The following is a 115,343-nucleotide window of genomic DNA, read 5'->3' on the forward strand; positions in this document are numbered from 1 at the left end:
CATCCGGCTGCGTTGGATGCACCGGCAAGAACGCCAGTGCCAGCCGTGCGATCGACACGGAGTCGAACACGGGTCAGTACCTGTAGTTCGGGGGACATCTCGGGCCGCGTCTCTCCTGGGGCGCGGCCCTTGTCGTATCTGGTGAACGGATTCCGGATCTCACTCAGTGGACTGTGACCCAGCCCACTGGACGCTTGTCTGGGAAGATAACGCCAGCTAGAGGCCATGTTTTCGGTGCCAAAGCGGCGCCTCGCCGGATTTTTGGTTCGAAAACACCTCCGGCAAGCATCTGAATCATTCATGCTTCAGATTAACGGAGCGCCGACCGTGCGCACCGCATCGAGATGAGGAGCACCCCATGTCCGGATCCGCGTCGGATTTCCTGGCCGAAGTTCTGATCAAGACCATCCAGCAGCTGCTGACGGGCAGCGCGAGCTGAGCGAACTCCGCGTCGAAGGGCCGAGCCACCCTGGTGGCTCGGCCCTTTCGTCTGTGCGAGCGGGAATCGAAGCTGGCGCGGAACTTTCGGGGCGCGACGCCCCGATCCGAGCGAAGGGCTCAGTTGACCTGTCGCGCGTGGACGTCCCAATACTTCTGCCGCAGATCGCGTTTCAGAATCTTCCCGGCGCCCGACACCGGTAGCGCGTCCACGATCTCGATGCTGCGCGGCGCCTTGTATCCGGCGATCAGCTCCTTGGCATGGCCGCGGATCTCCGCCGAGGTCACCTGCTGTCCCGGCTTGCAGACGATGACCGCGTGCACCCGCTCGCCCCATTCGGCGTCCGGCACGCCGATCACCGCCACCGCGGCGACCGCCGGGTGCGCGGCGACGGCGTTCTCCACCTCGGCGGAGTACACGTTCTCGCCGCCGGAGACGATCATGTCCTTGATCCGGTCGACGATGTAGACGTAGCCGTCCTCGTCCATATAGCCGCCGTCCCCGGTGTGCATCCAGCCGTCCCGCACGGCGTCCGCGGTCTCGGCGGGCTTGTTCCAGTAGCCGAGCATCACGTGGCCGCCGCGCACCACCACCTCGCCGACGGTGCCGCGCGGCACCTCGACGCCGTCGGAATCCACGATCCGGATCTCACTGTGCGGCGCGGCCCGTCCCGCCGAACGCAGCCGACCGGCCAGGTGATCCGCCGGACCGAGCAAGGTGGCGATCGGCGCGACCTCGGTCATGCCGTAGGCCTGGGCGAAACCGGCGTTGCCGAAGGCGGCCATCGCGCGCTCGAGCACCGCCTGCGAGATCGGCGAGGCGCCGTACATGATGTGCTCGACGCTGGACAGGTCGAACTCGCCCGCGCGCGGATGGTCGACGAGCATCTGGATCATCACCGGCACCAGCACGGAGGAACTCACCCGGTGCTGCTGGATCGCCGTCAGGGTGGCCACCGGATCGAACGCCGGGATCATCACGTGGGTGCCGCCCAGCATCAGCACACCCTGCCACCCGGCCAGATCGGCGAGGTGGAACATCGGCGCCGCGTGCAGGAAGACCGCGCCCGGGGCCATCAGATACCCGGTGGCGACGCCGCCGAGCGCGGAGGTCAGCAGATTGGCGTGGCTGAGCACCACGCCCTTGGGGAATCCGGTGGTGCCGCCGGTGTAGAAGATGCCCGCCGGCGCCTCGCCGCCGCGGCGCGCGTCGGGAATCGCCGTGGCGTCCGCGAGGATTCGCTCGTAGTCGAGCGCGCCTTCGGGGGCCGGTCCGTCGCCGCAGTGGATCACCGCGCGTAGTTCCGGATACTGCGCCCGCAGCGCCGGAACCATCGGGGCGAAGGCGTCGTCGACGAAGAGCACCCGGCTGTCGGAATCGGCGAGGGAGTACGCGATTTCGGCCGGACTCCACCGGATGTTCACCGGATTGAGAACGGCGTCCGCCCACGGCACCGCGAGCAGGTACTCGTGATAGCGGTCGGAGTTCAGCGACAGCATCGCCACCCGATCGCCCGGGCCGACGCCGAGGTCGCGCAGCGCGCCCGCCAATCGGGCGACCCGGTCGAGCACCTCCCGGTTGGTTCGGGTGCGGGAACCGCAGATGGTCATCAGGCCGTCGGGGTTGAGCTGGGCGGCGCGGTGCAGCCCCTGAGTCAGATACATCGTCGATTCCTCGTCGAACGGCAGTGGTCGGTCCCGACGAGTATTCGGCGGAAAGTGTGATCTGCGCCATGGAAAGCGTGTCGAACTATCAGTCGCCGGTTTGTTGATTTCTCCAAGCGCCCGCCCGTAGGCTCGCCCCACCATGAGCAGACGCCCGACCGCCGCCGAACGTTTGGTGGTGTCGCGCGTGCGGCATCGCGCACCCGAGCTCGTCGACCGCGTCGTAGCGCGAGCCAGGGCGGAGATGTCGGCCTACGCGCCGCTGCCCGCCGCGACCATCGCCACGTCCACCGCCTCGGTCGTCGACCGCCTGCTCGACGCGCTGCACGACGGTCATCCGCTCACCTCGGGCGATCTCGCCGTGCTGCGCGAGTTCGGCGAAACCCGTGCCCGCCAAGGTATTTCGCTGGCCGAGATTCAGAACGGGTGGCGCATCGCGGTCCGTGAGATCCTCGCCGAACTGACCGAGGCTGCCGCCACCAGCGGTGTCGCCGATCACACGCTGCTCCAGTTGATCACCGCGCTGCTCGACCTCGTCGACGCCGCCGTCGTCCCGTACAGCGGCGGGCACCGCGATGTGGAGATCGCCGCCGCGCGGCACGACGAGCAGTTCCGCGCCGAGTTCACCAGGGCCGTGCTCCTCGGCACCCTCGGTCCCGGGGACCTGCGGATCCGCGCGCAGCAACTCGGCGTCGATCTCGAAGCCGAGTACCGCGCGTACCGGGCCGGGACGGAAGATTCGCCCGATCCCGCCGCGCCGCTCCCCGCGAGCGGGTTCGTGACCACGGTGGACGGCGACGTCGCCGGGTTTGTGGAAAAGTCCAGAAGCCCGGGAGTGGGCGGCGTCGTCGGGCTCGGTCCGCCGACCCGGCTGGAGGACTTGGCGCGCTCGTTCCGCCTGGCCGGTCGGGTGTTGGTCACCGCGCGGCTGTTCGGGCGCACCGGAACCGTCGACCTGGACAGCGTCGGCGTGCTGCCCGCGATCGCCGCCGACACCGATCTCGGCGCGGAACTCGTCCGGCGCTATCTGGCGTCCCTGGGCGGCGGCGAATCCGCCCGCACGATCGTCGACACCGTCGAGGCCTACCTCGACACCGGCCTGCGCGTCGAGGCCACCGCCGAGCGGCTCGTGGTGCATCCCAACACCGTTCGCTATCGGCTGAGCCGCTTCGAGGAACTCACCGGCGCGGACCTGCGCGCCGCGCACACGGCGCTGCGAGTCTGGTGGGCGATCCAATACCGCAAGACCCAGAACCCGGGGGAGCGGCGCCCGCCGCGCGGGTGAGACTTTCGCCGCGCGGCTTTCCTTCCGTGCCTTCCCACCGATACGGTCGAATCCGGTGGATGCCGGTTCGAGAGGAGATCCGCATGGGTTCAACGGCTTTCGCCGTTTTTCTGCCGCTGGCGCTGGCCTTGGTGATGTTCGGGCTCGGCCTGACACTCACCGTCGACGATTTCGCCAGGGTGCTGCGCTATCCCGCGGCGGCGGCGATCGCGCTGGTCTGCCAGATGGTGCTGCTGCCCGCCGCGTGCTTCGGGCTCATCCTGCTGTTCGGCGTGGAGGGCGCGCTCGCGGTGGGCATGATGCTGCTCGCGGCCTCGCCGGGCGGACCGTCGGCGAACCTGTTCAGCCACATCGCCGGTGGGCATGTCGCGCTGAACATCACGCTCACGGCGGTGAATTCGGTGCTCGCGGTGTTCACGTTGCCGCTGGTCGTCGCGCTGTCCTACACGGTGTTCCTGGACGGCGAGGGTTCGATCGGATTGCGGCCGGACAAGTTCGCGCAGGTCTTCGCGATCGTGCTGGTGCCGGTCGCGGTCGGCATGTGGGTGCACCGGCGTTTCACCGACTGGGCGCGGCGGATGCGCGGGGCGGTGAAGGTGTTGTCGATCGTGGTGCTCGCGCTGGTGGTCGCGGCCGCCGTGGCGAAGAACTTCGAGACCCTCACCGAGCACCTCGGCGAACTGGCCGCGCTGTGCCTGGTGTTCGCGGTGCTCAGCCTGACGGTCGGTTACCTGGCGCCGCGGCTGTTCGGCGTCGACGAGGACCAGGCCGTCGCCTCGGCGATGGAGATCGGCATCCACAACGGCGCGATCGCCATCGCCGTCGCGGTCTCCGTGCTGCACAACGACACGATGGCCGTGCCGGGCGCGGTGTACGGCGTGCTGATGAACATCCCGGCCGCCGGCGCGGCCTACCTCCTGGCGCGCCGCCACCGGTCCGCGAAGGTGACAGCCGCGGCCTGAGCCAGGGACTACGCCTGAATGTTGATCTCGACTCGCCCCGAGGGTGGATGGGCGAGCGGGCGTTTCCCGTTAGATTCGACGCGGTCGGAGTCCGAATCGTCGAGGAGCGGCGTGATCGATACGGTAGAGCGTCAGCAGCGGAACCTCGCGGGGGCGGATCGTCCCGCGGTGGCGTCCACGGGCATCGCCGTCGTCGCGGGCGTTTCCCTCGCGGTGCTGCTGTTCTCGGCGAGCCGCTACGACTACTTCGGCGACGAGCTGTACTTCCTCGCCGCGGGCCGCCACCCGTCCTTCGGCTACGCCGATCAGGGTCCGGTGCTCCCGATGCTGGCTCGCCTGATGGACACCGTCGCCCCCGGCTCGTTCTTCGCGCTCCGGCTGCCCGCGGTCGCGCTGACCACGCTGGCCGTGGTGCTCACCGCGCTGCTCGCCAGGGAATTCGGCGGCGGCCGCCGCGCCCAGTTGCTCGCGGCCATCGCCTACGCGACGTCGCCGTTCCTGCTGTTGCAGGGCAAGATGCTCACCACCAACGCGATCGACACCGTGCTGTGGGTGATCATCACCTGGCTCGTGGTGCGCTGGGTGCGCACCCGCCGTGATTCGCTGCTGCTGTGCGCCGCCCTCGTGACGGCGGTGGACATGCAGGTGAAGTGGCTGATCCCGTTCTTCTGGATCGCGATAGCGGTGACCTCGTCGGCCCTCGGTCCGCGCGAGCTGGTGCGGCGCCCGCTGCTGTGGCTCGGCGGCGCGATCGTCGTGCTCGCCACGGTGCCGACCCTGATCTGGCAGGCGGGCAACGGGTGGCCGCAGCTGCACATGGGCGAGGTGATCAGCGGCGAGCAGGGCGTTCTCGGCGGGCGGCTGATGTTCGTGCCGCTCGCGCTGCTGACCGCGGGTCTGCTCGGCGCGGTGGTGCTGGTGTACGGCGTGTGGGCGCTGCTGCGCAATCCCGCGCTGCGCCCGTACCGCTTCCTCGGCGCGACGCTGCTGTTGCTGGTCGCCATCTTCCTGGTGATGGGCGGACGCATCTACTACATGGCGGGGATGTACGGCGTGGTGCTCGCCGCGGGCGCGGTCGGGCTGGTCGAGCTGGCCGCTGGACTGCGCCCGTCGCCCCGCAGGCTGGCCACCGCGGGCGGCGCGGCGGTGGTGCTGGGTTCCACGGCGCTCGTCCTGTGGTCGACGCCGTGGCAGCACCCCGACCGCATCGCACCGCCCGCCGACGTCGCGGAAGCCGCGATCAATATCGGCGTCTACGGCGAATTCGGCTGGCCCGAGCTGACCACCGCCGTGACCGAGGCCTATGCCGCGCTCGCCCCAGCCGAACGCGCGAACACCGTCGTGGTCACCGACACCTACTGGCAGGCCAGCGCACTCGACCAGTTCGCGCGCGACGAACTGCCGCCGATCTACAGTCCGAGCCGCGGCTACGGCTACTTCGGCAGGCCGGACGAGCAGACCGGCACCGTGCTCGCGGTCGGCGTGCCCGAGAGCTTCCTGCGCTGGAACTTCGACAGCGTGGAACCGGTCGGCAAGGTGGACAGCAGGCTCGGCTTTCCCGGCAACACCCAGGACGTCACCGTGTGGGCGTGCACCGGGTCGCGTCATCCGTGGGCCAAGACCTGGCCGGACTTGATGCATCTGTAGCCGGACGTGGTTATCTGAAGGCATGACATCAGGGCAAACCGAGATCTGGCACAACCCGCGGTGCTCGAAGAGCCGCACCGCGACGGCGCACCTGGACGAGACGGGCGTGGCCTACTCCGTGCGCCGCTACCTGGACGACCCGCCGACCGCGGACGAGTTGCGCGAGGTGCTGCGGCGGCTCGACGCGCAACCGTGGGACATCACCCGCACCGGCGAGCAGATCGCCAAGGACCTGGGCATGGCGGACTGGGGCCGCACGCCCGCCGACCGCGACCGGTGGATCGAGGCGCTGGCCGCCAACCCGCAGCTGATCCAGCGTCCGATCGTGCTCACGGCGAACGGCGGCGCGGTGGTCGCGCGCACCGAGGACGCCTTGCGCACCCTCGACTGAACCCGGCGCGCGAAACCCGGACTCCCCGGGCGGTATTCGCCGATACCTGCCGCCGCGCACAGGCGGTAGGGTCGGCACCATGAAGGTTCAACTGCGCCACAATCCCGCCTCCACCGTCGCGCGGTGCTTCCTCGCGGGCGGTGAGCCGATGCGGGTCGAGAGCGGCGCCATGGTCGCCCATTCGGCGGGAATCACGCTGCAGGCCAAGGCCGAAGGCGGCATCCTGGCCGGTCTCAAGCGCTCGGTGCTCGCCGGGGAGTCGTTCTTCGTCTCCACGTTCACCGCGCCGCAGCAGGGCGGCTGGGTCGACGTCGCGCCCGCGCTGCCCGGCGACATGCTGAACCTGCAGATCACCCCGGACCGGCCGTTCTTCATCAGCCGCGGCGGCTGGATCGCCAACTCGCACGGCGTGCAGGTGGAGAGCAAGTGGGGCGGCTTCGCGAACCTGTTCGGCGGTGAGGGCGGCTTCGGCCTGCGCGCGCACGGCGAGGGCGAGATCGTGGTCGGCGTCTTCGGCGCGATCGACGTGATCGACCTGCAGCCCGGCGAACCGATCACCATCGACACCGGACACGTGGTCGCCTACGACCTGGCCATGAACTTCACCATCCGGCGCGCCGTCTCCGGCCGCTCCATCCAGTCGCTGAAATCGGGCGAAGGATTCGTCTTCGACTTCGTCGGCCCCGGCCGGGTGCTGCTGCAGACCCGCAATCCCGGCGCGTTCCTGTCCTGGGCCAGCACCGGCGCGTCGTCGAGCTGACCGAAGCGAATTCCGCACGGCGAGGACTTCCATCCGCGCCCGTCACGTCCGGATAACCTCCCGGACACCCGGGTCCGTGATGCTGGCCGCTCCACTCGATGAACTACCCGAAGGATGACATCTCATGGAGCTGCTCGAAGTCGTCGCCACCATTTTCCAGACGTTCCTGGCCCTGGGCAGCGGCAGCGCGGCGTAACGGATCAGGACAGGAGATCGCCGATCAGCACCCGGGTGTCCGGGACGAACGGCCAGTCCGGGTCGGCGAGGTGGGCGCGCAGTTCCGCGTCGGTCCACCACCAGCCGTCGGCGATCTCCTCGGGCTGATGACGGATGGGGCCGTCGTAGCGCAGCTCGTAGGCGAACAAGTGGCAGCGCATCGGCCTGCCCTCCCATTCCCCGTCCCAGGACGCGCTGGCCATCGGCAGCGGCGGCGTCACGTCCGGGCCGAGCACGATGCCGAGCTCTTCGCCGAGCTCACGGATCGCGGTCCGCTCCGGATCCTCGCCAGGCGCGACGACACCGCCCGCGAGGCAGTCGTGCATCCCGGCGAACACCATCTTCGTGTCGGTGCGGCGGTGCACGTAGACCCGCTCGCCGTCCATCGATCGCACCAGCACCCCCGAACTGGCGTGCCACAGCCCCGCGCGATAGACCTCGGCGCGATCGGCCGCGCCGACCTCTCGCCCCTGCCGGTCGTACACCGCGATCATCTCGTTCGGCTGCGCTGACACCGCTCGAGGGTAGCCTGAGTGGTGCACTCCACCTGGAGAGAGGACCGTCCGATGGTGCTTCCGCGCGCAGTGGCGAGATTCAACCGGCACGTGACCAATCCGGTGGCCGGACTGATCGCGGGCACGGTGCCGCCGTTCGGTGTCGTGGTGCACAAGGGGCGAAAATCCGGGCGCGCCTATCGAACTCCGGTGTGGGTGTTCGAGGACGGCGGTGTCTACCGCATCGCGCTGACCTACGGTCGTGACGCGGAGTGGGTCAAGAACGTCGTCGCCGCGGGTGGTTTCGAGCTCGAGACGAGGGGCCGCATCGTCGAGTTGGTGGATCCGGTGGTGCTGGAGGACCGGTCCGCGGGCTGGGCGCCGATCGGTATTCGGCAGGTGCTGCGGAGCATCGCCGCCAAGTACTACCTGCAGGCCGGTCCTGTCGGCTGATCGCGGGTCAGCGGCGGCGGCGGGCTTTGGCGCTGCGCGATGATCTGGTGTTGCGCGGTGCCGGCGTGCGGCCCTGAGAAGCCACGCGCTGCTCGGACCGCACGGTGCGCCCGGATTCCACCGGGTGCTCGGATGCCCCGCCGGGCCGTGGTTTCGCCGTCGGCACCGGTTTCGCGCCCGGCTTCGGTTTCGCGCCCGGACGTGGGGCGTCGTTCGGCTCTGTGGTAGCCGATGACGTTGGCGCGGAACGGGTTTCGGCGTCGATCCACCGGTACGTGAGGTACTGCTGGGCCAGCGTCCACGCGTTGTTCGACACCCAGTACAACAGGATCACGATCGGAAGCACCGCGCCGCCGATCAGCACGCCCGCGGGAAACACCCACAGCGTCAACGTGTTCAGCATTGGTACCTGCGCGGCGGCCGGGTCCTGGCGGGCGATCGAGGCCCGCCCCGTGAAATGCGTCGCGAGGGCAGCCAGCGCCATCAGCGTGCCGGCGACCGCGGCGGTCGAAACGCTCGGCTGCCCGGCCAGGGTGGCCGACAGCGGTGTCCCGAAGAACTCGGCCCGCAGGAACGACTGCACATCGGCGGCGTCGAAGACGTAGTTCGGTGTCTGCGCGTTCTGTTCGGTCGTCATCGGCGCCGGCGTCGACTGGAAGGGCAGATGCCCCAGTGCGCCGGTGCGGTCGAACGATCGCAGCACGTGGAACAGCGCGAGGAACACCAGCCCTTGGCCGAGCATCGGCAGGCAGCCCGCCAGCACACTCACACCGTGCTGCCGTTGCAGTTTCTGGATCTCGGCGACCTGACGTGGCCGGTCGTCGGAATAGCGCTTGCGCAGCGCCTCGATCTCGGGTTGCAGGCGCTTGACGACGGCCTGGGTTCGGACCTGTTTCAGGAAGAGGGGATACATGGCCGCGCGGAGAGTGGCGACGAGGAACACCACGGCCAGCACCCAGGCCAGGCCGCTGGCGGGCCCGAGCAGCGCGGCGAAGGCGGTGTGCCAGAGCCAGAGCACGGCGGAGACAGGGTAGTAGACGACATCGAGCATGGGGGAACACCTGATTCGGTGAGACGTGCGCGCACGCACGGAAACGGGAGGAGGTCACCGCGAAGGGCCGACCACCACCGCGCGGTGACGCGGGCCGATCAGCCCGTGACCTGTCCCGGCGCTCGCGGCCGCGGACGGCCCGCCGTGTCGGGATTGCTCTGTCGCAGATACGAACCGCGCCTGCGGCGCTGCGCCGAGGGCGGCGGTCCGCAGCGCGGGACGACGACCGGCGCGACCGCCGCGCCGCGCAGCGCCACGATCGCGAACACCGCGGCGGCGAGCACGCCGAGCGCGGCCAGCGAGGCGTGCTCGGGCAGGGGCGTGGCCAGCAGCGCGAACGCGGAAGCCAGGCACGCGAATACCGCGAACGCCGTCAGCTGAACCCGCGAGAACACGGGATCGAGCGTACCGGGTGTGGGCGGGTCACGCTCCGTCGCCGAGATCCCACTGTTCGGCGCGGTGCAAGGCGGCGGGGGTCAGTCCGAAGGTGCGACGGCAGGTGCGGGTGAGCTGGGTGCTGTCGTCGAAACCGGCGGCGTGTGCGGCGGCGGCGAGGTCGTCACCGGAACGGAACCGGCCGATCGCGACCCGCAGCCGCAACCACAGCATGTACGGGCGCAACGGCATTCCGACCTGCTCGGCGAACAGGTGCGAGAGCCGGGCGGGGGAGAGCCCGACCCGCTTCGCCACATCGGACCCGCGGATCGAATGATCCGGCACCAGACTCGGCAGCAGCCGCAGCGCCTCGGTCACCGCGCCGTGCCGCTGCGCGCCGTGGGCAGCCGTTGGGACGCCGCGTAATTCGCGCACGATGGCGGCCACCTGCTCGGCGATCGGCGCGCCCGCCAGCGTCGCGGGCAGCGCGTGCTGATCGTCGGCCCAGCCGCCCGCGTGCGCGCGACGGTCGGCGGCGGCGCCCGCCGCGGTCTCCGGATCGAGGTAGAGCGCGGCGCCTTCGGCGGCGGTCTCGATCCGGTGCGGCGCGTCGGCGGGCACGATGATCCTGGTGCCGCGGTGGCGGACCCCGCCCGCGTCCATCACCGTGATCGGAGTGCGGGCGGCGAGCAGTTGGACGGTGTGATGGGCGTGCAGCGCGGTCGGGCGGATCGCACCGCCGAAGGCGAGAATTCCCGGCCGCAGCAAAGCCGTTGCCCGCCGGGGGGATTCGTCGGGCGTGCGGGCGCCGCCCGAGGCTGGGGGTGTCGCGGACACCCCGTCGGTGACCAGAGCCTTCTCCATCGGACGCTCCCGGCAGGTGACGCATGGATCCGGGTTTCGGATCCATCGCCGAGACTATCCGGGTCGCACCGCGGCGGTGAGCGTTTCGGTCAGGTGATCCAGGAATTCACCCACGATCGGTCGTGCGGTCCGGTGTGCGGAAACCGGGTGCGCGACGCCGGGCCCGTCGTCGCAGCGGTCGTGGGGGCGAGCAGCTTTCGGACCTCGGGGAGTTCGGCGACCGCCGATGTGACGGGCCATGCGGACAGGCCGAACGCCGCGCGGGTTCTCCGAGGAATCCGGCGCGGCGTTCGCGGTCGCTCTAGTCGAATGCGGTGGCGGGCGCCAGCGGGACGACCAGGCTCGACGGCCTGCTCGCGTCCCGGTGGATCTGCTGTGACGAGCCGATCAGCCTGGGCAGATCGGTGGGCACCGGGATCGTGGAAGGGAAGGTGCCGCTGGTGATCCGCACGCGCAGCGCGTGTCCCGGCTCGAGCCGATGGAACGCTGGGCGCAGCTTGATCTCCATCCGCGTCACCTCGCCGGGGACGAGCAGTTGCTCGGCCTCCTTGCGCACCACGTGCTCGGGTCCGTAGACGGTGCCATCCGCGGCCCGCCACGTCTTCTCCTCGTCGAGCGTGCGCAGGCTGGCCAGCTGCGAGCCGCCGGTGATGTTCACCGAGGTACCGTTCGGGGCCACGTCGTCGAGCCACACCTGGAAAGCCGCGTCGGTACTGGTCGAGGAGGCGTACAGGGTGAGGCTGCTCGGGCCCGCCAGCACCGTCGGCTCGGTCACCGGATCCATCGTGTACGCGCGCCCCGCGGTCGGGCCCTGCACCCATTCGGTACACGGGTTGTAGGCGTTGAAGACGCGGAAGACGAAGTCGAGCAGGCCGCCGGAGTACTGGCCCAAGGTCTGCCGGTTGCAGATGTTGTCCAAGCCGCTGTAGTCGAGCCGGTCCGCGGCGTCGGGGATCGTGGGCTGCTCGGCGACGAGCCGGTCGCCGTCGAAGTAGCGGCGCTGAATCTCGGCCTGCTCGAACGGGTATCGCGAGGTCGCGACGGCGTTGTTGTTCGCGTCGATGACGTGCAGCGTGCGATCGGCCTCGTCCACGCCGTTGTCGATCCCCTTGAGGAAGCGGTCGAACCAGGCCAGCGTGATCATGTCGGTGTCCAGCCGCGAACCGGGCCCGAAGCCGAGGCCGACGTGGTACCACGGGCCCATCAGCAGCTGGAACCGCCCGTCGGTCGGCTGCCCGGGCGTCATGGGCGCGAACTGGTCGCGCCCGGCCGCCAGGTTCTGCAGCTGGGAGTAGTTGCGCCACGGCCCTTCCTGGTACAGGTCCCACAGCCCGCCGACCTGGTACATGGCGATGTCGTTGTCCACCAACGCTTCCAGCTCGGTCTCGAACCGCCGCTCCTGCCACCACGCGCCGTCGTAGGCCAGCGGGCCGCCCGCGTACGCCTCCACCAGCTTGACGATGGTGCTGTCGGTCGACACCAGCGCCGCGAGGTGATCGCCGAGCGCCTGCACGAAGGTCTGCGGTGTCACCACCGCCGTCATGAACGGGCCGATCAGACTCAGATACGGCACCATCAGCGAGATGACGGTGAGCAGCAGCGGGCTCATCAACCCGTCGTGACCGAGCACCTCGTTGAAGATGTTGTTGGGCATGGCCATCGGCACGATCGCCTTCAACGGCGAACCGGGACCGACGGATTCGGCGGTCCGCATGGCCGACAGCGCCGGGAAAGAGTACCCGTACATGCCGACCTTGCCGCTGGAACCCGGCAGCCGGGCGGCCCAGTCCACTACCTGCGCGCCGTCGAGGCCGTCTTGTTCGGACGCCGGATTCCAGGCGCCGGTGGAGCCGCCGGTGCCGCGGACGTCGGCGATCACCTCGATGTAGCCGCGCCGCACCAGCATGTCCTGGGCGCTGGTGGCCTGATTGATGATCCGGCGCGCGTCGCGCAAATGGTCCGGCAGCGGGATGCGCAGCTGATCGATGACGCCGGTGACGGCGGCGGTGAGCGCGCTGGAGATCGCGCCGTAGGTGGTGAAGTTGACGACTACTGGGAACTCGCCCTCGGCCCGTCGCCCGGTCGCCGGGTCGGTCGGATACCTGACCTCGGCCTGCAACTTGGTGCCGTCCGCAAGCGGAATAACCTGTCCCAGTCGATATTCGATGCCGTACCGCTCCGGCGTCGGCACGTAGTCCGCGGGCAGGCCGAAGTTCGCGGGCGCGGAAGGCACCGGGCCCGCGGCGGGGACGGCGCTCGCGCCGGGCGCGAGCTGAACGGTCGGCCCGAGGGCGGTGATCGCCGCGAGGGCGACCGTGGCGGCGCGGCGGCGGAACCGCGCCCGGCTCGAAATCGTCAATTATTTGAACTCTCTGCTCGCGGTGCCGAGACCGGCGCCCCGGGGCCTCACTGTCTGATACAGCAGACCGCATAAGTCGGGTGCCGCACCACCGGCAGTTCCCAAGACCGCCGGGCGGCGATTTGTGCGCCCGACCAAAGCGGGCGGAACTACGGTGCGAACGAGGCGGCTTCGAGCCGCCTGGCCAGCCGCGCCGCCGACAGCGTCATGGCGTCGGCGGGGCGGTGCGGATCCAGCCCGGTGAGTTCGTGCACGCGCGCGAGGCGATAGGTCACCGTGTTGCGGTGCACCATCAGCTGCCGCGCTGTGGCGAGCTGGTTGAAACCGGTGTCCACGAACGTCTCCAGCGTCTCGGCGAGCATCGGCTGGGCGTCCAGCGGTGCGAGCAGCGCGGCCAGACCCGGCCGGGCCGCGTCGCTCACCGCCACGGTGTACTCGAAGTGCAGATCCGTTCGGCGACAGACGATCTCGCGTCGCGCGAGACAGCGCCCGAGCTCGGCGAGCACGCGCGCCTCGGCGGCGAGCGCGGGGACCGCGGCCCTGGTGGACGCGGCTCCCACGCCCACCCAGTACGGGGGAATTCGGCCGGGCGCGTGCGCGGGCAGGCGGGCGGTGAGCCCGGCCAGCGCGGCTGAGCCGTCGTCGCCGGAGGCCAAGGGGATCAGTGCGGTCCAGCCCCCGGTGTCCAGACGCAGGAAGACGCCGGGGATGGCCTCGACCCGATGCCGCAGGGCCGCCGCGGGACCACCGTTGCTCCCGCACAACCGGAACACCGCGACCAGGAAGGCGTCGGCCACCGGGATGACCGGGTCGTCGGCCCACTCCACCGGATCGCGCCCGGCGAGCAGCGCCTCGGCGATACCGCGGCGGCGCTCCAGCAGTTCCCATCGCGGATCGTGGGCGCGCTGGACGGCCGCGGTCGCGATGCGCGAGCCGACCAGCGTGATGTACTTCAGCAGCGCCGGGGAGGCGTCCAGCAGCAAGGTCTCGTCGGCGCCCGCCGAATCGCGCAGCCGGTCCCAGAGGAACGCCGCGCCGAGCCGATACCGCTCGAGCACATCGGCCAGCGGTGTGCCGTCGCGCAGCCGGTCCATCGCCAGTTCCACCAGCTCCCTGGTGTCGGCTTCGGACGGCTCGACGCCGCGGCGCAGGTACTGGAAGAACAGATCGACATTGAGCTTCGCGCCGCGGGCGAAATCGGTTTCGACCAGCGAGAATGGCAGCTGCGCGTAGGGCGGCAGTGTGCCGTAGAACCCCTCCAGCAGCGCGGCCGCGGCGCGGTGCAGGTCGTCGATCCGCGCGGATCGCTGCCCGTGGCCGGAAGTTTCGCCCGGGTCGGTCATCGGCGCCTCCGTGTGCCTCAATGCCGTCCTGTGTCCCGGCTCAGGCCGAGTACAGGGCCTCGATGGTATCGGTGTAGCGGGTCGCGATCGGCGCGCGGCGAAGTTTGCCGGTTGCCGTCAGACAGTCGCCGCCCGGCTCCCACACCTCGCCGAGCACCCGATACTTCTTGATCTGCTCGACGCGGGAGAGTTTGCCGTTCGCCGCCGTCATCCCGCGCTCGATCTCGGCGAGCACCTCCGGGCTGGCGGCGAGGTCGGTGACCGAGTTCGCCGCGAGCCCGTTCCGCTTGCCGAAGGCGGCGGCCAGATCGGGGTCGAGACAGATCAGCGCGGTGTTGTACGGGCGTTGTTCGCCGATCACCACGACCGCGCCCGCCAGCGGGCAGTTCTCGGTGATCGTGTTCTCGATGTTGGCCGGGGACATGTTCTTTCCCGCGGCGTTGATGATGAGCTCCTTCTTGCGGCCGACGATCGACAGGTAGCCGTCGGCGTCGAAGGAGCCGATGTCGCCGGTGTGCAGCCAGCCGTCGGGGTCGACCGTCTCGGCGGTCTCGACGGGGTCGCCGCGATATCCGCGCATCACGATCTTTCCCCGGATCAGCACCTCGCCGTCCGCCGCGAGGCGGACCTCGGCGCCCGGCAGCGGCGTGCCCACCGTGCCGATCTTGATCCGTCCCGGCCCGTTCAGCGTCGCGCCCGCGGTGCACTCGGTCATGCCGTACCCCTCGCACAACGGCAGGCCGAGGCCGAGAAAGAACTCGTGCACGTCCGGTGGGATGGCCACCGATCCGGTCACCGCGACGCGCACCTGGTCCAGGCCGAGCCTGGCGCGCAGCGGACCGAGCACCAGGCGCTCGGCGACGGCGTGCTGGACGCGGCCGGTGAACCCGAGCGCGCGTCCGTCAGAGGCGGCACGCGCGCGGTCGCGCCCGACGCCGACCGCCCACCTGGCCAGCGCACGACGCGGCGGCGGCTCCGCGGCGAACCGTTCCTCCAGCGCGCCTTTGACTTTCACCCACACCCGCGGCACGCCGAGGAACACCGTCGGCCGTACCTCGGACAGCGCGGCGGCCACCTGTGTGAAATCCGGAACCGTGGTGATCTGGCTGCCCTCCAGCATGGTCAGGTAGTGCGCGAACCACCGGTTGGCCGCGTGCGCGTCGGGCAGGTAGGAGATGACTCGATCGTCCGGACCCCCGCCACCGAATTCATCGATGACGCGGGCGTTCTCGATGAAATTGGTGTGCGTGAGCTCGACGCCCTTCGGCGGGCCGGTGGTGCCCGAGGTGTAGACGATGGTGAGCAGGTCCTCGGGACGCACCGCGCGCCACGTCGCCTCGAAATCGAAACCGTCCGGTGCGGAGGCGGATTCGAGCGCGTCCAGCGCCACGGTGCCCGCGGGCGCGTCGTCCACGACGATCAAGTGCTCGACACGGTGGCCCCGCTCGGCCGCCACCGCGATCGCCGCCGAAATCCTTGGCGCGAACTGGCTTTCGCAGATGACCGCCCGGTTCCCGGCGTTGCCGAACTGGTAGGCGAGCAGCTCGACCGGATTGGTGTTGTACACCGAGAAGGGCGTGGCGCCCGCGTGCAGCACGGCGGTGTCGCACAGGTGGAACTCCGGCCGGTTGGTCAGCATCAGCGCGACGGTGTCGCCGGGGCGCACGCCGAGCGCGGCGAGACCCGTCGCGATGGCGCGGACCCGCGCGCCGTACTCGCGCCAGGTAATCGTCTGCCCGCCGCCGAGAGTGCGCAGCGCGACCGCGTCGGCGTAGCGGGCGACGTTCGCCTGGAACGCCGCGCACAGGGTGTCCGGACGCACCCGTTCGACCGCCGGAGTTGTGGAGGGAACCAAGACCGAGACCTTCTGCTGGAGTGTGGTCGAGGCGACCCGCGTCACCGGCGGTGGCGTCGACCTCGTCGTCCGTCCAAGCTCAGCGCATCGAGCGGACCCGTCGCCAGGGGCAAAGGACAAGACTGTGCCGTACCGATTTGTGCATCGGACCAAACGGCCGCGCACGACGGCAGCGGTGGAGCATTCCGGCGACCCGGTCCGCGACCTGCCTGCCGCCCTCGCGGACACCGTCAGAGGACGCTGCCGGTCCGTCGAGAGTCAGTGCACGGCCGGACGTCTAGCGCGCGGTGGGCCGGTGCAATTCCCTTGCCAGGGTCAGGAGTTCGGGTAGGTACGCGCCGTCGGTGGCGACGTGTGCGAGCGCGTCCTCGAACGCGAAGGCGCGGACCTCGAGAATCTGCTCGGCGTCGGCGGGATTGCTGGGGGAGGACTCCAGCACGACGTCGGCGGCGCACCACAGCCACGCCTTGTGCGGGTGCGGCTGCCACGGCCGGTACGGTTCCGGTGCGTCACTGGTCGCGTGGTGCGCGCCGAGCCACCGCACCGGGCCGACCGGGCGCGCGCCCGCCTCCTCGCGCAGTTCGCGGCGCAGGCACTCGTCCACCGATTCGCCCGCTTCCCTCGTCCCGCCGGGCACCAGCCAGAAGTCGCGGTCGTCGCGGCACAGCACGATCCGCTCGCCGACGAAACACACCACGTGCACGTTGGTCACCAGCTCGTCGGCGGGCAGCTCGGTGGAGAAGTGGACGCCCAGGCCACCCCACTCCCAGCGGACGGGTGTGTGCAGCAGCGGATAGCGCTCGGCGAGACTCACTCGCTCGAGGTTAGTTCAGGAAGCCGGAACAGCAGCACCTCCGGATCGAGGCCTTCGTCCTCCACTCGAAACGCGTTGCGGAACAAGTCCTGATCGCGATCGTTGCGCCGGATCACGGTGCCGATCTCGGGATTGACCCGGCAGGCTGCGGCGCAGCGCAGCCAGTCGCGCGCGAAGGCGGCGTCCTGGAATGCGGGGAAGCTGAACTTCGGGCCCATCGCCCAGCACATGCTGAGCATGCCGAGTTGCGCGTCGGCGGGCCAGGAGTCGAAACCGGCGAACGGCATCACGACCGCGCCGGTGCCGTGCCGCACCATTCGTCCGCGCAGCAGCGTCTCCAGCTCGTCGAGCCTGGCGAAGACGACGCGGTCGATGTGCTCGTCGGTCAGCCGCAGCTCGGTGACGTCGGCGAAACGGCGGTAGCCGCCCGCCACGAGATCCATCCGGCTCTTCACCGCGTCCCATGCCGCGTTGATCTCCGCGCAGGTGGCGGCCGAGCCGTCGGGGCGGCGCCACGGCAGCCTGCGGGCGGCGATGAGCGAGGCGGCCCGTTCGGCCGGAGTCGGAGCGCCGCGCACCCGTCCGGTGTCGTCGAGCTTGTTGCCGACACCGGTGCTCACGAAGCCTTCGGAATCCAGGTACATCCAGGGCACCCGGCCCTCCAGCGTTTCGTTGAACGGCAGCCAGACACGGCGCACCGCGGCCTTCATGGACGATTCCCCTCGTAGACAGTGCGGAAAGGTGTCGTTTCAGCATGGGACGAGGAGCGGCGGCGAACACGAGTAGCGCACTACTCGTGTTCGCCGCCGAAATTGTGTGCGATCGCGCTGACCGGGGCCGCGCCGGTCAGCGCTCGCGGGCCAGCACCCGGTAGCAGGCGTTCCACGCCCACTCGACCGGCCCGCGCTCGAAGCGCCGCAGCCACAGGTGCGCGGCCGTCACGATGATCAGCGTGACCACCAGGTAGATCGCGATCGTGAACGGGACGCGCGCGTCGGGGGAGACCCGCGCGGCCAGGCCAAGACCCCAGCCGTAGCACAGCGCCGAGGCGACCAGGTTCTGCAGGATGTAGCAGGACAGCGCGGTGCGGCCGACCTCGGTGAGCCGTCGGCCCGCGAAACCGAGCCGAGGACGGCGCAGGTAGAACTCGGCGACCAGCGCGAGGATACCGAAGGCGACGAACGGCGCGCTGCCGTAGCGGGTGAGCAGCACCAGATCGCCGCCGAACACGCCGACCAGGAAATCGATCGGCGCGGCGATCGCGCCGATCACCATGAGCCGCTTGCGGGTTCGCGCGCCCTCCGGGCGGAACACGCCCGCACGATACAACCGGGCGCCCGCGAGGAACAGCGCGACCGACATGGCGAAGACGAAGACGGCCTCGACCCGGAACGTCAGCGCGTTGTCCAAGCGGAACACGACCAGGTCCGAGAACGAGCCGTTCGCATAGGGATTCGGGTCCAGCGGCTCGCGCGGCGCCGAATCCTGCTGCGGCGCGAAAGCCATCGCCATTGCGATCAGTGTGAGAATGGCCAGGTGGACGCTCGCCGCGATCGTCAGCCAGCGGCGTTGCGCGCGCTCGCTCGTGGCGAGCACGAAGGCGACCACCAAGCCGGTCACCGCGTAGCCCATCAGCACGTCGAACTCGGCGACCAACAGGAAGTTGAGCACGCCGTCCAGGAACAGCAGCCCGGCCCGCCACGGATACCCGCCCGGCCACGCGCGGCCGCGGCGCGCGGCGGAGGCCTGCTGGATGGCCAGACCGATGCCGAACATGATGGTCAGCAGGCCGAGGAACTTGCCCTGCGCCACCTGTTGCAGCACCCGCTCGGTCCACATCCAGCCACCGCCGGTCGCGGCGCCCAGTTCGTCGATGTAGCCGATCAGGCCCTCGGGGTTGGTCATGATCCAGACATTGGTGCCGAGTGTGCCGAGGATCGCGATGCCACGCAGCACGTCGAGCGCGACGAGCCGTGCGGGCCGCCCGGCACGGTCCCGTTCGGTGGCTTTCGCCCCGGTTTCGGCGATGGATTCGGTCATGAGTCGACTATCCGGCCCGGGAGCGGGGAACATGATCCTCCGGAAGTACCACCCTCGGTATGACATTGGTCGGTGTCGCCTAGGCTCGAGGTATGCAGCGCATCATCGGTATCGAGGTCGAATACGGCATTTCCACCCCCACCGAGCCGTCGGCCAACCCGATCCTCACCTCTACCCAGGCGGTCCTCGCCTACGCGGCGGCCGAAGGCGTGCCGCGGGCCAAGCGGACGCGCTGGGACTACGAGGTGGAGTCGCCGCTGCGCGACGCGCGCGGTTTCGACCTGAGCCGGATGAACGGACCGGCGCCGGTGATCGACGCCGACGAGGTCGGCGCGGCCAACATGATCCTCACCAACGGCGCCCGCCTGTACGTCGACCACGCGCACCCGGAGTACTCCGCGCCCGAGGTCACCGACCCGCTCGACGCCGTGATCTGGGACAAGGCGGGCGAGCGCGTGATGGAGGCCGCCGCGCGGCATGCCTCCAGCGTGCCGGGCGCCCCGCGGCTGCAGCTGTACAAGAACAACGTCGACGGCAAGGGCGCCTCGTACGGCACCCACGAGAACTACCTGATGAACCGGGACACTCCGTTCAACCAGATCATCGTCGGCCTGACGCCGTTCTTCGTCTCCCGCCAGGTGATCTGCGGTTCCGGCCGGGTCGGCATCGGCCAGTCCGGCGATCACGCCGGGTTCCAGCTGTCCCAGCGCTCGGATTACATCGAGGTCGAGGTCGGGCTGGAGACCACGCTCAAGCGCGGCATCATCAACACCCGCGACGAGCCGCACGCCGACGCCGACAAGTACCGCAGGCTGCACGTCATCATCGGCGACGCGAATCTGGCCGAGATGTCGACCTACCTCAAGGTCGGCACCACCGCGCTGGTGCTCGACCTGATCGAGGCGGGCGAGGACCTGTCCGACCTGCAGCTGGCCCGCCCGGTCACCGCCGTGCACCAGATCAGCCACGATCCGAGCCTGCGCGCCACCGTCGCGCTGGCCGACGGCCGCGAGCTGACCGGTCTGGCGCTACAGCGGCTCTACCACGAGCGGGTCGCCAAGTTCATGGACCGCGAGGGCAACGAGGACGCCCGCGTGCAGGACATCCTGGACAACTGGGCGATGGTCCTGGACCTGCTCGAGCGCGACCCGATGGAATGCGCGAACCTGCTCGACTGGCCCGCCAAACTGCGCCTGCTCGAGGGCATGCGCCAGCGCGAGGGCCTGAGCTGGGCCGCGCCGAAACTGCACCTGATGGACCTGCAGTACTCCGACGTGCGCCTGGACAAGGGTCTGTACAACCGCCTGGTGGCGCGCGGTTCGATGAAGCGGCTGGTCTCCGAGCAGCAGGTGCTCGACGCGATGACCAAGCCGCCCACCGACACCCGCGCTTACTTCCGCGGCGAATGCCTGCGCCGTTTCGGCGCGGACATCGCCGCGGCCAGCTGGGACTCGGTGATCTTCGACCTGGGCGGCGATTCGCTGGTGCGCATCCCGACCCTGGAACCGCGCCGCGGCACCAAATCGCATGTCGGCAAGCTGCTCGACGGCGTGGACACCGCCGCCGAGCTGGTCCAGCAACTCACCACCTGACCGCGCGGGCCAGGTCGCGAATCGGGCGCTGTCCGCGCGGCGAATTGGGCACAGATCCGACATCGTGTCGGCTCGGCTGGGTAGTGTTGTTGTACGAGCACGCACATTGCTCATGATCGGAACCGTGCTCATACTTTGGGTCCGGTCATGATGAGGACAGAGGAGGTCGGCTGCCATGGCACAAGAGCAGACCAAGCGCACCGGGGGCGGCGACGAGGACGAGGGTCCCGACGGCGTCGACGCCGCCGGTCAGGAGCGCCGCGAGAAGCTGGCGGAGGATACCGACGACCTGCTCGACGAGATCGATGACGTGCTCGAGGAGAACGCGGAAGACTTCGTCCGCGCCTATGTGCAGAAGGGCGGCCAGTGACAGCAGGTGACCCCATGCGTCTCCACCCGGGGTACGCCCTCTCCTCGTTCACCGAACACCTGCGCGCACACGCACCGGAGCTGTTGCCCGGCAACAGATTCGCCGCGATCGATGGCGCCACCGGACACTCCGGTGGCGCCGTCGCGAAGGACGTCGCTCCGCACGGCACCACCATCGTCGCGGTGACCTACCGCGGCGGCGTGCTGATCGCCGGTGACCGGCGCGCCACGCAGGGAAACCTGGTGGCGAGCAGGGACATGGAGAAGGTGTACATCACCGATACCTATTCGGCGGCGGGCATCGCGGGCACCGCGGGCATGGCCGTCGAGATGGTGCGCCTTTTCGCGGTGGAGCTGGAGTACTACGAGAAGATCGAAGGCGTTCCGCTCACCTTCGACGGCAAGGCCAACAAACTGTCGAAGATGGTGCGCGACAACCTCCCCGCCGCGCTGCAGGGCTTGGCGGTGGTGCCGGTGCTGGTCGGATACGACCAGCAGGCCACCGATCAGGACCGGGTCGGCCGCATCGTGTCGTATGACGTGGTCGGCGGTCGCAGCGAGGAGCGATTCGGTTACACCGCAGTCGGTTCCGGTTCGATGTTCGCCAAGACGTCGCTGAAGAAGTTGTACGCCAAGGGGATCGACGCCAACCGGGCGTTGCGCATCGCGGTCGAGGCGCTGTTCGACGCCTCCGACGACGACACCGCGACCGGTGGGCCGGATCTGGCGCGCGGCATCTACCCGACGATCGTCACGATCGACGAGGACGGCGCCGTGGAGGTGCCCGAGGAGCGCGTCGAGGAGATCGCCCGCGGCATCGTCGCCGACCGCGCGGCGGCACAGGAAGGGAGCGCCAACGCATGACACTGCCGTACTACGCGTCGGCCGAGCAGATCATGCGCGACAAGACCGAGCTCGCGCGCAAAGGCATCGCTCGTGGTCGCAGTGTCATCGTTCTGGCGTACGACAAGGGTGTGCTGTTCGTGGCGGAGAATCCCTCCGCGACGCTGCACAAGGTGAGTGAGCTGTACGACCGCGTCGGGTTCGCGGCCGTCGGCAAGTACAACGAGTTCGAGAACCTGCGCCGCGGCGGCATCCTGCAGGCCGACCTGCGCGGGTACCAGTTCGACCGGCGCGACGTGACCGGTCGGGCGCTGGCCAACGCCTACGCGCAGACCCTCGGCACGATCTTCACCGATCAGCTCAAGCCGTACGAGGTGGAGATCTGCGTGGCGGAGGTGGGCTATCCGGAGCAGGCGCCGCAGTCGGTGCTGTACCGGATCACCTTCGACGGCTCGATCGTGGACGAACGCGAGTTCGTGGTGATGGGCGGCACGACCGAGCCCATCGTCTCCGCGCTGAAGGGGTCCTACCGGCCGGGTCTCGACCTGTCGGCCGCGATCGGTGTCGCGGTCAAGGCGCTGCAGGCCGGGATTCCAGAGGGCGCCGACAAGGAGAAGCGAGCGCTCGGCGTGAGCTCGCTCGAGGTGGCCACGCTGGAACAGTCGCGGCCGCGCCGGGCGTTCCGCAGGATCGCCGACACCGCCTTGGAGAAGCTGCTTCAGCCGGCGAGCGCGGCGAAGACGAAGACCACCGTGGTGGAGCTTCCCGAGGAATCCTCGGACTCGGAGTAGTCGAAGACCGATGGCCCGCGTGGGACCGCCTCGATGGCGATCCCACGCGGGCCATCCGCTGTCTCCGGGGGCGGCGCGATCGTGCCGCGCAAAGTTCCAGCGGCCGGGTGCGCGGCAGCGGCCCGTCGAAAGATCTGTCGCGACGCGGCGATCGCGCCGACGAATATGTGCGCTCGCCGTCCGCTCGGCGCAGGGGTTTCGCCGCGGCCCTCGGGGCGAAATCCGCGTCTGACCGGCCGAGCGCGCCGGGCATACGGTGCCGAATCGTTGTGAAGACGTATGCGTCCGTGTTGTCCGCAGCGCCACGCGAGTACCTGACATGGCTGTAATGTCGATGGTGTGCAGCGACGAATTATGGGGATCGAGACCGAGTTCGGTGTGACATGCACCTTCCACGGTCACCGTCGGCTGTCCCCCGACGAGGTAGCCCGGTACTTGTTCCGCCGGGTGGTGTCCTGGGGCCGTAGCTCTAACGTGTTCCTTCGCAACGGCGCTCGGCTGTATCTCGACGTCGGTTCGCATCCGGAGTACGCCACGGCCGAATGCGACAGTCTGCACCAGTTGGTCACCCATGACAGGGCGGGCGAGCGGGTGCTCGAGGAGTTGCTGATCGATGCCGAGCAACGCTTGGCCGAAGAGGGCATCGGCGGCGACATCTACCTGTTCAAGAACAACACCGACTCCGCGGGCAACTCCTACGGCTGTCACGAGAACTTCCTCGTGGTGCGCGCGGGCGAGTTCTCCCGTATCTCCGACGTGCTGCTGCCGTTCCTGGTGACCAGGCAGCTGATCTGCGGAGCGGGCAAGGTGCTGCAGACGCCGAAGGCGGCCACGTTCTGCCTGTCGCAGCGGGCCGAGCACATCTGGGAGGGCGTCTCCTCGGCGACCACCCGGTCGCGCCCGATCATCAACACCCGCGACGAGCCGCACGCCGACGCCGAGAAGTACCGGCGCCTGCACGTGATCGTCGGCGACTCGAACATGTCCGAGACCACGACCATGCTCAAGGTCGGCACGGCGGCGCTGGTCCTGGAGATGATCGAGGCGGGCGTCTCGTTCCGCGACTTCGCGTTGGACAACCCGATCCGCGCCATCCGCGAGGTCAGCCACGATCTCACCGGTCGCCGTCCCGTGCGGCTGGCAGGCGGTCGGCAGGCCAGCGCGCTCGACATCCAGCGTGAGTACTACGCCCGCGCCGTCGAGCACCTGCGCAACCGGGACCGCGATCCGCAGGTCGACCAGGTCGTCGACCTGTGGGGCCGGACACTGGACGCGGTCGAGGCGCAGGACTTCGCCAAGGTGGACACCGAGATCGACTGGGTGATCAAGCGCAAGCTGTTCCAGCGCTACCAGGACCGCTACAACATGGAGCTGTCCGATCCCAAGATCGCGCAGCTGGATCTGGCCTATCACGACATCAAGCGCGGCCGCGGCGTCTTCGACCTGCTGCAGCGCAAGGGTCTGGCCAAGCGTGTCACCGAGGACGACGCGGTGGACGCGGCGGTCGACACTCCGCCGCAGACGACTCGCGCCAAGCTGCGCGGCGATTTCATCACCGCCGCGCAGGAGGCCGGTCGCGACTTCACGGTCGACTGGGTGCACCTCAAGCTGAACGACCAGGCGCAGCGGACCGTGCTGTGCAAGGACCCGTTCCGCTCGGTCGACGAGCGCGTCGACCGGTTGATCGCCTCGATGTAGTCGGTCTTTCCGGGGAGCCGGAGTTCTTCCGGACGAGTGTCGGATGGGCAGGAGACAGCCGCGCGTCGGCTCGGCCTCGTCTGCCCATCCCGCGCCTACTGTGGAGCAATGACCGACACGGATGTGCTCGACGAGTTGCTCGACCTCGAGGGCCGCGGCTGGGACGCGCTGTGTGCGAGTACCGGCGCGGACTTCTACGGCGCGCTCATGACCGACGACGCGCTGATGATCCTGGCCAACGGCATGGTGCTGGACCGCGACGGCGTCGTCGAATCGCTGCGCCACGCCCCGCCATGGCGCACCTACGAAATCCAGAACCCCCGCCTGGTGCGCGTCGGCTCCGACGCCACCGCCCTGATCTACGTCGGCATCGCCTACCGCGAGGGCACGGACCCCGCCTTCCGCGGCGTCATGTCCAGCGTCTACACCCACACCCCCGACGGCTGGCGCCTGTCCTGCTACCAGCAGACACGCTTCCCCGAGGAGTGAGCGGCGCTGCTGCGGCGCTGGATGCGCGCCAGCGGCAGGGAAGTCAGTTCTCGGCGAGGTAGCGCTCGACCGACTCGACCTTGGCGGTCATCGCGTCGGTGACGCCGGGGCGGATGTCGGCCTTCAGGACGAGGCTGCAGCGGGGAGCGATGGACAGGATGGCGTCGGTAGCGTCCTTGACGACGCGCATGACCTCGTCCCATTCGCCCTCGAGGGTGGTGAACATGGCGTCGGTGCGGTTGGGGAGGCCGCTCGCCCGGACGACGCGCACCGCCTCGGCCACCGCGGGGCCGACGTCCACGCCCGTGCCGAGCGGGGTCACTGAGAAGGCAACGATCACCGCACCATTGTGCTCCGCGAGGTGTGTGGTCGTGCGCCGCCGCGCTCGTTCATCGCGCGCCGCCGCGCTCGATTATCGCGCGCCGCCGCGCGGTGATTCGACGGTGGCGATTACCCTCTTACGGGTGGCGATATCCAAGGTCGAGCGGCTGATGAATCTGGTCATCGCGCTGCTGTCGACCCGGCAGTTCTTGAGCGCGGAGCGGATCAGGGAAAGCGTCGCGGGCTACGAGGACTCGGCCAGCGACGAGGCGTTCAGCCGCATGTTCGAGCGGGACAAGAACGAGCTGCGCGACCTGGGCATTCCGTTGGAAGTCGGGCCGGTGAACCGGTATTCGACGCTGGAGGGGTACCGGATCAACCGCGACGCCTACGAGCTACCCGACATCGATCTGAGCGACGAGGAGGCCGCCGCGGTCGCGGTCGCGGTGCAGATGTGGGAGTCCCCCGAGCTGGCGGCGGCGGCCGAAGGCGCCTTGCTGAAGCTGCGGGCCGCGGGCATTCACGTCGAGACGGACGCGGCCGTCGCCTCGGTGCCCGCCGTGCCCGCCCGCACCCGCGGCTCGGAGCCGGTGCTCGGCAAGCTGCTCGCGGCCGTCGACGCCGGGCAGGCCGTGCGCTTCGAGCATCGCGGCGCGGTCAACGCGCCGTACCTCATGCGCGATGTCGAACCGTGGGGCGTGGTGACCCACCACGGGCGCTGGTATCTGGTCGGCCACGACCGCGACCGCGACGCGGTGCGCAGCTTCCGCCTCTCCCGCATCGGCGACGACGTGACGCCCTACGGCCCGGTCAACGCGGTGCACAAGCCCGAGGACGTCGACCTGCGCGCGATCGTCGCGACAGTCACCAGCAGCGCGCCGGTCAGCGGCTCGGCCACGGTGTGGATCGCCGACGGGCGCGGCCAGGAGATCCGCAGGCTCGGTCAGGTCGTCGAGGAACGCGCCGTCGGCGGGCGCGGCGGCATGGTGGTCGAGGTGCCGATCCGCTCGCGCGACTGGCTGGCCAGGCTGATCACCGGCCTCGGCCCGGACGCCCTCGTGCTCGCCCCCGACGACCTGCGCGCCGACGTGGTCGCCCGGCTGCGCTCGGTGTTCGACACGACGGAGGTGCGGGCGTGACGACCAGCCGGCTCTCCGTGCGGCTTTCTCGGCTGCTCAACATGATTCCGTACCTCATCGCCAACCCCGGCATCAGCGCCGCGGACGCCGCCGCCGACCTCGGCGTCACGACCAAACAGCTGATGAGCGACCTGAACCAGCTGTGGATGTGCGGCCTGCCCGGCTATGGGCCGGGCGATCTCATCGATCTGTCCTTCTCCGAGGAGAGCATCGAGGTCACCTTCTCCGCGGGCATCGACCGGCCGCTGCGGCTGACCTCCACCGAGGCCACGGCGCTGTTGGTCGCCTTGCGTTCGATCGTGGACATGCCCGGCATGGTCGACCCGACCGCGGCGCACGCGGCCATCGCCAAGATCGAGTCCGCCATCTCGGGCGGCGCGCCGCGGACGGCGGGCGACGCGCGAGCCACCCCGGTGGAGGCGCCCGCGGTGGCGACCGTGCGTTCGGGCCTGGCCCGCCAGCACGCGTTGCGCATCATCTACTACTCGGCCAGCCGCGACGTGGTCTCCGAACGGGTCGTCGATCCGATCCGGATCGTGCTCGTCGACGACAACAGCTACCTGCAGGCGTGGTGCCGGGAGGCCGAGGGCGTGCGACTGTTCCGCTTCGACCGGATCGAAGCCGCCACCGAACTCACCGAGCCCGCCCGGCCGCCCAGCCACGCCGCCACCGAGGCGGCCGCCTCGCTCGATCTGTTCCAGGACGATCCCGCGGTCCCGCTGGCGCGGCTGCGCATCCGCGGCGACTACGGCTGGGTGCTCGACCAGTACCCGATGCACCGGCAGGCCGTGCATCCGGACGGCAGCCTGGAGGCGACCATGCGTTTCGCCACCCTGGACTGGATGGCGCGGTTGCTGCTCGGCTTCGGATCGGGCGTCACGGTGCTCGGTCCGCCGGAGTTGATCGCCGCGGTGCGCGAGCGATCCAACGCGGCGCTGGCCGCGTACGGGGACGCGGGACTAGAGGAATTGGAGTGAGGTGACCGAGCTCGGCAACATGCCGCGGCGAGTCATGGTGCTCGGCGCGGGCAGCATCGGCGTCTTCGTCGGCGGAAAGCTGGCGGCGGCCGGTGCGGACGTCACGTTCGTCGGCAGGCAATGGTTGCTCGACGAGGTCGGCGCCGCGGGCCTGCGCCTGACCGACCTCGACGGCGGAGAGGTGCTCGTCTCCCCGGACCGGCTCTCGCTCGCGACCGGCCCGGAGGATGTCGGCTCGGCCGATCTGGTGCTCGTCGCGGTGAAATCCGGGGCGACCGCCGCCGCGGTGCGCGAGCTCACCGGCAAGATCCGGCCAGGAACGGTCGTGCTCAGCTTGCAGAACGGCATCGGCAACGACACGGTGATCCGGGAGATTCTGCCCACCTGTGTGGTGCTCGCCGGAATGGTGATGTTCAACGTCGTGCACCACACCGAAGGCCGCTTCCACCGCGGCACCGAGGGCGGGCTCGCGGTGCAGGACGACCCGGCGCTGACCGACTATGTCGAGCTCTTCGCGCGGGCCGGGCTGCCGTTGCGCCGCCACTCGGACCTGCGACCCGTGCAGTGGGCCAAGCTGCTGCTCAATCTGAACAACCCGATCAACGCGCTGTCCGGCCGTCCGCTGCGCGAGGAACTCGCCGACCGGGACTACCGCCGCTGCCTCGCGCTCGCCCAGCGCGAGGCGCTCGCCGCGATGAACAAGGCGCGAATACGCCCGGCCCGGCTCACCCCGCTGCCGCCGGAGCTGATGACCCGGCTGCTGACCGTGCCCGACGGCGTGTTCCGCCGGGTCGCGGGGCAGGTGCTCGCCATCGATCCGGTGGCGCGTTCCTCGATGGCCGACGATCTCGCCGCCGGTCGCAAGACCGAAATCTCTTGGCTCTGTGGCGAAATCGTTGGTCTCGGCGCGATGGTCGGCGCGCCGACCCCGGTGAACCAGCGGCTCATCGAACTCGTCGTCGCGGCCGAGCAGGGCGATCGGCGGACCTGGACGGGGCCGGAGTTGCTCGCGCAACTGCGCGCCGCGGCCGCGCCCGAATCGCCGCAATAGCAAAAGTCGAGGTTGAACGCACGGCAAACGGGCGAAGTCGGGCGAGTTCGGGTGTCGTGAGGTCCGGTAGCATCGGAGCTACCACAGTCTTGGGAGGTACAGATGTCAGGCACGTTCAGCTGGTCGCACCTGCTGATCATCGCGCTGCTGTTCGTGGTGTTGTTCGGTGCGAAGCGGCTGCCGGACGCCGCGCGCGGCCTCGGCCGATCCTTGCGCATCTTCAAGAGCGAGGTCAGCCAGATGCAGAACGAGGCGAGCCCCGCCGCGGGCGCCGCGCCCGCTCAGCAGCCGGCGCAGCAGCTGCCGCCCGCGCAGCCCTCGAACCAGGCGATCACGCCGCAGGCCGAGAAGAAGTCGGTCTGAGTCGAATGTTCCCGCCGGGGTGAGTACGGTCTCACCCCGGTCAGTGCTGTTCGGCGGTCCGTGAAGGCGTTCGTCGGTCCCTGACACCGCACGGGACGCGATACCGCCGCGCCAGGCGCGGCACTCGAGCACAGGGGCAACCACAGATATGCGAATCCCGTTCGATCCCCGGCGCAGCAGGCGCAGGACGAATCCCGACGGCACCATGTCGTTGGTCGAGCACCTGCAGGAACTGCGCAGCCGGTTGCTGAAGTCGATCTTCGCGGTGCTGCTGACCACCGTGATCGGCTTCCTCTGGTACTCGCATTCGTTCTTCGGCCTCGAGAGCCTCGGCGAGATCCTGCGCGGACCGTACTGTTCACTGCCCCCCGAGTCCAGGGCCGCGCTGACCCCCGACGGGTCGTGCCGCTTGCTGGCGACCGCGCCGTTCGAGCAGTTCATGCTCCGGTTGAAGGTCGGTTTCACCGCGGGCGTCGTGCTGGCCGCGCCGATCTGGCTCTACCAGATCTGGGCATTCATCACCCCCGGCCTGTACGCGAAGGAACGCAAGGTCGCGGTCGGCTTCGTCACCTCGGGGACAGTGCTGTTCGGGCTCGGCGCCGTGCTCGCCTACGTCGTGGTGGCGCACGCCTTGAGCTTCCTGCTCACCATCGGCGACAACGTGCAGATCACCGCGTTGAGCGGTTCGCAGTACTTCGGCTTCATCATCCAGTTGCTGATCATCTTCGGTGTCAGCTTCGAGACGCCGCTGTTGATCATCGGCCTGAACCTCGTCGGCGTGCTGACCTACGAGAAGCTCAAGGCGTGGCGGCGCGGGATCATCTTCGGCCTGTTCGTCTTCGCGGCCATCGTCACACCGCAGGATCCGTTCTCGATGCTGGCGCTCGCGTGCGCGCTGACAGTGCTTTTCGAGTTCGCGGTGCAGGTCGCCAGGCTCAACGACAAGCGCAAGGCGCGCAGGGAGGCGCTCGAGGCGCTGGCCGACGACGAGGCCTCCGCGATCGCCGGGCCCGAGCCGATCGGGGCGGCGGAGTCGATCATGGATCCGTCGGCGAAATCCACGCGACCGGTGTCGGACTACTCCGATACCCTCTGAACGGTGACAGATCACCGGTCCCGCACCGAGCTGGCCAGGTTCTCCGCCGAGCTGAAATTCACCCTCGATCCCTTCCAGCGTGACGCTTGCCGTGCGCTCGAGGAGGGCCACGGCGTGCTGGTGTGCGCACCGACCGGCGCGGGCAAAACCGTGGTCGGCGAGTTCGCCGTCCACCTGGCGCTGGCGTCCGGCGGCAAGTGCTTCTACACCACACCGATCAAGGCGCTGTCGAACCAGAAGTTCGCCGACCTCACCGAGCGGTACGGCCGCGACAGCGTCGGCCTGCTCACCGGCGATCAGACGATCAACCCGGACGCGCCCGTGGTGGTGATGACCACCGAGGTGCTGCGCAACATGCTCTACGCCTCCTCGGACGCGCTGCGCGGGCTGTCGTACGTGGTGATGGACGAGGTGCACTACCTGGCCGACCGGTTCCGCGGCGCGGTGTGGGAGGAGGTCATCCTGCACCTGCCCGCCGACGTCCGGCTGGTCAGCCTGTCGGCCACGGTCAGCAATGCCGAGGAATTCGGCGCCTGGATGGAGACCGTGCGCGGCGACACCTCGGTGGTGGTGGACGAGACGCGCCCGGTGCCGCTGTGGCAGCACGTGATGGTCGGCAAGCGGATGTTCGATCTGTTCGACACGAAGTCCAGCGAGCAGAAGGTGCTCGTCGACGAGGACCTGGTGCGCTACATCCGTCATCGCGAGTCCGCGGACCGGATGAACAACTGGGGTGTGCCGCGCGGACGCGGCGGCATGCGCCGCGACTTCCGTCCGCTGCCGCGCCCCGAGGTGCTGGCCCGTTTGGACGAGGAGGGATTGCTGCCCGCGATCACCTTCATCTTCAGCCGCGCGGGCTGCGACGGCGCGCTGGCCCAGTGCCTGCGCTCGCGGCTGGATCTGAGCCGGGAGGGCGAGGCCGCCGAGATCGACGCGATCATCGAGAAGCACACCGGTGATCTGCCGAAACCCGATCTCGAGGTGCTCGGCTACTGGGAGTGGCGCGAGGCGCTGCACCGCGGGCTGGCCGCCCACCACGCGGGCATGCTGCCCGCCTTCCGGCACACGGTGGAAGACCTGTTCGTTCGCGGGCTGGTGCGGGCCGTCTTCGCCACCGAGACGCTCGCGCTCGGCATCAACATGCCCGCGCGCACCGTGGTGCTGGAACGTCTGGTCAAGTTCAACGGCGAGACGCACGCCGAGCTGACGCCCGGTGAGTACACGCAGCTGACCGGTCGCGCGGGCCGCCGCGGCATCGATATCGAGGGCCACGCGGTGGTGCTCTGGCAGCCGGAGGTCGACACCAGTGCGGTGGCGGGTCTGGCGTCCACCCGGACCTATCCGCTGCGCAGTTCCTTCCGGCCCGGCTACAACATGTCGATCAACCTGATCGATCGAATGGGCGCCGACGAATCGCGCGCCCTGCTGGAGCGTTCGTTCGCGCAATTCCAGGCCGACCGCTCGGTCGTCGGGCTGGTGCGCGGCATCGAGCGCAACGAGGGTGCGCTGCGCAAGCTGCGCGACCAGCTCGGCGGCGCGGAAAGCGGCTTCCTGGAATACATCTCGCTGCGCGAGCGGATCAAGCAGCGGGAACGTCAGCTGGCTCAGCAGAGCCGTACCGACCGGCGCGGCGCGGCGGTCAGCGCGTTGACGGCGCTGCGCCGCGGCGACGTGGTGGCGATTCCCTCCGGCCGCCGCGCGGGTCTCGCCGTCATCCTGGAGCCGGACACCACCCCGAACGATCCGCGTCCGCTCGTGCTCACCGCGGACAAGTGGGCGGGCCGGGTCTCGGTCGCCGACTTCCCGGTGCCCGCGGAGCCGCTCGGCCACATGCGGCTGCCCCGGCGCGTCGACCACCGCACCGCCCGCGCGCGCAGCGACCTCGCCTCGGCGCTGCGCAGCACCGGCATCAGCGCGCCGGGTCGTTCGCGCCGCGGCAAGCGCTCCGAAGCGGCCGATGACCGCGAACTGGCCACGCTGCGCCGCAGCCTGCGCGCCCACCCGGCGCACACCAGGCCCGATCGCGAGCAGATGAGCCGGATCGGCGAGCGCTACAACCGGCTGCTTCGCGAGACCGAGAGTATGCGCCAGAAGGTTGCCGCCACGACGAATTCGCTGGCGCGCACCTTCGATCGCATCGTGGGTCTGCTGGAGGAGCGCGGCTTCGTGCACGAGGGCGAGGTCACCGCGGATGGACGCAGGCTGGCCCGCATCTACGCGGAGAGCGACCTTCTGGTCGCCGAATGCCTGCGCCACGGCCTCTGGCGCGGCCTCGGTCCGGCCGAACTTGCGGGCGTGGTGTCCATGCTGGTCTACGAATCCCGCCAGGAGGGCAGCATTCTCGGCGCGACGGGTCCCACGGCGCCGATCCGGCGCGCGGTCGCCTCGACCATCGGCGTGTGGAGCGAGTTGCGTTCCGACGAGGCGCGGCACAAGCTGCCGCCGACCAGGGAACCCGACCTCGGATTCGTCACCGGCGTCTACAAATGGGCCCGCGGCGACGGATTGGCCGAGTCGTTGCTGGCCAGCGGCGACCAGGGCGCGCCACTGTCCGCGGGCGATTTCGTCCGGTGGTGCAGGCAGGTGATCGACCTGCTCGACCAGATCCACGGCACGGCCGACGACCCGGAGATCGCGGGAACGGCGGCGAAGGCGGTCCGGGCGATCCGGCGGGGTGTCGTGGCAGTGGACGCCGCGTAGCGGATTCGATTGTGATTTGATTTCTTTCGCGTACCGACCGTGGCGGAGGAGTCGCATGAGCGAGCGCAGCGAGCGAATCATGTGAGTGCGACGAGTCGCCGGCGGGGGGCTACCGTGTGAATAACGATGCGAGTGGAGGCAAGCAGATGAGCGGCCCTTACGGACCGAACGACCCCGGGGAGGGACGCAACGATCCCACCCAGCAGTGGGGCGGACAGCAGGCGCCCGGCGGCGCCGGACCGACCCAGCACTGGGGTGGCCAGCAGACTCCGTCGCAGGCGCAGCCCACCCAGCACTGGGGCGACCAGAATCAGCCGCAGCAACAGTGGGGCCAGACCCCCGGCCAGCCACAGCAACAGTGGGGCCAGCCCCAACAGCCCCAGCAGCCGCAGCAGCAGTGGGGCCAGACGCCCGGTCAGCCGCAGCAGCAGTGGGGTCAGCCGCAGCAACAGGATTGGGGCCAGCAACAGCAGCCGCAGCAGCAGTGGGGTCAGCAGCCCCAGCAGCAGTGGGGCCAAGGCCAGCAGCAGCCGCAGCAGAGCGGCGGCGGTGGCGGCAAGAAGGGCCTGATCATCGGTCTCGCCGCGCTGGGCGTGCTGGTGATCGGCGCGGTCGTCGCGCTGGTGCTGGTGCTCACCGCCACGGACAAGCTGGACCAGGTTGCCGTTCAGGACGGCGTCAAGAAGGTGCTCACGGATTCCTACGGCATCCAGGACGTCACCGACGTCTCCTGCCCGTCGGGCCAGAAGGTCGAGGTGGACGCCAGCTTCGAGTGCACCCTCAAGGTGAGCGGCGAGCAGAAGAAGGTCAACATCAAGATCACCAAGGACGACGGCACCTACGAGGTCGGCCGCCCGAGCTGAGCGTGATCCCGGGCCGGACGGCCCGTGCTGCGGCGCGGGCGTCCGGTGGGGTGGAGAACCGGACCGAGCCCACGAACCGATGTTCGTGGGCTCGTTGCTTTTTCAGCCCGTCCGGCCCGGCCCGCGCTGTACGGGCCGAGCTCGTGACCGCCTTCTGGCATGACCTGCCGCAACCCCTCGAGAGGATCGGCGGCACAGCACTCGCGGCACGAGATCCTGGAACGCAGCGCTGAGCCCTCCCTCGGATGGTCGGTGAACCTGGCTGCCTTCTCGCTGCGACGGACGCACAGACGCCGATGGCGCATGGTTGCATTCGACGCAAAATAGCGCCGAATGCCGTCGCGGCGGTCTCAGGAACGCGAGGCCAGGGCGGCGGTGAGCCGGGTGACCGGGCTTTCCGCGTTGTAGGCCACCGCGAGTTCCCGCAGGCGGTCCGGATCGGCCGGTGCGATCGGCAGCGCGTCCGGACGCGACAGGTCGACGTCGGCGTCGCACACCACGCGCACCACGGGAGCCGCCGCCTTCAAGTAGTCCTCCGCCGCACGCAGTTTCCCGCGCACGCCGGGGGCCAGCTCGGAGTCCGGATCGTCCACGGCGGCGACCAGCGCGTCGAGCGAACCGAAGCGGGAGATGAGCGTCGCCGCCGACTTCTCGCCGATGCCAGCGACACCCGGCAAGCCATCGGAGGCATCACCGCGCAACGTGGCCAGGTCGGCGTAGGCGGGTCCGGCGTTGCGCACCGGCACGCCGTACTTCGCGGACACCTCGGCGGGACCGAAGAGTTCGGCCTTGGCCAACCCGCGCCCGGCGTAGAGCACCCGCACGGTCGGCGCGGGCTCGTCGCGCACCAGCTGCAACAGGTCCCGATCGCCGCTGACCACGATCACCTCGTCGGCGCGCTCGCGGCTCGCCAGCGTGCCGAGCACATCGTCGGCCTCCAGACCCGCCGCGCCGCCCGTCGCGATACCGGCGGCGTCGAGAACCTCGAGGATCATCTCGACCTGAGGGGTCAGCCGGTCGGGCACTTCCTCCTCGCCCGGCGCGGCGTCGGCCGAGGTGGCGAGCCGGTGTGTCTTGTAGGACGGCACGAGGTCGACGCGGAACCGCGGCCGCCAGTCCAGGTCCAGGCACACGACCAGCCTGCTCGGCGCGTGCTTGGTGATCAACGAGGCGACCATGTCGGTGAAGCCGCGTAGCGCGTTCACCGAACGCCCGTCCGGCGCGGTGATCTTGTCCGGAATCGCGTAGAACGCGCGGAACCACAGGCTGGCACCGTCGAGCAGCAGCAGCGGGCCTGATGTCGCAGCAGAGGTCACGCGCTGAGGCTACCCGTCCGCTCCGACAGGCCGGAGCCGATCCGAGCGGTGCTGGGGGCTGCCAGGTGTTCGGGTTTGCTCCGAGCCGAGGACGGGTAACGTCGATCGGTATGAGTGGGCACACGGAGTCCAGGTTCGCGGCGGATGTCTACGGAGACCGGCTCGAGCGGGCGGTGGAGTCGATGCGCGCGGCGCACCTCGACGCCCTGCTCATCACGCCGGGGCCGGATCTGCGCTATCTGATCGGTTCGGCGGCGGAATCCTTCGAGCGGTTGACCTGCTTGGTGATCCCGGCCGACGGCGCGACGCCGTCGGTGATCATCCCGAAGCTCGAACTCGCCTCGCTGGCCGGATCCGCGGCGGGGGAGCTGGGTCTGCAGGTGCTGGACTGGGTCGACGGCGTCGACCCGTACCAGGTGGTGAAGTCCACGCTGCACGTCGGTTCCCGGGTCGCGGTCGCCGACGCGATGCCCGCGCTGCACCTGCTGCCGTTGGCGGTCTCGTTCAGCGGCCTTCCGGTCTCGGCCACGCCGGTGCTGCGAGAACTGCGCATGCGCAAGGACGACGCCGAGATCGACGCGCTGCGCCGGGCGGGCGCCGCGATCGACCGGGTGCACGCCAGGATGGGCGAGTTCCTCCAAGCCGGACGCACCGAGGCCGAGGTCGGCGCCGACATCGCCGCGGCGATCGTCGCGGAAGGCCACACCGAGGCCGCGTTCGTCATCGTCGGCAGTGGACCGCACGGCGCCGATCCGCACCACGGTGTGTCCGACCGGCGTATCGAGCAGGGCGACGTAGTGGTCGTCGACATCGGCGGTCCCGTCGAGCCGGGCTACTACTCCGACTGCACCCGCACCTACGTGCTCGGCGAGCCGAGTCCGGAAGTCGCCGCGCGCTACGCCGAGCTGGAACGCGCCCAGGCCGCGGCCGTCGCCGCCGTCCGCCCCGGCGTCACCGCCGCCTCCGTCGACGCCGCCGCGCGGAAACCCTTGACCGAGGCCGGTTTCGGCGAGGCGTTCGTGCACCGGACCGGTCACGGCATCGGCCTGTCCGTGCACGAGGAGCCCTACATCGTCGCGGGCAACGATTTGGTCCTGCAGCCGGGCATGGCCTTCAGCATCGAACCGGGCATCTACTTCCGCGGCGAGTGGGGCGCCCGCATCGAGGACATCGTCGTGGTGACGCCCGAGGGCTGCGAGTCCATGAACGGACGTCCGCACGGCCTGACCGTGCTGTGACGGACGAAAGGCGTTGTCAGCGCAGCGTGCTCGACGAGAGCACGCGGCGCACCTCGATCGCGATCACCACGCGGGTCGGGTTCTCCCTCGGCACTCGGTAGCGGCCCGCGTAACGCTCGACCGCGTCGGCGACGCTCGCCGGGTCGTCCAGCACCCGCGCGGGTCCCTCCAGGGTCAGCCACCGGATGCCGTCCACCTGGCTGACCGCCGCGTACCCGTAGCGGCGCACGTTGCGCACCTTCACCGACCCGTCGTTGGTGATGATCCGCGCGATCCCCGCTTCCTGGTCCCAGGTGAATCCCACCGCGACCACGTGCGGCGTGCCGTTGGCGCGCAACGTGGTCAGTGTCGCCAGATGACGTTCGGTGACGAAGTCCAGTGCGGCGGGGGACAGCGGTGCGGTGGTGGTCGGCATACCTCGACGGTAGCCCCTGTGTTGCACGGTGGCTGCCACGGCACGGGCGTTTTCGCGATGTGAGGGGCTGGTCGGCGTCGTGAGCCGGGATGACAGACTGAGCGCATGGGTAAGCGAGGGATCGCCGAGGGTTCGGTTCTGGTACTCGGCGGACGCAGCGAAATGGGTCTCGAGATCGCCGAGCGCCTGGCTCCGGGCCGGGTGGTGATCCTCGCGGCGCGGCGCAGCGACGACTTGGCGGCGCAGATCGCGACCGTCGAACGGGCCGGGGCGGTCGCGGTGCACGCGGTGGAGTTCGACGCCGACGACACCGGCGGTCACGCCGTGCTGTTGGAGAAGATCGCCGCCGAGCACGGACCCATCGGCGTCGCCGTCTTGGCCTTCGGCATCCTCGGCGACCAGGCCCGCGCCGAGCGCGATCCCGAACACGCCGTCGCCGTCGTGCACACCGACTACGTCGCCCAGGTCGGCGTGCTCACCACTCTCGCGAATCTGCTTCGCGCGCAAGGCCACGGCCAGATCGTCGTCTTCAGCTCCATCGCGGGCGCGCGCGTGCGCCGCGCCAACTACGTGTACGGCTCGGCCAAGGCCGGATTGGACGGATTCGCCAGTGGACTCGCCGACGCGCTGCACGGCAGCGGCGTCCACCTCCTGCTGGTGCGTCCGGGTTTCGTCATCGGCAGGATGACCGAGGGCATGGACCCCGCGCCGCTGTCGAGCACGCCCGGTCAGGTGGCGGACGCCGTCGTCGACGGGCTGCGCCGCCGAGCGGGCAAGATCTGGGTGCCCCGCGCCCTCGGCCCGGCCGCTGTCGTGGCGCGCATGGTTCCGCAGTTTCTCTGGCGGCGGATGCCTCGATGAGCGCGAGGTGACCGGCACTTGGCAAGGCTCCCCGATCACGGTGGTCGGGATCGGAGCCGACGGATGGGACGGGCTCGGCGCCGCGGCACGGGACGCGGTGGCCGCGGCCGAGGTGATCTTCGGCTCCGAGCGACAATTGGCATTGGTGCCAACGCATCTCGATGGAGACCGGCACGCATGGCCCTCGCCGCTGCTCCCCGCGCTGCCCGGACTGGTCGCCGAGCACGCCGCGCGCCGAATCTGTGTGCTCGCCAGCGGCGACCCGATGTTCTACGGCATCGGCGTCACGCTGGCCCGCCTGTTCGGGCCCGCGTCCCTGCGGGTGCTGCCACAACCGTCCTCCGCGTCGCTGGCGTGCGCGCGTCTCGGCTGGGCGCTGGCCGAGACGCCGGTCGTCAGCGCGGTGGGCCGCCCCGTGGCAGCGGTTCTGCCCGACTTGGTCGACGGCAGGCGGCTGCTGGTGCTCAGCGCTGACGAGACCACCCCGGCCCGACTGGCGGAACTTCTGCGAGACAACGGATTCGGTGGATCGAGCCTCACGGTGCTCGAGCAGCTCGGCGGGCCGTCGGAACGTCTGCGAACCGCCACCGCGGCATCCTGGGAACTCGACGCGGGCGACCCACTGAACATCGTCGCCGTCGACTGCGTCGCCGATCCGGCCCGCACCCGCGTCACCCGGTTGCCCGGCCTGCCCGACACCGTCTACGGCGGCGACGGCCAGCTCACCAAGGCCGAGGTGCGGGCGTTGACCCTGGCCGCGCTCGCCCCAGCGCCGGGGGAACTGCTGTGGGATGTCGGCGGTGGCTCGGGCAGTATCGCCATCGAATGGTGCCGAACGCATCCCGCGTGCCGCGCAGTCACTTTCGAGCGGCTGGAGCGGCGCAGGGAGCAGATCACCGCCAACGCCACCGCGCTGGGGGTCCCGCAGGTGCGGGTGCGCGGCGAGGTGCTCGCCGAGCTGGCCGCCGAGCACGAAATGCCTTCGCCCGATGCCATTTTCGTCGGCGGCGGGGTCACCCAGGCTGGCCTGCTCGAGACATGCTTTGCCCATCTGCGCCAGGGCGGCAGGCTGGTCGCGAACGCCGTCACCGCCGAATCGGAAGCACTGCTGGTCGCCATGGCCGCCGCGCGGGGCGGTGAGCTGCGAAAGTTCCAGATCTATCGGGCCGAGCCGCTCGGCGGCTTCACCGCGTGGCGTCCCCAGCTACCCGTCGCGCAGTGGACGGTCGTCAAATCGGTTCAGGGTTCACCCTGAAACCTCCGATGCGAGGGTGAAACACGTGCTTGTCAGCGGGTAGGGTCGGGCGCGAGATCCACTCGTTATCGGAAAACCGATTCCATGGGGAGATACATGAAGTACAAGAAGTTCGCCGCTACCGCTCTCCTGGCCATCGCCGCCACCGGCGTAACCGCGGGCACCACCTATGCCGCACCGGCCGAACCCCCTGTCGCCCAGGAGCAGACCGCGCTCGCGGCGCAGGGCCAGGACCAGGGCGTCGGCTATACCGCGCGACTGGCCGACGCGGGCAAGTCCATCGTCACCACCGTGACGGGCGGCGCGTTCACCCTGGACGCGGACGGCAAGTCCGTCACGCTGAAGAACGACGCGGGCGAGGTCGTCACGGCCATTCCGCTCGCCGCGCGGGAGGCCAGCAACGGCGCGCCGGTGGAGATCGCCGCCGCGATCGACGCCGACGGTCGGTCCCTGACCCTGACCCCGAAGGCCGATGTCGTCGCCGTGCAGGACATCGGCGCGCAGGAATGGTTCTTCGCCGAACTGCAGCGCGCCTCGCTCGGCGCCGCCGTCGGCGCGGTGATCGGCGGCCTGATCGGTCTGCTCGGTCTCGTGGTCGGCGTCATCCCCGGCGCCATCATCGGCGGTGTGATCGGCCTGCTCGTCGCGGGCGGCCCCTCGCTGCTGAACGCGGGCATCGCCTACTTCAGCGGTCAGCCCTGAGAACTCTGATCCTGGGCGGCACCGCCGAAGCGCGGGAGCTGGCCCACATCGCTTCCGGCGAGCGAGGATTCGACATCGTCTCCTCGCTCGCCGGTCGTGTTCGCGACCCGCGATTGCCGGAGGGATCGGTCAGAATCGGCGGCTTCGGCGGCGTCGCGGGTTTACGGGAGTGGCTGGAGGCCAACGGGATCGACGCCGTCGTCGACGCCACTCACCCCTTCGCGGGCACGATCACCGCGAATGCCGCTGCCGCCGTGCGTGGTTCGGGCGTACCGCTGGTGCATGTGCGGCGGCCGGGCTGGACCGAGGTGGCGGGCGACCGGTGGATTCGCGTGCCAGATCTCGCGGCCGCTGCTCGCGCGCTCCCGGACCTCGGCGAGCGCGTATTCCTCACCATCGGCAGGCAGGGCGTGGGCGCGTTCGCCGGACTCACGGAACAGTGGTTTCTGATCCGCGCCATCGACCCGCCGGAAACCGAGCTGCCCCCGAACCGTGAAGTACTGCTCGCCCGCGGACCTTTCACAGTGGACGAGGAATCCCGGCTGCTGGCGCGGCACCGCATCGACGTGCTGGTCACCAAGGACAGCGGCGGTGACCGCACCTACGCCAAACTGGCCGCCGCTCGGGCGGCCGAGCTGCCCGTCGTGCTCGTCGACCGGCCGCCACTGCCCGCCGGAGCGGAGGTCGTAGAGACCGTGGCCGAGGCCTGGGAATGGTTGCGGGACAAGGCATCCGGCGTGCGCTGATCAGCGCCTGAGCAACTCGGGCAGCCGATCGAACCAGGCCAGCACCGCGCGCTCGTAGCCGATGCCGAACTCCAGCGTGGCCCGCTGGTGCGGCCGCAGGGTGTCGCACTCGTCCTTCAGGTAGCGATCGAGGCGGCGCTGGTGCACCTGGCGGTTGGCGGCGATGATCCGATCGAGGTGCTCGGGGTCGACATGGTCGCCGAACGACATGGTGAGCAGCAGCGGCACCCGGATCGTTTCCGCACCGGGATCGCGGGTGACCCATTCGAGAAAGGCCTCGCGGCCCGCGTCGGTGATCCGGTAGGGCGTGCGATCCCGCGCCCCGGTCTCGCCTTTGGCGACCAGCCCGGCGGCGTCCATCGCGGCCAGCTCGCGATACACCTGGCTCTGGGTGATCGTCCAGAAATCGCCGATCCGGTCCTGGGCGAGCGTCACCAGGTCCCAGCCGGACATCGGCCCCTCGTGCAGGAAACCGAGCAGCGAGGCGGCCGTCGAATTCAGCGGTTTGCGCCGGGTCGTCGTCATCGGAGGATCCCATCTCGACGTTCCATAGTGGAATGTTAGCGGAACGACCGCGCTGTCCGCGTTCGGGTTCTCAATCGCTTCGTCGCGCGGCGTCCGGTCCGGGTACGCGCCGGAGTAGGTGCTCGAGCAGGTCGGTCGCCGCCTCGTTGGAGTGAACGCCGGCCACCATACTCTGGGTGAGCGCGGCGGCGGCGAGCACGATGACGGTGGCGTCGAGCTCGGCGTCGGCCGAGTCGCTCGCCCGGCGCAGCTGGTCGGCGACCGCGGCGATCAACCATTGTGTGCCGCCCAGGGTTTCGTCCGCGGTCAGGCCCGACCCGGCGAGCATGGCGGCTTGGAAGGCGCCTAGCACCACGGTGTCCTGGCGCCGCTGCTCGTTCATCGGCAGCAGTTCCTCGAGCATCGCGTAGATGACGTCGCGCGGAGCGGCCTGCTCGCCCAGCGCGGCGAATCGCTTGGCGAAGCGATCGCCCGCGTCCGCGCTCACCGCGAGGTGGGTGGCGCGCAGGAAGTCCTTCTTGGTGCCGAAGTAGTACTGCACCAAGCGCACCGAGATGCCTGCCTCGGCGGCCACCGATTGGAACGTGGCGGACTCCAGTCCGCCGCGCGCGATGACCCGCCGCGCGGCGTCGGTGATCTCCCGCCTGCGCTGCTCGTGGTCCACCAGCCGCGGCACAACGGTCTCCTTTCGTCCTCGCGAAGAGACTTATGGTAGGTCGTCGCGAGTCAGGGACGGTGGTAGCGCCGCGAGGTGTAGACGCGAGTGCCGTGCGCGGTCTCGACCGTCGCGGTGGTGGACGCGCCGATGATCAGCAGGGTGCGCATGTCCACGTCGGCCGGATCGAGATCGGCGAGCGACACCACCCGGACCGACTCGGTGGGCCCGCCGACGTCGCGGCCGAGTACCACCGGGGTCTCCGGCTTGCGATGCTCCAGCAGCAGATCGCGCATCGCGCCGACCTGCCAGGTGCGCTGCGAGGACGCCGGGTTGTAGATCGCGATCGCCATGTCGGCCGCCGCGACGGCCGAAAGGCGTTGCGCCACCACCTCCCACGGCTTGAGCCGGTCGGAGAGCGAGATCATGGCGTAGTCGTGGCCGAGCGGCGCGCCGACCCGGCTGGCCACGGCATTGGCCGCGGTGAGGCCGGGGAGCACCCGCACCGGCACGTCCTGCCACTGCGGTTCGGCGGATTCCTCCAACACCGCCGCCGCCATCGCGAACACCCCGGGATCGCCGGAGGAGACCACCGCGACTCTCGCGCCACGCTTGGCCAGATCCAAAGCCATGGCGGCGCGTTCGGACTCCACGCGATTGTCGCTGGCGTGCCTGCGCTGGCCGGGACGCGGCGGGACGCGGTCGATGTAGGTGGTGTAGCCGACGAGATCGGTGGCGGCGTTCAGCGCCTCGCGCACCTCGGGGGTCGTCCAGTCCGGCGAGCCGGGGCCGAGGCCGACGACCACGACCTCGCCGATCGAATCCGCCTGCGCTGGTGGAGCATCGGAGTGCGCGTTCGCCGTAGTCGAATCCGCTCGAGCCAGCGGTTCGGCGGCCGGGTCGGAGGCGCTCGCCGAGGTCGATACGCCGGTCGAGGCGGCCGTCGCTTGGCTCACTTCGACGGCGGAGCGTGCTTCGGTGCTCGCGGCGGAACTTCTCGGCAGCGGCGTCGTCGGTCGCGGACCCGGCACCAGCGTGATCGAGAAGTAGGGCACGTCGGCGTCGTTCACCTCGGCGGCGGTGCGCACTCGCTCGCGGTCGGTGCTTGCCCGCTCCACGTAGTAGGCGTCGTCGAGTCGTCCCGCGTCCGAGAGTGCCTGCCGCACACCGGGATACGTGCGGCCGAGCTTCATGATGGCGGCGGCGTCGGTATCGCGCAGGCGGCGGGTGAGTTCCTCGGTCGGCATGGTGCCGGGCAGCACCGTCAATACTTGCTCGCCCTCCACCAGCGGGGTGCCGAGCGCCGCCGACGCCGCGCTCACCGAGGTGATTCCCGGAACGATCTCGGCCTCGAAGCGATCCGCCAAACGGCGGTGCATGTGCATGTAGGAGCTGTAGAACAGCGGATCACCGGCGGCGAGCAGGGCGACGGAGCGACCCGCCGCCAGGTGCGCGGCCAGTCGTTCGGCGGCCTGTTCGTAGAACTCGTCGATCGCGCCCTGATAGCCGCCGGGGTGGTCGGTGGTCTCCGTCGTCACCGGGTAGACGAGGTGCTCCTCCAGTTGGCCCGGCCGCATGTAGGGCGCGGCGATGCCGCGCGAGATGCTGCGCCCGTGCCGCGCGCTGTGGAAGGCGATCACATCGGCCGCCGCGATGATTCGCGCCGCCTTGACGGTCACCAGTTCGGGATCGCCCGGCCCGAGTCCGATACCCCAGAGTTTGCCCGGTGTGGTCATTCCGCTTCGCTCGCAATCGCGTTCAGTGCCGACGCGGTGATGGCGCTGCCGCCGCGCCTGCCGCGCACCGTCAGGTATTCGACGCCGCCGTAGGCCGCCAGCGCGTCCTTGGACTCGGCGGCGCCGACGAAACCGACGGGGATGCCGAGGATCGCGGCCGGGCGCGGGGCGCCCGCGTCCAGCATGTCCAGCAGGTGGAACAGCGCGGTCGGCGCGTTGCCGATGGCGACGACCGCGCCGTCCAGCCGGTCACGCCACAGCTCCAGCGCCGCCGCCGAACGCGTATTGCCCAGTGCCGCGGCCAGTTCCGGCACCCGCGGGTCGGCGAGGGTGCAGATCACCTCGTTGTCGGCGGGCAGTCGCTTGCGCGTGACGCCGGAGGCGACCATCTGCGCGTCGCAGAGGATCGGCGCGCCCGCGTGCAACGCCGCCCTCGCCGCCGCGACGACACCGGGGGAGAAGGCGATGTCCTCGGTCAGATCCACCTGTCCGCAGCCGTGGATCATGCGCACGACCACCCGCGCCACGTCCGGCGGGAACGCGCTCAGGTCCGCCTCGGCTCGGATCGTCGCGAACGACTGCCGATAGATCTCGGCCCCGTCGGTGAGGTAGCTGGTGCGCACGTCGGACATGGCGTCCACCCTAGGACGCGGCCGGGGGAGTCCGCCCACAGCCCCGGGATGGCGGAGCGAGGGCGGAGGTATGGCCACGCAGGGACGTGTCGAACCGTGAGGCAGGCATGCCGCGGGTCGGCCAGATCGGCGGGGGAGTCCGCCCCGAGGTCCCGGAATGTCCGAAACGGGGACGGAGGCGCGCCCAACTCGGGGTGGGCGGACGGGGCAGGCGAATGACCTGCCGATGGCCGGAATGGACGCGCAGGTATGCGCCGAACGGTGGAGCGGGCGTGCGGGTCGCGGGTCAGGTGCGTGGTCGTTCGAGGATGCGGGACATGACGATCGCGCTGCGGGTGCGCCCGACGCGCGCGTTCTCCCTGATTCGCTCCACCGTCGACTCGATCTCGGCCATGTCGGTGGCCATGACGTGCACCAGCGCGTCGGCCTCGCCCGCGATCGTCCACACGCCGACCACCTGCGGGATCGGCTCCAGGCTTCGGCGCAGTTCGGCCGGGGTGATGTTGTCGCGGTAGTACACCTCGACGTAGGCCTCGGTGGTCCAGCCCAGTGCGGCCGGGTTCACCAGCGCCGTGAAGCCGGTGATCTGACCGCTGGCGACCATGCGGTCCACCCGGCGCTTGACCGCGGGCGCGGAAAGCCCCACCGCGGAGCCGATCTCCTGGAACGACGCGCGCGCCGAGCGCAGCAGGTGGCCGAGAATCTTGCGATCGGTATCGTCCATCACAGCCCTTCCTCCGTGACGCAATGATTCGCCGTTCCACCGTCGATTTGCGCAACGATTCGGCGTTCCGGACGCAATGCTAGGCCCTTTACCTTCGTGGCAGCCGTATTCCTCACTCCGGGAGCCACGATGACCTCAGTAGCTACCCTCCAGACCACCGAGCCCGCCCCCGCACGCCGACCCGTGCCGCGCCGGTTCGTGATGTGTCGCCCCGACCATTTCGACGTCCGGTATTCGATCAATCCGTGGATGAATCCGGACGCGCCGGTGAATCGCGCGCTGGCGCTCGCCCAGTGGGACGACCTGCGCGCGACCTTCGAGCGCCATGGTCACCGGGTCGACGTGGTGCCCGGCGAACCGGGTCTGCCCGACATGGTGTTCGCCGCCAACGGCGGACTGGCCGTCGGCGACCGGATCATGTCCGCGCGCTTCACCCACCCCGAACGCGCCGCCGAGGGTCCCGCCTTCCACCGCTGGTTCGCCGGACGCGGCGTGGACGTCGCGGCGGCCGCGGAACTCAACGAGGGCGAGGGCGATTTCGCGTTGATCGGCGGCCGATTCCTGGCGGGCACCGGCTTCCGCAGTTCCGCGGCGGCCCACCGCGAGGTCGAGCTGCACTTCGGAATCCCGGTCGTCTCACTGGAATTGGTGGACCCGCGGTTCTATCACCTGGACACCGTCTTGATGGTTCTCGACGACGCCACCATCGCCTACTACCCGCCTGCCTTCGACGAGACCAGCCGCACCGTGCTCGCGGGCCTGTTCCCGGACGCGGTCGAGGCGACCGATGCCGACGCCGCCGTTCTCGGCCTGAACGGGGTGTCCGACGGGTATCACGTCTTCCTCAGCCCGCACGCCATCGACCTCGCCGCCGCCCTCCGCGCCCGCGGCTACCTTCCGGTCCCGGTGGACGTCTCGGAGCTGCTGAAGGCGGGCGGCGGAATCAAGTGCTGCACGCTGGAATTGCACTGAAGGCGGGCGGCGGGATAAGTGCCGCGCGCGCGAACCGGCCTCGCGCGGTCCACCTGACGTCGGTTCGGGCACTATCGCGTGCTCAGTCGACGCGGTAGCCGTCGGGAGTCGCCACGACATCGGTGACCTCGCCGCGCGGGCGGCCACAACGGCGGTCGCAGCCGGACCAGTGCTGACGTCCCGCGACGGTGACTTCCTCGGCGGGGATGTTGTCGCCCGCGCTGTCGGTCGACGAGCTGTCCGCCAGGACGCGGCCGGATTCGACTGCCGCGGTGACGTCGGCGCGTACGTCGGTCAGCGACTTCGCGCAGCCGGGCTGTCCGGCGCACGCGCTGACGTGCAACCACGGCGAGGCGGCGTCGAAGATCAAGCCCATCGGCGCGAGCACGCGGACCACCTGTTCGGCGGCCCACTCCTCGAGGTCCGCGACGATCAGGCTGCGCCACGGCGTGATGATCACCGGGCGTTCGATCGCCGCGACGAATTCGGCGAGTCGCGCGTCGAGCGCGCCGAGCCGGACGCCCGCGCCGAGCGCGACCGAGCCGTCGTCCTGGTCGAGCCAGCCGATCGGAACATCCTGGGCCGCAGTGATTTCCACGCGCTCCGCGCCGGGCGTCAGACCGATCGACTCGATGATCCTCGCCGGACCGTCCGCGACCTCGTGCAGCCGCCACTGGCCCGAGCTCACCGCGAGAAAGCCCTCCGCGGCGGCCAGCACGATATCGACGGCCTCCGCTCCGGTGACGCGGATGCCGGTGTCGGCTCCCGCCAGCAGCAGCGCGAACTCGTCGGGGCCGACCGCGTGGACGCCGATGTCTCCGTCCAGACCGCTGACATCGCCGCGGCCGTCGTCGAGCGTGAACAGCACCCGTCCCGGCAGTTCCGCCAGCCGGGGCGTCGCGCACAGCCGAGCGTCGAGATCGCCGACCAGCCCGCGCACGTCCGCGAGCCCGCCGACCCGCCCGGACAGCGGCGAGGCCACGATGTTCCGCACGCGCTCGTGCGTCCGGCTCGGCAGCAATCCCGCCGCCGTCAGATGTGCGGTCAGCGCCTCCGCGTCGCGCACCTGACGCAGCTGGAGGTTGCCGCGCGAGGTCAATTCGATCGCGCCGTCGCCGAACTCGCTCGCCGCGGTCGCCAGGGCGAGCACCTGGTCGGAGGTGAGCCGTCCACCGGGCACCCGAATGCGCGCGAGCGGTCCGTCGGCGGCCTGATGCAGCCGCAGCACGCCGGGGCAGGAATCGGGGGCGGTTCGAGTCATAGCTTCTTCAGCCTACGTGCGCGGGCGTGCCCGAACCCACGGGCGGGAGTTCGTCCTGCGCGCGATGCCGAGAACGACGCGGCCAACGGCACGACCCGCAGCTTCGGCGGTAGCTACGACCTCGGCATCGAGCGCACGCCCGCAGGCTCGCGGACCGACCGGCTCCGCTCTTTCCTGGCTGCCAGCAGACGGCGACATCGACCGCTCCGGAACCGGGGGTGCGGTTGGCCGCGCGATGCCGGGTACGCTCGGCGTGCTCGGCGGCGTCGAGGAAACCGGTGCAATTCCGGTGCGGTCGCGCCACTGTGAACAGCCAGACCCTCTCCGGCGAGCACCACACCCCCGATGGGCGCGTCACCCGAGGAAGGTCACCCGTGATCCTGCTGCTGTCCACGTCCGACACCGATCTGCTCAGCGCGCGCGCCAGCGGCGCGGACTACCGGCTCGGCAACCCCGCCCGCCTGCTGGTCGACGACCTGCCCGCGTTGCTGGACGGGGCCGATCTCGTGGTCGTCCGCATCCTCGGCGGCAAGCGTGCCTGGGAGGACGGGCTCGCCGCGCTCCGCGACAGCGGTGTGCCGATGGTCGCGCTCGGCGGTGAGATCGCGCCGGACGCCGAGCTCATGGAATGCTCGACGGTGCCGGGCGGCGTGGCGGCCGACGCGCACAACTACCTGGCCGCGGGCGGTCCGGAGAACCTGCGCCAGCTGCACAACTTCCTGTCCGACACGGTCCTGCTCACCGGCCACGGCTTCGCGCCGCCGGTGCAGCTGCCCAGCTGGGGCGAGCTCGAGCGCGTCGCCCGCCACCCGGCGCCGGTCGCGGGCCTTCCGACCGTCGCGGTGATCTACTACCGCGCCCAGCATCTGGCCGGCAACACGGGCTACGTCGACGCACTGTGCGCGGCGATCGAGGACGCGGGCGCGCGACCGCTGCCGCTGTACTGCGCCTCGCTGCGCACCGCCGAACCCGAGCTGCTGAACACGCTGCGCCAAGCCGACGCGCTGGTCGTCACCGTGCTCGCCGCGGGCGGCACCAAGCCAGCCACCGCGTCCGCGGGCGGCGACGACGAGGCATGGGACGTCGGCGCGCTCGCCGAACTGGACGTGCCGATCCTGCAGGGCCTGTGCCTGACCAGCGGCCGCGCCCAGTGGGAGGACAACGACGACGGCCTCTCGCCGTTGGACGTGGCGACCCAGGTGGCCGTGCCGGAGTTCGACGGCCGCATCATCACGGTGCCGTTCTCGTTCAAGGAGTTCGACGCCGACGGCCTGTCCACCTACGTCCCCGACCCGGAGCGGGCCGCCCGGGTCGCGGGCATCGCGACGCGCTACGCCCGGCTGCGCCACATCCCGGCCGCCGAGAAGCGACTGGCCGTGATGCTCTCCGCCTATCCCACCAAGCACGCCCGCATCGGCAATGCCGTCGGTCTGGACACGCCCGCGAGCGCCATTCGGCTGCTCACCGAATTGCGTTCCTCCGGTTACGATCTCGGCGAGTCGGGGGAGATTCCCGGTTTCGAAGAACGGGACGGCGACGCCCTGATCCACGCGCTCATCGCGGCGGGCGGTCAGGACCCGGACTGGCTCACCGCCGAACAGCTGGAAGGCAACCCGATCCGCATCGGCGCCGCCACCTACACCGCCTGGTTCGACACCCTCCCGGAAGACCTGCGCGAGGCCGTCGTCGAGGCGTGGGGTCCGCCGCCGGGTGAGCTGTACGTCGACCGCTCGGCCGACCCGAAAGGCGAGATCGTCCTCGCCGCACTGCGTTTCGGCAACGTGGTGCTGATGGTGCAGCCGCCGCGCGGCTTCGGTGAGAACCCCGTCGCCATCTACCACGATCCCGATCTGCCGCCCAGTCACCACTACCTGGCCGCCTACCGCTGGCTGGCCGCGCCGGAGACGGCGGGCGGTTTCGCCGCCGACGCCATGGTGCATCTGGGCAAGCACGGCAACCTGGAGTGGCTGCCCGGCAAGACGCTCGGCATGTCGGCCTCGTGCGGCACCGACGCCGCGCTGGGCGACCTGCCGCTGATCTACCCGTTCCTCGTCAACGATCCCGGCGAGGGCACCCAGGCCAAGCGGCGCGCGCACGCCACCCTGGTCGACCACCTGATTCCGCCGATGGCGCGCGCCGAAAGCTACGGCGACATCTCGCGATTGGAGCAGCTGCTCGACGAGCACGCCAACATCTCCGCGCTCGACCCGGCCAAGCTGCCCGCCATCCGCCAGCAGATCTGGACGCTGATGCGCGCGGCCAAGATGGACCACGACCTCGGGCTCACCGAACGCCCCGACGAGGAGTCCTTCGACGACATGCTGCTGCACGTCGACGGCTGGCTCTGTGAGATCAAGGACGTGCAGATCCGCGACGGCCTGCACGTGCTCGGCCAGGCGCCCGCGGGCGACGGCGAACTCGATCTGGTGCTCGCGATGCTGCGCGCCCGGCAGCTGTGGGGCGGCGAGGTGTCGGTGCCCGGACTCCGAGAGGCGCTGGGGCTGAACGAATCCGGCGACGAGGCGCGCGAGCGGGTCGACGTGATCGAGGGTCGCGCGCGCGAGCTGCTCGGCGCGCTACAGGCCGCCGACTGGTCGGTGGACGCGATCGACGGACTGGTCGCGCGATTCGCCGACACCCTCGTGCCCTCGGGCGCGGCGGCCATCGGCGGCGCGGAACCGGGTACCGCCGGTGCGGTGCGCGCCGTATTGCGCTTCGCCGCAACGGAAGTGGTGCCGCGCCTGCGCGAGACCGGCGTCGAGATCGAGCGGGTGCTGCACGCGCTGAACGGCGGGTTCGTCCCGGCGGGCCCGAGCGGTTCGCCGCTGCGCGGCTTGATCAACGTGCTGCCGACCGGCCGTAACTTCTACTCGGTCGACCCGAAGGCGGTGCCGTCGCGGCTGGCCTGGGAGACCGGTCAGGCCATGGCCGAATCGCTGGTCGAACGCTATCGCGCCGACCACGGCGAATACCCGCGCTCGGTGGGCCTTTCGGTGTGGGGCACCTCGGCCATGCGCACCTCCGGTGACGACATCGCGGAGGTCTTCGCGCTGCTCGGTGTGCGGCCGGTGTGGGACGAGGCCAGCCGCCGCGTCACGACTCTCGAAGCGATCCCGCTCGCCGAACTCGGCAGGCCGCGTATCGACGTGACCGTGCGCATCAGCGGGTTCTTCCGCGACGCCTTCCCGCACGTGCTCGCCCTGCTCGACGACGCGGTCCGGCTGGTGGCCGAGCTCGACGAGCCCGCGGAGTCGAATTACGTTCGCGCGCACGCGGAGTCGGATCTGGCCGAACACGGCGACGCCCGCCGCGCCACCACCCGCATCTTCGGTTCCAAGCCGGGCACCTACGGCGCCGGTCTGCTCCAGCTCATCGATTCCAAGAGCTGGCGCACCGACGACGATCTCGCGCAGGTCTACACCGCGTGGGGCGGTTACGCCTACGGCCGCGATCTCGACGGCGCACCGGCCGCCGACGACATGCGCTCGGCCTATCGCCGAATCGCGGTGGCGGCCAAGAACACCGACACCCGCGAGCACGATATCGCCGACTCCGACGACTACTTCCAGTACCACGGCGGCATGGTCGCCACCGTGCGCGCGCTCACCGGCAAGAATCCGGAAGCCTATATCGGCGACAGCACCCGGCCCGACGCGGTGCGCACCAGGACCCTCTCCGAGGAGACCTCGCGCGTGTTCCGTGCCCGCGTGGTGAACCCGCGCTGGCTGGAGGCGATGCGCAGGCACGGCTACAAGGGCGCGTTCGAGATGGCCGCCACCGTGGACTACCTGTTCGGCTACGACGCCACCACCGATGTGGTCGCCGACTGGATGTACGAGAAGCTCACCGAGAGTTACGTTTTCGACGACGTGAACCGCAAGTTCATGGAACAGTCCAACCCGTGGGCGCTGCACGGCATCACCGAACGGCTGCTGGAGGCGGCCGAGCGCGGCATGTGGTCCGCCCCCGAGGCCGAGACGCTGGATCGGTTGCGCCAGGTGTACCTGGAGACCGAAGGGGAACTCGAGTAGTATCGCGGCGCGGACCCGGTCGTGCTCGGGTCCGCCCCGCCCCCAATTCGTTCGGAATGGCTCCGCAAAACGACGCCTCGGTTTTTATTGCGGCGCATGTCGTTTCATTTCCCGCCGTCGCCGTATTCGTCCGCGAAAAGTCGAAGGGCCGGTGCTGGCAACCCCCCAATTCCTGGGCCGATTCGCTGATCTTGCAACGTAATTCGGTTTCGTCATTCTGTCGACATCGAGAGTGTGGAAGGCGCATCATATCGATGTCCTGAAAGCCGATTCTCGGGGCACACACTATTCGGATCGGCCGGATGATGGGAATTCATCATGATCAAAAAGTTGATAGCGGCAGCGGTGCTGACCATTGCCGCGACCACCGGAATCGCCACCGCGACCGCCAACGGCTCGCCGGGGGCCGTGGTGGCGGGGGTGGACCGCGGCGTCGAGTACACCGCTTCGGTGGCGCCGGATCGCTCGGGGGCGACGCTCACCTTGGCCGCCGGGACCTTGGAGATCGCGCCGGACGCGGTGCTGGTGCACGCGCCCGACGGCACGGTGATCGGCAGCGTGCCGACCACACTGCACTCCGTGACGGGTCAGCTGGTGCGCGTCGCGCCGGTAATCGACGCGAGCGCAACGGAATTGACGCTGACCCCGGTGAGCGCTCCGGCCCAGCCGGAACTGGGGTTCATCGGCGATGCGGGAACGACGATCGCGGGTATCGCGATCGGCTGTGTGATCGGCGCATTGATCGGCGCGATCTTCTTCATCCTCCCGGCCATTCCCGGCTGCATCATCGGAGCGGTGATCGGCGGGATCATCGGCGCGAACGCCTGAGGCGAGCAATCGAGGGGTGAACACTCCTCGCGAACCCGTGGCCCGTCCGGGAAACAACCGGACGGGCCGCATTCGTGCGCCGAGAAATTCCGGACACGGTGCATTTCAATTTCTCGAAATGCGCCTCGCGGCCCTTTCGCACGCTGCGCAGGAGAAAGGACCGCTGGCGAAGCGTCCAAGAGTCGTGCGAGAAGACCGCGTCGCGGGGGAGGGCGGCCCGGGCCTGGTTTCTCCGCGCGCATTCCCGCCTTGTATCGGTGCGACAGGCCGTGCGATGGCAGTGGTCGCCCGGGATGCCGTCCGCTGCGGGGGCCGTCTGCCGCAGGTTCGCCGGGGGTCCCGCAGCCGGGTGTCGACGTCCCGGTGAGCAGGCGAAATACCTCGAAATTGGGGGTCTCCAGGTATTGACTAGCGGCGAAAACCGAGGACACTAGATGTACACCGGAACACCGAAGAGTGCCACACAATCGGCGGAGACGTCCAAAGAAAGTACTGGTAACTCGCACAGGATCCGGCTAGGCCCCCGGCAAGCCAGTCGAAGACCAGGGTAATCAGCGACGACTGAAACCCAAGGATTCGATGGAGACTACCGGGGACTGTTCTGTTCGGGGGTAGTTCTCCCTCGCGCGGCCCTCCGACCTGCGGTAACGCCTCACTCGGCCTTCGGGACGAGCGTGTTGTGCCGCGCCGCCGTCCACCAGCGCCCGCCCTCCTTCACCAGGACGTACAGCGCGACCATCGCTGGATCCACATCGATGGGATCGCCTTCCGCCGTGATCGCCCGCGCGGCCTTGTGCGCGACGGCCACATCCGGCCGCAGGAAGACGATGTCGGTCACCTCGTAGCGCGCGTACTCGTCCTTCAGGAATCCCGCCAGCCCCTTGCGGCCCGCCTCCAGCAGCGCATCCCGCCCGGTGATCACCATGCCCACCGCGTTCCCCGCCGACGCGTTCGCGGTGAAGCCGCTGACCATCAGCTCCGCGTCCTTGTTGTTGAAGCCCTCCTCCACATCGGCCACCAATCGCTTGATCGCGGCGATGTCCTCGGTGTGGTCCACGGTCGTGTCCTCGACCACCGGCGATTCGTCTGTCGTTGCGTTCATGATCGACAGCTTGGTACCTGAACAAAGGTTGAGGTCAAGTCCGGCGGGTCGACCGGGTTCGCGGAGGCGCTGACGAAGGTGCCGACCGCGCTGTCGGCGACGTCCGCTTGGTCGGCGATCTCCTGCACGCGGGCCAGGGTGTAGCTCCGGCCCGCGAAGACCGTGAAGCGCTCCGAACGGTGTCCGGAGTTCTTCCAGGCGCAACCCCGGCGCGGGAGACGGTCGCGTGGGCTAGGCCGACCGGCGGGATGGAGCGCGGGTCGAGCGTGCCGAGGATGTGATGGACTGGAGCGGTGCTGGAGGACCTGGATCGGGTGGAGACGGGCGTGCGGGAACGGTTGCGCGGGGTGGCCGACGCGCTCGGTTCTCGCGGGCTGGTGCTGCTGTGCGGATTTCCCGCCTCCGGGAAGTCCACGGCCGCGGCGTATGTGCACGAGCTGACCGGCGCCGTCGTGTTGGACAAGGACCGCTTCGTGCCGCGCCTGGAGGAAGCGGTGATCGAGGCGTTGACCGGCGATCGGCACGACCGCGATTCCGACACCTATCGCGCGCTGATTGCCCCCGGCCTGTACGAGGGACTCATCCGCACGGGGCTGACCGTCGCCGCCGCGGCCCCGGTCGTACTCGACGCGCCGTTCCTGTCCGTCATCCGTGCCGCGCACGCCGCGGGACGCACGCTGGGCGAGCACGTGCGCGCCTATCCGGAATCGGCGCCGTCGATCCCGATCGTCACGGTGTGGCTGGATACGCCCGCCGAGCGGATTCGAGCCCGGATGGTCGCGCGCGGCGCCGACCGCGACGCATCCAAGCTCGGCCAGTGGGAGGCTTATCAGTCCTCGGTACTCGAGTCCGGGACGCGCGAGAAGGCTTATGCTGCCTGCGATTTCGTCATTCCCAGCTGAGAGTTGTGCCACCGGGGCTTGACCCGGATATGTGATACCCGCTCAGCTGGCAGGGTCGGTGAGCCAGGCACGCGTGGGCAGTAGTTCCGCGACGAGTTCCGCGACCCGGCGACCAATCTCGTCCCGGATCGGCCGCACGGCCTCGACTCCCTTGCCCGCCGGGTCGTCGAGAACCCAGTCGCGGTAACTCACGCCGGGAAATACCGGGCAGGTGTCGCCGCAGCCCATGGTGACGACCATGGTCGAGGTCTCCACCGCGTCGAAGGTGAGGATCTTCGGCCGCTGATCGGAGATGTCGATGCCGAGTTCGGCCATCGCCTCGACCGCGGCGGGGTTGATCGATTCGGCGGGCGCGCTGCCCGCCGAGCGGACCTCGATGTCGGCGCCGGCAAGGTGCGTCAGGAACCCGGCCGCCATCTGGGAGCGTCCGGCGTTGTGGACGCAGACGAACAGGACACTGGGCTTGGAAGCCATGGGGGAGTGGGCCTTTCGGGTCGACGCGGATCAGGCGAGCGGGGCCTGCGCCGCGGTGCTGGACGGGAAGCGGTCGCGCAGGGCCAGCGAGACATAGACGAGTCCGACGAGTACCGGAACTTCGATCAGCGGGCCGACGACCCCGGCGAGTGCCTGCCCGGAGGTCGCGCCGTAGGTGGCGATCGCGACGGCGATGGCGAGTTCGAAGTTGTTGCCCGCGGCGGTGAATGCGAGGGTCGTTGTCCGCTCGTAGCCGAGGCCCATTGCTGGGCCGAGCAGGTAGCCGCCGCCCCACATGATCGCGAAGTAGGCCAGCAGCGGAATCGCGATGCGCACGACGTCGAGGGGCTGGGAGGTGATCTGCTTGCCCTGCAAGGCGAACAGGATCACGATCGTGAACAGCAACCCATACAGCGCCCACGGGCCGATCCTGGGCAGCAGTGTCGACTCGTACCAAGCGCGGCCCTTCGCGCGTTCGCCGAAGCGGCGGGTGAGATAGCCCGCGAGCAAGGGAAGGCCCAGGAAGATCAGCACCGATTTCGCGATCTGCCACGGCGAGGTGTCGATGGTGGTCTGTTCCAGGCCGAGCCAGCCGGGCAGCACGGACAGGTAGAACCAACCGAGCGCGGCGAACATGATCACCTGGAAGGTCGAGTTCAACGCCACCAGCACTGCGGCGGCTTCGCGGTCGCCGCAGGCCAGGTCGTTCCAGATGATGACCATCGCGATGCAGCGCGCCAGCCCGACGATGATCAACCCGGTCCGGTACTGGGGCAGATCCGGCAACAACAGCCAAGCCAGTGCGAACATCAGTGCCGGGCCCAAGACCCAGTTCAACACCAGCGAACCGATCAACAGCTTGCGGTCACCGGTGATGGTGTCGAGGCGGTCGTAGCGGACCTTCGCAAGCACCGGATACATCATGATCAACAAGCCGATCGCGATCGGCAGCGAGATCCCGTCGACTTCCACGGCGCTCAACGCGTCCCCGAGCCCCGGAATCATTCGCCCGAGCAGCAGCCCGGCGGCCATCGCGACACCGATCCACACCGGCAGGTACCGGTCCAGCGTGGACAGTTTCGCCACGACTCCGTTCTGCGGGGTTCGGGTCTCGGCGCTCAAGCGTTCACCCCGGCGGCGCCGCTCTCGACCAGCAGCACCTCCGAAAGCCTGTGCAGCGCTTCGGGAACCACCCGGTAGTACACCCACGACGCGCGGCGTTCGCTGGTGAGCAGCCCCGCCTCGCGCAGCACCTTGAGGTGATGGGAGATCGTCGGCTGGGTCAGATCGATGCCTTCGGACAACTCGCAGACGCACGCCTCCTGCCCCGCGCGGGCGGCGATGGAACTGAGCAGCCGCAGCCGAATCGGATCCGACAACGCCTTGAACACGCCCGCCAACTCGGCCGCCGCCTCGCCGGACAGCGGTTCGCGGACGATCGGCGCGGCCGAGCACGGCTGCACCGGAAGCAAGGGAAGTTCCGACTTCGACATACGCCTATATTGATGGTTGTCTAAATCGGATCGCAAGCAAACATCTGGTGAATGAGGCGGTCCGCACCCTTGCCCGCGGCCGAGTGTTCTCGACCGCGTTGACCGGATTCGGGCTCGCCTCGGCGACCGCGCTCGGCCCGCCAAGGTGCGCGACGGTGTGCGGTTGCGGTGGCGGACCGGCACTGCGACCTTCCTGGACGATGACGACGCGACCGCGCGCCACCGCCTGCTGGGCAAGGGGCGGCCGTTCTATCGGCTCGACGGAATCCTGCTCCGGCGACTCGCACGCGGCGGGCCGATGCTCACCATCCGCATCGACCTGGACTAGCGGCCGCCGCGTAATGGCGGCGCGAGTCGTGGGCGGGGTTCGGCGATGCGACGGCGGCGAGCGTCGCGCGGTTCAGGCCGGATAGCTCCTGACCTCGGTCGCCTTCACCGCCGCCCACAATTCCATCCCGGGCCGCAGCCGGAGTTCGGCGACCGTGGCCGGGGTGATGTCGGCGAGGACCGGTGGGTGGCCGTCGAGGCGGACGCGCGTGGTGTGGGCGTGTTGTTCGATGCCGGTGATGGTGACCGGCCATGCGTTGCGCGGGCTGCCCGCGGGGTGTTCCAGGTGCAGGCCGACCGCGTTCGGCGGAAAGGCGACGTGCACTCGACCGTCGGCGGGCTCCGCGATGGTGAGGACGCCGCCCTCGTCGAGATCGACGACGCCGCCGCGGGCGGTGCCGCGATACAGGTTGAGCCCCACCAGGTTCGCCACATAATCCGAACGGGGTTGCCTGGCGACCTCCGCGGGCGCACCCTGCTGTACGACGCGGCCGTGTTCCAGGATGACGAGCCGGTCGGCGAGCACCATCGCGTCGAGCGGATCGTGGGTGACGAGCACCGTGTGGCCCGGATAGTCGCGCAGATGGTGGGCCAGATCGGAGCGCACCTGGAGCCGGGTGCTCGCGTCGAGCGCGGCGAGCGGTTCGTCGAGCAGCAACAGCCGCGGCTCGGTGACCAGCGCGCGGGCCAGCGCGACCCGCTGGGCTTGCCCGCCGGACAACGCGCGGGGTTTGCGGTGCGCGTACTGGGAAAGGCCGACGCGATCGAGCCATTCGGCGGCGCGCTCACGGGCCGCGGCGCGCCGATGGCCGCGGGCGCGCAAACCGAACGCGACGTTGTCCAGCGCGGAGAGGTGCGCGAAGAGCAGATAGTCCTGGAAGACCACGCCGACCTCGCGGTGCTCGGCGGGCACGAACACCGAAGGCGGTGCGTCCCAGATGTGTTCGCCGAGCCGCACGCGTCCCTCGGTCACCGCGAGCAGGCCAGCCAGCGCCCGCAACGCCGTGCTCTTACCCGCGCCGTTCGGGCCGAGCAGCGCCACCACCTCGCCCGGTTTCGCCGTCAGTGCGAGGTCGAGGGTGAATGTGCCGCGGGTGACGCGGATCTCGGCGTCCAGCGTCACATCGCACCTCGAATCCACCGCTCCCGCAAGGCGGCCAACACGCCCACCGAGACGAGCAGCAGCACCAGGCTCAGCACGATCGCCGCGTCCGGATCGGTCTCCAGCGCCAGATACACCGCGAGCGGCATGGTGGTGGTCTTGCCGGGAAAGCTGCCCGCGAACGTGATGGTCGCGCCGAACTCGCCGAGTGCGCGGGCCCAGCAGAGCACCGCGCCCGCGACGACGCCGGGCAGCACAGACGGCAAGGTGACGCGGCGAAACGCGTACCAGCGGGACGCGCCGAGGGTGGCGGCGGCCTCCTCGAACCGGGGGTCCGCGGCCCGCAGCGCGCCCTCCACCGAGATGACCAGGAACGGCATCGCCACGAAGGCCTCGGCCACCACCACACCCGCCGTGGTGAACGGCAACGAGACGCCGAACCAGTCGTACAGGTACTGGCCGATCAATCCGCGCCGACCCAGCACCAGCAGCAGCGCGACACCGCCGACCACCGGCGGCAACACCAGCGGCACGGTGACCAGCGCCCGCACCAGACCGCGGCCCGGCACGTCGCCGCGCGCCAGCAGCCAGGCCAGCGGAATGCCGAGCGCCAGGCAGACGAGGGTGGCCAGGCTCGCGCACACCAGCGAAAGGCGAAGCGCCTCGGCGACTTCCGCGCTGAACAGGCGCTCCGGCATGGTGGCCCACGGCGCTCGAACCGCGAGCCCGAGCAACGGCGCGACCAAGAAGATCAACCCGCACACCGCGGGCAGCACAAGGATCAGCGGCCGCCGCCCGCGCACCGCCCGTCGCCGCGCGGCGATGGTCACGTCTCCGGAATTTCCACGACGACGTGCGTGGACTTCACCGACGCGACGGCGACGCTGCCGACCTCGAGGCCGAGTTCGTCCACCGATTCGCGGCTGAGCAGCGACACCAGCCGGAACGGTCCGGCCTGCATCTCGACCTGGGCCATCACCGTGTCCTTGACGATGCGGGTCACGATGCCGCGCATGCGGTTGCGCGCGGACGCCGCCACCGTCACCCCCGGCGCGGGCGCCTCGGCGTTGGCGCGCAGGAATTGCGCCAGATCGCGGCCGTCGACGCCCTTGCGGCCGTTGTCGAGTTGGATCGCGGGCAGCTTGCCCTGGTCGATCCACCGTCGCACGGTGTCGTCGCTGACGCCCATCAGGGCGGCCGCTTCACTGATCCGCAGATTCGTCACGAATTGGAGTTTATTGACGTATTCGCGGGAAGGGAAACCCGGGCGGTAGCGGTCAGGCGGATTCGGCGAGCCCAGCGGAGCGCCAGGTGTCGGCCAGTTCCTGGAGCGGGAGGTCGAGCGCCTGGCTCAGTGCCACGACCGTGCCGAAGGCGGGCGACGGCAGGCGACCGGTCTCGATCTTGCGCAGCGTCTCCGGCGAGATCCCCGCGGCGGTGGCGACCTCGGTGAGTTCGCGCTCGCCACGCGCCGCGCGCAGCCGAGCGCCCAAGCGGCGGCCCGCCTCGATCTGGGCGGGTGTCAGCGGCAGGCGAACCATGCGCCCCAGGGTAGGGGCGGTATTTAAATACCGCAAGTTGGCGCGGTCGACGGGTCAGGCCTCGAACAACAGGTACAGCCCGGTGAAGGTGTAGCCGACCATGGTCAGCATCAGCGCGAGCTGGCCGGTCAGTCGGTGCGCGGGCGGGAGCAGCCGAAGACAGCGGTCGTGTGCCGCGGCGACGCCGAGGATGTGACCGGTGAGGACGGCCAGCACCTTGATGCTGGCCAGTACGGCGGGATGGGTGGACAGGATGTACTGCACGTCGAAATCGCCCAGCCACAGGATGTTCCAGCCGCGCTGGAACGGGTCGGCGCACAGGATCAGCGTCGCCTGCCCCTTCTCGACCAGGAAGCTGAGGTAGTGCGCGACAAGGTAGCCCGCCACGATCGGGGTGAGACTGTGCGCGAGCCGAATCGGCAGCAGCGCCCGCTCCGCCCTGGTGACGCCGCCGGTCGCGCGGGTGGCCAGCCGGAAGACGCCGCCGACAACGGCGATGAACCCGAGCAACCCCGCGGTGCGCAGCAAGGTGGTCAGCAGGGTGGAGTCGCCGCCCGCGCGATCGAGGAAGTCGCGCCAACTCGCGAACATCGAAAAGCTGTCGAACGCGGTCGATCCCAGCAGTGTCGCCGCCACCGCGACCGAGCCGGTGAGCGCGGGCGTGCCCGCGAGATTGTTCAGCGGCCACCGCAGCACCGGGACCCCGGTGTCGCGCCGCGCGTACGGGCTCAGACGCGCCAGCAGACTGCTGTACACCTCCAGCGGGTCGCCGCGCTCGGCCCACGTTGTCCCGAACACCACGAGGCCGACCGTCCCCACGACGAGGTAGCCGAGAAACCACATCGTCACGGCGAGCACCGAACCCGGTTCGGGATAAGCCAATTCCAGCCACACGAACGAGAACAGCCCCAGCGCCGCGGGCAGGCAGCCCCACGATTCCGGGTAGGGCAGCAGCCCGCGCCCCGGCGGCCGCCCCGCCACCCGGCAGGCCAGGCGGTGCAGCGCGCGCACCGGCGAGACGATCTTCCACACCGGCCCCAACACCAGTGAGGCCACCATCACCCCGACCCACAGATAGATATAGACAATCCCCGGCACGGGATTGTCCGCCGACTCGGCCGCGCCGAAGAAGCCGACCGCGAGGACCGCGATCGCCCCGAGCAGCCCGAGCCCCGCGAGCACCGTCCGCACCGCCGCGGAATCGACCATGGCGCGCGCGAACGCGGGCAGCGCGACGCCCGGCGCATCCGGATCGAGTCGCGGCTCGCGCCACGCGAAGGCCAGTACGGCGAAGGAGAACGTCAGGGCCCACGCGGCGCCGATCAACGCGTAGGACAACGGAATCGGCAGATCGGTCGCACCGGAGATCCCGTGCGCGAGGACCTCGTTCACCCCTCCACCTCGCTGGTCCTCGGCTCCGTCGTGCGCGAGTGCGCGCTGTGCCTATGGTTCGCTCGCTGGCGCTCGTTCACGGGCGCACGACTACCGTGGCGACGGTCTTGTGCGCGCGGTGCAGTTCGATCTCGACCCGCCCCGGCACCTCCACCGTGAACCGGAAGCGCTGCCCGGCCTCGGGGCGGACCTCGAAGGTGTGCTCCGGCGTGGCGTGCACGTGCAGTTCGTCCTCGGCGTCGCTGTCGACCACCAGCTCGATCGGCTGCCCGATCTTGGCCTCCCTGCGCTCGTTCACCGGACTCACCGACCCGTTCGCGATACGGAAACGCACGACGACGGCGTCGGCTTCGGCGGGCGAACTCGCGCTGGGCCGCGGCGTGCTCGGGGCGTCCTCGGTGGCGCAACCCAGCGCGGCGGCGGCCACCGCGCAGGCGAGCGCGGCGTAGCGCCACGTGCGGGTCATCGGGTCTCCTCGTCGCTGTTCGAAGGGGTTCGGTCGTTCCGCTCGCTCTCGCGCCGCTCGGCGCGGCGGTCGCGCACCGCGATGAGCACGATGATGCCCACCACGGCGAACGCGGGAAGGAAGGCGGGGATGGCCAGCAGGACGGAATGGTCCGCGAGCAGCTCTACGCCGTCGGCGGCGCCGGTCATCCGGCCGCGACGGGCTCGGTCGCGTCCGTCCGCGCGGTGGTGGGGTAGCGGTCGTTGATCCGCGCCGCGCCCCAGGACAGCGCGCCGATCAGGATCAGGCTGCACACCAGAACGACCAGCGAGGCGGCGCCGAACAGCCAGGCCGGATGGTCGAACGAGCGCTCCCGCTGCAACACCGTGATCTCGGCGACGAACGGGCGGGTGAACTCCGGTGGCGCGGCGACCTCCGCGGCGCCGATGCCCGGGTCGTCGGGCATGAAGATCGGCAGCGCGGTCTGCATGCGGCCGTCCTGCAGGCGCAGCACGGTCTTCCAGGTGCCGTGCGCCGGAACGGGTTTGGTCGAGACGTAGTGGCCGTCGCCGACGCGCCGCAGCTGGTCGACGACCAGGCCGCGGCCGGGGCTGTCCGATCCGACGCCGCCCTGCCAGGCCAGGATCTGCACCCATTCGGGATCGGAGCCGACCAGGTCGGCCGGTTCGAGCCGCACGTCGGCGGTCACCATGCGGCCGCCGTCGACGGGCTCGGCCTCGCGCAGCGCGACGGTCGCGCTCGCTTGATCCGGGAGGCGAATGAGCAGGCCGTTGGTGGTGGTCGCGGCGACGACGAGCACCGCGGCGACGACCATGGTGCGGCGCACGGGCGGGCGCGGCAACGGCTCACCGCGCAGCACCATGCCGAGCAGCGCGCCGACGACACCACCCGCGATGCCCGTCGGCACCGTCATCGCCAGCAGCTCCGGCCACATCGAAGCGGGCCACGGATCGACGAACATCGCGTCGACCCAGAGGGATTCGAGCCAGACACCGACGGTCGCCACCGCGAAACCGGCCACCGCGCCCCACCACAGCGGCTTGCGCGCCAAGGGGAGCAGGGCGAGCAGTTCGACGACCACGGCGGCGCCGAGGTAGAGCGGGAAGACGTTGCGCGGCGCGTCGATGATCGGCCCGCCGACCAGGAACGCCACGATCCCGCGCACCACCGCCGCGAAGCCGACCACCACGAAGGTGCTGAACGCGCCGAGCGTCGCCCGCGCGGCGACCAGCGTGACGGTGGCCGCCGCGACGATCAGCATCGGCTGCAGGACGAGTCGGAACTGCTCGACGCCGAAATCGAACTCCACTTGGAACACCGACAGACCGATGATCAGGCCGCCGAAGGCGAACGCGCGCAGCGTCCAGATCAGCCAGCCGTCTTCCCGGTCCGGATCGGGCCGGTTGCGGCCGCCCTCGAATTCCAGCAGCAGCACGCCGACCAGGGAGAGTCCGGCGCCGCCGATGAGCATCAGGTGCGTGGGTCCCCAGAGCGTCACATCTTGGCCGAACATCCGGTGCCAGATGTCGTCGAGCGGAAAGCCGATGAGCGCGTAGAGGCCCGCCCCGGCGATGAGAATGCCGCCGACGGGCGCGTACCAGGTGCGGGTGATCCGCACCGCCGCCTCGCCCGGCTTCTGGTCCAGTGGTAGCACGATCGCCAGCATTCCGGCCGTGAACAGGAAGAACAGTCCGGCCAGGATGAAGTAGTGCGCCGGATTGGCGAGCGGGCCTTCGTCGCGGCCGTTGCCCACGTGCAGGCTGACGTCCCAGATGAAGCCGAGCAGCGCGGTGAGGATGGTGGCCAGGAACATCACGATGGGCAGTGCCACCCAGCCGGGCCGGTTGAAGACGGCGCCGATCCGGTCGGCCGTGGTGCCGAGCCAGGTGATGCGCCGTGTCCGGTGCAGATAGCCGACCCACAGCAGCACCAGCGCGATCAGGCCCGCCGAGCCGGTCATGATCGCCACCTGGTCCAGCGCCGCGCCGCCGCCCTCGGTGCCCTGCGCGGCGATCTCTCCTATCGCTTCGTGGATCGTGCCGGACACGAAAACCTCCAACGCCAGTGAGTTTACACTCGTCGCCTATTAATGTTACGAAACGTAGCACACACTGTCGAGCAGGTGGTGCTATTGCTTCGCGACCGCGATGAGGGGCAGTTTGGGAGCCCTTTCCGTCGGTACGGGAGTGGAGCGTCGCGCACGTTGGGAGGGGTGGCGCGCGCGACACCGTCCATCCCTGTCAGAGTACGACTGTTCACCCACATGATGTGGCGCCACTCACGGGACGATTACCCGGTCGTGCCCGGAAATCTCGCATCCGGGCAAGGGTTTCCGTCCGGCGAAACCGGACACCCCATGGATGGAATGACAACGCCGCGAGAGCGAGAGGGAGGATTCATGGTTTCCCGCGACACGATCGCCCAGCTTCGTCAGGACATCACCACGGCCGAGGACTGCAACGATCGGCAGGCGGCCGAACGGCTGCGCGCCGAATTGGCGGAGGCCCTGCGCGCCAAGGAGCAAGGCGAGGACGACGCGGAGTAGGGCTGCCGCCGGAGCGATCCGGCATGTGCGTCTCCTGAGTTCCGCCGCGTCCGGGGATCGCCGGGCGCGGCGAGTTCTCGCGTGCGGCTGGTATTTAAATACCGCCGTAGCTAGGCTGGTATAAAAATACCGGCTGGGCGTGTGCTCGCCGGTGGGATTCGGCGCAGTGGAGGTCGGGAATGGTGGAGTTGAAGTCGCCCGCGGAGATCGCTCGGATGCGGGTGGCGGGGGAGTTCGTCGCGGACGTGCTCGCCGAGCTGCGCACCAGGGCGCGGGTCGGGGTCAACCTGCTCGACCTGGAAGCCTATGTGCGCGAACGCATCCGGGAGCGCGGAGCGGTCTCGTGCTATTGGGATTACGCGCCGTCCTTCGGGCGCGGTCCGTTCCGCAACACGGTGTGCCTGTCGGTGAACGACGCTGTGCTGCACGGTCTTCCGTTCGACTACGCCCTACGCGACGGTGACGTGCTGAGCATCGACCTCGCGGTCGGTGTCGACGGCTGGGTGGCCGATTCGGCCATCACCGTCATCGTCGGCACGGCGGCGGAGGCGGACCGGAAGCTGGTGCGCGCCACCGAGGAGGCGCTCGCCGCCGCCATCGCGGTCGCGGTGCCCGGCAACCACATCGGCGATCTCTCCGCGGCCATCGAAGAGGTGGCCCGCTCCTACGGCTTTCCGGTCAACACCGAGTTCGGCGGGCACGGTCTCGGGCGCACCATGCACGAGGACCCGCACGTGCCGAACGCGGGCCGCGCCGGTCGCGGGTATCGGCTGCGGCCCGGGCTCACCCTCGCCATCGAGCCGTGGTTCGCCCGCACCACCGACCGCATCTACACCGACGCCGACGGCTGGACTATCCGCTCCGCCGACGGCTCGCGCACCGCGCACTCCGAGCACACTGTCGCGATCACCGCCGACGGACCGCAGGTGCTCACCCGAGCCTCCTGACGAGACCCCTTCCGGCTCAGCGCGTTTCGGTCAGCCACCGCTCCAGATCGGTGCCCGCCCCGAGATCGACGGCCACCGCCGCGCGATCCTCGTCCGAGAGGTTCAGCGTGCGCACCTCGCCGCGGTACCGGGCGGCGCGCTCGGGGTCTTCCGCGGCGACGGCGATCTCGGCGAGCATGGCCAGCGCCCGCGCGCGCTCCACCGGTGCGGCCGTGGCGGCGAAGCGGCCGAGGCCGACTTCGAGCACCCGCGCGGCGGCCTCGTCGTCGTTCTTGAAATCGCGCAGAATCCGCGCGTTGTCGAGCACCTTCGCCAGATCCGCCAGCTCGGACGAACCGCCGTACTCGAGTTCGCTGGGTTCGTCGCGCTGGATGAACAGCAGGGTGTTGCCGTCGGGGTCGACGAGGGTGAAACGGCTCTGTCCCGGCCGGAAGCGGGTGATGCGCGGGCGGCCCTTGGCGGGCACCTTGCCGAAGGCGGCGCGCAACGCGCCGGTGAGTTCACGGTGGCGCGCGGCCACGTCGTCGACCATCACCAGACAGCCGACCCGCTCGGCCGGTATCGCGAAGTCCTTGGGCGGCGAGTTGAAATGCACTGGGCAGCCGTGCGCTTCGAGCGCGAGATAGACGTAGGGGCGGGTCTGTTCGTGGGTCACCGTGTATCCGATGGCCCGGTAGAAGTCGAGGGTGGCGGTCGGCGACGCGGTCCACAGCACCGGAACCGGGAAGTCGTCCATGAGTCCTCCGAAGCGTACTAGTCAAACTTGATTACTGGGAGGCTAGGGGCGTTCGTTCGCGGAAGTCAAATTTGAGTAGCATGAGTCGTTCGTCGCACGGAGAAGGGAGTCACGCGTGGCGGCCGTCCGTCTGCTCGTCCTCGGGGTCATCCGCACCCGGCAACCCGCCCACGGTTACGCCGTGCGGCGCGAGTTGCTGTCCTGGCGCGCCGAAACCTGGACGAACGTCAAGCCCGGCTCGATCTACCACGCGCTCAAACAGCTGACGCAGGAAGGAAAACTGCGCGCGCTCGGCACCGAGAGCAGCGATCAAGGACCCGGCCGGATGCTGTACGAGCTCACCGAGGCGGGCGAGACCGAGTTCCGCAGGCTCATGGACGCCGCGCTGGTCAGCATCGATATGGAAGAGCTCGGCGCCGCCATCGCCTTCATGGACGCGCTGCCACGCGCGCACGTCATCGCGAAGCTGGGGGAGCAGCGGCGCAACGCGGCCGCTGTTCGCGACGAGCTGATCGCCATGATCCCGACCTACCCCGGTCGCTACGAGTCGCCGCACATGCCCGACCTGCTGGAGCTCTGGAGCGGCGTCTTCGACAACCTGACCCGGTGGACCGACGGTCTGCTCGCCCGGCTGGATTCGGGCGAGTACCGCATGCCCGAGTGACCGCGTTGCGGATACGCTGCGATCATGACGAACTCGCTCGGGGACGCAGGCTCCGCCGACTACGTGCAGCTGACCACCTACCGTAAGGACGGCACGCCCGTCGCCACGCCGGTGTGGGCGGTCGCCGAGGGCGACAAGCTGTATGTCTGGACGGTCACCGACAGCTGGAAAGTCAAGCGGCTGCGCCGGAATCCCGCCTGCACCGTGCAGGCGTGCGACTACAGCGGCAAGCGGCTGCACGGCGCCGTCGTCGCGGGCACGGGCCGGGTGCTGGATGCCGAGGGCACCGAGCGCGTGCGCAAGTTGCTGCGCAGGAAGTACTGGCTGCTCGGGCCGCTCGTCATCCTCGGCAGCAACCTGCGCAGGGGCAAAGCGGGCACGATCGGCATCGAGTTCACCCCGGACGCGTAGCCCGGGCCGAGCGCCCGGAAAGTCCGGAATAGGCAAGGCGGACACGGAGTTTCCGGGGGACCGGCGGTGCGGCGATCACGGCTCGGCTATTGTTCGTCGGGCATACCGGGGTAGTCCCCAGGCGGACACGATGTCTCGACCCTGCCCCGGGGGGAGGGATCGTTCATGACAGCACCGACTCGGCCGCCGCGGGCCTCACAGCCCTACCCGGTCGCCGAACATCCGGACACCGGCGAATTCACCGACAGCGGCTGGCTTCCCGTGCTCGTCGCCGGCTTGGTCGCCGCCGTCGCCATCGCGATCGCCGGTGTCATCGCCGGACTGGTGGTGGTCAACATCCGCGAGAGCGCGGTGGCCGACAACCCCGTTCGGACGCCGGCCGCCTCGGCGCCGATGGCGCAGTCCCCGGCGCCCGTCGCGCCGGTCCGCGCCGTCGAGCCCGCGCCCCAGCTGCTGGACCAGGTGGACCTCCAGCGCGGCGTGCAACTCGTCCTCATCGACTCCTACGGCATCGACGACGTCCGCGACGTCCGCTGCCCCGCTGGCCAGACCGTGACGGTCGACGCGAGCTTCGACTGCCTCGTGAAGGTCGGCAGCACACAGAAGTCCGTGTCGGTCACCATCACCGACACCGACGGCACCTACGAGGTCGGCCGCCCGTACTGAGGCCGGTCACCGCAACGATCCCACCCCGCACGGGCCGCCGCGAGAACGCGAGCGGCCCGGCGTCGTGTCTCAGGTGGCCTGACTGACCGAGGACATGTGGAAGTCCGGAATCCGCAACGGCGGCATGGCGGTTCGGGTGAACCAGTCCTTCCACTCCCTGGGCAGCGCGGTCTGGGTGGCGCCCGCCTCGGTGGTCCTGCGCAACAGATCGATCGGGCTCTCGTTGAAACGGAAGTTGTTCACCGCCGCGGTGACCGCTCCGTTCTCCACCAGATACACGCCATCCCTGGTGAGACCGGTCAGCAGCAGGCTCGCCGGATCCACCTCGCGGATGTACCAGAGCGTCGTGAGCAGCAGACCGCGTTCGGTACGCGCGATCATCTCGTCCAGACCCGCCCCGGAACCGCCGGTGAGCAAAAGATTCTCGCCGGGCACGGTCGCGGTGGCGTCGAATTCCGCCGCCGTGGCGCGCGGATAGACGAGCGATTCCACGACACCCTCGCGCAACCAGTCCACCCGCTCGGCGGACAGGCCGTTGTCGAAGACCGACAGCGCTTCCGACGAGGCGGGCGTCGCGACGAAGGGCCGATACTCCAGTCCCGTGGCGACGGGATCGGAGTACAGCGTGAGCGGAATGTCGGTGAGCCGCTCGCCGATTCGAGTACCACCCGCGCGGGCGAAGGCGTTGTGGCCCTCGTGCGCGCCGCGGCCCTCCATCGACCACGCCAGATAGATCATCAGGTCGGCGACCGCCGAGGGCGGCAGCAGCGTCTCGTAGCGGCCCGCGGGCAGCTCGACGCGGCGGCCCGCCCAATCCAGGCGGCGGTTCAGCTCGACGAGCAAGCCCGGTGTGTCGACATCGGTGAAATCGGCGGTGCCGACGCCGACCCAGGCGCTCGCCAGCTCCGCGCCCGCGCCGCGTTTTCCGTTGATCTCCACTGAACCGGTCGGCTGCACGAAGCGGCGGCGGATGCCGGTGGAGGTGCCGAGCCAGGTGGTGTGCATCTGGTGGTGGGCGAAGCCGTAGAGCTGGTCGGCGCCGTCGAAACCGGCCGACAGGTCACGCGCCAGATCCGCGAACACCTCGATACCCGTGCTGCCGGGCGACTCTGCCCAATCCGCGGCGCGTGCGTCCGATTCCAGCAGTGGCATGGCGTCTTTCGCGGGTTCGGCGGTGCGCGCCGCCGCCTCACTGGCCCGCACGATCGCCTCGATCTCTGACGAATCGACGCTCGTCGAGCTGACGCTGCCGACCCGGGCCGCGTGCGGTCCGTCGCGGAAGATCGAGACCACCGCCCAGCCCCGCGACACCGAGGAGCCGTTGGTCGTCATGGAATTGCCCGCCCAGCGCAGCGAGGCCTCGTGCGCGTCGGTGACGATCACCATCGCCTCGTCGGCGCGGGAGAGGGCCAGCGCCCGCTCGACGACCTCGCCCGCGGGCGCCACGCCGCGCGCGTCCACCGTGTCGATGCCCGGCTCGCTCACTGACCCGCCTCCGTCCTGGTGTTGAGAACGTTGATGCCGCGCACCAGGATCGACGGACAGCCGTGGCTGACCGCGGCCACCTGACCGGGCTGTGCCTTACCGCAGTTGAACGCGCCGCCCAGCTGCCAGGTCGACGGGCCGCCGACGGCCTCCATCGCGCCCCAGAAGTCGGTGGTGGTGGCCTGGTAGGCGACGTCGCGCACCTGCCCGTCCAGCGCGCCGTTGCGGATACGGAAGAAGCGCTGCCCGGTGAACTGGAAGTTGTAGCGCTGCATGTCGATCGACCAGGATTTGTCGCCGACGATGTACAGCCCGTCCTCGACCCGCGAGATCAGCTCCTCGGTGCTGGTGTCGCGCTCCGGATCGGGTCGCAGCGAGACGTTGGCCATCCGCTGGATCGGCACGTGGTGCGCGGAATCGGCGTAGGAGCAGCCGTTGGAGCGCGTCAGCCCGAGCCGCGGTGCGAACGCCCGGTCGAGCTGGTAGCCGACGAGCACGCCGTCGCGCACCAGATCCCAGCGCTGCCCCGCGACGCCCTCGTCGTCGTAGCCGACGGTGGCAAGGCCGTGCCGCTCGGTGCGGTCGCCGGTGACGTGCATGATCGGCGTGCCGTAGCGCAACGTGCCGAGCTTGTCCGGTGTCGCGAACGAGGTGCCCGCGTAAGCGGATTCGTAGCCGATGGCGCGATCGTATTCGGTGGCGTGCCCGATGGATTCGTGGATGGTCAGCCACAAATTGCTGGGATCGATGACCAGATCGGTCGGGCCCGCGGTGACGCTCGGCGCCTTCACCTTCTCGGCGAGCCAGCCGGGGATCCGCGCGAGTTCGTCGTCCCAGTCCCAGATTCCGTCCGCGCCGGTGACGTACTCCCAGCCGCGCCCCGCCGGTGCGGCGAGGGTGCGCATGGTCTCGAAGACGCCCGCGGCCGAGTCGACGGTGATCGCCTCCAACTGCGGGTGCAGCCGGACCCGCTGCTGGGTGATCGACGAGCCCGCGGTGTCGGCGTAATACGTCTGCTCCTTGACCTGCAACACCGAGGCGGTGACGTGGTCGACGCCGTCGGCGGCGGCCAGCCTGCCCGAATAGTCTTGCAGCAGCGCGACCTTCTCGGCGGTCGGCACGGTGAACGGGTCGAGATCGTAGGCCGAGACCCAGTGCGCGCCGTCGTAGCGCGGCTCGTCGGCCAGCTCGACGTGCTCCCGGTTCAGCTCGCGCAACGCTTTCGCCACGGTGACCGCGCGGCGCGCCACCTCGGCGGCGGTGTCGGCGGTGAGCGCGGCATGCGAGGCGAAACCCCAGGTGCCGTCGACGATCACGCGGACGGCGAAGCCGAGATCGGTGGCGTTGCTGATCGCCTCGACCCGCCCGTCCCGCAGCCGGATCGACTGGGTGACCAAACGGTGCACTCGTAGGTCGGCGTGTTCGGCGCCCGCCGCGGTGGCCGCGGCGAGCGCGGCGTCGGTCAGCGCGGACAGTGGTAGCGCGCGGAATTCGGCGTCGATCGCCGAGCCCGACGTGTCCTCGGAAGTCGCGATGCTCACCCCGGCAACGCTACCGGGTTCTCGCCGACCGGTCCGCGCGCCGTTCCGCGGCGGTGCGCGTCTCGCGCGAAAAGCCCAGCGGCACAGCGACGATCCGTCCAACGCCAGGCCTGACGTGCGCTATCGTTCCGACGCGAACGGCGCGCGCGAGACCCGGGTTACCGCATCGGCGCTGCGGAATGCCGTACTGTGCCCGCGTGCCGCCATCCGCCCTCCGTGACCGCAAACGTGAACGTACCCGCCGCGCTCTGCTCGAGGCCGCCGTCGAGCTCTTCGAGACCAGAGGCTACGACGACACCACGGTGGCCGACATCGCCGCCGCGGCGGAGGTGGGCACGCGCACCTTCTTCAACTACTTCGCCAGCAAGGAAGAACTGCTCTTCCCCGAGCCGGACGAGCGGGTCCGGCTCGCGGTGGCCGCGATCGCCAGCCGCCGCGTCGGCGAGCGTCCGGTCGAGGTGCTGCTGCGCGCGCTACGGGCGGCGGGCGACAACCCGGGCGAACATCTCGTCGACGATCTGGGCGCCCGCATCGCCGCGGTGCGCGCCCAGGTCTCGCGGACCGTGCCCGCGGTGAGCGGACGCGCCGCGCACGCCCAGCTGGTGGCGCAGCGCGAGATCGGCAGGCAGCTGCACGCCGCGTTCCCCGACGAACTCGACGAGGTCGGCGCCGCGGCGCTGGTCGGCGCGGTGGTCGGCGCGGTCTCCGGCGCGCTCACCGTGCTCTTCCAGCAGCCGCATTCCGGACCCGAGGACGGCGAGCGGCTGCACCGGAAGATCCACGAGACAACCTCCAAAGTCTTGCGGCCCTGGCTCGCCTCCACCTGCACGGCCCACGCCGAACCGGTCGGCTGAGCACGGCTCAGCCGAACTGCTGCCAGCCCAGGCGAATCACCATCGCCACCACGACGACGAGCAGCACGATGCGGACGAATTCCGCGCCGCGGCTCAGCGCCATCCGTGATCCGGCGATCGCGCCCGCGACGTTGGCCACCGCCATGGTCGCGCCGAGCGCGAACAGGATGTGCCCGGTGAGACCGAAGAAGATCAGCGCGCCGACGTTGGACCCGCAGTTGATCACCTTCGCCATGGCCGCGGCCCGCACGAACTCGGTGCCGAGCAGGGTGGCGAAGGTGATGATCAGGAAGGTGCCGGTACCCGGACCCAGCAAGCCGTCGTAGAGCCCGATCAGTCCGGCGGCCAGCGCCACCACGAGCACCACCTTGCGGCGGGTCGGCGGATGGGTCGCCATGGTGACGCCGATGGATGGGCGCAGCGTCACGAAGATCGCGACCGACACCAGCACCACCATGACGATCGGGATGAACAGGTCGCGGTCGATCAGCGAGACCGCCGCGGCGCCGACAGCCGCGGCCACGGCGGCGATGCAGGCCGCGGGCAGCAGCACTCGCCACTGCATCGGCACCTTCTTGGCGAACGTCAGCACCGACGCGGTGGTCCCCGCGACCGCCGCCAGCTTGTTGGTGCCCAACGCGGTCTGCGGCGCGATGCCCGGCGCTACCAGGAACAGCGTCGGCAGGATGATCAGGCCGCCGCCGCCGACCACGGCGTCGACCCATCCTGCGGCGGTCGCGGCCGCCACCAGCGCCGCCCAATCTGCGAGATCCACGCTGCAAGACAACCAGACGTCCCATGTTTTCCGCTGCCTGGGACGGTCCGGCACCGCCGGTGCGGCCACGGACAGCCGCATGCCCGCGGCGAACGCGGAGGTACGCCTTAGTCTGGCCGTCATGCGCCGGTTCAGTCTGTGGCTTCGCGGCAAGCCCCTCGTTGCGGATTCCATCCTGGCGTTCGGGCTGCTGCTGCTGGACCTCACGGCCATCGGCGACACCGATCAGAAGGCCGTATATCTGGTGGTCGGCGGGCTGCTGCCGATCCCGGTCGCGTTCCGCCGGGTCTACCCGAGGGCCATGGCCGCCACCCTGCTCGGCCTCGCCCTGTGCACCACACTGCTGAGCTACGTGCTCGACGACAAGGCCGTGCACCCGGCGCTGCTCGCCCTCGGGATCATGCTGTACACGCTGGTCGCCTATGTCGGCAGGCGCGAGGGACTATTGCTGCTCGCCGGTCTGGTGCTCGACACCGCGTCGTCCACCCTGCTGCTCGATCAGCCGGTCTGGTCGACGCTCGCGTTCATCGCGCTGTACTACGCGCTGTGCTGGACCCTGGCCGAGTTCAACGGCGCGCGGCACGCCTACGACGCCGAGGTCGCGGCCCGGCTCGCGGTCGCCGACTACGACAGGGAGCGGCGCACCCACGAGGCGGTCGCGCTGGAACGCACCCGCATCGCGCGCGAACTGCACGATGTCGTCGCGCACGCGGTCAGCGTCATCATCGTGCAGGCCGACGGCGCGAAGTACGCACTGCGCCGTGACCCGGACAGCGCCGAACAGGCCGTCACCACTATCGCCAGCACCGGCCGTGAGGCGCTGCGCGAGCTGCGTCGCACCGTCGCGCTGCTGCGCACCGAGCACGCGCCGGACCAGCTGCCGCAGCACGGCACGGCGGGCATCGCCCGGGTGGTGGAGATGATGCGCGGCACCGGCCTCGCCGTCGAGCTCGAGCTGACCGGCGACATCGACGACGTCGCCCCCGAGGTGAGCCTCGGCGTGCACCGCATAGTGCAGGAGTCGCTGACGAACACGCTGCGCCACGCGGGCGCCCACCCGAAGGCGTGGGTGCGGGTGCAGCGCCGCGACAGCGACGTCCTTGTCGAGGTCACCGATTCCGGCGGCGTTCCGGTGCACGGGCCCGAGGCCAACCCGATCAAGGGCAGCGGCCTCGGGCTGGTCGGCATGCGCGAACGCATCGCGGTGCTCGGCGGGACCTTGGACGTCGGGCGCGCCGCCGACGGCGCCTGGCGGGTGCGCGCGACCATCCCGCTCGAGCCCGACGGGACGGATTGCTGACCTAGTCGAAGACCGCCGCGAGTTCGCGAAGCACCTCGCTCGCGGTGATCGGATCCAGCGCGCCGAAGGCCGTGTCGCCGCACCGGCGCCACCACGACGACACCGGCGGCGAACTCAGCTCGACCGCCTCGATGACCCGCTCGCCCTCCGGTGCGGGGTCCTCGACGGCGATGCCGTCGTCCAGGTGCAGCAGCACCTGGAGATCGCCCTCGACCGGCCGGTAGAAGTGATCGTGCACACCGTCGACCGGAGCGCCGCGACGCCAGCCGAAATCCTCCAGCCGCAGCAGCGCGTGCGTGGGCACCATGCGGTGCGCGAAACGTTCCAGCGAGGTCGCCGTGCGCTCCCGCTCGGTCAGTGCGTGCACCTCCCGAGCGAGTTGCGGAAAGGGTTGGCGCAGTTCGTGATCGGTGAACTGGCTGACCCAGTACGGCAGCTCCTCGGCGAGCTGTAGCGGATGGGCGACGGCGATGCGCGCCGAGTCGACGCCGATCGTTCGCCCGTCACGGTCGGTGGCGGCGCCGTCCGCCCCGATTCGAAAGGAAATCTCCGGGTTGGCCCGCTCGTCGAAGCCCAGCCACACCAACCGTCGCGCCGGGTGGCGCAGGGACGGATGGTCCAGGACGGCGACGCGGTGCTGGCCGCCGGTCCACGTGCGCTGCTGAATCATCGCGAGCTCCAGAAGTTGAATCTGTTCGCACATCTCTCCACCACGAGAGTCGATTACAGGGAACGCAAGAGAATAGCGACGCGCGCCGACAATCCCGTGAGACGCGCGGGAGGGTAACCGAATCGTCGCCGGGCACCGCTAGATTGGAGCCGTGCCGATCACCGTTCTCGTAGTCGACGACCAAGAATTGATGCGCATGGGCCTGAAGATGGTGCTCGGCGCGCATCCCGACATCGAGGTGATCGGGGAAGCCGAGAACGGAGCCGCCGCCGTCGGCAAGGCCAAGGAACTGCGCCCCGACGTGGTGCTGATGGACGTCCGGATGCCCGTGGTCGACGGCGTGACGGCGACCGGCCGCATCGTGGAGGCGGGCGACGGCTGCCGCGTCCTGGTGATGACCACCTTCGACCTCGACGAACACGCACTCGGCGCGCTGCGCGCGGGCGCCAGCGGCTTCCTGCTCAAGGACACCCCGCCCGAGGACCTGGTCTCGGCCATCCGCAGCGTGGCCGCGGGCGACGCGGTGGTCTCGCCGAAGGTCACCAAGCGGCTGCTCGACCGGCTCATCGCCGACGATCCCGCGGGCATGCGCGACCCCTCGGTGCTCGACGTGCTCACCGCGCGCGAGCGCGAGGTGCTCGAGCAGATCGCCGCTGGCCGCTCCAACGCCGAGATCGCCGAACAGCTCTACCTCTCCGAGGCCACCGTGAAGACGCACGTCGGCCGGGTGCTCACCAAACTCGGCCTGCGCGACCGGGTGCAGGCCGTGGTGCTCGCCTACGAGACCGGGTTGGTGCGGCCCGGCGGCTGAATCTCAGCGAGCTATCAGCCGCGCCCGGGAGAAAAACTCCGCGGGCGGGCGTTGGTAGGGGTAGATCGTCCGGAAGGAACGCCATGCCCGCTCTTCTGTTCGTGCTCTACGTGGTCGTAGAGATCGCCGCGCTGTTCGCCGTCGGTCAGCTGATCGGCGTAGTGCCCACCATCCTGCTGCTCATCGCGGGCTCCGCCGCGGGCATGCTGCTGATCGGCTCGCAGGGGCGGCGGGTGATCGAACAATTCCGTCGCGCCGGACGCGGTGAGGTCGCCCCGGGCACCGCCGTCGCCGACGGCGCGCTGGTCGCGACGGGCGGCGTCCTCATGTTCGTGCCCGGCCTGGTGACCTCGCTGTTCGGCCTGTTGTTGCTGCTGCCGCCGACCAGGACGCTGGTGCGTCCGGTCGTCACCGCGCTGGCCGCGCGTCGCTTCGGCCGCTTGGTGCGCAACGCGCCGTACCGCGGCGTCGTCATCGACGGTGACGAGGTAGTAGACGGCGTGGTGGTGCAGCAGTATTCGTCCACCCCGTCGGCTCCGCCGACTGCCGTCCCCCAGTGGTACGACGACGGTCAGGGCAACGCCCGCCGCGCGGTCGGCCCGGCCTGAGGCGCCCGTCCACGGTGATCGACCGAATCCGGGATACGGCAGACTGGTGACCCGTGGGTACCCAGTTGCTGCTCGGCGGTCGTTTCTACAGCTCTAGTTCACCGGACGCGACCGCGATGGCGGTCGCCGACGGCACAGTGGTGTGGCTCGGCGCCGAACAACCCGGCCGGGCGCTGCATCCGGACGCCGAGATCATCGACTTGGACGGCGCCTTCGTGGCGCCCGCGTTCGTCGAGCCGCACGTGCACGTGACGGCGCTCGGCCTGAGACTCACCGGACTCGACCTGTCCGGAACACGCTCGCTCGCCGACTGTCTCGCGGCGCTGCGCGACCATGCCGCGGCCCAGCCCGGCGGCGCGATCCTCGGTGACGGCTGGGACGAGACACGCTGGCCGGAGGGCCGCCCGCCGACGGTCGAGGAGATCGACGCCGCCGCGGGACCCGGCCGTCAGGTGTACCTGACCCGAGTCGACGCGCATTCGGCCGCGGTGTCCTCGGCCCTGCTGGACACCGTCCCCGAGGTGACCTCGACGGCCGGGTTCACCAGGGGCGAGCCGCTACGCGGCGCGGCGCACCACCTCGTGCGTTCTGCGGTGCTCGGCGGCCTGGACCGCGCCAGGCGCGACGAGGCCCGCCGCGCCGCGTTGGACGCGGCGGCGGCGCGGGGCATCGTGGCCGTCCACGAATGCTCGGGACCCGACATCGCGGGTCGCGACGACGTGCGCGAACTGCTGGCATTCGAGCACGGTGTGGAGGTCCGCGCCTACTGGGGCGAGGCCGTGACCAGCGCCGAGGAGGCCAAGGCACTGGTCACCGAACTCGGCGTGCACGCGCTCGGCGGCGACCTGTTCGTGGACGGCTCGCTCGGTTCGCACACCGCGTGGCTGCGCGAACCCTATGCCGACACGCCCGGGACGGGAAATGGATATCTGGACGCCGAGGCCATCGCCGCGCACCTGCGAGCGTGCACCGCAGCGGGCATTCAGGCGGGCTTCCACGTGATCGGCGACGCCGCCATGGACGCGGTGGTCGCGGGCTTCCAGCGGGTCGTGGACGAGTTCGGCGGCCCGGCCGTCGCGGCGCGCGGGCACCGCGTCGAGCACGCGGAGATGCTCGACGCCGAGCAGATCGGCAAGCTCGCCGCCTGGGGCGTGATCGCCAGTGTGCAACCGGTTTTCGACGCGACATGGGGCGGCACGGACGGCATGTACGCGGCCCGGCTCGGCGCCGAGCGCGCGGCCACGCTGAATCCGTTCGCGGCCATGGCCGCCGCGGGTGTGTCGCTGGCCATCGGCTCGGACGCGCCGGTCACCGAACTGAATCCGTGGCTGGCCGTGCGCGCCGCGGCGAATCACCGCACGCCGGGCCACGGCATCTCGCCGCGCGCGGCGTTCGCGGCCGCCACGCGCGGGGCCTGGCGCGCGGGCGGCGTGCGCGACGGCATCGCGGGCACCCTCGTGCCCGGCGCGCCCGCCTCGTACGCCGTATGGGAGGCAGGCGATCTCGTCGTCGCGGCGGCCGCCGACTCGGTGCAGCGCTGGTCCACCGATCCGCGGTCCCGCGTGCCGGGACTGCCGCCGCTGGAACCGGATTCGGCGGCGCCGCGATGCCTGCGCACCGTGCACCGCGGCGTCACCCTGTTCGAGGCATGACGATGCCCGGCCTGACGCGCACCTCCCGCGCACCGGAGCGGCTGCGCGGCGTGGCCGCGCGTTCGCTGGCCGCGCTGATCGCGGGACTGCTGCTGTTCGGCAGCTTTCCGCCGCGGCCGTTCTGGTTCCTCGCGCCGGTCGGCATCGCCGTGCTCACCGCGACGGTGCGCGGCGCGGGCGGCCTGCGCGGCGGCTTCGGCTACGGAATGCTGGCGGGCTTGGGCTTTTTCGTGCCGCTGCTGCCGTGGACCGGAATCTACGTGGGGCCGCTGCCTTGGCTGGCGCTCTCCACCACGTGCGCGGTGTATATCGGGCTGTTCGGCCTGCTGGCCAACCTGGTCGGGCGGCTGCCCGGATGGCCGCTGTGGGTGGCGCTGGCCTGGGTGACCACCGAATGGGTTCGATCGAGCTTCCCTTTCGGCGGATTCCCTTGGGGTCGGCTGGCTTTCGGTCAGGCGGATGGCTGGTTCCTGTCGCTGGCCGCGGTGGGCGGCGCGCCGCTGATCGGCTTCGCGGTGGCGTTGACGGGCACTGGTCTCGCGGCGTTGATCGGACGGCTGGCGACGCTGCAAGCGCCCGCCGCGCCGGGCGAGGCCGCAGCCGCCGAGGAGTCGAAGGACGCTGCGGGCGTACCGAACTCGGCGGACGAGCTGTCCGGGAGCGGCCCGGCCGTCACGACGAAACCCCGGCTCGGCACCGCGTCGCGGACCGGAATCGTCACCGCGGCAGCGACTCTGGCTGTCATGCCGCTCGCCGGAGTGATCCTCCGGACCGCGCTGCCCGCCCCTGACGACGGTGACCGGACGATCACAGTCGCCGCGATTCAGGGCAGCGTGCCGCGCCTCGGTCTCGACTTCAACGCGCAGCGACGCGCGGTGCTGGACAACCACGTCCGGCGCACCGAGCAGCTGGCCGAGGGCGTCGCCGCGGGCCGGGCGCGCAAGCCGGATGTGGTGATCTGGCCCGAGAACTCCTCCGACATCGATCCGCTGCGCAACGCCGACGCGGCGGCGCTGATCACGCGGGCCTCCGACGCGATCCAGGCGCCGATCCTGGTGGGCGCCGTGCTCGTGAACGGCGATCGCACCACGACGAATTCCGTGATGGTGTGGAACGGCGCGGAAGGTCCGGCGGACCGGCACGACAAGAAGATCATCCAACCGTTCGGCGAATACTTGCCGATGCGTTCCTTCTTCCGGCTCTTCTCCGAATACGCCGACCGCGCAGGCTATTTCGTGCCGGGTGACGGTGACGGCACAGTACGCGCCGCCGGCTTGGACATCGGCGTGGCGACCTGCTACGAGGTCGCGTTCGACCGGGCGTTTCGCGATTCGCTGCGGGCCGGCGCGGAATTGCTCACCGTGCCGACCAACAACGCGACCTTCGGCGACAGCGAGATGACTTATCAGCAGCTGGCGATGTCGCGGGTGCGCGCGGTGGAGCACGGCAGGGCACTGGTGGTCGCGGCCACTTCGGGTGTCAGCGCGATCGTCACCGCCGACGGAGCGGTGCCGCAGCAGACCGAGTTGTTCGTGCCCGCGGCCCTCGTCGCGGACCTGCCGTTGCGCACCAGCACCACTTTGGCTACTCGAATTGGCGCCGCACCCGAATGGGTCTCGGCTATCCTGACCGCTGCCGCCGTCGTTGTTGCGTTGTCCCACCGGCGGAGGTCGCGGTCTGTTCACGCGACCTGGCAGGGCTTTTCGGCCGACCAATCGGTCGGCTGACCTGGATCACGATCTCCTCGACAACCGAACATCCGGTCTCTTCCGGGACGGGCGAGGCCTCCGTAGCCTGTTTGTTATGTTGCCAAATGTTTGCTGACATGGGCGTCGGGGGTTGATTCCGTCCGCGGCGTAAGCCGTCGGACCTCGGTGTTTGTGGTCCGCGACGCCGCTCGACGCGAAAGTTTGCGGAAATGTAGCTGGCCAAAAGGACGTTCTGCCAACGTCGTTCGATGTGAAACAAATCCAATACGTCGGCCATCCGGCATCTGGGGTGCTCCGAATCATAGGGCGTGGATCACACGTCCTACGGCTCGCGCATGCGTGGCCGCCGTAGGGGGGTCGGGGAGTTGCGTCAGTTGCGGCAGAACGGAGTGATGAATGAGTTCATTGGCCACCGATCGCGTCGACCAATGCACTTCGGGTGAGTTTTCGGCACAACCCTTCGCTCTCTCCCCAGCGCAGACGGCCCTGTGGTACGCCCAGCGGATTCGGCCCGACGTACCCTTGACGATCGCCCAATACGTCGAGATCCACGGAGATCTGGACGTCGGGTGTCTGCTCTACGCGATCGAGCGTTTCGGTGCCGAGACCGAGGTCGGGCACGTCCGAATGGCGGAGATCGACGGTATTCCCCATCAGATGGTCGACTGGTCCCGCCGCCCCGGCTGGGGCCGCTTCGATCTGCGCGACGAACCCGACCCGCGCGGCGCCGCGCTGCGCTGGATGACCGAGCACGCCAGCTCTCCCATCGATCTGGAACACGATCCACTCACAACCAACGTGGTGCTGCGCGTCGGTGACTACGAGTATTTCTGGTACTCGCGCGGCCACCACATCGTGATCGATGGCTACGGCGCGATGAACGCGCTGACCCGCACGGCCGAGATCTACACCGCGGTCCAGAACCAGACGGAGCCGTCGGTCTCGCGCGCGACCGGGCTGGCGCAGATCTACGCCGACGAGTCGGCCTACCGCGAGTCCAACCGGTTCCGCACCGACCGCGAGTACTGGCTCGAACAGCTCTCGGGGGCGGGCGGACCGCTCAGCCTGTCCACCGTCGCGGTCACCTCCTCGACCCCGGATCCGGGCAGGCATCTGGCCATGGGCATGCTCGACGACCGCGCCGACGCCGCCATGACCGCGGCGATGGCGGCGTTCGACACGAACAACTCGACGCTGTTCGTGGCGGCGCTCGCCTGCTACGTGCGCTCGGTGACCGGCGATTCGGATGTGGTGCTGAGCCTGCCCGTCGCGGCGCGGACCACCGTCGCGCTGCGTCGTTCGGCGGGCGTGCTGTCGAACGTGGTGCCGATTCGCCTGCGCTTCGACGCGGACACCACCGTGGGCGACGTGGTGCGCTCTACGGAACTGCAGATCACCGGCGCCCTGCGGCATCAGCGCTACCGGCACGACGACATCCGGCGCGATTGCGGCTACTCCAGGGACGCGCGCGGATTCTTCGGGCCGATGGTCAACATCATGCTGTTCCACAACGAGCTGAAGTTCGGCGAGTCGACCGGCTCGCTGCACGTGCTCGCCACCGGACCGGTGGAAGACCTCTCGATCAATCTCTACAACGGCGAAGCCGGCCACATCCACGTCGACTTCGAGGCCAACCCGAGGCTGTACGCCGACCGCGAGGTCGCCATGCACCACGGTCGTTTCCTCGACTTCCTCGGCGAGTTCCTGGAATCCGAGCCGGAGACCGCGGCGGCGTCGCTGTGCGCGATCACCGACGCCGAGCGCGAACTGGTGCTGCGCGAATGGAACGACACCGAGACGCCCGTCCGGGAAGGCACGCTGGCCGAGCTGTTCGCCGAGCGTGTGGAGATCTGCCCGGAGGCGACCGCGCTCGAGTTCGAGGGACGCGCGCTGACCTACCGCGAGCTCGACGAGCGGGCCAATCGGTTGGCGCGCTTGCTCATCGCGCGCGGCGCGGGCCCGGACACGGTCGTCGGTCTCTGCCTGCGGCGCGGCATCGAACTGGTCGTCGGCATGTACGCGATCGTCAAGGCGGGCGCGGCCTACCTGCCGCTGGACCCCGATCACCCGGCCGATCGCATCGATGGCATCCTCGGCCAGGCCGCTCCGGTGTGCCTGCTCGGCGCCGAGCGCGACGGGCTCGCGCTGCCGGTGCGCACCCCGGTGCTGATGCTCGACACCTTGGACACGTCCGGCTATGACGCCGCGCCGATCACCGACGCCGACCGGTGGGCGCCGCTGCGTCCCGAGCACCTCGCCTACGTCATCTTCACCTCGGGCTCCACCGGAAAACCCAAGGGCGTCGGCGTATCTCACGAGTCCATCGTGAACCGGCTGCACTGGATGCAGCACGAGTACCCGCTCGACCGCACCGACGCGGTTTTGCAGAAGACCCCGGCCACCTTCGACGTCTCGGTCTGGGAGTTCTTCTGGCCCTTGCAGATCGGCGCGCGTCTGGTGATCGCGGCGCCCGACGGCCACCGCGATCCCGCCTACCTCGCGCGCGTCATCGCCGAGAAGCGCATCACCACGGCGCATTTCGTGCCGTCCATGCTGTCGGTGTTCGTCACCGACACCGATGTGCGCGGGTGCGTCGGCCTGCGCAGGGTGTTCTGCAGCGGCGAGGCGTTGCCCGCCGCCACCGTTCGCGATTTCCACGCGGTGCTGCGCGGCACCGAGCTGCACAACTTGTACGGGCCCACCGAGGCCGCCGTCGACGTCACCTACTGGCCGTGCCCGAGTTCGCCGGAGACCGTGCCGATCGGCTCGCCGGTCTGGAACACCCAGACCTACGTGCTCGACGAGCGGCTGCGACCGGTGCCACCCGGCGTCGTCGGCGAGTTGTACCTGGCCGGTGTGCAGCTGGCCCGCGGGTATCTCGGCCAGCCGCGGCTGACCGCCGACCGATTCGTGGCCAACCCGTTCACTCCCGGCGCGCGCATGTACCGCACCGGGGATCTCGCCCGCTGGCAGCTCGAGCCGACGGCCGAGGGCCGCGGCGTGCTGGAGTACCTGGGCCGCACCGACTTCCAGGTGAAGATCCGCGGCCTGCGCATCGAGCTCGGCGAGATCGAGGCCGCGCTGCTGGACGACGAGCGCGTCACCAGGGCGGTCTGTGTGGCGCACACCGGGCGCACCGGCGACGAGCTGGTGGCCTACGTGGTCGCCGCACCGGGCGCGGACGACGAGCGCATGGACACCCAGACCCTGCTGGCCGCGCTGCGCCGCACGCTGCCCGCCTACATGGTCCCCTCGGCGGTCATCGAACTCGACGAACTACCGCTCAGCGCCAACGGCAAGATCGACCGCAAGGCGCTGCCGGTGCCGACGCTGGTCGCGAGGACGATGCCGGTGACCGCTGCGCCGCGCACCGAGGTGGAGCGCGCGCTCGCGGCGATATTCAGCGAAGTGCTCGGCATCGACGCGATCGGGCTCGAGGACAGCTTCTTCGATCTCGGCGGCAACTCGCTGATCGCCGCCCGCGCCGTCGCGCGGATCAACGTCGCGCTGGGCACCGCGCTGACCATCCGCGACCTGTTCGAGGCGTCCACGGTGGCCGCCCTCACCCAGCGCTTCGCCTCGCACATCCCCGACACCACCTCGCCGCGGTTGCTGCCCGCCGAACGGCCGGAACGGATTCCGCTGTCGCTGGCCCAGCAGCGGTTGTGGATCCTGAACCGTTTCGCCGAGCATGCCGCCGCGTACAACATGCCGCTGGCCGTCCGCCTCGACGGACCGCTCGACCATGCGGCACTGCGCGCCGGTCTCGTCGACGTGATCGATCGCCACGAGAGCCTGCGCACCACCTTCCCGGAAGCCGCCGACGGCCCCTACCAGCTGATCCACCAGGCCGCCGACATCCCGCTGACCCTGGATCCGATCGACGCCATCGGCGCCGACGTGGCCGCGCTGGCCACCGAGTTCGCCGGGTACGGCTTCGATCTGCGCGGTCAGGCGCCGATCCGGGTCGCCCTGTGGCAGACCGGTCCGCAGCAGCACGTGTTCCTGATCGTGCTGCACCACATCTGTGGTGACGGCTGGTCGGTGACGCCGCTGGCCAAGGACCTGATGGCGGCGGTGGCCGCGCGCGCGGAGGGCGCCGCGCCGCGGTGGACGCCGCTGCCGGTGCAGTACGCCGATTTCGCCCTCTGGCAGCGCGAACTGCTCGGCGACGAGAACGATCCGGCCAGCGCGCTGAGCCGCCAGCTGACCTACTGGCGTTCGGCGCTGGCCGGCCTGCCCGACCAGCTCGACCTGCCGCTGGATCGCCCGCGCCCGATGCGCCGCTCCACCACCGGCGGCCGGGTCGCGTTCACCATCTCGGCCGAAACCCGCCGCGCCGCGGCCGAACTCGCCGCCAGCCGCGGTGTCAGCATGTTCATGGTGCTGCACGCGGCACTGGCCACCCTGCTGGCCCGGCTGTGCGCGAGCTCCGACATCGCGGTCGGCACCCCGATCGCCGGGCGCTCCGATCCGGCGCTCGACGACCTGGTCGGCATGTTCGTCAACACGCTGGTGCTGCGCACCGAGGTCGACGCGGCGGCCGGTTTCGACCGGATGCTCGACGTGGCCCGCGAGACCGACCTGAACGCGTTCGCCAACGCGGACGTGCCGTTCGAGCGGCTGGTCGAGGTGGTCAACCCGGAGCGGTCGGCCGCGCGGCACCCGCTGTTCCAGGTGATGCTGTCCTACGACCGCGCGCCGGAACTCGGCGTCGAACTGCCGAACGTGACGGCCCAGGTGGTGCCGCTCGCGGCCGACGTAGCCAAGTTCGATCTGCAGCTCGAGGTGCACGACAGCTTCGGCGACGGTCCGCTCACCGCCGAATTCGGCTACGCCAAGGACGTTTTCGACGAGCGGACCGTCGAATCGTTCGCACGCCGTTTCGTCGCCCTGCTCACCGCGGCGGTCGCGGCGCCGGAGATGCCGGTCGGCGACATAGACATCCTCGACCGCAGGGAAGCCGACAACCTGGTCCCCATCGCGGCCGCACCCGCCGAGCCGTCGATCTCGCTGGCCCGCCTGCTCACCGCCACCGCCGAGCGGCTGCCCGACGCCGTCGCGGTGCGCTACCTCGGACAGGCCACCACTTATCGCGAGCTCGACGAGATGTCGAACCGCTTGGCGCGCGTGCTGATCGAGCACGGCGCGGGCCCCGAGGTGGTGGTGGCCATCGCGCTGCCGCGCAGCCTCGACTCGATCGCCGCGGTCTGGGCCGTCGCGAAAACCGGTGCGGCGTATGTGCCGATCGATCCCGGCTACCCGGCCGAGCGGATCGGGCACATGATCGCCGACTCCGGCGCGTTTCTCGGCCTGACCATTCCGGAGTGCTTGGCCGCCATACCCGAATGGCCCGCGCCGCGTGGGCGGCACCGCAAGTCCTACGTGGACTGGCTAGTGCTCGGGTCGACCGAACTGGCGGCCGAGTGCGACCACCACTCCACCGCGCCGATCACCGACGCCGACCGGCACCACCCGCTGCGGACCAGCCACCCCGCCTACCTGATCTACACCTCGGGCTCGACCGGAATTCCGAAGGCCGTCGTGGTGACCCACGCCGGCATCGCGTCGCTGGCCAGCGAGCAGATGCACAAGTTCGGCGTCACGGATTCCGCACGCACGCTGCACTTCTCGTCGCCGAGCTTCGACGCGTCGGTACTCGAACTGCTGCTCGGTTTCGCGGCGGGCGCGACCATCGTGATCGCTCCGGCCGGGATGTACGGCGGTGCGGAGCTGGCGGAACTGTTGCGCGACGAGCACGTCACGCACGCGTTCATCACCCCCGCCGCGCTGGCCACCGTGCCGGACGAGGGTCTCGACGAGCTCGAGGCCGTGATCGTCGGCGGCGAGGCGTGCTCCGAGGAGCTCGTGGCGACCTGGTCGACGCGGCACCGCATGCACAACATGTACGGGCCGTCCGAGGCCACCGTCGCCGCGACGGCGTCGGGACCGATGGCGGCGGGACATCCGGTGCCGCTCGGCATGCCGGTGCGCGGCATGCGCCTGTTCGTGCTCGACCGGCGCCTGCACCCGGTGCCGCCGGGCACGCCGGGCGAGCTGTACCTGTCCGGCCCCGGCCTGGCCCGCGGCTACCTCGGCCGTTACAGCCTGACGGCGCAACGCTTCCCGGCGAATCCGCACGGCAGGCGAGGCGAAAGGATGTACCGCACCGGCGATCTGGTGGTCGCCGATCCGGCCGGGCGGCTGCGCTTCCTCGGCAGGGCCGACGACCAGATCAAGATCCGCGGCTTCCGCGTCGAACTCAGCGAGATCGACCACGCGCTGCGCACGCACCCCGGCGTGCGTTCCGCGCTGACGATCGTGCACGCCGGCAACCACGGCGACCCGCGGCTGGTGTCCTACGTGACGGCGGAGAAGGACGCGGAGGGCGTGACGCCCGCCGCGATCCTGGAGACAGCGCGACAGCAGCTGCCCGGCTACATGGTGCCCGCCTCGGTGATGATGCTCGATCGGCTGCCCGTCGCCCCGTCCGGCAAGCTGGACCGAAAGGCCTTGCCGCAGCCGGTGTTCGCGGCCGCAGGTCCGTCGCGCGCGCCGCGCACCGAGACCGAGATCCGGGTGGCGGGCGTGTTCGGCGCCGTGCTCGGACACCCGGTCGAGGGCGCCGAGGACAGCTTCTTCGACATCGGCGGCACCTCGCTGCTCGCCACCAGGTTGGCGGCCGCGCTGCACGCCGAGTTCGGTGTGGATCTGCCGGTGCGGACGCTGTTCGAGGAGCCGACGGTCGCCGCCGTCGCCGAGCGATTGGCGGAAGCGCCCCGGACGCGACGGGTGGCGCTGGCTGTGCACACTCCGCGTCCGGGACGCATCCCGCTGTCGCTGCCGCAGCAGCGACTGTGGTTCCTGAATCGATTCTCGCCCGAATCCAGCGCCTACAACATCGCTTTCGTCATTCGAATCGACGGCGATCTGGATGTGCCCGCGCTGCGCGCCGCGCTCACCGATCTGGTGGAGCGGCACGAAGTGCTGCGCACCGTGTACCCGGAGGACAGCGCGGGCGCCCAGCAGTTGGTCCTGCCGATCGGCCGGGCGCTGCCCTCGGTGGAGCCGATCATGGTCGACGAGGCGGGGGCGACGGACGCGCTGCGCGTACTCGCGCGCGGCGGCTTCGACCTGACCAGGGACACGCCGCTGCGAATCGCGTTGCTGTGCACCGCTACTCAGCGCTACCAACTCGGTATCGTGGTGCACCACATCGCGGCCGACGGCTGGTCGCTCGGCCCGCTGACCCGCGACCTCGCGGTGGCCTACGCGGCGCGCCGCGAAGGTCGCGCGCCGGTGTGGACGCCACTTCCGGTGCAGTACGCCGACTTCGGGCTCTGGCAGCGGGCCTGCCTCGGCGACGAGAGCGATCCGGAGAGCGTCGCGGGCGCGCAGCTCGCCTACTGGCGCACCGAACTGGCCAACCTGCCCACCGAGCTGCCACTGCCGTACGACCGCCCGCGGCCGCTCGACCCGACCCAGCAGGCGGGCACCGTGCGGTTCGCCGTGCCGGAGCCGGTCCAGCGGGCGCTCGCCGAACTCGCGCGTGAGCAGGGCGTCAGCCTGTTCATGGTGCTGCGCTCGGCACTGGCCGTGCTGCTGCGGTTCGTCACCGGCGGGCGCGACATCGTGATCGGCACGCCGGTCGCGGGCCGCACGGACACCAAGCTCGACGAACTGGTCGGCATGTTCGTGAACACCATGATGCTGCGCTCCGACGTGGATCCGGACCGGCCGTTCAGCGACCAGTTGCGCGCCGACCGCGACACCGAGCTGACCGCCATGGCCAACGCCGACGTGCCGTTCGAGCGCGTCGTCGAGGAGCTGGGCCGGGTCGCGGGCGCCGGGGCGAACCGACCGCTGTTCCAGGTGGCGCTGACCGTTCAGGACGGGCCCACGCCGACCCTCGAACTGCCGGAGCTGGCGCTGAGCGCCGAGGAACTGGACATCGCGCGCGCCAAGTTCGATCTGGAGCTGCGGGTCGCGGCCCGTGACGCCGGCGCGCGTGACTTCGAATTCGTCTACGCGGCCGAGCTCTTCGATGCCGAGACGGTCGAGACGCTGGCCGATCGGTTCCTGCGCGTGCTGACCGCGGTCACCGCCGACCCGCGTGCGCTGGTCCGTGAGATCGATGCCCGCACCGAGAACGAGCGCAGGCTGCTCAGCCCGGCGACCGGCGGGCACACCACGCCGCAGCTCACCTTGGCGGCGTACTTCACCGCCACGGCGCGGCGGCACGCGCGGCGTGACGCGGTGCGGTCCGGCGGCGTCTCGATGACCTACGCCGAACTCGACCGGCGTTCGAACCGCTTGGCCCGTGCCCTCGTCGGGCGCGGCATCGGCGTCGGCGATCGGGTCGCGCTCGGCCTGACCCGCTCCATCGACTCGGTGCTGACCGTGCTCGCGGTCGCCAAATCCGGTGCGGCCTTCGTGCCGGTGGACCCGAACTACCCGGCCGATCGCGTCCGCCACATGCTGACCGACTCCGGCTGCCGGTTCGGCGTCAGCGTGTCCGGGCACGCCGGGCGGCTGCGCGCCGCGGGCGACGAAGCGTCGACCGACTGGCTGCTGCTCGACGAGCCGGCCATGACGGCGGAGCTCGACGGGCTGGACGACGGACCGATCGATGACGCGGAGCTGTCGCGGCCCGTGCGGATCGCCGACCTGGCCTACATCATCTACACCTCGGGCTCGACCGGTAGGCCGAAGGGCGTCGCGGTCACCCACAGCGGACTGTCGAACTTCGCCGACGAGATCCGCGACCGGATGCGCGTCGACGCGGACGCGCGGACGCTGCACTTCTCCTCGCCGAGCTTCGACGCCGCCGTGTTCGACCTGCTGCTCGCGGTGGGTGCGGGCGGGACCATGGTGATCTGCCCGCCGGACATCTACGGCGGCGACGAGCTGGCCGCGCTGATGGACCGCGAGCGGGTCACCCACACGTTCATGACGCCCGCGGCGCTGTCCACCATCGACAACGAACGCTGGCCGCTGCCGCACCTGCGTTCGCTAATGATCGGCGGCGAGGCGTGGGGGCCGGAGCTGGTGGCCCGCTGGGCGCCGGGGCGGCTGATGTTGAACGGGTACGGCCCGACCGAGACGACGGTCGTCGTCACGGCGGCCGAGGTGACCGTCGGCGCGCCGATCACCATCGGCACGCTGGTGCGCGGTGCGCGGGCCATGGTGCTCGACGACCGGCTGCGGCCGGTGCCCGTCGGCGTGCCCGGCGACCTGTATCTGGGCGGATTCGGTGTGGCGCGTGGCTATTTCGACCGACTCGGCCTCACCGCCGCGCGGTTCGTCGCCGACCCGTTCGGACCGGCGGGCGCCCGCATGTACCGCACGGGCGACGTGGTGCGCTGGAACGCCGCGAACGAGCTGGTCTACCTCGGCCGCAGCGACCACCAGGTGAAGGTGCGCGGGTTCCGCATCGAGCTCGGCGAGATCACCGCCGCGCTCGGCGGGCACCCGAGCGTGCGGTTCGCGCACACCGACGTCCGCCACATCGCGGGCGCCGATCGGATCGTCGCCTTCGTCCAGCCGATCGATGTGCGCGCGGGCGTGAACACCGAGGCCTTGCGCGCGCACGTCGCGGAACAGCTTCCGGCGCACATGGTTCCGGTGAGCATCACGGTGCTGGACCGGATCCCGCTCACCCCGGTGGGCAAACTGGATACCGCGGCGCTGCCAGAGCCGCAGTTCGCGGCCGTATCCGTCGGCCGGGCGCCGGAGACCGAACTGGAGAAGCTGGTCGCCTCCGTGATGGCCGATCTGGTCGGCGCGGAGACGGTCGGCGCCAGCGACAGCTTCTTCGACATCGGCGGAAACTCGCTGCTGGCCACCCAGCTCGTCGCGCGACTGGAGGCGGCGACCAACACCCGGCTCGAGGTGCGCAGCGTCTTCACCGCGCCGACCGTCGCCGAGCTGGCCGCCATGCTCGAGTCCGGGCCGTCCGGCGCGGAGGCGCGCCCCGGGCCGGTGCCACGCGAGCGGCCCGACCGGATTCCGTTGTCCGCCGCGCAGCACCGGCTGTGGTTCCTCAACCGGTTCAACGAAGTCGGCCCGGTCGCCGACGCGGCGGACCGCAGCGCGGGCGCCTACAACATTCCGGTCGTGCTGCGGATGCGCGGCGAACTGGATGTCGACGCGCTGGTGTGGGCGCTGCACGAGGTGCAGGCCAGGCACGAGTCGCTGCGCACGGTGTTCCCGGAGCTGGACGGCGAACCTGCCCAGGTGGTCCTGGATCCCGCCGACGCGGCGGTGACGCTGTTCGTCGCGACGGTCACCCCCGACGGCGTCGCCGACGCGGTCCGGAGTTTCGCCGAACCGGGCTTCGACCTCGGCGAGTCCGTGCCGCTGCGCGCGGCGCTGATCACCGTGTCCGACGAACCCGATCCGGACGGCACGGCACGGCCCGCCGCCTCGACCGACAACGTCCTCGTGCTCGTCGTGCACCACATCGCGATGGACGGCTGGTCGCTGGAGCCGCTGGCCGTCGACGTGGCCGTGGCCTACCGCGCCGCCTGCGCCGGACAGCGGCCGGAATGGGACGAGCTGACCCTGCAGTACGCGGATTACACACTGTGGCAGCGGGATACGCTCGGCGCCGAAGACGATCCCGACTCGGTGCTTCGCCGCCAGCTCGACTACTGGCGAGCCACCCTCGACGGTGTTCCCGAACTGCTGAACGTGCCCGCGGACCGGCCGCGGCCGCCCGTGCCCTCCTATCGTGGCGGCACGGTGGAATGCGCGATCGACGCGGTCACCCACCGGGAGCTGCAGGCGGTGGCCACCAGCAACAACGTCAGCATGTTCATGGTGCTGCACGCCGCGCTCGCGGTGCTGCTGCACCGGATGACCGCCACCGACGACATCGCGGTCGGCACCGCGATCGCGGGCCGCGGCCACCCGGCGCTGGACCGGATGATCGGCATGTTCGTCAACACGCTGGTACTGCGCACCCGGCTCGATCCGGACGCGCGGTTCACCGACCTGCTGCACAGCGTGCGGGACACCGATCTGGACGCGTTCGCGCACGCCGACCTGCCGTTCGAACGCCTCGTCGAGGTGCTCAACCCGGCCCGCTCGCAGGCGCACCATCCGTTGTTCCAGGTGATGCTCTCGGTGCGAAATCGTCCGCTGCGGAGCCTGGAACTGCCGGGTCTGCGCATCGAGGCCGAGGACGGCGACACCGGGATCGCCAAGTTCGACCTGCAGTTCACCCTCACCGAGGAGCAGACCGCGCAGCGCGAGCCAGGCGGTATCTCCCTCGCGGTGAACTACGCGAGCGATCTGTTCGACGAGCGGACCGCGCACGGACTCGGCAAGCGCCTGGTGCGCCTGCTCGGGGCGATCGCGGCGACGCCGACCGCCGCCGTCGGCGATCTGGAACTGCTCGACCCCGAGGAGTGGACCGGGCTGGCCCCGGTGCGCGGCATCGAGGCCGACCGCCCGATCGTCTTCTCCGACGTGTTCGAGGCCGCGGCGAACGTCGACCGCACCGCGGTGGCGCTGATCTCGGACGGCACGCAGGTGACCTACGACGCGCTGGATCGCTGGACCAACCGGCTGGCCCGGGTGCTCATCGGCCACGGCGTCGGTCCGGAAACCCTGGTGGCGCTGGGTATTCCGCGTTCGATCGAGTCGGTCGCCTCGGTCCTCGCGGTCGCCAAGGCGGGTGCGGCGTTCGTGCCGGTCGACCCGCTGTACCCCGCCGGGCGCATCTCCCACATGCTCACCGATTCCGGTGCGGCGCTGGGTATCACGCTCGCCGAGTACCGCGACGAGCTGCCCGACGGCGTCGAGTGGATCGTGCTGGACGACGCGCAGTTCCGCGCGGGCGTGCTCGCGGCGTCGGACAAGGCGATCATGCAACGGGAGCGGGTGCGCCCGCTGCGGGTCGACAACCCGGCGTACGTGATCTACACCTCCGGTTCGACCGGCACCCCGAAGGGCGTGATGGTCACCCACGGCGGCTTGTCCAACTTCGCCGCCGAGACCGCGGAGCGCTTCGACGTCCAACCCGGTTGCCGCGTGCTGCATTTCGCGACGCCGAGCTTCGACGCCGCGATGCTGGACCTGCTGCTCGCCCTGGGCGGCGCGGCGACGCTGGTGATCACCCCGCCCGGAGTGGTCGGCGGCGCGGAGCTGGCACAGGTGTTCATCGAGGAACGGATCACCCACGCGTTCATCACGACCTCCGCGCTCGGCACGGTCGACCCGACCGGTGTCACCGATCTGGCGCACGTACTGGTCGGCGGCGAGGCGCTGCCGCCCGATCTGGTCGCCCGGTGGGCGCCCGGTCGCAACCTGTACAACGCGTACGGGCCCACCGAGACCACCATCGTCACGGTGATCTCCCAGCCCATGGAGCCCGACGGGCCGATCACCATCGGCGGTCCGATCCGCGGCGTCGCCGCCACCGTGCTGGACGCCAGGCTGCATCCGGCGCCGGTCGGCGTCACCGGTGAGCTGCACCTGGCGGGCAGCGCGCTGGCCCGCGGCTACCTGAACCGGCCGGGACTGACCGCGCTGCGGTTCGTCGCGAACCCGTACGGCAAGCCGGGTGAGCGCATGTACCGCACCGGCGACCTGGTGCGCTGGTGGTCCGGCGCGGCGGAGGGCGAACACGAGATCGAGTACGTCGGCCGCACCGACCACCAGGTCAAGATCCGCGGCTTCCGTATCGAGCTCGGCGAGATCGACATCGCGCTGAGTCGCCACCGCGCGGTCGAGTTCGCCACCACCATCGGCTATCGCACGCCCGCGGGCAGCACGGCGCTGGTGTCGTATGTGAAGCCGCGCAACGGAACCGAGGTCGGCGCCGCCGAGTTGACCGAACACGTGGCCGGGCTGGTGCCGAATTACATGGTGCCGCAATCGATCATGCTCATCGATGAGGTCCCGCTGAGCCCGGTCGGCAAACTCGACCGCAAGGCGCTGCCGGAACCGGTGTTCAGCGCGTCCGGCGGCTACCGGGCGCCGAGCAACCCGGTCGAGGCGGTGCTGTGCGCGGCCTTCGAATCGGTGCTCGGGGTGGAAAGGGTCGGCGCCGACGACGCCTTCTTCGAACTCGGCGGCAACTCGCTGCTGGCCACGAAGGTTGTCGCCCAGGTGCGGGCCGAGGGCATCGACCTGCCGGTGCAGGTGATGTTCGGCGAGGCGACACCCGCCGCCATCGCCGCGCGGCTGGCAGGTTCCGACGGCGCGGCCACCGCGATGGCCGGTGCGCTCGGCGCGGTGCTGCCGATCCGGCCGACCGCTCCGGGACGCCGGGCTCCGCTGTTCTGCGTCCACCCGGCGATCGGGCTGTCCTGGTGCTACTCGGGTCTGCTCGCGCACCTGTCGCCGGACCGGCCGCTGTACGGGCTGCAATCACCGCACGTCGCGGGGGAGGAGGGTTTCGCCACCATCGGCGAGGCCGCGGATTACTACGTGGCGCACATCAAGTCGGTGCAGGCCGAAGGTCCGTACCACCTGCTCGGCTGGTCGCTCGGCGGTCTCATCGCGCACGAGATCGCGGTGCGGCTGCAGGAGTCCGGCGACGAGGTGGCGCTGCTGGCGATGATGGACAGCTACCAGCTCTCCGACGAATTGCTCGAACACGCCATCCCGGGCGTCGCCGACATCATCGCGGAGTTCGGCAGCGACCTCGGCGACGACGTCGAACTCGATCCCACGATGAGCCTGCTCGACGCGGCGGAACTGCTGCGCTCGCGCCCCGGCGCGTTCGCGGCGCTCACCGTCGAGCACCTGGAACGGCTGTACACCGGCTACACCAACGGCACGGAGCTGGCGCACGGCTTCCAGCCGCGCACCTTCGATGGCGACGTGCTGTTCTTCACCGCCGCGGCCGACGAGATCAACCAGGCCGATCCGGCACGGTGCGCGGCGGCGTGGGAGCCGTTCGTCACCGGAACCGTCCACGACCACGAACTGCTCTGCCGCCATTCGGCCATGACCGCACCCGAGTCGCTCGCCGTGATCGGACCGGTGCTGAACCGGCAGCTCGACGGCGGCGCGGGCACAACGAAGGAGGATGCCTAGTGAGTGAGGTGCGGTCATGACTCTCGCGGTGGAGGTGCGCGGTCTCGTCAAGAACTACGGCAAGATTCGAGTGCTCGACGACATCGACCTGGAGATTCCGGCGGGCACGGTGATGGGACTGCTCGGGCCCAACGGCGCGGGCAAGACCACCACCGTCCGGATCGTCACGACCCTGCTGAAGCCGTGCGCGGGTTCGGTGCGGGTGGCCGGTATCGACGTGCTCCGCGACCCGGCGGACGCGCGGCGGCGGATCGGTCTCTCCGGTCAGTACGCGGCGGTCGACGCCAACCTCTCGGGCTACGAGAACCTCCGCATGGTGGCCCGGCTCTACGGCATGACACCGCGCCAAGCCACCACCCGCGCCGCCGAACTGCTCGGCGCGCTCGGCCTCGACCACGCCGCGCACCGCCGCGCGGGCACCTACTCCGGCGGCATGGCGCGCCGCCTCGACCTGGCGGGCGCGCTCGTCGCCCGGCCCGCGGTGGTGGTGCTCGACGAGCCGACCACCGGTCTGGATCCGCGCGGCAGGCTCGACATGTGGCGGGTCATCGGCGATCTCGTCGACGACGGCACCACCGTGCTGCTCACCACCCAGTACCTGGAAGAGGCCGATCTGCTCGCCGACCGCATCACCGTCATCGACCGCGGGCGGGTCATCGCGCGCGGTTCGGCCGACGAGCTGAAGACCTCCATCGGCGGCGACCGGCTCACCGTCACCCTGGCGCCCGGCCAGGAGGCCAAGCCCGCGATGACGGTGCTCGCCCAGATCGGCGTCGGCGAGCCGAGCCACGAGACCGGCACCGACGAGGTGACGGTGGTGGTCGGCGACGGCTCGCGCACCATGGTCGAGGCGTTGCGCAGGCTCGACGACGCCGGGGTGTGCGTGGTCGACGCGAGCGTGCACCGACCCAGTCTCGACGACGTATTCCTGTCCCTCACCGGCACATCGGCGGCGACGCCGAGCGCCGAATCGGAAACCGACGACGTACCCGAGGAGATCATGTCGTGAGTCAGCGACTCGAACCGACAACTACGACAGCGGCATCGCCCCGCGCGAGCGAGGTGGCCCCGTGACGAGTGCCTCCACCGTGGTACGCGACGAGCTCGACAAGGCCGAGGAGACCGCGCAGACGAAACCGAAAGAGCCGGTGCCCCAGGAGATCACGCCACCGAAGCTGCGGATCTTCCGGGACAGCGCGATCGTCGCCTGGCGCAATCTGCTGACCATCCTGCGGGTGCCGACGCTGCTGGTGACCGCGACCATCCAGCCGTTGATGTTCGTGTTCCTCTTCGCCTACATCTTCGGCGCCTCGCTGGGCGGCAGCCAGTACCGCGAGTTCCTGCTGGCCGGAATCTTCGCCCAGACGGTCGCTTTCAATGCGGCGTTCACCACCGTCGGCCTGGCGGGCGACCTGCACAAGGGCATCATCGATCGGATGCGCACGCTGCCCATGTCGCGGCTCGCGGTGCTCATGGGCCGCACGCTGTCGGACCTGGCCGTGAACATCCTGAGCTTGGTGGTCATGGTGGTCTGCGGCTACATCGTCGGCTGGCGGATCAACGGCGGAATCGCCGACGCCGTCCTGGCTTTCGGGATCATCCTGCTGTTCGCGTTCGCGATGTCGTGGGTCGGCGCGGTCACCGGTCTGTTCTCGCCGACCGTCGAGGTCGCCCAGTCCGCGGGCCTGATCTGGTTGTTCCCGCTCAGCTTCATCTCGTCGGCGTTCATTTCCGCCGAGACGCTGCCGGGGCCGCTGCGCACCATGGCGGAGTGGAATCCGATCACCGCGGTCTCGGCGTCCGGACGCAAGTTGTTCGAGAACGATTCCCCGCCCTCGTTCGTGCCGCCCTCGGGCTGGGCCGCCGAGCACTGCGTCGAGTACGCCATCATCTGCTCGGTCGCGATCTTGGCCGTGGCGATGCCGTTGGCGCTGCTGCGCTACCGCAAGGTCGCCAGCCACTGAGTCGCGGACACGACAAAAGGCCGCCTCCCGATCGGGAGGCGGCCTTTTCAGTCGGCTGCGTCAGGCGCGGCGGCGGGTCTTGAGCAGTTCGAGGCGCTCCTTGAGCAGCTCCTCGAGCTCTTCCTTGCTGCGACGCTCCAGCAGCATGTCCCAGTGGGTGCGCGGCGGCTTGACCTTCTTGGTCTCCTGCGTGGTGCCCTCGACCAGGATGCCCTCCTGGCCGTTGCGACACAGCCAGGTCGGGGGGATCTCGGCGTCGTCGGCGAAGGGCACGTCGAACTCTTCGCCGTTGTCGGTGCGGTACCGGGCGATCCGACGCGGGGCCAGGTCGTGGTCGCGATCGGTCTCGTAGCTCACCGCTCCGAGCCGACTGCCCCGGAGTACGCGATCTGCCATGGTGTGCCTCTCCCTGTGTGCTCGAGTCTTGTTGCGCTGCGACCGTGCCCGGCGAACGCGTCCTGCGCTCGCTGGACCTCTAGTGCAACGAACGGGCCTGCGTCAATAGTTCCCGACACGGCGACGGTGAACCGTTCCATTGTAGTCGGTGGCGATGTCGTGCTTCGCGACGCGGGCGTCCTGAGGTTTCCCATGTTGCGGTCCGGCGACGGCGGGGGGTCTGCGGGCGGACTGGCCGGGCGACACACTAGTGTTCTGCCTCATGTCGCGCCGCTTGCTGTCCTGCCTGTGGTGTGGGCGGGAGATCGTGGAGTCGGAGGCCGGACGTCGTCGCCGGTACTGCCGCCAGTCCTGCCGCCAACGGGCCTACGAACACCGCAACAGCCTCAAAGGCACCGGTATCCCGGAAGACTCCGTGGTGCTCAGCGCCCAGGAGGCCGCCGACCTCGCCGACCGCTGGTTCGCGGCCCGCTGCGCCGCCGAGGACATCGCCACCGCGATCGGCGAAGGCGCCGACGCCACCGAACTCGCCTCCCTCAGCGCCACCCTCGTCACCTTGGCCAGAGAAGCCGAACGCCTGCGCTAGCCCCGACGCTCGATTCCGCGTCTTATGGCAGCTCCTGTAGTCCAGCACCGGATGGTGAGGCACTACCTACGCCGCGAGACGGCGGGCGCGGTAGTAGAGGACGAAGGTTGCTGTTGTGGTGAAGGTGAGGAGGGCGGCGTAGGCGGTGAGGGTGTGGGGGTCGGGGTGGATGAGGGATTGGGCGCGCATGGCTTGCCAGAAGGTGATGGCGAGTACGCCGGTGTAGGTGAGGGCGAGGACGGCCATGAGGGCGGCGCGGGTGGGTTCGGGGCGCAGCCAGCGGTGACGGCGGGCCAGGTAGGTGAGCAGGAAGGTGGCCAGGAGCAGGGCTTGGATGCCGTGCAGGCCGATGAAGTGGGGGACGCGGAGGTCGCCGCCGATGGTGCTCCAGTGGGTGAACGGCATGCCTTCGGCGGTGTCGCGGATCGCGAGTTCGGCGGCGGGCGCGTCTTCCGGCAACACGGTGTGGCCAGCGACCAGCTCCACGACTTGTCCGTTGGCGTCACGGACGAGCTGTTCGCCGGTGAAGCCCATCAGGTACCCGAGCGCCATGCCCGCCACGGCCAGCGCCAGTCCGGCGTGGATGGCCCGGGCGGTGGGCCGGTCGACCAGCCGCTGCCAGGACAGGATCAGCACGATGAGCAGGTTCGCGAAGAACAGGCCCGGCACGCCGGTGGCGAACACCATCTGGCCGATGGAGTTGACCGGGTCGTCGGACGAGTTGAAATGGCTGAAGGTGCCGCGCGCGGCCTGGACCACGATGAAGCCCACGTCGAGCGCCCCGGTCACCGCGAACGTCGTGCCGAGCCACCAGGTGGCGCGAGATCCCTTGTGCGGCACGGACAACAGCCATGCGAGCGTGATCTCGTATACCGCGAACGCCACCCCGAACTTGAAGGTCTTCAACCACACGGACTCCCCGAGCAGCGTGCGGTCGTCGACGATCATCCCGCCCAGCGAGAACACGACGAGCGCGGCCATAGCGACCGATGACCAGAGCAGGGGACGGTGCAGGCGCCGAGTATCGCGCGGGAGATCGGGCTGGTCGTGTCCGCTGACGGTGGCGAGTTCGGTCGTCGACATGTCCCGAACGTAGGAATCGCCTACGCCGGAACACGTCCCGCCACAGCACTATTCGCGCCCCGTACCGGAGTATCAGACGACTCCGCCGCTCACCCTGGGGCGGGGGAGCGGCGGAAGAACGCACATGCCCGCGAACGGCGCTGTTCGCGGGCATGGCTGCCGGGAGTGACGACCGGCGGGGATTCGCGAGCCCCTCATCGGGCTCGCGAACCCGGGTGCGGATCACTCCCCGGCGAAACCTACGTGGACGCCACGGGCGGCGAGCCACGGCATCGGGTCGATCGGGCCGTAGGTGGGATCGTGCACTTCGTAGTGCAGGTGCGGACCGGTGGACTGGCCACGGTTACCGACGGTCGCGATCACGTCGCCTGCCAGGACCGGCTGACCGACCTCCGCGAGGATATCGTTGACGTGTCCGTAGACTCCGACGGTGCCGTCGTCCTGCTGGACTCGCACCCACAGGCCGAAGCCGGAAGCGGGGCCTGCCTCGATCACGACGCCGTCGGTGACGGCGAAGATCGGAGCGCCGATCGGGTCGCCGAAGTCGAGGCCGTTGTGCTGCGAGCCCCAGCGGGAACCGAAGTTGGAGGTGAGTCGGCCCGCGACGGGACGCACGGTGTGCGGACGGGCGGGTTCCGCGATGGGTTCCGCGACGGGCGCCGGGGCGGCTTCCTGAGCGGCGCGGTGCTCGTCCCAGGCCTCGGGAGCGGACGGCTGGGTCGGGTCGAACGCCGCGTACTGGATGGCGCTGGAGTTCGCGGCGGTTTCGGCGGCCGCGGGAGCCGGGTTGTCGGGGTTGGCGAAGGCCAGGACGCCGAGGGAGGCGCCAACGGCGGCGGAGACGGCCACCGCACGGGTGGCGACACGGTGCCGGCGAGAGCGAGTCGCGCCGGGCCGAAGGGCTGATAACAGATCGGTCACGGGCATGACTCGAAGCTAACGGACCGTGATAGTCGAATTGTTACCTTGTGGCTACCGTCACAGAACGGTAAAAGCCCAGCTCGAGTGTCACGAAGAGATAACGGTAGAGCGTGTCCGTGTTACCTACCTGGGGAAATTGGGTAGTACGCGATCTTGACCAGCTAATTGCTAGTTGATCACAATGTTTAAGTGGCGACTAACGGAGTTCGGGCACTCGAGGCGCTGGCCGAGCCGACCAGGCGGGCGATTTTCGAGGCGCTGCCGCATGCGCCGAGATCGGTGGGGGAGCTGGCCGACCTGGTCGGCGTGAGCAGTTCGGCGGTCTCCCAGCACCTGAAAGTGCTGCGGGCGGCGCGGCTGGTCATGGTGCGCGCGGAAGGCACACGGCGGGTGTACACGCTCGATCCGCGCGGACTCGGCGACGCGCGCGACTACCTCGAACAGTTCTGGCCGAGCGCGCTGGCGGCCTACGCGGCCGCGCTGAGCGAGGCGCGCGCCGAGCAATGAGGAGTCAGCCCACCCTGCGGTAGGTCGGGCGCCGCGCCGCGGCGGAGTTTCGCTGGTCGAGTTGCTTCTCGACCGCGCCGACGACCTCGCCCACTCCGATACGCAGCAACCCGGGATCTGGCGTATCGGCATGCCGATCACCCGTCTGACCGGCCCACAGCACGATGTGCCTGGCAAGCAGATGCGGTGGCGGTCCGCCCCAGCGCGGCGGCGTCGGGCCGAACAACAGAACGGTGCGGGTGCCGAAAGCCGTGGCCAGCCGCGCGACGCCCGTATCGCCGCTGATCACCAGCGCGGCCTCGGCGACCGTGGCGGCGAGGTCGATGAGGTTCTGCTCGCCCGCGAGCACGTTCGCCTGGGGAAGTCCGGCGCGCGCGGCGACGTTCAGCGCGATGTCCCGCTCGAACTCGTCGCCGGTGAGCACCACCTCGCGGCCGAGCACCAGCAGGTGCCGGACGACCGCGGCGAACCGGTCCGGCGGCCAGCGCCGCGCGGGAGCGCCCGCCCCGACGTGCACGACGACGCAGTCGCGGCGGCTGTTGGTGGAGACGGGCGGCACCAAGCCCAGGTTGCGGCGGTCGGCCACGATGCCGTCGGACTCGAGCAGGTGACACCACCGCTCCACGTCGTGCATGTCCGGCTGCCAGATCGGGCCCGCCAGCTCGGGGAAGGCCGGGTTGCGGTAGGTCAGGATCCGTGCCGGATCGGTCTTCACCAGCTCGACGACGCTCTCGGCGCTCGGCCCGTGCAGGTTCACCGCCAGCTTCGGCGACGGTCCGTCCCAGCGCAGCGCGCTCACGTCGGCGGTGGGGACCATGGTGTCCACCGAGGTGATCAGGTCGACGATCGGCTTGAGCCGGTGCGGCGCGGCGAGGACGATCTGGTCGCTCGGCTTGGCTCGTCGCAGCGCACGGAGCGCCGGGACCGCGGTGAGCAGATCACCGAGTCCGCGTGCCTGTAGCACGAGTACAACCGCCACCCTCTTCTCCTAGCAACCCGAGACTCACGAAATGCGACCCCCACCCCGCAGGTGTTCAAACGACGAGAGCCACTTACGGATGACTTCCCATGGCGCTCGGGCGGTAAACGTGGAGCCCGTCGAGCGTTATCCACGCCACTCTCCGCGGCGCGGCAGTACCCTCGCACCTGGCGGCAACTACAGCTAAGGAGCATTCCATGGTCTCCAAGCTCAACCCGTACCTCGGCTTCGGCGACAAGGCGCGCCCGGCACTCGAGTTCTATCGCGACGTATTCGGCGGCACCCTGGCCGTGAACACCTTCGGCGAGTTCGGCGACAAGGAATCGCCCGGCGCCGAGCTGGTCATGCACGGCCAGCTGGAGACGCCGAGCGGGTTCACGCTGATGGCGGCGGACACCCCGCCCGGCATGGAATATCAGCCGGGCAGCAGCATCTCGATCAGCCTCAGCGGCGACGACGCGGACGAGCTGCGCGGCTACTGGGACAAGCTGATCGCGGGCGGCGTGGTCACTGTGCCGCTGGAGAAGCAGATGTGGGGCGACGAATTCGGCATGTGTCGCGACAAGTTCGGCATCGCGTGGATGGTGAACATCGTCGGGCCCGAGGAGTGACCCACGCTGTATAGCAAATGTCCAGAAAACTTATGTCGCGCGGCATAACATCTGGTCATGACGACAAACAGTGTGGTCGAGGGACCTGTTCAGGCGCTCGCGAGGAGCGCCTGGCAAACCGTTCTGGTCACCGGCGTCCTCTCGGTGATCCTCGGTGTGGTGATTCTGGTGTGGCCGGGCAAGACCCTGGTGGTCGCGGGCATCCTGTTCGGCATCTACCTGGTGATCGCCGGTGTGCTGCAGCTGGTGGCCGCGTTCGGCGCGACCAAGAGCGCGGGCATGCGGGTGCTCTACTTCCTCAGCGGCGTGCTGTCGATCATCATCGGCGTGTTCTGCTTCCGTGACGAGCTCGCCTCGATCCTGCTGCTCGGGCTGTGGATCGGTATCGGCTGGCTGTTCCGCGGCGTGGCCGTGCTCGTGGCCGCCGCCTCCGACCCCGACCTGCCCGGACGCGGCTGGCAGGGCTTCTTCGGCGTGATCACCGCGATCGCCGGTGTCGTCCTGATCATCTGGCCGGTCAGCTCGGTGGCCACCCTGACCCTCGTCGCGGGCATCTGGCTGATCGTGCTCGGCATCATGGAGATCATCACCGCCTTCGGCGTCCGCAAGGACTTCAGGCGGTTGACCGAAACCGCTGCCTGATCAGCGAGCGCCGGGGCCGGGCAGGTCGCGCATCGCATCGATCGGCAGACGAACGAGCCCCGCTTCGTCGCACCTCGCCACCGCGGCGGCCAGCTCCCGTTCCGCCTCCTCCGCCCGGCCCGCGCGGCGCAGCGCCGTGCCGAGCAGCAAGCGGGCGCGCACCGCGGCGAGCGGGCGAGGTGCGGACTCGATGCTCGTCAGCAGGGCGCGCGCCCGCTCGCACGCCTCGTCGTACCGATCCGACGGGTACGCGGTGAGCAGCAGCCGAATCGCCGAGTCCTCGTCGATTTCGGCGATGAGCGTGGCGATCCCGTCGTCGTGCCGGAGTTCTCGCCGACCGACGAGGCGCTCGATCTCGGCGGGTGTGAGATCGAGTCCCAACCGGATTCGCTCGTTGCGCAACCGGGCCGCGAGCCGCGGCAGCGCCATCCGCTCTGCGCTCGCCATGCCGTCGTTCAACCGCTTCGCGGCCGCCCGGAGATCGCCCCTGACGGCTTCGACACGCGCTCCCGCCGCATAGGTGGCGATCATGAAATCGACGCCGCCCCCGCCTTCGTCCGCCAATCCGAGACTCTCCAGCAGCAGTTCCGCCGCGGTGTCCACATCGCCTGTCTCGTAACGCAATTCGCCGAGCAGTGCGCTCGCGAGCCGCGCCGCGTGCGAGTGCGGGCCCATGGTCGCCGTCGCGAACTCCACCGCGTCGCGGAAGGCCTCGTCGGCCGCCGGGATCAGAAGTTGCTCTCGCTCGGCGATGCCCGCGAAGCAGCGGCCGTACACCCTGAGGAAGGGCCCCGTCGCATCGTGATAAGGCACGGCCCGCTGCTGCCACCGGCGCGCGGCGTCGAAATCGAAGCGGTGGATCGCGGCGATCGCGGCGATGTTGGTCGCCACTCCGGCGACCCGCGCGGAGAAGTCGCCGGGACGCGACAGCACGGCGCGGATCAGCCTGTCTCCCTGGTCGATTCGATCGGCGAACATCTCTCTGGTGCCCGCGAGCACATCGGCCTCGGCGCGTAGGTCCGCTCGTTCGGCGTCGGTCAGCTCGGCTTCGTCGAGCGCGGCCGTGAAGCGAGCCAGCGCGGCGGCGGCGGGTTCCGGCCTGCGCAGGACGAGGTACACCCAGGAAAGGAACAGTTGGATACGGGGCCGCGACTGGATCGACCGCGGCGGCAGCTTGGCCACGATGCCCAGCAGTGTCGTCATCTTGGACCGCTCCAGCAGGTATCCGCCGCCTTGCTCGATGAGATCGACGGCGCGGTCCGGGTTTTGGGCGGCCAACGCGTGATCGACCGCTTCGTTGAGCAACTCGTGCCGTGCGAACCACTCCGATGCCCGATAGTGCAGCGCTTCGATCTCCTCGGGACGATCCCGCTCCAGTCGGCGGCGCAGATATCCCGCGAAAAGCTGGTGATAGCGGAACCATTCGCGATTCGGGTCGATGCGTTGCAGGAACAACCCGCGGTCCTCGACGTCCTCCAGCATCGCTCGCCCATGCTCGTCGCCGGTGACGGCGGTCGCGAGCGCACCGCAGATTCGCCCGCATATCGAAGTCCTGGTGAGGAATTCGAGGATGTCCGGTTCCAGCGCGTCGAGCACGTTCTCCGCCAGGAACTCACCGATGTCGGCGTGTGCGGACAGGCTGTCGACCAGGTGCGCCGGGTCATCGCCCTTGCGCAGCGACAACACCGCCAATTGCAGCGCCGCGGCCCAGCCGTCCGTGGTCTCCGTCAGGGCTTCGACATCGGCGTCCGGCAAGTGCAGCCCGCCCGCCTCCGCCAAGAAGTGCCGCACCTCGTCGACATCGAAACGCAGTGCGCCCGCATCGATCTCCTCCAGCTCGCCGTCGATGCGCAGCCGGCTCAGCGGAAGTCCCGAGCGAGACGTGCTCGTCACGATGATCGGCAGGTGGTGGCAGCCGTGCTCGACCAGGAAACGGACGGCCGCCAGCGAGGATTCGTCGGTCACCCGCTGCCAGTCGTCCAGCACGATGGTGACCCGGTCGTCGTGCGAGTGCAGATCATCGATCAGCGCGGTGAGCACGTACCGCTCGGCCTTGGCGGGATGGACCTCGAGAACGCGGTCGAGTTCGTCGGCGAGGTGAGGGCGCGGACCGCGAATGGCCTCCACCAGGTGCGCGAGGAACCAGGCGAGGTTGTTGTCGTCCTCGTCGACGGTCAGCCAGGCGACCGGCGTGCCCGCGTTCGCGAACTCGTCGCGCCATTGTGCGGCGAGCGTGGTCTTGCCGAAGCCGCTGGGCGCGTGAATGAACGTCAACCGCTTGCGCGCGCCCGAGCGAAGCAGATCGAGCAGGCGCTTCCTGGTGATGGGAGTCCGGGACGGGGTCGGCGGGCGGTACTTCGTCGCTGGGGTCGGGGGAGCGGTCGGGCGTTCGCGGTGGCGAACCGTCGCGGCGGGCGGCGTCTTCCGCGGGCCGGGCGGGATCGGCAACACCATGACGTCGACCGGCACTCCGCGATGCTGCTGCACCGCGCGCAACTCGTCGCCCAGGGCGAGCGCCGATTCCGGCCGCTGCGCCGAGTCGCCCGCCATGGCGTGCTCGATGACGGCGCAGACATCGTCGGGCATGCCCTCGGCGCGCAGGTCGGGGATCGGTTGCGCGGCGACCCGGAGGAAATGGGCGAGCACCTGTTCGCCGGTGTGGCGCTCGTAGGCGACGTGCCCTGTGAGCGCGCAGAACAACGTGGCGCCAAGGCTGTACACGTCGGACGCGGGTGTCGACGGCTCACCGCGCAGCACTTCCGGCGCGGTGAAAGCCGGTGAGCCCGTGATGATTCCGGTTGTCGTCCGAAAACCGCCCACGGTGCGCGCGATGCCGAAGTCGGTCAGCTGCGGCTCGCCGTAGTCGGTGATCAGGATGTTGCCGGGTTTCACGTCGCGATGCAGGGTGCCGACCCGGTGCGCGGCCTCCAGTGCCCCGGCCATCTTGACGCCGAGTCGTAGCGTCGCGGTCCACTCGAGCGGACCGAAGTTCCTGATCCGCTGCTCCAGCGAGCCGCGCGCGTGGTACGGCATGACCAGATACGGGTGCCCGCCGCCGGTGGTGCCGACCTGGAAGACATCAGCGATGTGCGGGTGGCCGGACAGCCGTCCCATGGCCTGCTGCTCCCGGATGAACCGCTGCATGCTCTCCGCGTCGAGATCCGAGGTCAGGACCTTGACGGCCACGATCCGGTCCAGGTCGGGTTGCTTGCAGCGGTACACGACGCCGAAGCCGCCGCGTCCGATCTCCTCCGCCTCCTCGAACCCTTCGGCGTTCAAGTCCCCGACCACGCCGGAGGAGGAACTGCGCTGTGTCGGCAGCATGTCGGCCATCGTGGCCTCGATTCCGGGCGAACTCGTGGTGACCCGGCCCTACGGGTCGGTTCCTGCTTCCCGAGGATAACTCCGAGAACCGACCCCGCCACCGCCCCGGACCGACGCCCGCTCAGACCCGCCGGATACGCGCAAGCCAGGCCACCACGTCGACCGGGCCCTCGGTGGGCAGGTCGAGGCGGGCCGCGTCCTCGGCCACCACTTCGGTGACCCGCCCGCGATAGGTGGAGGGGACGAGTTCTTCGAGTTCCCAGCCCTCGCCCGCGAACGATTCCCGGATCAGCGAATCGCTGATGCGCGGCCCGAAACCCTCCTCGGTGTCCGACAGCGCGAGGACGTGCACGAGTCCGCCGGGCGTGCACACCCGGAGCAATCCGCGCACATAGGCGGCCCGCGCGTCGGGCTCGGTGCCGAAGACATGGAAAAGGGCGCTGTCGACCACGGTGTCGAAGACACCGAGCCGGTCGTCGTCCGCGTCGGCGAGCGTGAGCACGTCGGCCACCTCGAACCGGGCGTTCGGGACGCCCTTGTCCGCGGCGTTGCGCCGGGCGTAGGCGACCGCGCTCGGTGACAGATCCACGCCGAGCACGTCGTAGCCCAGTTTCGTCAGCGCGATGGTGTGCTCACCCGCGCCGGTGCCGGGATCGAGCACCCGGCCGCTGATCCAGCCGTCCCGTTCGAGGGCGAGGATCGCCGGTTGCGGTTCCCCGATCACCCAGGGGGCGGTGTCGTTGTCGTAGACGGTGTTCCAGAATTCCGGAGCCTGAGTCATGCTTCCAGCGTGCACCCTGAACCTGGGTTCAGGTCAAGGGTCCGGTGCGGTGGCGGCTACCGCGTCGGACCCGTACGCCCACAGCGTAATGACTAGCCGAACACCGCGGGGCGAAACGTACGCTTCGTCCATGACCGAGCATCCGAGACTGCACTCGATCCCCGGTGGCCGTGACGACCGAACGCGCCGACCCGAGCCGTCCGCTCCGGAACCGCTGTGGCGGGAGGCGCTCGGCGAACGGTTGCGCGCGCTGCGGCGGGAACAGCGCGAGACGCTCGTGGAAACCGCGGGCCGGGCGGGCATCTCGCCGCAGTACCTCTCGGAGGTCGAGCGCGGGCGCAAGGAGCCGTCCAGCGAGATGATCGCGGCGTTGGCCGGTGCGCTCGGCACCACCCTCGGCGGGCTGACCGAGCAGGTCGCCGAGGAGTTGCGCGGGCGGCGGCACGCCTACCAGCGGCGGTCCGGGGCCGCGCCGACCCTGCTGGTCCGCGCGGCCTGAGCCGGTCATCCCCGCGGCTGCAACACGGTGTCGACCAGTCCGTAGTCGATGGCCGCCTGCGCGGTGAAGACGCGGTCCCGATCGGTGTCGTGGCGCAGCCGCTCCACCGACTGCCCCGTGTGCCTGGCCAGAATCGACTCGATCTCCGCCCGCATCCGCACGAGTTCGTCGGCCTGCAGGATCAGGTCCGGAATCGCGCCCTGGCCGCGCGCCGCGGGCTGATGCAGCACCACCCTGGCGTGCGGGAGCATCGCGCGGTGCCCCGGCGCGCCGCCCGCGAGCAGCACCGCGCCGACGGCGATGGCCTGGCCGACGCAGGTGGTGTGCACGGGCGCGCCGATGTGCTGGATGGTGTCGTAGATCGCGAGCATGGAGGTCAGGTCGCCGCCCTCGCAGTTGATGTAGAACTGGATCTCCTGTTCGGGACTCTCCGATTCCAGGTGCAGCAGCTGGGCGATCAGCGCGTTGGCGACGCCCGAGTCGATCGGTGTGCCCAGATAGACGATGCGTTCCGCGAGCAGGTGCGAGTAGATGTCGGTGATGCGCTCGCCGCCGCGCGGATGCTGGGCGATGACGTTGGGGATGGTGTAGGTAGTCATGCCGAGATCCCGATTCGCTGGCGTTGGGGGACGACCTGTCCGAAGCTCTCGACGATGTGGTCGACGAATCCGTACTCCTTGGCCTGCGTCGCGGTGAACCACCGGTCGTGCAGGGAGTCCTCGTAGATCCGTTCGAAGGGCTGGCCGGTGTCGGCGGCGATGAGCCCGAGCACCGTTTCCACGGTGTGGCGCAGGTCGTCGGCCTGAACCTCCACGTCGACGGCCGTACCCGCGATGCCCGCCGAGCCCTGGTGCATCAGGATCCTGGCGTGCGGCAGCGCGAAGCGCTTGCCTCTGCTGCCCGCCGAGAGCAGGAATTGCCCTGCACTGCACGCCAATCCGAGAGCGAGCGTGGACACCTCGCACGGCACGAGCCGCATGACGTCGCGGATCGCGAGCATGGCGGGAACAGAGCCGCCCGGCGAGTGGATCCAGAGCGAGATGCCCGCTTCGTCGTTCTCGGCGGCGAGGGTTAGCAACTGTGTAGCAAGCAGCGTGCCGTTGTCGTCGTCGAGGGGGCCGTCGAGCACCAGGACGCGGCGGCCGAGCAGTTGCTCTCTGGCGCGCCAGCTGAACAGTGGGGTCTTGTCGTCGTGAGCCATGCGTCCACCGTGCCCCAGCCGGACGGTGGAAATGTGCCGATGCTGCCCTCGGCAGATCTGCTCACAGCAGCGCCGAAAGCGGGGTATCCGGACGATGCGCCAAACATGTGTTCTCGGCGCGATTGTCGGCGCCGGGACGGGGAAATCGGCGCTCGGAACCGCCTTTCACGGAAATACGATGCGCGTTGTGGCTGCCTAATCGCCGCAGTACGGATAATCTCGATATCCGATTCTCGATGTCATGGCTCTTCCCAATCGAAGGAAGGATCGGATCGTGAGGAGTCGATTACTCAGCTTGGCCGCAGTTTTGACGGGAACCCTCACCGTGGTCGGCGGCGGGGCGATTTCCGCAGCACCAGCATGGACGGATCCGGCGGCCGAAGCCGTCGCCGATTTCTACGTTCCGCCGCCCGTGGGCGGTGCACCGGGCAACATCCTGCGCGCGGAACCGTCGGTGGTGGCGCTGTCGGCTCCCGGACAACCCGGAATGGTCCCGGCGCGCGCGACCCGATTGATGTACGTCAGCAACGATGCCCAAGACGCGCCGACCGCCGTGGTCGGCACGTACCTCGAGCCCGCCATGCCGTGGATCGGTCCCGGCGAGCGTCCGCTGGTCGCGTACGCGGGCGGTACCAAGGGGCAGGGCGATCAGTGCGCGCCTTCGAAGCTGCTGTCGCAGGTCGTCTCCTACCAGCCACCCGGCGACGTGATCTTCGAATACGACCTGCTCGCACTCACCACGCTGCTGTCGCGCGGCATGTCGGTGGTGATCACCGATTACCACGGCCTCGGCACGCCCGCGGTGCACGACTACCTCAACCGCAAGTCGCAAGCGCACGCGTTGCTGGACTCCGCGCGCGCGGCGTTGCAGCTGCCGGGCAGCGGCCTCGGCCCGAACGCGCCGGTCATCCTGTACGGATACTCCCAGGGCGGCATGGCTTCCGCGGGCGCGGCCGAACTCCAGCCGAGCTACGCGCCTGAGCTGAACGTCCGCGGCGCCTACGTCGGCGGCCCGGTCGTGGACGACCAGTTCTTCATCGGGTACAACGACGGCCGGGCCAGCATGGGGGCCACCTACGCCTGGATCCTCAACGGCATGGCCGCCAACTACCCGTCGGTCGGTCCGGTGCTCGACGCCGAACTCAACGACACCGGCAAGGCGATTCTGAACGAATCGCTCGGCAAGTGCGCCGTCCCCATGGGTCTGGCCCAGATGCATGGGCACACGTCCCAGTGGACCACGAGTGGGCAGCCGCTGACCGCCGTGATCGACCAGTCCCCGGCGTTGAAGCAAGCATTCGACGAGCAGATCGTCGGCGGACTCACTCCGAATGTGCCCGTGCTCGTCGCCTCGGCGCCGAACGACGAGGGCGCGCCGTTCCCGCCCATCCACGCCATGGCGGCCAGCTGGTGCAGCCGCGGCGTGCCGGTTCAGCTGGAGGCGAACGGTCAGATTCCCAGCATGTCCGGGGTTGTCGGCACCCATGTGCTGGCGTTCTTCCCGGCGCTGATCGCCTCTCAGCAGTGGATGATGGATCGGCTCTCGGATGCTCCGGCGCCCACCAACTGCGGGGCGCTGCCGTAGCAGCGGATGCGCGGCACATTCGGACACCGGACGTATCGCCATGGGGCGGACGATGTCCTGTTTGTGCCGCGCATTCGTTCGTGATGGGACGGTTCGGCCGGGGGCTGAGGGGGCTGTGATTCGGCGCGAATCGCGCTTCGCGGCATGGTTGCCGCACTTTCGCGCGGGGGAGAGTATCGCGTTCGACGGAAAGCCGCCATTTCGTTGCGATATTGCGACCATTGCGCGGTCGGCATCTCCCGGTGGCCATGGACAGCGGCTCGAGCTCGGTGGAGTTCGCCGATTCCGTACCCGAGTGTGCCCGTCTGCGGCGACATTCCACGACGTCGAAGGTGCACGGGGCGAGAACTGGTCCCGGCGCACCGATCTCGGGCTCGTCCGGGCCGACCGATCGCCGGTGTGCGATATCGGCGGCGAAGTCGCCCGGTCAGAAGACTATTTTCGCGGTTTGCTGGAATGCTGCCGGGAAACAGTTATCCTGGAGCGACCGATTTAGCGTAACCGTTTTCGGCGGCACACTCTGTCCGGGTTGTGTTCTGTTGGATCAGCGGGATGGCTATGACTGTCTTGAAAAATACGCAAGCACGCGACCCCAAGCGGTATCTCTGGGTATTCGGATTGATCGCGCCGGGGTGCGCACTACTTCCCTCACAACTGGTGGCTCATACTGGGCTGGAACTGTTTTGGTGGATCGGTCCGATCATCGTGTTCGTGGTCATCCCGCTGCTCGACTGGGCGGTGGGTGACGACGGAAGCAATCCACGCGACGAGGACTACGAGGCATTGTCCAACGATCGTTATTATCGTTGGTGCACATACCTTTTCCTGCCGATGCAGTTCATCGGACTGATGATCGCGGGATTCCTGTGGTCCAGAACGGAATTGAGCCTCGCGGACAAGCTCGGGCTTGCCGTGACCCTCGGTGTGGTGTCCGGTATCGGCATCAACGCCGCGCACGAGCTCGGTCACCGGGTCGAACACCTGGAACGGTGGCTGGCGAAGATCGCTCTCGCGCAATCCGGTTACGGTCATTTCTTCGTCGAGCACAACCGCGGCCACCATGTGCGCGTCGCGACGCCGGAGGACCCGGCGAGCGGCCGCTACGGCGAGACGCTGTGGGAGTTCCTGCCGCGCAGCATGTTCGGCGGGTTCCGCTCGGCGCTGGCCTTGGAGCGGGAACGCCTGTCCCGCAAGGGCAAGCGCTGGTTCACCCTGGAGAACCATCTGCTGCAGGCGTGGTCGATGAGCATCGCGCTGTTCGGCTCGATGATCGTGCTCTTCGGCCCGAAGGTGATCCCCTTCCTGGCGCTGCAGGCGCTGATCGGCGCAGGCTTGCTGGAGACGGTGAATTACGTCGAGCACTACGGCCTGCTGCGGGGCCGCCGCCCGAACGGCAACTACGTGCGCTGCTCGCCGCGCGACAGCTGGAACAGCGACCGCCTGGTCACCAATATCTTCCTGTTCCATTTGCAACGCCACAGCGACCACCACGCGAACCCGGGTCGCCGCTACCAAACCCTGCGTAGTTCACAGGAGGCCCCCCAGCTACCTGCTGGCTACGCCACCATGGTCGTCCTCGCCGCCATCCCCCCACTCTGGCGCGCCGTCATGGACCACCGCGTCCTCGCCCACTACAACGGCGACATGACCCTCGTGAACCGCAAATCCCCCGCCAAATCCAAACGCAACCCCCCCTCCAAGCGCACTCCCACCCCCGGGCCCCGCGGCTACGCCACCCGCTGATCCTGGTCTGCCTCTTCTCACGGTCGGCGCCGTACCGGGCCCCTACGCGGGCATGCTGTGGAAGCGGTGCCGAGCCGAAGGGGCACCGAGCCCCTCAGCCGGTGCCGAGCCGAGCGGGTCTGCCGAGCTGGACGGTGCAGAGCGGGCTCCGAGCTGGACGGTGCAGAGCGGGTTCTTGGACTCCCACGCTGGCCGATCCAAGCTCCTGACGTCGACCGATCACCGGCAGGTGCGATCCATCGATGCCGGACGGCTGAATCGCGTTGGGCTGGATCGGTGTAGGTCGACAATCGGCGGGTGAGAAATGGCGGTTGTCGAAGTGCGAAGAGCCGCCTTATGACTACCGTCGAAACCATTTCTCTATCGACGGTAGTCACAAGGCGGTTTGTGGTTGGTTCGGGTTCGTGCCGCGGCTTCGGCCGGTGGGTGCGCGGCGGCGGGTGCCGTCGAGTAGAAGCGTGCTCTGCGGAGTCACGTGAACTCGCAGCACCTCGGGCGAAAGTCAGGAAACGCGAATCGAGTTGGCGGGTCGGCGGGGTGGGCGGCCGATCGCGGGCACCAGCACGATCATGCCGATGCAGACGGCGGCGAAAGAGCCGAGGGCGGCCGATAGGGACCCGGTGATGACCGCTACTCCGCAGCCGAGAGCCAGCGCGATGATGCCGCCGAGCACGGCGGTTCCGCGTTCGATGCCGACGATCTGTGCAGGTCGCTCGTTCATCGGAGTCATGCCGGTTGTGGTACCCGTCCTGTCCGTGATCAAAACGTGACTGGCACTTCTCGTTCGGTATCACAAGGGTGGCGGCCGGTTAAGCCCGTTGGTGGGCGGGTATCACGAGGACCGTCGCTGTGGAACGAACGGGCGCAACATGTCCGGCGGATCGGCCGGAAGGCGGGAGGTGTACCGGTGATCGATCGCCTGGGTGAGGTGATTGCCAAACGAATGGTCGCCGACGGGGATCGGTCGGTTCTGATCGAAGTCGGCAGGCCGCGACCGGCGGCGGGCGCCGGAGGTGACGTGTGCGGCTTCCGAATTCAGGGCTGGGGCGAGTCGAGGGCAAGCGGGGTGGACGCGTTGGCGGCTCTGTATCGCGCGCTGGTGGAGATCGGCGCGCAGCTGACCCAAGCGAACGAGGCCGGCGCGCAATTCACGGTCGCGGGACCCGCCGAGCTCGGCTTCCCCGCCCCACCCACCCGCGACGACATAGCGCACGACCCTGGAATGGAATACGAGCTCGGTGATCTGCTCGCGATCCGCACCTTGATCGCCGCCGACGGGCCGCACACCATCACCATCGGCCGCCCGATCTCCTCCTCCGACAACCAGTTCTACGTGTGCCCGTTCCGCATCGACGGCAGCCGCCACGCCGTGGCGTCCGGCCTCGACGAAATCCAGGCGCTGCTCACCGCCATCCGCATGATCGGCGCCTGGCTCGACCTACCGGGCGACTGGCCGATCAGCCGTCTCTCGTAGCGCGCCGATATGGCTGGTAATCAGCGTTTTCGGCCCAGCGAGCGAACTCCGCCCAGTTTGCTAGCGGAGCGCTGTCCGGTCGCATTCGGCTCGCTCGCCGAGGACGGATTGCCCGCACATGTGCGATCTACTCGGCGGTGACGAACCCGTGTCCGACAAGCCAATCGCGAGCGACCTCGGCGGGTTCGCGACCGTCCACGTCGACCTGCCGGTTCAGCTCGGTGATCACCTCGTTGGTGAGCAACGCGGAAATCGGTGTCATGATCTCGGCGATCCGCGGATGCGCTTCGTGGAAGTCGGCGCGCAGCACCAACGCCGCGTTGTACTTCGGAAAGAAGGCCCGATCATCCTGCAGGAGCACGAGATTCAGCGCGGGTATGCGTCCGTCGGTCGCGGCGACCGAGCCGAAGCGGCACTGCGCCGCGTCGGCCGTCGCCTGGTAGACGAGGGCGTCCTGCATGATCTGCTTGCGCACCTTGCCGACGTCGATGTCGTATTTGCGCGCCATTCCCGGATAACCGTCCTGCCGGACGTTGAATTCGGTGCCGACGCAGGTGGCGGCGGCCGCGGGGTCGGCCTCGATCAGCCGCGCGTAGTCCGACAGCGTCCGGACGCCGGTCTGCTCGGCGGTGCGGCTGCTCGTCACCAGGGCGTAGGTGTTGTTCATCGGCGCCATCGCCGTCCACACCATCCCGTGTTCCGCGCGGTCGGCGTCGCGGACCGCCTCGAACTGCCCGAGCTCGCTCGGCACCGGGGTCTCGTTGCCGAGGTAGTTGATCCAGCCGGTGCCGGTGTAGTCGTAGGCCACGTCGACCTGGCCGTGCAATTGCGCGTCGCGCAGGCTGTTGGAGCCTTGGATGTTGGTCAGATCGCGGACGTTGGCGCCCGCCGCTGTCATGGCGAACTCGATGAGATAGCCGAGGATGTTCTGCTCGGTGAAGTCCTTGGAGCCGACGGTGATCGTGACCCCGTCGAGTTCCGGCACCGGCTGGATGCTGCCGGGTCCGACGCGCAGTGGCACGGCGCCACCCGACTCCAAACCGCACCCGGCGAGCGTCAGTATCGCCACCGCGAGCACGATCAGCCACCTCATCGCAGGCCCCTCGGTCCGAGAAAGCGTTCCGCCAACGCCCCGAGCCAGTCGACGAGCAGGGCCAACGCCACCGCGAGCACCGCGCCGACCACCAGGGTGACGTTGTCGCGCAACTTGTACCCGGTGTCGATGAGAATCCCCAGCCCGCCCGCGCTGACCAGGAACGACAGCGTGACGGTACCGACCGCCAACACGAGCGAAGTACGCAGTCCCGCAAGGATGTACGGCACCGCCAGTGGAAACTCGATGCGCCGCAACACCGTCGCCGCCGACATGCCCTGACCGCGTCCCGCGTCGACCAGCGTGCGATCCACCTGCTGATAGCCGAGGATCGTATTGCGCAGCACCGGAAGCAGGGTGTAGAAGGCGATCGGCGCGACCCCGATCCAGAACCCGGTGGTCCGCGTCACCAGGTAGCACAGCACGATCAACCCGATGGCGGGCGCGGCCGCGCCGACGTTGGCGATGCCGATGAAAACCGGTGCGAGACCGCGAAATCCGGGTCTGGTGAGCAGCGTGCCGAGCGGCACCGCCACCGCCACCACGATCAGCACCACCGTCGCGGTGAGCAGCACGTGCTGCCAGGTGACGGTGGCGATGTTGCTCGCGTTGATACTCGCGCGTTGAGTGGCGGTGAGATCCCGGCGGAATGCCCACACCAGCACGCCGACGGTCAGCACCGAGACCAGAGCAGGCTGCACGAGAAGCCGCAGACTCTCAGCTCGGCGTGCGGCGGCGGGGGCGGACGCGGCGGTGCGGGGCGCGGTCACGGCGTCGCCTCGGCCGCGGACCGATCCCCGCCGTGGCGCGCCCGCAGCGTGGACAGGTGCCCGACCAGTGTGTCGATCGTGATCAATCCCGCGTACTCGCCGCGCGCATCGGTGACGACTGCGGTCGCGGTCTGCTCGGCGAGCAGCGCCTCCAGCGCGTCCTGCAGGGTCGATCGCAGCGACAGCGTCTGACCGATCGGGCTGCCCACCTCGCCCAGCGTCCGCGCGCTCGTCACCTGCTCGGCCGACACCCAGCGTAGGGGCCGTCGGCGATCGTCGAGAATCAGCGCCCACGGCCACTCCCGGTCGGCGAGTGCCGCGCGCAGCGTCTCCGCCGGTTCGTCCTGTCCTGCCGTCGGGCAGTCGCCCAGTTCCACGTCACCGACTCGGGTCAACGTCAACTGCTTGAGCGAGGCGTCGGCGCCGACGAACCCCGCCACGGTCTCGTCCGCGGGATCGGCGAGGATCGCGGCCGGGGTGTCGTACTGGAGAATCCGGGACCGGTCGCCGAGCACCGCGATCCGGTCGCCCAGCTTCACCGCCTCGGTGAAATCGTGGGTGACGAAGACGATGGTCTTGCCGAGTTCCGCCTGCAGACGCAGCAATTCGTCCTGCAGCAGCCCGCGGGTGATCGGGTCGACCGCGCCGAACGGTTCGTCCATGAGCAGCACCGGCGGATCGGCGGCCAGCGCGCGCGCCACCCCGACGCGCTGCTGCTGTCCGCCGGAGAGCTGGCGCGGGTAACGCCGGCGGAAGGTGTCCGGGTCCAAGCCGACGAGGTCGAGCATCGCGTCGACCCGCGCGGTGATCCGCGCGCGGTCCCAGCCGAGCAGGCCGGGCACGGTCGCGATGTTCTTGGCCACCGTCATGTGCGGGAAGAGCCCGGCCTGCTGGATCGAGTACCCGATCCCGCGGCGCAGCTGATCGGGATTCATGTCCGCGGCATCTCGTCCGCCGATGGTGATGGTGCCGGAGGTCGGCTCGATCAGCCGGTTGATCATCCGCATGGTCGTGGTCTTGCCGCAGCCCGACGGTCCGACGAGGACGACGATCTCACCGGCCGGAATGGTCAGCGACACCGCGTCCACGGCCGGATCACGCTGTCCCGGATACTGTTTGGTGACCGTGTCGAGCACGATCTGCACGCCGGATACCGCGCCGGTCTCGGTGTCAGTCACGAATCCCCCTCGGGGTGGTCAGTCGTCCCACGACGACGAAGAGACCGTCCAGGAGCAGCGCGAGCACGATGATCAGCACCGTGCCGCTCAACGCTTGCGGCACGGCGTTGGGGCTGCCGAGCCGGGACAGCCCGGAGAAGATCAGATTGCCGAGCCCGGGCCCTTTGGCGTACGCGGCGAGCGCGAGGATGCCCATGATCAGCTGCGTGCTGACCCGCATCCCGGTCAGGATGGAAGGCCAGGCCAGCGGCAGCTCGATGGCGGCGAGAACGCGCATCCGGTTCATCCCGACTCCGCGCGCCGCGTCGACCACCGACGGATCCACCGCGGCCAGGCCGACGATGGTGTTGCGCAAGATGGGCAGCAGCGCGTAGAGCACGAGCGCGGTGATCGTCGGACCGACGCCGAGTCCGAGCACCGGGATCAGCAAGCCGAGCAGCGCGAACGAGGGCACCGTGAGGATCGCGCTCGCCGCGGCCGTCGCCGCCGCCGAACCGAACGGACTGCGGTAGACGAGCACGCCGACGATCACGGCGATCAGCGCCGCGACCAGCAACGACTGGATCACCGCCGAGACATGCAGATACGAGTCGACGAGCAGCTGGTGTCGCCGATCGACGACGAACGTCCACAGTGCGTCCAGGGCCGAACCTCCCGTACAGCGTTGTGCCGGAGTCTATCTCGCACTCGGGCCCGGCGCGGGCGGCGCGGCCGAAAATAGCCGTCGGAAAGGCGTATCCGTTGCCGAGACGACTGTTGGGAGTTCACGAGCCGGAGGGGCGCGTGGCCGCCCGGTCTCGTCCGCTGTCCGTTCCGGGGTCGGTCGAGGAGCCGCCTGCCGCGGGCAGGGCGTCGGCGAGCAGCGTGGCGACCTCGTGCACCGCGGGGCCGAAGGCGAGCGCGTTGTTGACGAAACCGTGCATGTAGCCGTCGAATCGGCGCAGTGCGACGGGCACACCGTCGGTTCGCAGCCGGTTCGCGTACGCTTCGCCTTCGTCGCGCAGCGGATCGAAACCCGCCGTGATCACGACGGCTCGGGGAAGTCCGGCCGTGGTCTCGGCGCGCAGGGGAGACACATCCGGTCGGGTGCGGTCGAGGTCGGGTGGCAGGAAGCAGCGGTCGAAGAAGTCGATGTCGGTGCGAGTGAGCGCGAACCCTTCGGCGAATGTCCTGCGGGACTCGGCTTTTCCGGTCAAGTCGGTGGGCGGGTAGATCAGCAGCTGGAGCAGGGGAGCGGGTCCGCTGTCGCGACGCATCCGCTGACACAGCACCGCCGCCAGATGGCCGCCCGCACTGTCGCCGCCCACCGCGACGCGTTCCGGCGCGACGCCGAATTCGTCCGCGCGACCGACGATGTCGCGGAACGCGGCCGCCGCGTCGTCGATCGCCGCGGGATAGGGATGCTCGGGCGCCAGCCGGTAGTCGACCGCGACGACTCGTATTCCGGCCGTGTATGCCAATGTCCGGCACAGCGCGTCGTGGGTGTCGAGATCGCCGATGACCCAGCCGCCGCCGTGAAAGTAGACCAGCAGGGCGTTCGCCGCGCCGGGGTCGTACAGCCGCGCCCGCAGCGGTCCCGCGGCGCCGGCGACGGTGCAGTCGTCGACGCGGACGGGCGCGCGTCGCCCCGCGCCGATCGCCGCCATCCGGCGCGCTTGGGTCCGCAGGGTCACCGGGTTCGGCTCGGGCCTCGGCAGCGTCCGGGTGATCCGCAGGAGCAGCTGCGCGTCGAGGTCGAGCTCGTTGCCGTCGCGGTGAACCGCCGGACCGGCGAGTGCGCGCTTGGTGCGACGCGGCAATCGGAGCAAACCGCGGACCGCCGCCGCGGCCATCCGCGTGGCCGGCGGCGCGGCGGGTACCGGGTTGACGGGATCGACCGGCACGGGAATACCTCTTTCGCGTGGTTCTGGTCCGCGGCGACGGCCTCGTCGTGGCGGTCCGGTGCTGGCCGACCCAAGCGGCCGGGACCTGCCTCATCGATGCTGCCACTTGGATCGGGGAACGGTGGCGATTGTCCGTGAATGCGCGCCACGTGCGGCGACCGGCCCGCATCGCGCCGACGCGTTCCGCCGCCCGACTGTCCCACCGCCCGACCTCACCGCGTGTGCTCGGTGACGAATTCCGTGATGGCGTCGTGCATTTGGCGCAAACCGGGTTCTTCGAGCGGGTAGTGCCCGGCGTTGTCGAGCACGACGGTGGTGACAGGCGCCTTGGTGATCGCGCTGGTGACCGGCTTGCTGAGCTCGAGCGGAGTCCAGTGGTCTTCGGCGGGCTGGGTGTGCAGGACGGGGCACACGTCGAAATCGGCGGGCTCGATATCGGGAGAGTAGGCGCCGAACTCGCTGAAGAACCTGGCCGAGACCCAGCTCCCCGCCGAAGTCTTGTCGCGCAGAAAGACTTTCATCGCGTCCGTGTTGTTGCACAGCGCGCTCATCTTCGATGCCGCCGACATAGGGTAGCGGACGCCACGTAGCGGAGTGCGGGCCAGGAAGTTGAAGACCGCGGTGCCGAAAGTGGCATGGAAGGGGTCGTGGGAGACCGCCCGCCAGACGGTCTTGTCGCGCGGGTCGAGGAAGGTCGTGC

104 protein-coding genes and 1 riboswitch (1 of these 105 running past the window's edge) are annotated in these 115,343 nt (G+C 69.8%); of the genes, 51 read left to right on the top strand and 53 right to left on the bottom strand.

Going from position 1 to position 115,343, the window contains the following annotated elements:
- Positions 1 to 558: 558 nt before the first annotated feature.
- Positions 559 to 2,103 (bottom strand): long-chain fatty acid--CoA ligase, encoded by a 1,545-nt coding sequence (locus ABZV58_RS24730; protein WP_355002521.1) that lies wholly within the window; start codon positions 2,101 to 2,103, stop codon positions 559 to 561.
- A gap of 142 nt (positions 2,104 to 2,245) precedes the next feature.
- On the opposite strand from ABZV58_RS24730, the gene ABZV58_RS24735 reads away from it, so the two are divergent.
- From ABZV58_RS24735 to ABZV58_RS24755, 5 genes are all read left to right on the top strand, one after another.
- Entirely contained in the window at positions 2,246 to 3,388 is a 1,143-nt protein-coding gene (locus ABZV58_RS24735; RefSeq protein ID WP_355002522.1) for a helix-turn-helix domain-containing protein, read from the top strand.
- Positions 3,389 to 3,471: 83 nt separating this feature from the next.
- Positions 3,472 to 4,350 carry a bile acid:sodium symporter family protein gene (locus ABZV58_RS24740; protein ID WP_355002523.1) on the top strand — a complete coding sequence of 293 codons (879 nt, stop codon included), beginning with the start codon at positions 3,472 to 3,474 and terminating at the stop codon, positions 4,348 to 4,350.
- 111 nt (positions 4,351 to 4,461) lie between these two features.
- Positions 4,462 to 5,997, top strand: coding sequence for a glycosyltransferase family 39 protein (locus tag ABZV58_RS24745; RefSeq protein WP_355002524.1), 1,536 nt, complete (start codon positions 4,462 to 4,464; stop codon positions 5,995 to 5,997).
- 22 nt (positions 5,998 to 6,019) lie between these two features.
- Positions 6,020 to 6,388: an arsenate reductase family protein gene (locus tag ABZV58_RS24750; protein ID WP_355002525.1), complete on the top strand. Its 369-nt coding sequence runs from the start codon at positions 6,020 to 6,022 to the stop codon at positions 6,386 to 6,388.
- Between the two features lie 79 nt (positions 6,389 to 6,467).
- Complete coding sequence (locus ABZV58_RS24755; RefSeq protein ID WP_067847657.1) at positions 6,468 to 7,148, top strand: TIGR00266 family protein; 681 nt, start codon at positions 6,468 to 6,470, stop codon at positions 7,146 to 7,148.
- Positions 7,149 to 7,348: 200 nt separating this feature from the next.
- On the opposite strand, the gene ABZV58_RS24760 is transcribed toward ABZV58_RS24755, so the two are convergent.
- A complete protein-coding gene (locus ABZV58_RS24760; protein WP_355002667.1) occupies positions 7,349 to 7,858 on the bottom strand; it encodes an NUDIX domain-containing protein in 510 nt (169 codons plus the stop codon).
- A 72-nt stretch (positions 7,859 to 7,930) separates the two neighbouring features.
- Between ABZV58_RS24760 and ABZV58_RS24765 the strand changes: the two genes are divergently transcribed.
- Positions 7,931 to 8,311, top strand: coding sequence for a nitroreductase family deazaflavin-dependent oxidoreductase (locus tag ABZV58_RS24765; RefSeq protein ID WP_355002526.1), 381 nt, complete (start codon positions 7,931 to 7,933; stop codon positions 8,309 to 8,311).
- Between the two features lie 7 nt (positions 8,312 to 8,318).
- On the opposite strand, the gene yidC is transcribed toward ABZV58_RS24765, so the two are convergent.
- The 9 genes from yidC to ABZV58_RS24810 all read right to left on the bottom strand — a co-directional run bounded on the left by yidC (position 8,319) and on the right by ABZV58_RS24810 (position 19,012).
- The gene (yidC, locus tag ABZV58_RS24770) at positions 8,319 to 9,362 is read right to left on the bottom strand and encodes a membrane protein insertase YidC (protein ID WP_355002527.1); all 1,044 of its coding nucleotides are present in this window, start codon (positions 9,360 to 9,362) and stop codon (positions 8,319 to 8,321) included.
- Between the two features lie 98 nt (positions 9,363 to 9,460).
- Positions 9,461 to 9,757, bottom strand: a complete 297-nt coding sequence (locus tag ABZV58_RS24775) for a DUF6412 domain-containing protein (protein WP_355002528.1) — start codon at positions 9,755 to 9,757, stop codon at positions 9,461 to 9,463.
- A 28-nt stretch (positions 9,758 to 9,785) separates the two neighbouring features.
- Entirely contained in the window at positions 9,786 to 10,601 is an 816-nt protein-coding gene (locus ABZV58_RS24780; protein WP_355002529.1) for a helix-turn-helix domain-containing protein, read from the bottom strand.
- Positions 10,602 to 10,902: 301 nt separating this feature from the next.
- Positions 10,903 to 12,960: a CocE/NonD family hydrolase gene (locus tag ABZV58_RS24785; protein WP_355002530.1), complete on the bottom strand. Its 2,058-nt coding sequence runs from the start codon at positions 12,958 to 12,960 to the stop codon at positions 10,903 to 10,905.
- Between the two features lie 149 nt (positions 12,961 to 13,109).
- Entirely contained in the window at positions 13,110 to 14,303 is a 1,194-nt protein-coding gene (locus ABZV58_RS24790; RefSeq protein WP_355002531.1) for a helix-turn-helix domain-containing protein, read from the bottom strand.
- 40 nt (positions 14,304 to 14,343) lie between these two features.
- Entirely contained in the window at positions 14,344 to 16,158 is a 1,815-nt protein-coding gene (locus tag ABZV58_RS24795; protein ID WP_355002532.1) for a long-chain fatty acid--CoA ligase, read from the bottom strand.
- 277 nt (positions 16,159 to 16,435) lie between these two features.
- Entirely contained in the window at positions 16,436 to 16,972 is a 537-nt protein-coding gene (locus ABZV58_RS24800) for an NUDIX domain-containing protein (RefSeq protein WP_355002533.1), read from the bottom strand.
- Positions 16,969 to 17,682, bottom strand: coding sequence for a hypothetical protein (locus tag ABZV58_RS24805; RefSeq protein ID WP_355002534.1), 714 nt, complete (start codon positions 17,680 to 17,682; stop codon positions 16,969 to 16,971). Before ABZV58_RS24805 ends, ABZV58_RS24800 begins: the two co-directional genes overlap by 4 nt.
- A gap of 136 nt (positions 17,683 to 17,818) precedes the next feature.
- Positions 17,819 to 19,012: a DUF418 domain-containing protein gene (locus tag ABZV58_RS24810; protein WP_355002535.1), complete on the bottom strand. Its 1,194-nt coding sequence runs from the start codon at positions 19,010 to 19,012 to the stop codon at positions 17,819 to 17,821.
- 92 nt (positions 19,013 to 19,104) lie between these two features.
- Here ABZV58_RS24810 and dop point away from each other — a divergent pair, with 92 nt between their 5' ends.
- The 6 genes from dop (at position 19,105) to ABZV58_RS24840 (ending at position 24,794) form a co-directional block, all read left to right on the top strand.
- Positions 19,105 to 20,604, top strand: a complete 1,500-nt coding sequence (gene dop, locus ABZV58_RS24815; protein ID WP_355002536.1) for a depupylase/deamidase Dop — start codon at positions 19,105 to 19,107, stop codon at positions 20,602 to 20,604.
- Positions 20,605 to 20,779: 175 nt separating this feature from the next.
- Positions 20,780 to 20,974 carry a ubiquitin-like protein Pup gene (locus tag ABZV58_RS24820; protein WP_067781199.1) on the top strand — a complete coding sequence of 65 codons (195 nt, stop codon included), beginning with the start codon at positions 20,780 to 20,782 and terminating at the stop codon, positions 20,972 to 20,974.
- 14 nt (positions 20,975 to 20,988) lie between these two features.
- Entirely contained in the window at positions 20,989 to 21,837 is an 849-nt protein-coding gene (gene prcB, locus ABZV58_RS24825; protein WP_355002537.1) for a proteasome subunit beta, read from the top strand.
- Positions 21,834 to 22,607: a proteasome subunit alpha gene (gene prcA / locus ABZV58_RS24830; protein WP_355002538.1), complete on the top strand. Its 774-nt coding sequence runs from the start codon at positions 21,834 to 21,836 to the stop codon at positions 22,605 to 22,607. Before prcB ends, prcA begins: the two co-directional genes overlap by 4 nt.
- 339 nt (positions 22,608 to 22,946) lie before the next feature.
- Positions 22,947 to 24,305 (top strand): Pup--protein ligase, encoded by a 1,359-nt coding sequence (gene pafA / locus ABZV58_RS24835; protein WP_355002539.1) that lies wholly within the window; start codon positions 22,947 to 22,949, stop codon positions 24,303 to 24,305.
- A gap of 108 nt (positions 24,306 to 24,413) precedes the next feature.
- The gene (locus tag ABZV58_RS24840; RefSeq protein ID WP_355002540.1) at positions 24,414 to 24,794 is read left to right on the top strand and encodes a nuclear transport factor 2 family protein; all 381 of its coding nucleotides are present in this window, start codon (positions 24,414 to 24,416) and stop codon (positions 24,792 to 24,794) included.
- A gap of 43 nt (positions 24,795 to 24,837) precedes the next feature.
- Here ABZV58_RS24840 and ABZV58_RS24845 read toward each other — a convergent pair whose 3' ends face one another.
- Positions 24,838 to 25,134, bottom strand: a complete 297-nt coding sequence (locus tag ABZV58_RS24845) for an MTH1187 family thiamine-binding protein (protein WP_355002541.1) — start codon at positions 25,132 to 25,134, stop codon at positions 24,838 to 24,840.
- 124 nt (positions 25,135 to 25,258) lie between these two features.
- On the opposite strand from ABZV58_RS24845, the gene ABZV58_RS24850 reads away from it, so the two are divergent.
- The 7 genes from ABZV58_RS24850 (at position 25,259) to ABZV58_RS24880 (ending at position 33,304) form a co-directional block, all read left to right on the top strand.
- Positions 25,259 to 26,254, top strand: coding sequence for a YafY family protein (locus ABZV58_RS24850; protein WP_355002542.1), 996 nt, complete (start codon positions 25,259 to 25,261; stop codon positions 26,252 to 26,254).
- Entirely contained in the window at positions 26,251 to 27,231 is a 981-nt protein-coding gene (locus tag ABZV58_RS24855; RefSeq protein WP_355002543.1) for a YafY family protein, read from the top strand. The genes ABZV58_RS24850 and ABZV58_RS24855 overlap by 4 nt, the downstream gene beginning before the upstream one ends.
- Before the next feature lie 19 nt (positions 27,232 to 27,250).
- Positions 27,251 to 28,282 (top strand): 2-dehydropantoate 2-reductase, encoded by a 1,032-nt coding sequence (locus tag ABZV58_RS24860; RefSeq protein ID WP_355002668.1) that lies wholly within the window; start codon positions 27,251 to 27,253, stop codon positions 28,280 to 28,282.
- 102 nt (positions 28,283 to 28,384) lie between these two features.
- Positions 28,385 to 28,645, top strand: coding sequence for a Sec-independent protein translocase subunit TatA (tatA, locus tag ABZV58_RS24865; RefSeq protein ID WP_355002544.1), 261 nt, complete (start codon positions 28,385 to 28,387; stop codon positions 28,643 to 28,645).
- Between the two features lie 148 nt (positions 28,646 to 28,793).
- Positions 28,794 to 29,741 (top strand): twin-arginine translocase subunit TatC, encoded by a 948-nt coding sequence (gene tatC / locus ABZV58_RS24870; RefSeq protein WP_355002545.1) that lies wholly within the window; start codon positions 28,794 to 28,796, stop codon positions 29,739 to 29,741.
- A gap of 3 nt (positions 29,742 to 29,744) precedes the next feature.
- On the top strand, positions 29,745 to 32,441 hold the full coding sequence (locus tag ABZV58_RS24875) for an RNA helicase (protein ID WP_355002546.1): 2,697 nt from the start codon (positions 29,745 to 29,747) through the stop codon (positions 32,439 to 32,441).
- Between the two features lie 146 nt (positions 32,442 to 32,587).
- Positions 32,588 to 33,304: a DUF4333 domain-containing protein gene (locus ABZV58_RS24880; RefSeq protein WP_355002547.1), complete on the top strand. Its 717-nt coding sequence runs from the start codon at positions 32,588 to 32,590 to the stop codon at positions 33,302 to 33,304.
- Between the two features lie 350 nt (positions 33,305 to 33,654).
- Here ABZV58_RS24880 and ABZV58_RS24885 read toward each other — a convergent pair whose 3' ends face one another.
- Positions 33,655 to 34,620: a 5'-3' exonuclease gene (locus ABZV58_RS24885; RefSeq protein ID WP_355002548.1), complete on the bottom strand. Its 966-nt coding sequence runs from the start codon at positions 34,618 to 34,620 to the stop codon at positions 33,655 to 33,657.
- A gap of 110 nt (positions 34,621 to 34,730) precedes the next feature.
- Between ABZV58_RS24885 and ABZV58_RS24890 the strand changes: the two genes are divergently transcribed.
- Positions 34,731 to 35,858 carry a Xaa-Pro peptidase family protein gene (locus ABZV58_RS24890; protein WP_355002549.1) on the top strand — a complete coding sequence of 376 codons (1,128 nt, stop codon included), beginning with the start codon at positions 34,731 to 34,733 and terminating at the stop codon, positions 35,856 to 35,858.
- A gap of 16 nt (positions 35,859 to 35,874) precedes the next feature.
- Here the strand turns inward: ABZV58_RS24890 and ABZV58_RS24895 are convergent, their stop codons facing one another.
- A complete protein-coding gene (locus ABZV58_RS24895; protein ID WP_355002550.1) occupies positions 35,875 to 36,273 on the bottom strand; it encodes a PPOX class F420-dependent oxidoreductase in 399 nt (132 codons plus the stop codon).
- Positions 36,274 to 36,378: 105 nt separating this feature from the next.
- On the opposite strand from ABZV58_RS24895, the gene ABZV58_RS24900 reads away from it, so the two are divergent.
- The 4 genes from ABZV58_RS24900 (at position 36,379) to ABZV58_RS24915 (ending at position 39,837) form a co-directional block, all read left to right on the top strand.
- Positions 36,379 to 37,134 (top strand): SDR family NAD(P)-dependent oxidoreductase, encoded by a 756-nt coding sequence (locus ABZV58_RS24900; RefSeq protein WP_355002551.1) that lies wholly within the window; start codon positions 36,379 to 36,381, stop codon positions 37,132 to 37,134.
- Positions 37,135 to 37,141: 7 nt separating this feature from the next.
- Positions 37,142 to 38,389 carry a precorrin-6y C5,15-methyltransferase (decarboxylating) subunit CbiE gene (gene cbiE / locus ABZV58_RS24905; protein WP_355002552.1) on the top strand — a complete coding sequence of 416 codons (1,248 nt, stop codon included), beginning with the start codon at positions 37,142 to 37,144 and terminating at the stop codon, positions 38,387 to 38,389.
- 96 nt (positions 38,390 to 38,485) lie between these two features.
- A complete protein-coding gene (locus ABZV58_RS24910; protein ID WP_355002553.1) occupies positions 38,486 to 39,091 on the top strand; it encodes a hypothetical protein in 606 nt (201 codons plus the stop codon).
- Complete coding sequence (locus tag ABZV58_RS24915) at positions 39,088 to 39,837, top strand: cobalt-precorrin-6A reductase (RefSeq protein ID WP_355002669.1); 750 nt, start codon at positions 39,088 to 39,090, stop codon at positions 39,835 to 39,837. The genes ABZV58_RS24910 and ABZV58_RS24915 overlap by 4 nt, the downstream gene beginning before the upstream one ends.
- On the opposite strand, the gene ABZV58_RS24920 is transcribed toward ABZV58_RS24915, so the two are convergent.
- The 5 genes from ABZV58_RS24920 to ABZV58_RS24940 form a co-directional block, all read right to left on the bottom strand.
- The gene (locus ABZV58_RS24920; RefSeq protein ID WP_355002554.1) at positions 39,838 to 40,362 is read right to left on the bottom strand and encodes a PadR family transcriptional regulator; all 525 of its coding nucleotides are present in this window, start codon (positions 40,360 to 40,362) and stop codon (positions 39,838 to 39,840) included. It abuts the gene before it with no gap.
- Positions 40,363 to 40,432: 70 nt separating this feature from the next.
- On the bottom strand, positions 40,433 to 41,038 hold the full coding sequence (locus ABZV58_RS24925) for a helix-turn-helix domain-containing protein (RefSeq protein ID WP_355002555.1): 606 nt from the start codon (positions 41,036 to 41,038) through the stop codon (positions 40,433 to 40,435).
- A gap of 50 nt (positions 41,039 to 41,088) precedes the next feature.
- A complete protein-coding gene (locus ABZV58_RS24930; protein WP_355002556.1) occupies positions 41,089 to 42,753 on the bottom strand; it encodes a precorrin-2 C(20)-methyltransferase in 1,665 nt (554 codons plus the stop codon).
- On the bottom strand, positions 42,750 to 43,385 hold the full coding sequence (locus ABZV58_RS24935; RefSeq protein ID WP_141810222.1) for a precorrin-8X methylmutase: 636 nt from the start codon (positions 43,383 to 43,385) through the stop codon (positions 42,750 to 42,752). The genes ABZV58_RS24930 and ABZV58_RS24935 overlap by 4 nt, the downstream gene beginning before the upstream one ends.
- 286 nt (positions 43,386 to 43,671) lie before the next feature.
- Positions 43,672 to 44,109: an Lrp/AsnC family transcriptional regulator gene (locus tag ABZV58_RS24940; protein ID WP_355002557.1), complete on the bottom strand. Its 438-nt coding sequence runs from the start codon at positions 44,107 to 44,109 to the stop codon at positions 43,672 to 43,674.
- 129 nt (positions 44,110 to 44,238) lie between these two features.
- On the opposite strand from ABZV58_RS24940, the gene ddaH reads away from it, so the two are divergent.
- Positions 44,239 to 45,081 (top strand): dimethylargininase, encoded by an 843-nt coding sequence (gene ddaH, locus ABZV58_RS24945; RefSeq protein ID WP_355002558.1) that lies wholly within the window; start codon positions 44,239 to 44,241, stop codon positions 45,079 to 45,081.
- Between the two features lie 82 nt (positions 45,082 to 45,163).
- Here ddaH and cobG read toward each other — a convergent pair whose 3' ends face one another.
- The gene (gene cobG, locus ABZV58_RS24950; protein WP_355002559.1) at positions 45,164 to 46,342 is read right to left on the bottom strand and encodes a precorrin-3B synthase; all 1,179 of its coding nucleotides are present in this window, start codon (positions 46,340 to 46,342) and stop codon (positions 45,164 to 45,166) included.
- A gap of 222 nt (positions 46,343 to 46,564) precedes the next feature.
- A riboswitch (cobalamin riboswitch) is annotated at positions 46,565 to 46,686 on the top strand.
- A 30-nt stretch (positions 46,687 to 46,716) separates the two neighbouring features.
- On the opposite strand from cobG, the gene cobN reads away from it, so the two are divergent.
- Both cobN and ABZV58_RS24960 read left to right on the top strand, forming a co-directional pair.
- Positions 46,717 to 50,373 carry a cobaltochelatase subunit CobN gene (gene cobN / locus ABZV58_RS24955; RefSeq protein ID WP_355002670.1) on the top strand — a complete coding sequence of 1,219 codons (3,657 nt, stop codon included), beginning with the start codon at positions 46,717 to 46,719 and terminating at the stop codon, positions 50,371 to 50,373.
- A gap of 318 nt (positions 50,374 to 50,691) precedes the next feature.
- Complete coding sequence (locus ABZV58_RS24960) at positions 50,692 to 51,201, top strand: hypothetical protein (protein ID WP_355002560.1); 510 nt, start codon at positions 50,692 to 50,694, stop codon at positions 51,199 to 51,201.
- A 652-nt stretch (positions 51,202 to 51,853) separates the two neighbouring features.
- Here the strand turns inward: ABZV58_RS24960 and ABZV58_RS24965 are convergent.
- Together ABZV58_RS24965 and ABZV58_RS24970 are read right to left on the bottom strand one after the other, a co-directional pair.
- The gene (locus tag ABZV58_RS24965; protein WP_355002561.1) at positions 51,854 to 52,303 is read right to left on the bottom strand and encodes an SgcJ/EcaC family oxidoreductase; all 450 of its coding nucleotides are present in this window, start codon (positions 52,301 to 52,303) and stop codon (positions 51,854 to 51,856) included.
- Positions 52,300 to 52,431 (bottom strand): hypothetical protein, encoded by a 132-nt coding sequence (locus ABZV58_RS24970; protein WP_355002562.1) that lies wholly within the window; start codon positions 52,429 to 52,431, stop codon positions 52,300 to 52,302. The genes ABZV58_RS24965 and ABZV58_RS24970 overlap by 4 nt, the downstream gene beginning before the upstream one ends.
- 165 nt (positions 52,432 to 52,596) lie before the next feature.
- On the opposite strand from ABZV58_RS24970, the gene ABZV58_RS24975 reads away from it, so the two are divergent.
- The gene (locus ABZV58_RS24975; protein WP_355002563.1) at positions 52,597 to 53,205 is read left to right on the top strand and encodes an ATP-binding protein; all 609 of its coding nucleotides are present in this window, start codon (positions 52,597 to 52,599) and stop codon (positions 53,203 to 53,205) included.
- Between the two features lie 42 nt (positions 53,206 to 53,247).
- Here ABZV58_RS24975 and ABZV58_RS24980 read toward each other — a convergent pair whose 3' ends face one another.
- The 3 genes from ABZV58_RS24980 to ABZV58_RS24990 are packed head-to-tail and all read right to left on the bottom strand — an operon-like array spanning position 53,248 to position 55,172.
- Complete coding sequence (locus ABZV58_RS24980; protein WP_355002564.1) at positions 53,248 to 53,679, bottom strand: arsenate reductase ArsC; 432 nt, start codon at positions 53,677 to 53,679, stop codon at positions 53,248 to 53,250.
- Positions 53,680 to 53,709: 30 nt separating this feature from the next.
- A complete protein-coding gene (gene arsB, locus ABZV58_RS24985; RefSeq protein ID WP_355002565.1) occupies positions 53,710 to 54,801 on the bottom strand; it encodes an ACR3 family arsenite efflux transporter in 1,092 nt (363 codons plus the stop codon).
- A complete protein-coding gene (locus ABZV58_RS24990) occupies positions 54,798 to 55,172 on the bottom strand; it encodes a metalloregulator ArsR/SmtB family transcription factor (protein ID WP_355002566.1) in 375 nt (124 codons plus the stop codon). Before ABZV58_RS24990 ends, arsB begins: the two co-directional genes overlap by 4 nt.
- Positions 55,173 to 55,329: 157 nt before the next feature.
- Between ABZV58_RS24990 and ABZV58_RS24995 the strand changes: the two genes are divergently transcribed.
- Positions 55,330 to 55,500: a hypothetical protein gene (locus ABZV58_RS24995; RefSeq protein ID WP_355002567.1), complete on the top strand. Its 171-nt coding sequence runs from the start codon at positions 55,330 to 55,332 to the stop codon at positions 55,498 to 55,500.
- Positions 55,501 to 55,572: 72 nt separating this feature from the next.
- On the opposite strand, the gene ABZV58_RS25000 is transcribed toward ABZV58_RS24995, so the two are convergent.
- From ABZV58_RS25000 to ABZV58_RS25035, 8 genes are all read right to left on the bottom strand, one after another.
- Positions 55,573 to 56,622, bottom strand: a complete 1,050-nt coding sequence (locus ABZV58_RS25000) for an ABC transporter ATP-binding protein (RefSeq protein ID WP_355002568.1) — start codon at positions 56,620 to 56,622, stop codon at positions 55,573 to 55,575.
- Entirely contained in the window at positions 56,619 to 57,431 is an 813-nt protein-coding gene (gene modB, locus ABZV58_RS25005) for a molybdate ABC transporter permease subunit (protein ID WP_355002569.1), read from the bottom strand. Before modB ends, ABZV58_RS25000 begins: the two co-directional genes overlap by 4 nt.
- Entirely contained in the window at positions 57,428 to 57,826 is a 399-nt protein-coding gene (locus ABZV58_RS25010; RefSeq protein ID WP_355002570.1) for a TOBE domain-containing protein, read from the bottom strand. Before ABZV58_RS25010 ends, modB begins: the two co-directional genes overlap by 4 nt.
- A 52-nt stretch (positions 57,827 to 57,878) precedes the next feature.
- Entirely contained in the window at positions 57,879 to 58,142 is a 264-nt protein-coding gene (locus ABZV58_RS25015) for a helix-turn-helix transcriptional regulator (protein WP_355002571.1), read from the bottom strand.
- Between the two features lie 54 nt (positions 58,143 to 58,196).
- Positions 58,197 to 59,534 carry a hypothetical protein gene (locus ABZV58_RS25020; RefSeq protein ID WP_355002572.1) on the bottom strand — a complete coding sequence of 446 codons (1,338 nt, stop codon included), beginning with the start codon at positions 59,532 to 59,534 and terminating at the stop codon, positions 58,197 to 58,199.
- A gap of 76 nt (positions 59,535 to 59,610) precedes the next feature.
- Positions 59,611 to 60,000: a hypothetical protein gene (locus ABZV58_RS25025; protein ID WP_355002573.1), complete on the bottom strand. Its 390-nt coding sequence runs from the start codon at positions 59,998 to 60,000 to the stop codon at positions 59,611 to 59,613.
- Positions 59,997 to 60,188, bottom strand: a complete 192-nt coding sequence (locus tag ABZV58_RS25030; RefSeq protein WP_355002574.1) for a hypothetical protein — start codon at positions 60,186 to 60,188, stop codon at positions 59,997 to 59,999. Before ABZV58_RS25030 ends, ABZV58_RS25025 begins: the two co-directional genes overlap by 4 nt.
- Complete coding sequence (locus ABZV58_RS25035) at positions 60,185 to 61,960, bottom strand: hypothetical protein (protein ID WP_355002671.1); 1,776 nt, start codon at positions 61,958 to 61,960, stop codon at positions 60,185 to 60,187. Before ABZV58_RS25035 ends, ABZV58_RS25030 begins: the two co-directional genes overlap by 4 nt.
- Positions 61,961 to 62,398: 438 nt before the next feature.
- Here ABZV58_RS25035 and ABZV58_RS25040 point away from each other — a divergent pair, with 438 nt between their 5' ends.
- Together ABZV58_RS25040 and map are read left to right on the top strand one after the other, a co-directional pair.
- Positions 62,399 to 62,545: a hypothetical protein gene (locus tag ABZV58_RS25040; RefSeq protein WP_185757093.1), complete on the top strand. Its 147-nt coding sequence runs from the start codon at positions 62,399 to 62,401 to the stop codon at positions 62,543 to 62,545.
- A 179-nt stretch (positions 62,546 to 62,724) separates the two neighbouring features.
- Positions 62,725 to 63,492 carry a type I methionyl aminopeptidase gene (map, locus tag ABZV58_RS25045; RefSeq protein ID WP_355002575.1) on the top strand — a complete coding sequence of 256 codons (768 nt, stop codon included), beginning with the start codon at positions 62,725 to 62,727 and terminating at the stop codon, positions 63,490 to 63,492.
- 16 nt (positions 63,493 to 63,508) lie between these two features.
- Here map and ABZV58_RS25050 read toward each other — a convergent pair whose 3' ends face one another.
- The gene (locus tag ABZV58_RS25050) at positions 63,509 to 64,228 is read right to left on the bottom strand and encodes a glyoxalase (protein ID WP_355002576.1); all 720 of its coding nucleotides are present in this window, start codon (positions 64,226 to 64,228) and stop codon (positions 63,509 to 63,511) included.
- Between the two features lie 115 nt (positions 64,229 to 64,343).
- Here ABZV58_RS25050 and ABZV58_RS25055 point away from each other — a divergent pair, with 115 nt between their 5' ends.
- The 3 genes from ABZV58_RS25055 (at position 64,344) to ABZV58_RS25065 (ending at position 65,969) form a co-directional block, all read left to right on the top strand.
- Positions 64,344 to 64,892 (top strand): PadR family transcriptional regulator, encoded by a 549-nt coding sequence (locus ABZV58_RS25055; protein WP_355002577.1) that lies wholly within the window; start codon positions 64,344 to 64,346, stop codon positions 64,890 to 64,892.
- A 24-nt stretch (positions 64,893 to 64,916) separates the two neighbouring features.
- Positions 64,917 to 65,303, top strand: coding sequence for a PPOX class F420-dependent oxidoreductase (locus ABZV58_RS25060; RefSeq protein WP_355002578.1), 387 nt, complete (start codon positions 64,917 to 64,919; stop codon positions 65,301 to 65,303).
- A gap of 165 nt (positions 65,304 to 65,468) precedes the next feature.
- Positions 65,469 to 65,969, top strand: coding sequence for a DUF4333 domain-containing protein (locus ABZV58_RS25065; RefSeq protein WP_355002579.1), 501 nt, complete (start codon positions 65,469 to 65,471; stop codon positions 65,967 to 65,969).
- 69 nt (positions 65,970 to 66,038) lie between these two features.
- Here the strand turns inward: ABZV58_RS25065 and ABZV58_RS25070 are convergent, their stop codons facing one another.
- Together ABZV58_RS25070 and ABZV58_RS25075 are read right to left on the bottom strand one after the other, a co-directional pair.
- Positions 66,039 to 67,355: a metallopeptidase TldD-related protein gene (locus ABZV58_RS25070; protein ID WP_355002672.1), complete on the bottom strand. Its 1,317-nt coding sequence runs from the start codon at positions 67,353 to 67,355 to the stop codon at positions 66,039 to 66,041.
- A 95-nt stretch (positions 67,356 to 67,450) separates the two neighbouring features.
- Positions 67,451 to 68,995 (bottom strand): TldD/PmbA family protein, encoded by a 1,545-nt coding sequence (locus ABZV58_RS25075; protein WP_355002580.1) that lies wholly within the window; start codon positions 68,993 to 68,995, stop codon positions 67,451 to 67,453.
- A gap of 197 nt (positions 68,996 to 69,192) precedes the next feature.
- Between ABZV58_RS25075 and ABZV58_RS25080 the strand changes: the two genes are divergently transcribed.
- Complete coding sequence (locus tag ABZV58_RS25080) at positions 69,193 to 69,849, top strand: helix-turn-helix domain-containing protein (protein WP_355002581.1); 657 nt, start codon at positions 69,193 to 69,195, stop codon at positions 69,847 to 69,849.
- A 7-nt stretch (positions 69,850 to 69,856) separates the two neighbouring features.
- Here the strand turns inward: ABZV58_RS25080 and ABZV58_RS25085 are convergent, their stop codons facing one another.
- Complete coding sequence (locus ABZV58_RS25085) at positions 69,857 to 70,624, bottom strand: TSUP family transporter (RefSeq protein WP_355002582.1); 768 nt, start codon at positions 70,622 to 70,624, stop codon at positions 69,857 to 69,859.
- 121 nt (positions 70,625 to 70,745) lie between these two features.
- On the opposite strand from ABZV58_RS25085, the gene ABZV58_RS25090 reads away from it, so the two are divergent.
- Positions 70,746 to 71,924 (top strand): histidine kinase, encoded by a 1,179-nt coding sequence (locus tag ABZV58_RS25090; protein WP_355002583.1) that lies wholly within the window; start codon positions 70,746 to 70,748, stop codon positions 71,922 to 71,924.
- Between the two features lies 1 nt (position 71,925).
- Here ABZV58_RS25090 and ABZV58_RS25095 read toward each other — a convergent pair whose 3' ends face one another.
- The gene (locus tag ABZV58_RS25095; RefSeq protein ID WP_355002584.1) at positions 71,926 to 72,627 is read right to left on the bottom strand and encodes a DUF4132 domain-containing protein; all 702 of its coding nucleotides are present in this window, start codon (positions 72,625 to 72,627) and stop codon (positions 71,926 to 71,928) included.
- A 118-nt stretch (positions 72,628 to 72,745) separates the two neighbouring features.
- Here ABZV58_RS25095 and ABZV58_RS25100 point away from each other — a divergent pair, with 118 nt between their 5' ends.
- The 7 genes from ABZV58_RS25100 (at position 72,746) to ABZV58_RS25130 (ending at position 93,387) form a co-directional block, all read left to right on the top strand.
- Positions 72,746 to 73,405 (top strand): response regulator transcription factor, encoded by a 660-nt coding sequence (locus tag ABZV58_RS25100; protein WP_067791887.1) that lies wholly within the window; start codon positions 72,746 to 72,748, stop codon positions 73,403 to 73,405.
- Positions 73,406 to 73,488: 83 nt separating this feature from the next.
- Complete coding sequence (locus ABZV58_RS25105) at positions 73,489 to 74,013, top strand: FxsA family protein (protein ID WP_355002585.1); 525 nt, start codon at positions 73,489 to 73,491, stop codon at positions 74,011 to 74,013.
- A gap of 53 nt (positions 74,014 to 74,066) precedes the next feature.
- Positions 74,067 to 75,665: an amidohydrolase gene (locus ABZV58_RS25110; protein WP_355002586.1), complete on the top strand. Its 1,599-nt coding sequence runs from the start codon at positions 74,067 to 74,069 to the stop codon at positions 75,663 to 75,665.
- A gap of 2 nt (positions 75,666 to 75,667) precedes the next feature.
- Positions 75,668 to 77,392 carry an apolipoprotein N-acyltransferase gene (gene lnt, locus ABZV58_RS25115; protein ID WP_355002673.1) on the top strand — a complete coding sequence of 575 codons (1,725 nt, stop codon included), beginning with the start codon at positions 75,668 to 75,670 and terminating at the stop codon, positions 77,390 to 77,392.
- A gap of 378 nt (positions 77,393 to 77,770) precedes the next feature.
- Positions 77,771 to 91,423: an amino acid adenylation domain-containing protein gene (locus ABZV58_RS25120; RefSeq protein ID WP_355002587.1), complete on the top strand. Its 13,653-nt coding sequence runs from the start codon at positions 77,771 to 77,773 to the stop codon at positions 91,421 to 91,423.
- A gap of 16 nt (positions 91,424 to 91,439) precedes the next feature.
- Complete coding sequence (locus ABZV58_RS25125; protein ID WP_355002588.1) at positions 91,440 to 92,432, top strand: ATP-binding cassette domain-containing protein; 993 nt, start codon at positions 91,440 to 91,442, stop codon at positions 92,430 to 92,432.
- Between the two features lie 172 nt (positions 92,433 to 92,604).
- A complete protein-coding gene (locus ABZV58_RS25130; protein WP_355002674.1) occupies positions 92,605 to 93,387 on the top strand; it encodes an ABC transporter permease in 783 nt (260 codons plus the stop codon).
- Positions 93,388 to 93,447: 60 nt separating this feature from the next.
- Here ABZV58_RS25130 and ABZV58_RS25135 read toward each other — a convergent pair whose 3' ends face one another.
- Complete coding sequence (locus tag ABZV58_RS25135) at positions 93,448 to 93,783, bottom strand: RNA polymerase-binding protein RbpA (RefSeq protein ID WP_067791875.1); 336 nt, start codon at positions 93,781 to 93,783, stop codon at positions 93,448 to 93,450.
- Between the two features lie 262 nt (positions 93,784 to 94,045).
- On the opposite strand from ABZV58_RS25135, the gene ABZV58_RS25140 reads away from it, so the two are divergent.
- Positions 94,046 to 94,369 carry a hypothetical protein gene (locus ABZV58_RS25140; RefSeq protein WP_355002589.1) on the top strand — a complete coding sequence of 108 codons (324 nt, stop codon included), beginning with the start codon at positions 94,046 to 94,048 and terminating at the stop codon, positions 94,367 to 94,369.
- A 66-nt stretch (positions 94,370 to 94,435) separates the two neighbouring features.
- Here the strand turns inward: ABZV58_RS25140 and ABZV58_RS25145 are convergent, their stop codons facing one another.
- Complete coding sequence (locus ABZV58_RS25145; protein ID WP_355002590.1) at positions 94,436 to 95,452, bottom strand: hypothetical protein; 1,017 nt, start codon at positions 95,450 to 95,452, stop codon at positions 94,436 to 94,438.
- Between the two features lie 222 nt (positions 95,453 to 95,674).
- A complete protein-coding gene (locus tag ABZV58_RS25150) occupies positions 95,675 to 96,301 on the bottom strand; it encodes a M23 family metallopeptidase (RefSeq protein ID WP_355002591.1) in 627 nt (208 codons plus the stop codon).
- A 261-nt stretch (positions 96,302 to 96,562) separates the two neighbouring features.
- Here ABZV58_RS25150 and ABZV58_RS25155 point away from each other — a divergent pair, with 261 nt between their 5' ends.
- On the top strand, positions 96,563 to 96,880 hold the full coding sequence (locus ABZV58_RS25155) for a metalloregulator ArsR/SmtB family transcription factor (RefSeq protein ID WP_355002592.1): 318 nt from the start codon (positions 96,563 to 96,565) through the stop codon (positions 96,878 to 96,880).
- Positions 96,881 to 96,884: 4 nt separating this feature from the next.
- Here the strand turns inward: ABZV58_RS25155 and ABZV58_RS25160 are convergent, their stop codons facing one another.
- Entirely contained in the window at positions 96,885 to 97,859 is a 975-nt protein-coding gene (locus tag ABZV58_RS25160; protein WP_355002593.1) for a glycosyltransferase family 9 protein, read from the bottom strand.
- A gap of 197 nt (positions 97,860 to 98,056) precedes the next feature.
- Between ABZV58_RS25160 and ABZV58_RS25165 the strand changes: the two genes are divergently transcribed.
- Both ABZV58_RS25165 and ABZV58_RS25170 read left to right on the top strand, forming a co-directional pair.
- A complete protein-coding gene (locus ABZV58_RS25165) occupies positions 98,057 to 98,470 on the top strand; it encodes a VOC family protein (protein ID WP_355002594.1) in 414 nt (137 codons plus the stop codon).
- Between the two features lie 57 nt (positions 98,471 to 98,527).
- Entirely contained in the window at positions 98,528 to 99,112 is a 585-nt protein-coding gene (locus ABZV58_RS25170; protein WP_355002595.1) for an HdeD family acid-resistance protein, read from the top strand.
- On the opposite strand, the gene ABZV58_RS25175 is transcribed toward ABZV58_RS25170, so the two are convergent.
- Both ABZV58_RS25175 and ABZV58_RS25180 read right to left on the bottom strand, forming a co-directional pair.
- Positions 99,113 to 102,445 carry a protein kinase gene (locus tag ABZV58_RS25175; protein WP_355002596.1) on the bottom strand — a complete coding sequence of 1,111 codons (3,333 nt, stop codon included), beginning with the start codon at positions 102,443 to 102,445 and terminating at the stop codon, positions 99,113 to 99,115.
- A gap of 112 nt (positions 102,446 to 102,557) precedes the next feature.
- The gene (locus ABZV58_RS25180) at positions 102,558 to 103,217 is read right to left on the bottom strand and encodes a class I SAM-dependent methyltransferase (protein WP_355002597.1); all 660 of its coding nucleotides are present in this window, start codon (positions 103,215 to 103,217) and stop codon (positions 102,558 to 102,560) included.
- A gap of 130 nt (positions 103,218 to 103,347) precedes the next feature.
- On the opposite strand from ABZV58_RS25180, the gene ABZV58_RS25185 reads away from it, so the two are divergent.
- Entirely contained in the window at positions 103,348 to 103,716 is a 369-nt protein-coding gene (locus ABZV58_RS25185; RefSeq protein ID WP_355002598.1) for a helix-turn-helix transcriptional regulator, read from the top strand.
- Between the two features lie 5 nt (positions 103,717 to 103,721).
- Here ABZV58_RS25185 and ABZV58_RS25190 read toward each other — a convergent pair whose 3' ends face one another.
- Together ABZV58_RS25190 and ABZV58_RS25195 are read right to left on the bottom strand one after the other, a co-directional pair.
- The gene (locus ABZV58_RS25190; RefSeq protein WP_355002599.1) at positions 103,722 to 104,315 is read right to left on the bottom strand and encodes an ATP-dependent Clp protease proteolytic subunit; all 594 of its coding nucleotides are present in this window, start codon (positions 104,313 to 104,315) and stop codon (positions 103,722 to 103,724) included.
- Complete coding sequence (locus ABZV58_RS25195; RefSeq protein WP_355002600.1) at positions 104,312 to 104,917, bottom strand: ATP-dependent Clp protease proteolytic subunit; 606 nt, start codon at positions 104,915 to 104,917, stop codon at positions 104,312 to 104,314. The genes ABZV58_RS25190 and ABZV58_RS25195 overlap by 4 nt, the downstream gene beginning before the upstream one ends.
- A 274-nt stretch (positions 104,918 to 105,191) precedes the next feature.
- Between ABZV58_RS25195 and ABZV58_RS25200 the strand changes: the two genes are divergently transcribed.
- Both ABZV58_RS25200 and ABZV58_RS25205 read left to right on the top strand, forming a co-directional pair.
- Positions 105,192 to 106,502: a lipase family protein gene (locus ABZV58_RS25200; RefSeq protein WP_355002601.1), complete on the top strand. Its 1,311-nt coding sequence runs from the start codon at positions 105,192 to 105,194 to the stop codon at positions 106,500 to 106,502.
- A 657-nt stretch (positions 106,503 to 107,159) separates the two neighbouring features.
- On the top strand, positions 107,160 to 108,245 hold the full coding sequence (locus tag ABZV58_RS25205) for an alkane 1-monooxygenase (RefSeq protein WP_355002602.1): 1,086 nt from the start codon (positions 107,160 to 107,162) through the stop codon (positions 108,243 to 108,245).
- Positions 108,246 to 108,747: 502 nt separating this feature from the next.
- Here ABZV58_RS25205 and ABZV58_RS25210 read toward each other — a convergent pair.
- Positions 108,748 to 108,975, bottom strand: coding sequence for a hypothetical protein (locus tag ABZV58_RS25210; protein ID WP_355002603.1), 228 nt, complete (start codon positions 108,973 to 108,975; stop codon positions 108,748 to 108,750).
- Between the two features lie 177 nt (positions 108,976 to 109,152).
- Here ABZV58_RS25210 and ABZV58_RS25215 point away from each other — a divergent pair, with 177 nt between their 5' ends.
- Positions 109,153 to 109,719, top strand: coding sequence for a hypothetical protein (locus tag ABZV58_RS25215; protein ID WP_355002604.1), 567 nt, complete (start codon positions 109,153 to 109,155; stop codon positions 109,717 to 109,719).
- Between the two features lie 127 nt (positions 109,720 to 109,846).
- Here the strand turns inward: ABZV58_RS25215 and ABZV58_RS25220 are convergent, their stop codons facing one another.
- From ABZV58_RS25220 to ABZV58_RS25245, 6 genes are all read right to left on the bottom strand, one after another.
- The gene (locus ABZV58_RS25220) at positions 109,847 to 110,812 is read right to left on the bottom strand and encodes a glycine betaine ABC transporter substrate-binding protein (protein WP_355002605.1); all 966 of its coding nucleotides are present in this window, start codon (positions 110,810 to 110,812) and stop codon (positions 109,847 to 109,849) included.
- Positions 110,809 to 111,582, bottom strand: coding sequence for an ABC transporter permease subunit (locus tag ABZV58_RS25225; protein ID WP_355002606.1), 774 nt, complete (start codon positions 111,580 to 111,582; stop codon positions 110,809 to 110,811). The genes ABZV58_RS25220 and ABZV58_RS25225 overlap by 4 nt, the downstream gene beginning before the upstream one ends.
- Complete coding sequence (locus ABZV58_RS25230) at positions 111,579 to 112,760, bottom strand: ATP-binding cassette domain-containing protein (RefSeq protein WP_355002607.1); 1,182 nt, start codon at positions 112,758 to 112,760, stop codon at positions 111,579 to 111,581. Before ABZV58_RS25230 ends, ABZV58_RS25225 begins: the two co-directional genes overlap by 4 nt.
- Positions 112,753 to 113,403, bottom strand: coding sequence for an ABC transporter permease (locus tag ABZV58_RS25235; RefSeq protein WP_355002675.1), 651 nt, complete (start codon positions 113,401 to 113,403; stop codon positions 112,753 to 112,755). The genes ABZV58_RS25230 and ABZV58_RS25235 overlap by 8 nt, the downstream gene beginning before the upstream one ends.
- A gap of 121 nt (positions 113,404 to 113,524) precedes the next feature.
- Entirely contained in the window at positions 113,525 to 114,643 is a 1,119-nt protein-coding gene (locus ABZV58_RS25240; protein WP_355002608.1) for an alpha/beta hydrolase, read from the bottom strand.
- Between the two features lie 212 nt (positions 114,644 to 114,855).
- On the bottom strand, positions 114,856 to 115,343 hold the 3' portion of the coding sequence (locus tag ABZV58_RS25245) for an alpha/beta hydrolase (protein ID WP_355002609.1). The gene runs 475 nt beyond the window's last position; 488 of the gene's 963 nt are visible here — the last part of the coding sequence; its start codon lies off the right edge, out of view; it ends in the stop codon at positions 114,856 to 114,858.

The organism is Nocardia sp. NPDC004654, assembly GCF_040609595.1.
In the GTDB taxonomy this organism is placed as follows: Bacteria; Actinomycetota; Actinomycetes; order Mycobacteriales; family Mycobacteriaceae; genus Nocardia.

Coding starts and splice junctions, on each gene's coding strand:
- map (WP_355002575.1), top strand. CDS start 62,725: ATGGTGGAGTTGAAGTCGCCCGCGGAGATCGCTCGGATGCGGGTGGCG.
- ABZV58_RS25185 (WP_355002598.1), top strand. CDS start 103,348: ATGACCGAGCATCCGAGACTGCACTCGATCCCCGGTGGCCGTGACGAC.
- ABZV58_RS24960 (WP_355002560.1), top strand. CDS start 50,692: ATGATCAAAAAGTTGATAGCGGCAGCGGTGCTGACCATTGCCGCGACC.
- cobG (WP_355002559.1), bottom strand. CDS start 46,342: ATGACTCGAACCGCCCCCGATTCCTGCCCCGGCGTGCTGCGGCTGCAT.
- ABZV58_RS24780 (WP_355002529.1), bottom strand. CDS start 10,601: ATGGAGAAGGCTCTGGTCACCGACGGGGTGTCCGCGACACCCCCAGCC.
- ABZV58_RS24760 (WP_355002667.1), bottom strand. CDS start 7,858: ATGATCGCGGTGTACGACCGGCAGGGGCGAGAGGTCGGCGCGGCCGAT.
- ABZV58_RS24910 (WP_355002553.1), top strand. CDS start 38,486: ATGAAGTACAAGAAGTTCGCCGCTACCGCTCTCCTGGCCATCGCCGCC.
- ABZV58_RS25125 (WP_355002588.1), top strand. CDS start 91,440: ATGACTCTCGCGGTGGAGGTGCGCGGTCTCGTCAAGAACTACGGCAAG.
- ABZV58_RS25145 (WP_355002590.1), bottom strand. CDS start 95,452: ATGTCGACGACCGAACTCGCCACCGTCAGCGGACACGACCAGCCCGAT.
- ABZV58_RS24940 (WP_355002557.1), bottom strand. CDS start 44,109: ATGGACGATACCGATCGCAAGATTCTCGGCCACCTGCTGCGCTCGGCG.
- ABZV58_RS24820 (WP_067781199.1), top strand. CDS start 20,780: ATGGCACAAGAGCAGACCAAGCGCACCGGGGGCGGCGACGAGGACGAG.
- ABZV58_RS25170 (WP_355002595.1), top strand. CDS start 98,528: ATGACGACAAACAGTGTGGTCGAGGGACCTGTTCAGGCGCTCGCGAGG.
- ABZV58_RS25135 (WP_067791875.1), bottom strand. CDS start 93,783: ATGGCAGATCGCGTACTCCGGGGCAGTCGGCTCGGAGCGGTGAGCTAC.
- lnt (WP_355002673.1), top strand. CDS start 75,668: ATGCCCGGCCTGACGCGCACCTCCCGCGCACCGGAGCGGCTGCGCGGC.
- ABZV58_RS25105 (WP_355002585.1), top strand. CDS start 73,489: ATGCCCGCTCTTCTGTTCGTGCTCTACGTGGTCGTAGAGATCGCCGCG.
- tatC (WP_355002545.1), top strand. CDS start 28,794: ATGCGAATCCCGTTCGATCCCCGGCGCAGCAGGCGCAGGACGAATCCC.
- ABZV58_RS25050 (WP_355002576.1), bottom strand. CDS start 64,228: ATGGACGACTTCCCGGTTCCGGTGCTGTGGACCGCGTCGCCGACCGCC.
- ABZV58_RS24810 (WP_355002535.1), bottom strand. CDS start 19,012: ATGACCGAATCCATCGCCGAAACCGGGGCGAAAGCCACCGAACGGGAC.
- ABZV58_RS24880 (WP_355002547.1), top strand. CDS start 32,588: ATGAGCGGCCCTTACGGACCGAACGACCCCGGGGAGGGACGCAACGAT.
- ABZV58_RS24935 (WP_141810222.1), bottom strand. CDS start 43,385: ATGTCCGACGTGCGCACCAGCTACCTCACCGACGGGGCCGAGATCTAT.
- ABZV58_RS24840 (WP_355002540.1), top strand. CDS start 24,414: ATGACCGACACGGATGTGCTCGACGAGTTGCTCGACCTCGAGGGCCGC.
- ABZV58_RS24980 (WP_355002564.1), bottom strand. CDS start 53,679: ATGGCTTCCAAGCCCAGTGTCCTGTTCGTCTGCGTCCACAACGCCGGA.
- ABZV58_RS24740 (WP_355002523.1), top strand. CDS start 3,472: ATGGGTTCAACGGCTTTCGCCGTTTTTCTGCCGCTGGCGCTGGCCTTG.
- ABZV58_RS25175 (WP_355002596.1), bottom strand. CDS start 102,445: ATGGCCGACATGCTGCCGACACAGCGCAGTTCCTCCTCCGGCGTGGTC.
- ABZV58_RS25220 (WP_355002605.1), bottom strand. CDS start 110,812: ATGAGGTGGCTGATCGTGCTCGCGGTGGCGATACTGACGCTCGCCGGG.
- ABZV58_RS25120 (WP_355002587.1), top strand. CDS start 77,771: ATGAGTTCATTGGCCACCGATCGCGTCGACCAATGCACTTCGGGTGAG.
- ABZV58_RS24750 (WP_355002525.1), top strand. CDS start 6,020: ATGACATCAGGGCAAACCGAGATCTGGCACAACCCGCGGTGCTCGAAG.
- ABZV58_RS24735 (WP_355002522.1), top strand. CDS start 2,246: ATGAGCAGACGCCCGACCGCCGCCGAACGTTTGGTGGTGTCGCGCGTG.
- ABZV58_RS25195 (WP_355002600.1), bottom strand. CDS start 104,917: ATGGCTCACGACGACAAGACCCCACTGTTCAGCTGGCGCGCCAGAGAG.
- ABZV58_RS24765 (WP_355002526.1), top strand. CDS start 7,931: ATGGTGCTTCCGCGCGCAGTGGCGAGATTCAACCGGCACGTGACCAAT.
- ABZV58_RS25070 (WP_355002672.1), bottom strand. CDS start 67,355: ATGGTGATCGTCACCGACGCGCACGAGGCCTCGCTGCGCTGGGCGGGC.
- ABZV58_RS25025 (WP_355002573.1), bottom strand. CDS start 60,000: ATGACCCGCACGTGGCGCTACGCCGCGCTCGCCTGCGCGGTGGCCGCC.
- ABZV58_RS24900 (WP_355002551.1), top strand. CDS start 36,379: ATGGGTAAGCGAGGGATCGCCGAGGGTTCGGTTCTGGTACTCGGCGGA.
- ddaH (WP_355002558.1), top strand. CDS start 44,239: ATGACCTCAGTAGCTACCCTCCAGACCACCGAGCCCGCCCCCGCACGC.
- ABZV58_RS24920 (WP_355002554.1), bottom strand. CDS start 40,362: ATGACGACGACCCGGCGCAAACCGCTGAATTCGACGGCCGCCTCGCTG.
- prcB (WP_355002537.1), top strand. CDS start 20,989: ATGCGTCTCCACCCGGGGTACGCCCTCTCCTCGTTCACCGAACACCTG.
- dop (WP_355002536.1), top strand. CDS start 19,105: ATGCAGCGCATCATCGGTATCGAGGTCGAATACGGCATTTCCACCCCC.
- tatA (WP_355002544.1), top strand. CDS start 28,385: ATGTCAGGCACGTTCAGCTGGTCGCACCTGCTGATCATCGCGCTGCTG.
- ABZV58_RS25165 (WP_355002594.1), top strand. CDS start 98,057: ATGGTCTCCAAGCTCAACCCGTACCTCGGCTTCGGCGACAAGGCGCGC.
- ABZV58_RS24890 (WP_355002549.1), top strand. CDS start 34,731: ATGAGTGGGCACACGGAGTCCAGGTTCGCGGCGGATGTCTACGGAGAC.
- ABZV58_RS24805 (WP_355002534.1), bottom strand. CDS start 17,682: ATGAAGGCCGCGGTGCGCCGTGTCTGGCTGCCGTTCAACGAAACGCTG.
- ABZV58_RS24790 (WP_355002531.1), bottom strand. CDS start 14,303: ATGACCGACCCGGGCGAAACTTCCGGCCACGGGCAGCGATCCGCGCGG.
- ABZV58_RS24895 (WP_355002550.1), bottom strand. CDS start 36,273: ATGCCGACCACCACCGCACCGCTGTCCCCCGCCGCACTGGACTTCGTC.
- prcA (WP_355002538.1), top strand. CDS start 21,834: ATGACACTGCCGTACTACGCGTCGGCCGAGCAGATCATGCGCGACAAG.
- ABZV58_RS24860 (WP_355002668.1), top strand. CDS start 27,251: ATGCCGCGGCGAGTCATGGTGCTCGGCGCGGGCAGCATCGGCGTCTTC.
- ABZV58_RS25015 (WP_355002571.1), bottom strand. CDS start 58,142: ATGGTTCGCCTGCCGCTGACACCCGCCCAGATCGAGGCGGGCCGCCGC.
- ABZV58_RS25040 (WP_185757093.1), top strand. CDS start 62,399: ATGGTTTCCCGCGACACGATCGCCCAGCTTCGTCAGGACATCACCACG.
- ABZV58_RS25090 (WP_355002583.1), top strand. CDS start 70,746: ATGCGCCGGTTCAGTCTGTGGCTTCGCGGCAAGCCCCTCGTTGCGGAT.
- ABZV58_RS25190 (WP_355002599.1), bottom strand. CDS start 104,315: ATGACTACCTACACCATCCCCAACGTCATCGCCCAGCATCCGCGCGGC.
- ABZV58_RS24965 (WP_355002561.1), bottom strand. CDS start 52,303: ATGAACGCAACGACAGACGAATCGCCGGTGGTCGAGGACACGACCGTG.
- ABZV58_RS25030 (WP_355002574.1), bottom strand. CDS start 60,188: ATGACCGGCGCCGCCGACGGCGTAGAGCTGCTCGCGGACCATTCCGTC.
- ABZV58_RS25180 (WP_355002597.1), bottom strand. CDS start 103,217: ATGACTCAGGCTCCGGAATTCTGGAACACCGTCTACGACAACGACACC.
- ABZV58_RS25140 (WP_355002589.1), top strand. CDS start 94,046: ATGTCGCGCCGCTTGCTGTCCTGCCTGTGGTGTGGGCGGGAGATCGTG.
- ABZV58_RS25095 (WP_355002584.1), bottom strand. CDS start 72,627: ATGTGCGAACAGATTCAACTTCTGGAGCTCGCGATGATTCAGCAGCGC.
- ABZV58_RS25065 (WP_355002579.1), top strand. CDS start 65,469: ATGACAGCACCGACTCGGCCGCCGCGGGCCTCACAGCCCTACCCGGTC.
- ABZV58_RS24730 (WP_355002521.1), bottom strand. CDS start 2,103: ATGTATCTGACTCAGGGGCTGCACCGCGCCGCCCAGCTCAACCCCGAC.
- ABZV58_RS24755 (WP_067847657.1), top strand. CDS start 6,468: ATGAAGGTTCAACTGCGCCACAATCCCGCCTCCACCGTCGCGCGGTGC.
- ABZV58_RS25060 (WP_355002578.1), top strand. CDS start 64,917: ATGACGAACTCGCTCGGGGACGCAGGCTCCGCCGACTACGTGCAGCTG.
- ABZV58_RS24990 (WP_355002566.1), bottom strand. CDS start 55,172: ATGTCGAAGTCGGAACTTCCCTTGCTTCCGGTGCAGCCGTGCTCGGCC.
- ABZV58_RS24930 (WP_355002556.1), bottom strand. CDS start 42,753: ATGACCACACCGGGCAAACTCTGGGGTATCGGACTCGGGCCGGGCGAT.
- ABZV58_RS25210 (WP_355002603.1), bottom strand. CDS start 108,975: ATGACTCCGATGAACGAGCGACCTGCACAGATCGTCGGCATCGAACGC.
- yidC (WP_355002527.1), bottom strand. CDS start 9,362: ATGCTCGATGTCGTCTACTACCCTGTCTCCGCCGTGCTCTGGCTCTGG.
- ABZV58_RS25035 (WP_355002671.1), bottom strand. CDS start 61,960: ATGACCGGCTCGGCGGGCCTGATCGCGCTGGTGCTGCTGTGGGTCGGC.